The sequence below is a fragment of the Pseudomonas sp. FJ2-5-13 genome, from assembly GCF_029201605.1.
Lineage (GTDB): Bacteria > Pseudomonadota > Gammaproteobacteria > Pseudomonadales > Pseudomonadaceae > Aquipseudomonas > Aquipseudomonas lactis.
This window is the reverse complement of record NZ_CP104045.1, coordinates 5,566,912-5,679,103: the sequence shown is the minus strand read 5'-3', so window position 1 is coordinate 5,679,103 and position 112,192 is coordinate 5,566,912. Positions and strand designations below refer to the sequence as shown.

At 61.0% G+C, this 112,192-nt stretch carries 109 protein-coding genes, 1 pseudogene and 1 riboswitch (1 of these 111 cut by a window edge); of the genes and pseudogenes, 52 read left to right on the top strand and 58 right to left on the bottom strand.

The window, feature by feature from the left end; translation table 11 throughout:
* Positions 1-419, bottom strand: partial view of a monofunctional biosynthetic peptidoglycan transglycosylase gene (gene mtgA / locus N2A98_RS25290; protein WP_047711999.1) — the 5' portion only. Its footprint begins 304 nt before the window's first position; only the first 419 of its 723 coding nucleotides appear in the window; the start codon lies at positions 417-419; its stop codon lies off the left edge, out of view.
* A gap of 74 nt (positions 420-493) precedes the next feature.
* Between mtgA and N2A98_RS25285 the strand changes: the two genes are divergently transcribed.
* The 4 genes from N2A98_RS25285 to trmB all read left to right on the top strand — a co-directional run bounded on the left by N2A98_RS25285 (position 494) and on the right by trmB (position 2,732).
* The gene (locus N2A98_RS25285) at positions 494-868 is read left to right on the top strand and encodes a DUF423 domain-containing protein (RefSeq protein ID WP_275622779.1); all 375 of its coding nucleotides are present in this window, start codon (positions 494-496) and stop codon (positions 866-868) included.
* Positions 869-947: 79 nt separating this feature from the next.
* Positions 948-1,148: a sulfur carrier protein ThiS gene (thiS, locus tag N2A98_RS25280; RefSeq protein WP_032894705.1), complete on the top strand. Its 201-nt coding sequence runs from the start codon at positions 948-950 to the stop codon at positions 1,146-1,148.
* Between the two features lie 54 nt (positions 1,149-1,202).
* Positions 1,203-1,997, top strand: a complete 795-nt coding sequence (locus N2A98_RS25275) for a thiazole synthase (RefSeq protein WP_003195103.1) — start codon at positions 1,203-1,205, stop codon at positions 1,995-1,997.
* 9 nt (positions 1,998-2,006) lie between these two features.
* Complete coding sequence (gene trmB / locus N2A98_RS25270; protein ID WP_003195101.1) at positions 2,007-2,732, top strand: tRNA (guanosine(46)-N7)-methyltransferase TrmB; 726 nt, start codon at positions 2,007-2,009, stop codon at positions 2,730-2,732.
* A 138-nt stretch (positions 2,733-2,870) separates the two neighbouring features.
* On the opposite strand, the gene N2A98_RS25265 is transcribed toward trmB, so the two are convergent.
* The 10 genes and pseudogenes from N2A98_RS25265 to N2A98_RS25225 all read right to left on the bottom strand — a co-directional run bounded on the left by N2A98_RS25265 (position 2,871) and on the right by N2A98_RS25225 (position 9,573).
* The gene (locus tag N2A98_RS25265) at positions 2,871-3,194 is read right to left on the bottom strand and encodes a DUF3392 domain-containing protein (protein ID WP_003195099.1); all 324 of its coding nucleotides are present in this window, start codon (positions 3,192-3,194) and stop codon (positions 2,871-2,873) included.
* Between the two features lie 19 nt (positions 3,195-3,213).
* Complete coding sequence (gene hemW, locus N2A98_RS25260; protein WP_044269558.1) at positions 3,214-4,416, bottom strand: radical SAM family heme chaperone HemW; 1,203 nt, start codon at positions 4,414-4,416, stop codon at positions 3,214-3,216.
* Positions 4,413-5,009 carry an RdgB/HAM1 family non-canonical purine NTP pyrophosphatase gene (gene rdgB / locus N2A98_RS25255; protein ID WP_032894708.1) on the bottom strand — a complete coding sequence of 199 codons (597 nt, stop codon included), beginning with the start codon at positions 5,007-5,009 and terminating at the stop codon, positions 4,413-4,415. The genes hemW and rdgB overlap by 4 nt, the downstream gene beginning before the upstream one ends.
* Positions 5,006-5,440, bottom strand: coding sequence for a DUF4426 domain-containing protein (locus N2A98_RS25250; protein ID WP_032894709.1), 435 nt, complete (start codon positions 5,438-5,440; stop codon positions 5,006-5,008). Before N2A98_RS25250 ends, rdgB begins: the two co-directional genes overlap by 4 nt.
* 21 nt (positions 5,441-5,461) lie before the next feature.
* On the bottom strand, positions 5,462-6,082 hold the full coding sequence (metW, locus tag N2A98_RS25245) for a methionine biosynthesis protein MetW (RefSeq protein WP_003195091.1): 621 nt from the start codon (positions 6,080-6,082) through the stop codon (positions 5,462-5,464).
* A 7-nt stretch (positions 6,083-6,089) separates the two neighbouring features.
* Entirely contained in the window at positions 6,090-7,229 is a 1,140-nt protein-coding gene (locus tag N2A98_RS25240) for a homoserine O-acetyltransferase (protein WP_044269556.1), read from the bottom strand.
* Between the two features lie 90 nt (positions 7,230-7,319).
* A pseudogene (locus tag N2A98_RS27200) lies at positions 7,320-7,406 on the bottom strand (outer membrane lipoprotein carrier protein LolA); the annotation flags it as partial.
* Between the two features lie 15 nt (positions 7,407-7,421).
* Entirely contained in the window at positions 7,422-8,009 is a 588-nt protein-coding gene (locus N2A98_RS25235) for a YggT family protein (protein WP_003195087.1), read from the bottom strand.
* 25 nt (positions 8,010-8,034) lie between these two features.
* Positions 8,035-8,853, bottom strand: coding sequence for a pyrroline-5-carboxylate reductase (proC, locus tag N2A98_RS25230; RefSeq protein WP_275622778.1), 819 nt, complete (start codon positions 8,851-8,853; stop codon positions 8,035-8,037).
* A 33-nt stretch (positions 8,854-8,886) separates the two neighbouring features.
* A complete protein-coding gene (locus tag N2A98_RS25225; protein ID WP_014720328.1) occupies positions 8,887-9,573 on the bottom strand; it encodes a YggS family pyridoxal phosphate-dependent enzyme in 687 nt (228 codons plus the stop codon).
* Between the two features lie 57 nt (positions 9,574-9,630).
* Between N2A98_RS25225 and N2A98_RS25220 the strand changes: the two genes are divergently transcribed.
* Positions 9,631-10,665, top strand: a complete 1,035-nt coding sequence (locus tag N2A98_RS25220; RefSeq protein WP_275622777.1) for a type IV pilus twitching motility protein PilT — start codon at positions 9,631-9,633, stop codon at positions 10,663-10,665.
* 148 nt (positions 10,666-10,813) lie between these two features.
* Here N2A98_RS25220 and N2A98_RS25215 read toward each other — a convergent pair whose 3' ends face one another.
* The gene (locus N2A98_RS25215; protein ID WP_275622776.1) at positions 10,814-11,452 is read right to left on the bottom strand and encodes a C40 family peptidase; all 639 of its coding nucleotides are present in this window, start codon (positions 11,450-11,452) and stop codon (positions 10,814-10,816) included.
* Positions 11,453-11,701: 249 nt separating this feature from the next.
* On the opposite strand from N2A98_RS25215, the gene N2A98_RS25210 reads away from it, so the two are divergent.
* Entirely contained in the window at positions 11,702-12,130 is a 429-nt protein-coding gene (locus N2A98_RS25210) for a TM2 domain-containing protein (protein WP_032894720.1), read from the top strand.
* Between the two features lie 126 nt (positions 12,131-12,256).
* Here N2A98_RS25210 and N2A98_RS25205 read toward each other — a convergent pair whose 3' ends face one another.
* The 7 genes from N2A98_RS25205 to gshB form a co-directional block, all read right to left on the bottom strand.
* Positions 12,257-13,528 carry a dihydroorotase gene (locus N2A98_RS25205; RefSeq protein WP_047711989.1) on the bottom strand — a complete coding sequence of 424 codons (1,272 nt, stop codon included), beginning with the start codon at positions 13,526-13,528 and terminating at the stop codon, positions 12,257-12,259.
* Entirely contained in the window at positions 13,525-14,529 is a 1,005-nt protein-coding gene (locus N2A98_RS25200; RefSeq protein WP_014720325.1) for an aspartate carbamoyltransferase catalytic subunit, read from the bottom strand. The genes N2A98_RS25205 and N2A98_RS25200 overlap by 4 nt, the downstream gene beginning before the upstream one ends.
* Positions 14,530-14,553: 24 nt before the next feature.
* Positions 14,554-15,060 (bottom strand): bifunctional pyr operon transcriptional regulator/uracil phosphoribosyltransferase PyrR, encoded by a 507-nt coding sequence (pyrR, locus tag N2A98_RS25195; RefSeq protein WP_044269546.1) that lies wholly within the window; start codon positions 15,058-15,060, stop codon positions 14,554-14,556.
* A 148-nt stretch (positions 15,061-15,208) separates the two neighbouring features.
* Entirely contained in the window at positions 15,209-15,646 is a 438-nt protein-coding gene (gene ruvX, locus N2A98_RS25190; protein ID WP_003195067.1) for a Holliday junction resolvase RuvX, read from the bottom strand.
* On the bottom strand, positions 15,646-16,215 hold the full coding sequence (locus N2A98_RS25185) for a YqgE/AlgH family protein (protein WP_032894725.1): 570 nt from the start codon (positions 16,213-16,215) through the stop codon (positions 15,646-15,648). The genes ruvX and N2A98_RS25185 overlap by 1 nt, the downstream gene beginning before the upstream one ends.
* A 60-nt stretch (positions 16,216-16,275) precedes the next feature.
* Positions 16,276-17,181 (bottom strand): energy transducer TonB, encoded by a 906-nt coding sequence (locus tag N2A98_RS25180; RefSeq protein ID WP_044269540.1) that lies wholly within the window; start codon positions 17,179-17,181, stop codon positions 16,276-16,278.
* A gap of 77 nt (positions 17,182-17,258) precedes the next feature.
* Positions 17,259-18,212: a glutathione synthase gene (gene gshB, locus N2A98_RS25175; protein WP_003195061.1), complete on the bottom strand. Its 954-nt coding sequence runs from the start codon at positions 18,210-18,212 to the stop codon at positions 17,259-17,261.
* 239 nt (positions 18,213-18,451) lie between these two features.
* Between gshB and pilG the strand changes: the two genes are divergently transcribed.
* The 19 genes from pilG to madM all read left to right on the top strand — a co-directional run bounded on the left by pilG (position 18,452) and on the right by madM (position 38,609).
* Complete coding sequence (gene pilG, locus N2A98_RS25170; RefSeq protein ID WP_014720321.1) at positions 18,452-18,859, top strand: twitching motility response regulator PilG; 408 nt, start codon at positions 18,452-18,454, stop codon at positions 18,857-18,859.
* Between the two features lie 46 nt (positions 18,860-18,905).
* Positions 18,906-19,271, top strand: a complete 366-nt coding sequence (gene pilH / locus N2A98_RS25165) for a twitching motility response regulator PilH (RefSeq protein ID WP_014720320.1) — start codon at positions 18,906-18,908, stop codon at positions 19,269-19,271.
* An 11-nt stretch (positions 19,272-19,282) separates the two neighbouring features.
* Positions 19,283-19,807 (top strand): chemotaxis protein CheW, encoded by a 525-nt coding sequence (locus tag N2A98_RS25160; protein ID WP_047711987.1) that lies wholly within the window; start codon positions 19,283-19,285, stop codon positions 19,805-19,807.
* Positions 19,804-21,855: a methyl-accepting chemotaxis protein gene (locus N2A98_RS25155; RefSeq protein WP_032894736.1), complete on the top strand. Its 2,052-nt coding sequence runs from the start codon at positions 19,804-19,806 to the stop codon at positions 21,853-21,855. The genes N2A98_RS25160 and N2A98_RS25155 overlap by 4 nt, the downstream gene beginning before the upstream one ends.
* Positions 21,856-22,030: 175 nt before the next feature.
* Positions 22,031-27,847, top strand: coding sequence for an Hpt domain-containing protein (locus N2A98_RS25150; protein ID WP_275622775.1), 5,817 nt, complete (start codon positions 22,031-22,033; stop codon positions 27,845-27,847).
* Positions 27,840-28,295, top strand: coding sequence for a chemotaxis protein CheW (locus N2A98_RS25145; protein WP_003195048.1), 456 nt, complete (start codon positions 27,840-27,842; stop codon positions 28,293-28,295). Before N2A98_RS25150 ends, N2A98_RS25145 begins: the two co-directional genes overlap by 8 nt.
* 290 nt (positions 28,296-28,585) lie before the next feature.
* Positions 28,586-28,969: a polymorphic toxin type 44 domain-containing protein gene (locus N2A98_RS25140; protein WP_044269533.1), complete on the top strand. Its 384-nt coding sequence runs from the start codon at positions 28,586-28,588 to the stop codon at positions 28,967-28,969.
* Positions 28,947-29,366, top strand: a complete 420-nt coding sequence (locus tag N2A98_RS25135; protein ID WP_003195044.1) for a hypothetical protein — start codon at positions 28,947-28,949, stop codon at positions 29,364-29,366. Before N2A98_RS25140 ends, N2A98_RS25135 begins: the two co-directional genes overlap by 23 nt.
* Before the next feature lie 331 nt (positions 29,367-29,697).
* A complete protein-coding gene (locus N2A98_RS25130) occupies positions 29,698-29,937 on the top strand; it encodes a DUF6124 family protein (RefSeq protein WP_003195043.1) in 240 nt (79 codons plus the stop codon).
* Positions 29,938-30,675: 738 nt separating this feature from the next.
* A complete protein-coding gene (locus N2A98_RS25125) occupies positions 30,676-31,404 on the top strand; it encodes a hypothetical protein (RefSeq protein ID WP_275622774.1) in 729 nt (242 codons plus the stop codon).
* A gap of 83 nt (positions 31,405-31,487) precedes the next feature.
* A complete protein-coding gene (gene mdcA, locus N2A98_RS25120) occupies positions 31,488-33,158 on the top strand; it encodes a malonate decarboxylase subunit alpha (RefSeq protein ID WP_047711983.1) in 1,671 nt (556 codons plus the stop codon).
* Complete coding sequence (locus N2A98_RS25115) at positions 33,159-33,992, top strand: triphosphoribosyl-dephospho-CoA synthase (RefSeq protein WP_153474447.1); 834 nt, start codon at positions 33,159-33,161, stop codon at positions 33,990-33,992.
* Positions 33,992-34,291, top strand: coding sequence for a malonate decarboxylase subunit delta (locus N2A98_RS25110; protein ID WP_014720312.1), 300 nt, complete (start codon positions 33,992-33,994; stop codon positions 34,289-34,291). The genes N2A98_RS25115 and N2A98_RS25110 overlap by 1 nt, the downstream gene beginning before the upstream one ends.
* Entirely contained in the window at positions 34,284-35,126 is an 843-nt protein-coding gene (locus N2A98_RS25105; RefSeq protein WP_275622773.1) for a biotin-independent malonate decarboxylase subunit beta, read from the top strand. Before N2A98_RS25110 ends, N2A98_RS25105 begins: the two co-directional genes overlap by 8 nt.
* Positions 35,123-35,893 (top strand): biotin-independent malonate decarboxylase subunit gamma, encoded by a 771-nt coding sequence (gene mdcE / locus N2A98_RS25100; RefSeq protein ID WP_138762079.1) that lies wholly within the window; start codon positions 35,123-35,125, stop codon positions 35,891-35,893. The genes N2A98_RS25105 and mdcE overlap by 4 nt, the downstream gene beginning before the upstream one ends.
* Complete coding sequence (locus N2A98_RS25095; protein ID WP_069558955.1) at positions 35,887-36,483, top strand: malonate decarboxylase holo-ACP synthase; 597 nt, start codon at positions 35,887-35,889, stop codon at positions 36,481-36,483. The genes mdcE and N2A98_RS25095 overlap by 7 nt, the downstream gene beginning before the upstream one ends.
* The gene (gene mdcH, locus N2A98_RS25090) at positions 36,480-37,379 is read left to right on the top strand and encodes a malonate decarboxylase subunit epsilon (protein ID WP_275622772.1); all 900 of its coding nucleotides are present in this window, start codon (positions 36,480-36,482) and stop codon (positions 37,377-37,379) included. Before N2A98_RS25095 ends, mdcH begins: the two co-directional genes overlap by 4 nt.
* 67 nt (positions 37,380-37,446) lie before the next feature.
* Positions 37,447-37,839, top strand: a complete 393-nt coding sequence (madL, locus tag N2A98_RS25085) for a malonate transporter subunit MadL (RefSeq protein ID WP_032894763.1) — start codon at positions 37,447-37,449, stop codon at positions 37,837-37,839.
* Between the two features lie 5 nt (positions 37,840-37,844).
* Positions 37,845-38,609 carry a malonate transporter subunit MadM gene (gene madM, locus N2A98_RS25080; RefSeq protein ID WP_032897715.1) on the top strand — a complete coding sequence of 255 codons (765 nt, stop codon included), beginning with the start codon at positions 37,845-37,847 and terminating at the stop codon, positions 38,607-38,609.
* A 532-nt stretch (positions 38,610-39,141) separates the two neighbouring features.
* Here madM and N2A98_RS25075 read toward each other — a convergent pair.
* The gene (locus tag N2A98_RS25075; protein WP_032894764.1) at positions 39,142-40,056 is read right to left on the bottom strand and encodes a LysR substrate-binding domain-containing protein; all 915 of its coding nucleotides are present in this window, start codon (positions 40,054-40,056) and stop codon (positions 39,142-39,144) included.
* Between the two features lie 145 nt (positions 40,057-40,201).
* Between N2A98_RS25075 and N2A98_RS25070 the strand changes: the two genes are divergently transcribed.
* Positions 40,202-40,819 (top strand): hemolysin III family protein, encoded by a 618-nt coding sequence (locus N2A98_RS25070; protein ID WP_003195019.1) that lies wholly within the window; start codon positions 40,202-40,204, stop codon positions 40,817-40,819.
* Positions 40,820-40,850: 31 nt separating this feature from the next.
* On the opposite strand, the gene N2A98_RS25065 is transcribed toward N2A98_RS25070, so the two are convergent.
* Positions 40,851-41,753, bottom strand: a complete 903-nt coding sequence (locus N2A98_RS25065; protein ID WP_044272113.1) for a LysR family transcriptional regulator — start codon at positions 41,751-41,753, stop codon at positions 40,851-40,853.
* 107 nt (positions 41,754-41,860) lie between these two features.
* Here N2A98_RS25065 and N2A98_RS25060 point away from each other — a divergent pair, with 107 nt between their 5' ends.
* Genes N2A98_RS25060 through N2A98_RS25050 form a run of 3 tightly spaced genes read left to right on the top strand, consistent with a single transcriptional unit; the run spans position 41,861 to position 44,391 of the window.
* Positions 41,861-43,102: a D-amino acid dehydrogenase gene (locus N2A98_RS25060; protein WP_069557069.1), complete on the top strand. Its 1,242-nt coding sequence runs from the start codon at positions 41,861-41,863 to the stop codon at positions 43,100-43,102.
* A 10-nt stretch (positions 43,103-43,112) separates the two neighbouring features.
* Positions 43,113-43,463 carry a RidA family protein gene (locus N2A98_RS25055; protein ID WP_044271895.1) on the top strand — a complete coding sequence of 117 codons (351 nt, stop codon included), beginning with the start codon at positions 43,113-43,115 and terminating at the stop codon, positions 43,461-43,463.
* Between the two features lie 25 nt (positions 43,464-43,488).
* A complete protein-coding gene (locus tag N2A98_RS25050) occupies positions 43,489-44,391 on the top strand; it encodes a transporter substrate-binding domain-containing protein (protein WP_044271893.1) in 903 nt (300 codons plus the stop codon).
* Positions 44,392-44,465: 74 nt separating this feature from the next.
* Here the strand turns inward: N2A98_RS25050 and N2A98_RS25045 are convergent, their stop codons facing one another.
* A complete protein-coding gene (locus N2A98_RS25045; RefSeq protein WP_044271891.1) occupies positions 44,466-45,185 on the bottom strand; it encodes a 16S rRNA (uracil(1498)-N(3))-methyltransferase in 720 nt (239 codons plus the stop codon).
* 137 nt (positions 45,186-45,322) lie between these two features.
* Complete coding sequence (locus tag N2A98_RS25040) at positions 45,323-46,729, bottom strand: adenosylmethionine--8-amino-7-oxononanoate transaminase (protein WP_034128920.1); 1,407 nt, start codon at positions 46,727-46,729, stop codon at positions 45,323-45,325.
* A 272-nt stretch (positions 46,730-47,001) separates the two neighbouring features.
* On the opposite strand from N2A98_RS25040, the gene N2A98_RS25035 reads away from it, so the two are divergent.
* Together N2A98_RS25035 and N2A98_RS25030 are read left to right on the top strand one after the other, a co-directional pair.
* On the top strand, positions 47,002-47,553 hold the full coding sequence (locus N2A98_RS25035; RefSeq protein ID WP_032894779.1) for a cytochrome b: 552 nt from the start codon (positions 47,002-47,004) through the stop codon (positions 47,551-47,553).
* Positions 47,554-47,585: 32 nt separating this feature from the next.
* A complete protein-coding gene (locus N2A98_RS25030; RefSeq protein ID WP_032894782.1) occupies positions 47,586-48,164 on the top strand; it encodes a YceI family protein in 579 nt (192 codons plus the stop codon).
* 158 nt (positions 48,165-48,322) lie between these two features.
* Here the strand turns inward: N2A98_RS25030 and N2A98_RS25025 are convergent, their stop codons facing one another.
* The 5 genes from N2A98_RS25025 to ahcY form a co-directional block, all read right to left on the bottom strand.
* Positions 48,323-50,200 (bottom strand): DEAD/DEAH box helicase, encoded by a 1,878-nt coding sequence (locus N2A98_RS25025; protein WP_044271888.1) that lies wholly within the window; start codon positions 50,198-50,200, stop codon positions 48,323-48,325.
* 222 nt (positions 50,201-50,422) lie between these two features.
* The gene (locus N2A98_RS25020) at positions 50,423-51,226 is read right to left on the bottom strand and encodes a transporter substrate-binding domain-containing protein (protein ID WP_044271885.1); all 804 of its coding nucleotides are present in this window, start codon (positions 51,224-51,226) and stop codon (positions 50,423-50,425) included.
* 63 nt (positions 51,227-51,289) lie between these two features.
* Positions 51,290-52,372 (bottom strand): hypothetical protein, encoded by a 1,083-nt coding sequence (locus tag N2A98_RS25015; RefSeq protein WP_044271883.1) that lies wholly within the window; start codon positions 52,370-52,372, stop codon positions 51,290-51,292.
* 79 nt (positions 52,373-52,451) lie between these two features.
* A complete protein-coding gene (gene metF, locus N2A98_RS25010) occupies positions 52,452-53,297 on the bottom strand; it encodes a methylenetetrahydrofolate reductase [NAD(P)H] (RefSeq protein ID WP_003194992.1) in 846 nt (281 codons plus the stop codon).
* 172 nt (positions 53,298-53,469) lie between these two features.
* Positions 53,470-54,879, bottom strand: coding sequence for an adenosylhomocysteinase (gene ahcY, locus N2A98_RS25005; RefSeq protein ID WP_003194990.1), 1,410 nt, complete (start codon positions 54,877-54,879; stop codon positions 53,470-53,472).
* A gap of 21 nt (positions 54,880-54,900) precedes the next feature.
* A riboswitch (S-adenosyl-L-homocysteine riboswitch) is annotated at positions 54,901-55,007 on the bottom strand.
* Between the two features lie 198 nt (positions 55,008-55,205).
* Between ahcY and N2A98_RS25000 the strand changes: the two genes are divergently transcribed.
* The 3 genes from N2A98_RS25000 (at position 55,206) to N2A98_RS24990 (ending at position 58,574) form a co-directional block, all read left to right on the top strand.
* Positions 55,206-55,610: a hotdog domain-containing protein gene (locus N2A98_RS25000; RefSeq protein WP_003194988.1), complete on the top strand. Its 405-nt coding sequence runs from the start codon at positions 55,206-55,208 to the stop codon at positions 55,608-55,610.
* 100 nt (positions 55,611-55,710) lie between these two features.
* The gene (locus N2A98_RS24995; RefSeq protein WP_275622771.1) at positions 55,711-57,612 is read left to right on the top strand and encodes a patatin-like phospholipase family protein; all 1,902 of its coding nucleotides are present in this window, start codon (positions 55,711-55,713) and stop codon (positions 57,610-57,612) included.
* Between the two features lie 71 nt (positions 57,613-57,683).
* A complete protein-coding gene (locus N2A98_RS24990) occupies positions 57,684-58,574 on the top strand; it encodes a formate/nitrite transporter family protein (protein ID WP_057710258.1) in 891 nt (296 codons plus the stop codon).
* A gap of 19 nt (positions 58,575-58,593) precedes the next feature.
* Here the strand turns inward: N2A98_RS24990 and N2A98_RS24985 are convergent, their stop codons facing one another.
* Together N2A98_RS24985 and N2A98_RS24980 are read right to left on the bottom strand one after the other, a co-directional pair.
* Positions 58,594-59,883, bottom strand: coding sequence for a cation:dicarboxylase symporter family transporter (locus N2A98_RS24985; RefSeq protein ID WP_228391118.1), 1,290 nt, complete (start codon positions 59,881-59,883; stop codon positions 58,594-58,596).
* Between the two features lie 34 nt (positions 59,884-59,917).
* Positions 59,918-60,331 (bottom strand): VOC family protein, encoded by a 414-nt coding sequence (locus N2A98_RS24980; protein WP_044271877.1) that lies wholly within the window; start codon positions 60,329-60,331, stop codon positions 59,918-59,920.
* 92 nt (positions 60,332-60,423) lie between these two features.
* Here N2A98_RS24980 and N2A98_RS24975 point away from each other — a divergent pair, with 92 nt between their 5' ends.
* The gene (locus N2A98_RS24975; protein ID WP_275622770.1) at positions 60,424-61,299 is read left to right on the top strand and encodes a LysR family transcriptional regulator; all 876 of its coding nucleotides are present in this window, start codon (positions 60,424-60,426) and stop codon (positions 61,297-61,299) included.
* Here N2A98_RS24975 and N2A98_RS24970 read toward each other — a convergent pair.
* Positions 61,283-62,518, bottom strand: a complete 1,236-nt coding sequence (locus tag N2A98_RS24970; protein ID WP_044271874.1) for a sodium:proton antiporter — start codon at positions 62,516-62,518, stop codon at positions 61,283-61,285. The genes N2A98_RS24975 and N2A98_RS24970 overlap by 17 nt on opposite strands.
* Before the next feature lie 103 nt (positions 62,519-62,621).
* On the opposite strand from N2A98_RS24970, the gene N2A98_RS24965 reads away from it, so the two are divergent.
* Positions 62,622-63,455 (top strand): EamA family transporter, encoded by an 834-nt coding sequence (locus N2A98_RS24965; protein WP_044271870.1) that lies wholly within the window; start codon positions 62,622-62,624, stop codon positions 63,453-63,455.
* 29 nt (positions 63,456-63,484) lie between these two features.
* Positions 63,485-63,871, top strand: coding sequence for an MAPEG family protein (locus tag N2A98_RS24960; RefSeq protein ID WP_003194977.1), 387 nt, complete (start codon positions 63,485-63,487; stop codon positions 63,869-63,871).
* A 124-nt stretch (positions 63,872-63,995) separates the two neighbouring features.
* Here N2A98_RS24960 and N2A98_RS24955 read toward each other — a convergent pair whose 3' ends face one another.
* A complete protein-coding gene (locus N2A98_RS24955; RefSeq protein ID WP_047711971.1) occupies positions 63,996-65,189 on the bottom strand; it encodes an MltA domain-containing protein in 1,194 nt (397 codons plus the stop codon).
* 129 nt (positions 65,190-65,318) lie between these two features.
* Here N2A98_RS24955 and N2A98_RS24950 point away from each other — a divergent pair, with 129 nt between their 5' ends.
* On the top strand, positions 65,319-65,768 hold the full coding sequence (locus N2A98_RS24950; protein ID WP_003194972.1) for a cytochrome c: 450 nt from the start codon (positions 65,319-65,321) through the stop codon (positions 65,766-65,768).
* Positions 65,769-65,774: 6 nt separating this feature from the next.
* On the opposite strand, the gene N2A98_RS24945 is transcribed toward N2A98_RS24950, so the two are convergent.
* From N2A98_RS24945 to N2A98_RS24925, 5 genes are all read right to left on the bottom strand, one after another.
* On the bottom strand, positions 65,775-66,170 hold the full coding sequence (locus N2A98_RS24945) for a DUF1090 domain-containing protein (RefSeq protein ID WP_047711970.1): 396 nt from the start codon (positions 66,168-66,170) through the stop codon (positions 65,775-65,777).
* Between the two features lie 39 nt (positions 66,171-66,209).
* A complete protein-coding gene (gene ligB, locus N2A98_RS24940; protein WP_275622769.1) occupies positions 66,210-67,871 on the bottom strand; it encodes an NAD-dependent DNA ligase LigB in 1,662 nt (553 codons plus the stop codon).
* 99 nt (positions 67,872-67,970) lie between these two features.
* A complete protein-coding gene (locus N2A98_RS24935; protein WP_034133965.1) occupies positions 67,971-68,321 on the bottom strand; it encodes a DUF1090 family protein in 351 nt (116 codons plus the stop codon).
* 212 nt (positions 68,322-68,533) lie between these two features.
* A complete protein-coding gene (gene metK / locus N2A98_RS24930) occupies positions 68,534-69,724 on the bottom strand; it encodes a methionine adenosyltransferase (protein ID WP_069557074.1) in 1,191 nt (396 codons plus the stop codon).
* Positions 69,725-69,743: 19 nt separating this feature from the next.
* Complete coding sequence (locus N2A98_RS24925; RefSeq protein ID WP_003194962.1) at positions 69,744-70,739, bottom strand: metalloregulator ArsR/SmtB family transcription factor; 996 nt, start codon at positions 70,737-70,739, stop codon at positions 69,744-69,746.
* A 260-nt stretch (positions 70,740-70,999) separates the two neighbouring features.
* On the opposite strand from N2A98_RS24925, the gene tkt reads away from it, so the two are divergent.
* From tkt to N2A98_RS24890, 7 genes are all read left to right on the top strand, one after another.
* Positions 71,000-72,997, top strand: coding sequence for a transketolase (tkt, locus tag N2A98_RS24920; RefSeq protein WP_034133964.1), 1,998 nt, complete (start codon positions 71,000-71,002; stop codon positions 72,995-72,997).
* 142 nt (positions 72,998-73,139) lie between these two features.
* Entirely contained in the window at positions 73,140-74,195 is a 1,056-nt protein-coding gene (gene epd, locus N2A98_RS24915; RefSeq protein ID WP_003194958.1) for an erythrose-4-phosphate dehydrogenase, read from the top strand.
* Between the two features lie 17 nt (positions 74,196-74,212).
* A complete protein-coding gene (locus N2A98_RS24910) occupies positions 74,213-75,376 on the top strand; it encodes a phosphoglycerate kinase (RefSeq protein ID WP_003194956.1) in 1,164 nt (387 codons plus the stop codon).
* A 31-nt stretch (positions 75,377-75,407) separates the two neighbouring features.
* Positions 75,408-75,635 (top strand): hypothetical protein, encoded by a 228-nt coding sequence (locus N2A98_RS24905; RefSeq protein WP_003194953.1) that lies wholly within the window; start codon positions 75,408-75,410, stop codon positions 75,633-75,635.
* A 61-nt stretch (positions 75,636-75,696) separates the two neighbouring features.
* Entirely contained in the window at positions 75,697-76,029 is a 333-nt protein-coding gene (locus N2A98_RS24900; RefSeq protein WP_275622768.1) for an MliC family protein, read from the top strand.
* A 232-nt stretch (positions 76,030-76,261) separates the two neighbouring features.
* Positions 76,262-77,326 (top strand): class II fructose-bisphosphate aldolase, encoded by a 1,065-nt coding sequence (gene fba / locus N2A98_RS24895; protein ID WP_003177554.1) that lies wholly within the window; start codon positions 76,262-76,264, stop codon positions 77,324-77,326.
* 176 nt (positions 77,327-77,502) lie between these two features.
* Positions 77,503-77,691, top strand: coding sequence for a hypothetical protein (locus N2A98_RS24890; RefSeq protein ID WP_235369391.1), 189 nt, complete (start codon positions 77,503-77,505; stop codon positions 77,689-77,691).
* Positions 77,692-78,026: 335 nt separating this feature from the next.
* Here the strand turns inward: N2A98_RS24890 and N2A98_RS24885 are convergent, their stop codons facing one another.
* The 3 genes from N2A98_RS24885 to N2A98_RS24870 all read right to left on the bottom strand — a co-directional run bounded on the left by N2A98_RS24885 (position 78,027) and on the right by N2A98_RS24870 (position 79,804).
* Complete coding sequence (locus N2A98_RS24885) at positions 78,027-78,389, bottom strand: hypothetical protein (RefSeq protein ID WP_152641128.1); 363 nt, start codon at positions 78,387-78,389, stop codon at positions 78,027-78,029.
* Positions 78,390-78,654: 265 nt separating this feature from the next.
* Positions 78,655-78,933, bottom strand: a complete 279-nt coding sequence (locus tag N2A98_RS24880) for a fructose-bisphosphate aldolase (protein ID WP_275622767.1) — start codon at positions 78,931-78,933, stop codon at positions 78,655-78,657.
* Between the two features lie 205 nt (positions 78,934-79,138).
* The gene (locus N2A98_RS24870) at positions 79,139-79,804 is read right to left on the bottom strand and encodes a polysaccharide lyase family 7 protein (protein WP_044271857.1); all 666 of its coding nucleotides are present in this window, start codon (positions 79,802-79,804) and stop codon (positions 79,139-79,141) included.
* 312 nt (positions 79,805-80,116) lie between these two features.
* Here N2A98_RS24870 and N2A98_RS24865 point away from each other — a divergent pair, with 312 nt between their 5' ends.
* From N2A98_RS24865 to N2A98_RS24855, 3 genes are read left to right on the top strand one after another with little or no spacing between them, the layout of a single operon-like run.
* A complete protein-coding gene (locus tag N2A98_RS24865) occupies positions 80,117-82,222 on the top strand; it encodes an EAL domain-containing protein (protein ID WP_275622766.1) in 2,106 nt (701 codons plus the stop codon).
* 42 nt (positions 82,223-82,264) lie between these two features.
* A complete protein-coding gene (locus N2A98_RS24860; RefSeq protein WP_003194942.1) occupies positions 82,265-82,765 on the top strand; it encodes a M48 family metallopeptidase in 501 nt (166 codons plus the stop codon).
* Positions 82,766-82,782: 17 nt separating this feature from the next.
* Positions 82,783-83,079: a winged helix-turn-helix domain-containing protein gene (locus tag N2A98_RS24855; protein ID WP_078803975.1), complete on the top strand. Its 297-nt coding sequence runs from the start codon at positions 82,783-82,785 to the stop codon at positions 83,077-83,079.
* An 88-nt stretch (positions 83,080-83,167) separates the two neighbouring features.
* On the opposite strand, the gene N2A98_RS24850 is transcribed toward N2A98_RS24855, so the two are convergent.
* Entirely contained in the window at positions 83,168-83,620 is a 453-nt protein-coding gene (locus N2A98_RS24850) for a GNAT family N-acetyltransferase (protein ID WP_044271851.1), read from the bottom strand.
* Positions 83,621-83,817: 197 nt separating this feature from the next.
* Between N2A98_RS24850 and N2A98_RS24845 the strand changes: the two genes are divergently transcribed.
* On the top strand, positions 83,818-84,555 hold the full coding sequence (locus tag N2A98_RS24845) for a transporter substrate-binding domain-containing protein (protein WP_034133956.1): 738 nt from the start codon (positions 83,818-83,820) through the stop codon (positions 84,553-84,555).
* Positions 84,556-85,240: 685 nt separating this feature from the next.
* On the opposite strand, the gene yccS is transcribed toward N2A98_RS24845, so the two are convergent.
* The 10 genes from yccS to betI all read right to left on the bottom strand — a co-directional run bounded on the left by yccS (position 85,241) and on the right by betI (position 99,968).
* Positions 85,241-87,424 (bottom strand): YccS family putative transporter, encoded by a 2,184-nt coding sequence (gene yccS / locus N2A98_RS24840; protein ID WP_047711962.1) that lies wholly within the window; start codon positions 87,422-87,424, stop codon positions 85,241-85,243.
* 194 nt (positions 87,425-87,618) lie between these two features.
* Positions 87,619-88,797, bottom strand: coding sequence for an NAD(P)/FAD-dependent oxidoreductase (locus N2A98_RS24835; protein WP_044272109.1), 1,179 nt, complete (start codon positions 88,795-88,797; stop codon positions 87,619-87,621).
* A gap of 157 nt (positions 88,798-88,954) precedes the next feature.
* The gene (gene dbpA / locus N2A98_RS24830; RefSeq protein ID WP_232964675.1) at positions 88,955-90,292 is read right to left on the bottom strand and encodes an ATP-dependent RNA helicase DbpA; all 1,338 of its coding nucleotides are present in this window, start codon (positions 90,290-90,292) and stop codon (positions 88,955-88,957) included.
* A 130-nt stretch (positions 90,293-90,422) separates the two neighbouring features.
* Complete coding sequence (gene mdtD / locus N2A98_RS24825; protein WP_057710270.1) at positions 90,423-91,850, bottom strand: multidrug transporter subunit MdtD; 1,428 nt, start codon at positions 91,848-91,850, stop codon at positions 90,423-90,425.
* A gap of 36 nt (positions 91,851-91,886) precedes the next feature.
* Positions 91,887-92,777 carry an alpha/beta hydrolase gene (locus tag N2A98_RS24820; protein ID WP_275622765.1) on the bottom strand — a complete coding sequence of 297 codons (891 nt, stop codon included), beginning with the start codon at positions 92,775-92,777 and terminating at the stop codon, positions 91,887-91,889.
* A gap of 197 nt (positions 92,778-92,974) precedes the next feature.
* Complete coding sequence (locus N2A98_RS24815) at positions 92,975-94,291, bottom strand: TldD/PmbA family protein (RefSeq protein WP_275622764.1); 1,317 nt, start codon at positions 94,289-94,291, stop codon at positions 92,975-92,977.
* Positions 94,291-95,733, bottom strand: coding sequence for a TldD/PmbA family protein (locus N2A98_RS24810; RefSeq protein WP_044271843.1), 1,443 nt, complete (start codon positions 95,731-95,733; stop codon positions 94,291-94,293). Before N2A98_RS24810 ends, N2A98_RS24815 begins: the two co-directional genes overlap by 1 nt.
* Positions 95,734-95,925: 192 nt before the next feature.
* Positions 95,926-97,620, bottom strand: coding sequence for a choline dehydrogenase (gene betA / locus N2A98_RS24805; RefSeq protein WP_275622763.1), 1,695 nt, complete (start codon positions 97,618-97,620; stop codon positions 95,926-95,928).
* Between the two features lie 171 nt (positions 97,621-97,791).
* Complete coding sequence (gene betB, locus N2A98_RS24800) at positions 97,792-99,264, bottom strand: betaine-aldehyde dehydrogenase (protein ID WP_044271841.1); 1,473 nt, start codon at positions 99,262-99,264, stop codon at positions 97,792-97,794.
* 110 nt (positions 99,265-99,374) lie between these two features.
* The gene (gene betI, locus N2A98_RS24795; protein ID WP_044271839.1) at positions 99,375-99,968 is read right to left on the bottom strand and encodes a transcriptional regulator BetI; all 594 of its coding nucleotides are present in this window, start codon (positions 99,966-99,968) and stop codon (positions 99,375-99,377) included.
* Between the two features lie 390 nt (positions 99,969-100,358).
* On the opposite strand from betI, the gene N2A98_RS24790 reads away from it, so the two are divergent.
* Positions 100,359-102,293 carry a BCCT family transporter gene (locus N2A98_RS24790; RefSeq protein ID WP_235369397.1) on the top strand — a complete coding sequence of 645 codons (1,935 nt, stop codon included), beginning with the start codon at positions 100,359-100,361 and terminating at the stop codon, positions 102,291-102,293.
* A 166-nt stretch (positions 102,294-102,459) separates the two neighbouring features.
* On the opposite strand, the gene choV is transcribed toward N2A98_RS24790, so the two are convergent.
* The 3 genes from choV to N2A98_RS24775 form a co-directional block, all read right to left on the bottom strand.
* On the bottom strand, positions 102,460-103,638 hold the full coding sequence (choV, locus tag N2A98_RS24785) for a choline ABC transporter ATP-binding protein (RefSeq protein WP_032894931.1): 1,179 nt from the start codon (positions 103,636-103,638) through the stop codon (positions 102,460-102,462).
* Positions 103,635-104,480, bottom strand: coding sequence for a choline ABC transporter permease subunit (gene choW / locus N2A98_RS24780; RefSeq protein WP_003194913.1), 846 nt, complete (start codon positions 104,478-104,480; stop codon positions 103,635-103,637). The genes choV and choW overlap by 4 nt, the downstream gene beginning before the upstream one ends.
* Positions 104,481-104,549: 69 nt before the next feature.
* Complete coding sequence (locus tag N2A98_RS24775; RefSeq protein ID WP_044271836.1) at positions 104,550-105,497, bottom strand: choline ABC transporter substrate-binding protein; 948 nt, start codon at positions 105,495-105,497, stop codon at positions 104,550-104,552.
* Positions 105,498-105,913: 416 nt separating this feature from the next.
* Between N2A98_RS24775 and N2A98_RS24770 the strand changes: the two genes are divergently transcribed.
* Together N2A98_RS24770 and N2A98_RS24765 are read left to right on the top strand one after the other, a co-directional pair.
* Positions 105,914-107,290: an L-serine ammonia-lyase gene (locus N2A98_RS24770; protein WP_014720257.1), complete on the top strand. Its 1,377-nt coding sequence runs from the start codon at positions 105,914-105,916 to the stop codon at positions 107,288-107,290.
* 512 nt (positions 107,291-107,802) lie between these two features.
* Positions 107,803-108,906, top strand: coding sequence for a GlxA family transcriptional regulator (locus N2A98_RS24765; RefSeq protein ID WP_003194907.1), 1,104 nt, complete (start codon positions 107,803-107,805; stop codon positions 108,904-108,906).
* 127 nt (positions 108,907-109,033) lie between these two features.
* On the opposite strand, the gene N2A98_RS24760 is transcribed toward N2A98_RS24765, so the two are convergent.
* The 4 genes from N2A98_RS24760 to N2A98_RS24745 form a co-directional block, all read right to left on the bottom strand.
* Complete coding sequence (locus tag N2A98_RS24760; protein ID WP_032894934.1) at positions 109,034-109,297, bottom strand: hypothetical protein; 264 nt, start codon at positions 109,295-109,297, stop codon at positions 109,034-109,036.
* A gap of 223 nt (positions 109,298-109,520) precedes the next feature.
* Entirely contained in the window at positions 109,521-110,015 is a 495-nt protein-coding gene (locus N2A98_RS24755; protein WP_275622762.1) for a thioesterase family protein, read from the bottom strand.
* Between the two features lie 120 nt (positions 110,016-110,135).
* Positions 110,136-111,101 carry an L-carnitine dehydrogenase gene (locus N2A98_RS24750; protein WP_275622761.1) on the bottom strand — a complete coding sequence of 322 codons (966 nt, stop codon included), beginning with the start codon at positions 111,099-111,101 and terminating at the stop codon, positions 110,136-110,138.
* Positions 111,102-111,239: 138 nt separating this feature from the next.
* A complete protein-coding gene (locus tag N2A98_RS24745; RefSeq protein WP_044271833.1) occupies positions 111,240-112,127 on the bottom strand; it encodes a 3-keto-5-aminohexanoate cleavage protein in 888 nt (295 codons plus the stop codon).
* Positions 112,128-112,192 lie beyond the last annotated feature (65 nt).

Sequence of the window (112,192 nt, the reverse complement as noted above, 5' to 3'; positions counted from 1 at the left end):
TCGATCAAGCCGGTAAACCACGCCTCCAGGCCTTTGCGCAAATAGCTGCGCCCGGCCCACAGGAACAGGTTTTTCGACACCTGCTGGCTCAGGGTGCTGGCACCGCGAATCGAGCCGCCGCGTTCGTTGTGCAGAATCGCCGCCTGGATCGCGCCGAAATCAAAACCCCAATGTTGCGGGAAGCGCTGGTCTTCACCGGCCATCACCGCCACTTTGAGGTCGTCGCAGATTTCATCCCACGGCACCCAGCTGCGTTGCAGGTCAATGGGTTCGCCATCTATCCAGGACTCGACCTTGCGCTCCACCATCAGCGCAGTGAACGGTGGCGGCACCACACGAAACAGCAGCACCAGCAATACACTGCCGATGGCAAACCATTTCACGACGTTGAGAAAGCGTTTGAAGAGGACACGCAGCATAGAGATGGCTTGGCCGAACCCGTTGAGCGGGCCATTATACAGACCCTGCCCGATGAGTCTGACTGGAGTTCCCCATGCTGCGTAGCTTTCTGATGCTGGCTGCCTTTTTCGGCTTTACCGGTGTCGCCCTGGGCGCGTTCGCCGCCCACGGCCTGAAAAGCCGCCTGAGCGCCGACTACCTGGCGATCTTCCATACCGGCGTGACCTACCAGTTGATGCATGCCCTGGCATTGTTCGGCGTGGCCTTGCTGGCGGCGCATATTCCGGGCCGGTTGGTCACCTGGGCGGGTGTTTCGTTTACCGTTGGTATCCTGTTGTTCTCGGGCAGCCTGTATGTGTTGACGATGACCGGCATCAGTAAACTCGGGATCATCACGCCGTTTGGCGGGCTGGCGTTCCTGCTCGGCTGGTTCTTCCTGGGCCTGGCGGCGTGGCGCTTGCAGCTTTGACCGCTTGACGCTTGGAGCTGACCTTCAGGTTCCAATCGCGCTAGAATGCGGGCCCCTAAAAACGATGGCGGCCCGTGGCATGCGCATTCAGTTGAACGGCGAACCCTATGAACTGCCCGACGGTGAAACCGTTGCGGCCCTGCTGACCCGTCTGGACCTGACCGGGCGTCGCGTCGCAGTGGAGCTCAACCTGGATATCGTCCCGCGTAGCCAGCACGCCGAGACCTCGCTGAAAGAAAACGACCAGGTCGAAGTGGTCCACGCCATCGGCGGCGGCTAGCCCGCCACGGCCGCAACGCATTCTGCAGAACCTCATCCAACCAGAGGATTTCCCATGAGCATCGTTCGTAGCGACAAGCCTTTCGTCCTGGCCGGTCGTACCTACCAGTCCCGTCTGCTGGTCGGCACCGGCAAGTACCGCGACATGGAAGAAACCCGCCTGGCCATCGAAGCCTCGGGTGCCGAGATCGTCACCTTCGCCGTGCGCCGCACCAACCTCGGCCAGATCGAGGGCGAGCCGAACCTGCTCGAAGTGCTGTCGCCGCAGCGCTACACCTTCCTGCCCAACACCGCTGGCTGCTACGACGCCATCGAAGCCGTGCGCACCTGCCGCCTGGCCCGTGAGCTGCTCGACGGCCACAACCTGGTGAAGCTGGAAGTGCTGGCCGACCAGAAAACCCTGTTCCCCAACGTGATCGAAACCCTCAAGGCCGCCGAGACCCTGGTCAAGGAAGGCTTCGATGTGATGGTCTACACCAGCGATGACCCGATCATCGCGCGCCAACTGGCAGAAATCGGCTGCATCGCGGTGATGCCGCTGGCCGGTCTGATCGGTTCCGGCCTGGGTATCTGCAATCCGTACAACCTGCAGATCATCCTCGAAGAAGCCAAGATCCCCGTATTGGTGGATGCGGGCGTGGGCACTGCCTCCGACGCGACCATCGCCATGGAGCTGGGCTGCGACGCGGTGCTGATGAACTCGGCCATTGCCCATGCCCAGCAACCAATCATGATGGCCCAAGCCATGAACCACGCCATCGTCGCGGGCCGCCTGGCCTACCTCGCCGGGCGCATGCCGAAAAAACTCTATGCCAGCGCCTCTTCGCCGCTGGATGGTCTGATCAAGTAAGAGCTATTGATGACTGAATCAAACGAAACGCCGAACACCGTGGAAGAGGGCGACGAGTCCAAGCACCGCCGCATCAAGAGTTTTGTGATGCGTGCCGGCCGCATGACCGAAGGCCAGCAAAAGGGCCTGGAGCAGGGCACGCCGCTGTTCGTGTTGCCCCTGGCCGATGCGCCGGTGGACTACGACCAGGTGTTTGGCCGTTCAGCCCCACGTTCCCTGGAAATTGGTTTCGGCATGGGCCATTCCCTGCTGGAAATGGCTGCGGCCGCCCCGGAGCAGGATTTCATCGGCGTGGAAGTTCACCGTCCAGGCGTCGGCGCACTGCTCAACGGTGTGCTGACCCAAGGTCTGAAAAACCTGCGGGTCTACGACTGTGACGCGATTGAAGTGCTCAACCGCTGCATCGCCGACAACAGCCTCGACCGCCTGATGCTGTTCTTCCCCGACCCATGGCACAAGGCCCGTCACCACAAGCGCCGCATCGTCCAGGCCTCCTTCGCGGAGCTGGTGCGCAGCAAGCTGAAAGTGGGCGGCATCCTGCACATGGCCACCGACTGGGAACCGTACGCGGAATACATGCTGGAAGTGATGAACGTTGCCCCTGGCTACCGCAACCTGGCCGAAGACGGCAAATGCGTGCCACGCCCGGCCGAGCGGCCGATCACCAAGTTCGAGCGCCGTGGCGAGCGATTGGGGCATGGGGTGTGGGATTTGAAGTTCGAGAAGCTGGCTTAAACAGTCATCAACTTGAAACGCAATCAAATGTGGGAGCTGGCTTGCCTGCGATAGCATCACCTCGGTTTCACTGAAACACCGAGGTGTCTGCATCGCAGGCAAGCCAGCTCCCACATGTGTTTTGTAATGCCTGCTGGGTCAGCGGCGGTCTGCAACAACGCCAATCAACACCAGCACCACGATCAACACCGGCGCCAGGCTGTAGTTATTGAACTGGCTCAACCCCCGCACAATCCACGGCGTGGCGTAGATCAACGCCGCTCCGCTGCCGATCAGGCACAGCAGGGCCATCAAGGGCACGCGCAAGGCGCCGGCGATGCTGCCCAGGCGCGCTTCGACCCAGCCCTTGATGTCGGCGCCGAACAGCACCAGCAAACAGCCCACAAGGGCCAACGAGATTTCCGACAGGTTGCTACGGCTCCAGCGGGATACGGTGGCGAGCAGGTCGAGTACCAGATCCATTCGATTTCCTTAAGAGCTATCAGCTCAAAAACTTCTGCAACAGGTCATTGAGAAAGAGTTGCCCACGGTCGGTGGCCGCCAGGCGTGACGGTTCGACCTGCATTAATCCACTTTGTTCTGCCTCGCGGCGGCCTTCGTCGAGGCTCGCCAGATCAAGGCCGGTGCGCTCGGTGTAGAGCTTGGCATCAACCCCTTCGGTGAGGCGCAGCGCGTTCATCAGGAACTCGAACGGCAGTTCATCGTTGGTCAGTTCTTTCGCGCCGGCCTGGAAGCTTTTGGCCGGGTTGAGGTAGTCCTTCGGTGCACGGGTTTTCCAGGTGCGGATGATGCGCCCGTCCGGGTGGCTGAGCTTGCCGTGGGCGCCGGCGCCGATGCCGATAAAGTCGCCAAAGCTCCAGTAATTGAGGTTATGCCGCGCCGGCCGCCCCGGTTGGGCGTAGGCCGAGACTTCATATTGTGCGTAACCGTGTTCGGCCAGCAGCGCCTGGCCGGCTTCCTGGATATCCCACAGCGTGTCGTCTTCCGGCAGCGCGGGTGGCTGGTTCCAGAACACGGTGTTGGGTTCCAGGGTCAGTTGGTACCAGGACAGGTGCGTGGGCTTGAGTGCAAGGGCCTGGCGCAGGTCGCCCAAGGCGTCTTCCAAAGACTGGTTGGGCAAGCCGTGCATCAAGTCCAGGTTGAAGTTGTCGAACCCGGCCTGGCGCGCCATGCCGGCGGCGCGCACGGCTTCATCGCCATTGTGGATGCGGCCCAGGGCTTCAAGCTTCTCTTGCTGGAAGCTCTGGATGCCGATGGACAGGCGATTGATCCCCAGCTTGCGGTACGCCACGAACTTCTCTTGTTCGAACGTCCCGGGGTTGGCTTCCAGGGTGATCTCGATATCGTCGGCAAACGGGATGCGCGCTTCAACGCCCTTGAGCAAGCGGCCCAGCGCAGCAGCGCTGAACAGGCTGGGCGTGCCGCCGCCGAAGAAAATCGAACTCAGTTCACGGCCATAAACGGCGTGCAGGTCTTGGTCCAGGTCGGCCAGCAAGGCGTCCACGTACTCTTCTTCCGGCAGCACTTTGCTCGCGGTGTGGGAGTTGAAGTCGCAATACGGGCATTTGCGCACGCACCACGGAATGTGGATGTACAGCGCCAGGGGCGGCAGATGGGGCAGGGCCGCCCGTGGTGTTTGCGCGCCACCGTGGATCAGCGGCTGCGCAGAGGTGTTCTGGGTCATTTCAAACCCAGGCGCTGGCGCAGCAACGCCATGGCGCGGGCGCGGTGGCTGATTTGGTTTTTGTCGGCCGGGCTCAGTTCGGCGCTGGAGACATTGCGCTCCGGCACCCAGAACAGCGGGTCATAGCCAAACCCATGCTCACCGCTGGCGGCTTGCAGAATGCGCCCGTGCCACAGGCCTTCACACAGGATCGGCAACGGGTCATCGGCGTGCCGCACCAGTGCCAGCACGCAGACGAACTGCGCACCACGCTCGGCCTCCGGCACGTCCTTGAGGGCGTCGAGCAGCTTGGCGTTGTTGGCCGCGTCGCCCTTGCCGTCGGCGTAACGGGCCGAGTAGATGCCAGGGGCGCCGCCGAGGAAATCCACGGCCAGGCCCGAATCATCTGCCAGGGCCGGCAAGCCGGAGATACGCGCGGCATTGCGGGCCTTGAGGATGGCATTCTCGACGAACGACAGGCCGGTCTCTTCCGGTTCGACCTGGCTGAACTCGCCGATCGAACGCAGTTGCACAGACTCACCGAGCATGGCCTGCAGTTCTTTGAGTTTGCCGGCGTTATGGCTGGCGAGTACGAGTTGGGTAAGGTTCATCATTGGGCGGGGAACAGTTCTTGGTTGAATTGGAAGCCGTGGGCCTTGCCGCCGGTTTCAACGTTGATGGTGAAGGTCTTGTATTCCCGTTGCGTCACGGTGTAGGGCGCGAGGTAGCTGATGCCGCCTTTTTCTTCGATCTGCTTGAACGTCAGGATCTCGCTTTTGCCGCCCAGGTCCTTGATAGTGCCGGTGACTTGCGCGGCCACTGGGCTTACGCCCTTGATCACGGTGACGTTGATCAATCCCTTCTCCTTGCTGCGCACCACGCCGACTTTCTGGGCGGTCTCGGGTGGCAGGAAGCTTGAAGTGAAGGTGTTGTAATGAACGGTGATATCGCCAAAGTCTTTTTTGCGATTAGCGTCGATAGTGTCGGCGGCCATGGCGCTGGCGCCCAGGCATGCGGTCAATAGAAAAATAGCCAAACGACTCATGAACGTCCCTCTTGAAGATGATTAGACGGCAACTTTGTGGTCGGTCAGGCCAGGACTGCTGACCCGGTAGATACCAATTTCGCCCAACAGGTTGGGCCATAGCTTACTCGCCCAGCCGTGGCGGTGCTGTTGATCGACGGCAAGGCGGTTGATCACCTTGGCTTCACGCTCGCCACACAGGGCTTCGAAGTCTTCGAAGGTGCAAAAGTGGATGTTCGGCGTGTTGTACCAGGTGTACGGCAGGAAGTCGGAGACCGGCATGCGCCCCTTGGTGGCCAGGTACCAGCGGCAGCGCCAGTGGCCAAAGTTGGGGAAGGTGATGATGCATTGGCGGCCCACGCGCAGCATTTCGTCAAGGATGCGGTCCGGGTAGTGCACCGCTTGCAGGGCTTGGGTCATCACCACGATATCGAAGCTGTTGCTGGCAAAGTTGCCCAGGCCCTTGTCCAGGTCCTGCTCGATCACGTTGATGCCCTTGGCCACGCACTGGGCGATGTTGTCCGGGTCGTTTTCCAGGCCGTAGCCGGTGACTTGCTTGTGATCGCGCAGCCAGCTCAGCAGTTCGCCGTCGCCGCAGCCCAGGTCGAGCACGCGGCTGCCGGCGGGGATCCAGTCTTGGATGATTTCCAGGTCGGCTCTCATGGCGTTCTCACAAAGTAATGCGGTTCATGTAGTTACTGAACGCCTGCAGGTAGCGTGGGATCGGAATCAGGAAGGCGTCGTGGCCTTGCGGTGCATCGATCTCCAGGTAGCAGACGTCTTTCTTGGCGGCCATCAGCGCATCCACCAGCTCACGGGAGCGTGCCGGCGAAAAGCGCCAGTCAGTGGTGAACGACATCACGCAGAACTTGGCCGTGGCGTGCTCGAAGGTTTTTGCCAGGTCGTCATCGTGGTTGGCGGCCGGGTCGAAGTAGTCCAGGGCCTTGGTCATCAGCAGGTAAGTGTTGGCGTCAAAGCGCCCCGAGAATTCCTCGCCCTGATAACGCAGGTAGCTTTCCACCTGGAACTCGACGCTGTGGAAGTCGTAGTTGAGCTTCTCGCTCTTGAGGCCACGGCCGAACTTCTCACCCATGGAATCGTCGGACAGGTAGGTAATGTGGCCGACCATCCGCGCCAGCATCAAGCCACGCTTGGGGATCACGCCCGCTTCCTGGAACGAACCACCGTGGAACTCGGGATCGGTGAGGATCGCCTGGCGCGCCACTTCGTTGAAGGCGATGTTCTGCGCCGACAACTTGGGCGCCGAGGCGATAGCCAGGCAATGACGCACGCGGTCCGGGTAAGTAATGGTCCATTGCAGGGCCTGCATGCCGCCCAGGCTGCCGCCAATCACGGCGGCCCACTGGCTGATGCCCAGCAGGTCGGCCAGGCGCGCCTGGCTGTGCACCCAGTCTTCCACCGTCAGCACCGGGAAGTCGGCGCCGAACGGCTTACCGGTTTCCGGGTTGAGGCTGCTGGGGCCGGTGGAACCGTTGCAGCCGCCGAGGTTGTTCAGGCTGACCACAAAGAACTTATGGGTGTCGATGGGCTTGCCGGGGCCGATACAACTGTCCCACCAGCCGGGCTTGCGGTCGTCAACGCTATGGAAACCGGCGGCGTGATGATGGCCGGACAAGGCATGGCAGATCAGCACGGCGTTGCTCGCCGTGGCGTTCAGTTGGCCATAGGTTTCGTAGATCAGGTCGTAGGCTGGCAACGAACGACCGCAGGCCAGGGCCAGGGGTTCGCTGAAATGCGCCACTTGTGGCACGACCAGTCCAACAGAATCGGGGGGGAAGGCAGCTGGCATCGACCCTGCTCTCGTTTAAATGAGGCGTAAGTCTAAAGAGCGGGGACCCTAGCGGCAAGCAAAGGTCGGGGGGGTAAGCGCATTGCTTTGTGTAGGAGCGAGCTTGCTCGCGAAAAACCTGAGAACGCAGTTGGGTATCAGGTTTCCCGCGTTATCGTTCACGTTCTTCGCGAGCAAGCTCGCTCCTACAGGTCAGATCAGGCCAAACAACTCTTTTGGCATGTAGGCAAAGTAGGCCAGGCGTGGAATCACCCAGCTTTGCAGCAGCTGAATCACGATAAACGCGAAGATCGGCGAGATATCCAGGCCACCCAGGTTCGGGATCAGGCGACGGAAGGGTGCCAGCACGGGTTCGGTGATTTGAGCCACCAACTCGGCACCCGGGCTACGGCTGCCTGGTGCAACCCAGGAGAGAATCACGCTGATGATCATCGACCAGAAAATGATCTTCAGGAACAGCGAGAAAATCCCGATCAGGCCCCATGGCAACAGCAGCACGGTGAAGGCCTGGTAGCCATTGAGCATCAGGATCACCACGAACAGCAAAATCTGCAGCAACAGCGCCAGTACCAGCGACGACATGTCCAGGCCGAACAGGCTCGGGATCACCCGGCGCAGCGGCTTGAGCAGCGGTTGGGTAGCCTTCACCACGAACTGGCACAGTGGGTTGTAGAAATTGGCGCGCACCAGTTGCAGGATAAAGCGCATCAGCACGATCAGCAGGTACAGGCTGCCCAGGGTCTGGATGATGAAAATGGCAGCGTCATTGATTCCGAGCATGTTTGATTACCTTGGTAAGGGACGACTATTTGCCCAGTTGCTCAGCCATCTCGGCTGAACGATGTGCGGCGGCACCCAGTGCTGTTTCCACCAGGGTTTCAAAGCCCCCGGCCTGGAACGACTCGATAGCCGCTTGTGTGGTGCCACCTGGCGAGGTGACGCGACGGCGCAGTTCGGCGGCATCCACCTCGCTGCCGACGGCCATCTTCGCAGCGCCAAGGGCGGTTTGTTCCGCCAGTTGCTCGGCCACGTCGTGGGGCAGGCCCAGCTTGACGCCGGCGGCGGTCATGGCCTCGATCAACAGGAAGAAGTAGGCCGGGCCGCTGCCGGAGACGGCGGTGACCGCATCCAGTTGCTGTTCCTGCTCCAGCCACACGGCGATGCCCACCGCAGACAGCAGTTCCTGGGCCTGGTCACGTTGCTGTTCGGTCACTTCGCCAGTGGCATACAAACCGCTGACGCCCTGGCGCAGCAGCGCCGGGGTGTTGGGCATGCAGCGCACGATGGGCTGGGCGCCGAGCCAGTTGGTCATGCTGGCGCAGGTGATGCCAGCGGCAATCGACACCACCAGTTGGTGAGGTTGCAGGCTCGGGCGCAGGCTCTCGCACACGGCCTTCATGGCCTGGGGCTTGACCGCCAGCACGATCACATCGACGCCGTGGATGGCCTCGGCGTTATCGGCGAAGGTTTTTATGCCGTGTTCGGCGCTGACGCGCTCGCGGGTCTCGGCGCCCGGGTCGCTGGCGCGGATCTGCTCGGCGTCCAGGCCCTTGGCCCGCAGGCCACCGATCAGGCTGGCCGCCATGTTACCGGCGCCGATAAAGGCAATACGCGTGTTGCTCATGACAGGTCCTTATTTCGAGGGATGTCAGCCATTTCACGGCTGGCCGTAGTCGCGGGCGCCAAACAGGGCGGTACCGATCCGCACCCAGGTGGCGCCTTGGGCAATGGCCGACTCAAGGTCGTGGCTCATGCCCATGGAAAGTGTGTCCAGCGCCAGGTTCAAGCTGGCTTGCAAGTCGCGCACCGTGGCGAACGCCGCATCCTGTTCGGCCCGATCTTCAGTCGGCTCGGGAATCGCCATCAAGCCCCGCAGCTTCAAGCGCGGCAGGGCGCTGATCGCCGTGGCCAGGGCCGGCAGGTCGGCGGGCGTGCAGCCGGACTTGCTGGCTTCGCCACTGACATTGACCTGGATGCAGATATTGAGCGGCGGCAGGTCGGCCGGGCGTTGTTCGGACAGGCGTTGTGCGATTTTCAGGCGGTCCACGGAATGCACCCAAGCGAAGTGCTCGGCGATGGCGCGAGTCTTGTTCGATTGAATGGGGCCGATGAAGTGCCAACTCAAGGGCAGGTCGGTTAAATCCGCCTGTTTGCCCAGAGCTTCCTGCAGGTAGTTTTCACCAAAGTCGCGCAGCCCGGCGGCGTAGGCTTCACGCACTGCCTGCGCGGGTTTGGTCTTGCTCACGGCCAGCAGGTGGATGCTGCTTGCGTCACGTTGCACGGCGTCGGCTGCGGCGCGGATGCGCTGGCTAACCAGGCCGATGTTGTCTGCTATCGTCGACATTCAAGATGCGCCCGTGGATATGGAGTCCGCGGCATTCTACTGGAAATGGAAAGCCCTATGGATATCACGCAATTGCTGACGGCCAGTGTAAGCCGAGGCGCCTCAGACCTGCATCTGTCAGCCGGCCTGGCACCGATGCTGCGCATTGATGGCGAGGTTTGGCCCCTGGATGGGCCGGCGCTGAACGCTACCCAAGTGGTCGACTTATTGAGCCCTTTGCTGAATAAACATCAACAAAAGGATTTCGAAACATCTCTTGAAACGGATTTTGCCTTCGAGTTGCCAGGTGTGGCCCGCTTCCGGGCGAACGTGTTTCGCCAGGATCGCGGCGTTGGTGCGGTGTTCCGGGCTATTGCGACTGAGGTCCAGAGCCTGGAGGACCTGGGATTGGGCGAGGTGTTCCAGCGTATCGCCCGCCTCCCGCGCGGCCTGGTGCTGGTGACCGGGCCCACCGGCTCCGGCAAATCCACGACCCTGGCGGCGATGATCGACGACCTCAACCGGCATCGACGCCAGCATATCCTCACGCTGGAAGACCCCATCGAGTTTATTCACAGGCCGAAAATGGCCCTGGTCAACCAGCGCCAGGTGCATCGCGACACCCACAGTTTCTCGGTGGCCCTGCGTTCAGCCCTGCGCGAAGACCCGGACGTGATCCTGGTGGGTGAATTGCGCGACCTGGAAACCATCCGCCTTGCGCTGACGGCGGCAGAGACCGGGCACCTGGTGTTTGGCACCTTGCACACCTCGTCGGCGGTAAAGACGGTAGACAGGCTGGTGGACGTCTTCCCGGCCGGGGAGAAGGCGATGGTCCGCTCGATGCTGTCGGAGTCGCTGCAGGCGGTGGTGTCTCAGGTGCTGGTGAAGAAGGTGGGCGGCGGGCGCGTGGCCGCCCATGAAATCATGCTGGGCACCCCGGCGATTCGTAACTTGATTCGCGAAGACAAGGTGGCGCAGATGGTTTCGGCTATTCAGACCGGTGGGGCGTTGGGGATGAAGACCCTGGATATGAGTTTGAAGGCGTTGGTCGGCGCGGGAGTGATTAGCCGGGAAGAGGCGCGGGAGAAGGCGAGGGTGCCGGCAGATATCTGAAGTGCACAGATACACAATGTGGGAGCTGGCTTGCCTGCGATAGCGGACTGCCAGGCACTCTCTCTGCCAACTGACACACCGTCATCGCAGGCAAGCCAGCTCCCACATTTGATTGCATTTCAAATGGGGAGCTTCAGTGGCGCCTGGCTTAGCGCTGCACGATCCGCAGGTTGCTGTTCTGCTCTTTAGGCAGTACCCGCTTGGCAATCACGTAGTTCTTGTTCCAGAACGGCTTTTTCAGCGTGTCGATGCTCACCGACTTGCCACGGCGCGGTGCGTGGATAAAGCGGTCGTTGCCCAGGTAGATGGCAACGTGGTTGACCTGGCGGCTCTTGAGCTTGAAGAACAACAGGTCGCCCGGTTTGAGGTCCTTGCGGTCAACCTTCAACCCGTGGCCGGCTGCCATGGCGTTGGAAGTGCGGGGCAGGTCCACTGCTTTTACATCGTTAAATGCATATTTCACCAGCCCGCTGCAGTCGAACCCTTTACTTGGGCTGCTGCCGCCCCAACGATAAGGTGTACCGAGCACGTTGACGGCACGGCTCAAGACGTTGCTGCTTTGCTTGGTGTTCACGGCCAGTTGGCTGGAAAGCGCTTTGCCGTTGGCCTTGCTCAGTTGAGTCGGGCGGCTGACGGTTGGCTTTGCCGATTTGGCAGTGCTGGGCGTGCTATGGACTTTAGGGGTGAAACCGTTAACGTTCGGAAGTCGTTGCTCACGATTGGTGGCGTGGGCGGCCAGTGGCATTAATAGGCAAATGGTTAGCCATGTCTTGAAAAATGGTCGCATTAGGCGTGGCTCTTATGGGTTTGCGCGCAACTTTATAACAGCTTTTTGTGCTGTTCTCAGGCCGTTTGTCGACTGAACCTTGGGGTCAAACTCAGGAAAAACGCGACGATTCGCCGCAATTGTCCTACACAAGGCAGGTGGCACAAGGCTTTGAGGGCAGGAAGATACCATTTACCGTACGTCGGGCGCCCGTAAAAAAGTCACAAAGAAAATGAAAAAATTTATCTATCGAAGCAAAAGAGGTCCTTCATGAACACCTATCAACAGGTTGGTCAGCAGCACGATACCCACAGTAAAGCGATTGGTTACCTGCTGTGGATTTTCGGTTTTACCGGGGCTCATCGCTTTTATTACGGCAAGCCCGTGACCGGTACAATCTGGTTTTTCACTTTCGGCTTGTTCGGCATTGGCTGGCTGATCGACTTGTTCCTGATCCCGGCCATGGACCGTGAAGCCGACCTGCGGTTTACCGCTGGGCCGATTGAATACAACGTGGCCTGGATTCTGTTGGCGTTCCTGGGGGTGTTTGGTGTGCACCGCATGTATCAGGGCAAATGGATCACCGGCCTGATCTACCTGCTGACCGGCGGTTTGTTTCTGGTCGGGGTGCTGTATGACTTCTGGACGTTGAACACGCAGATCTCGATCCGCAATGCCGAGCGCAACAGCGGGCGCTGAATTCCTAGGCATACACATAAGCAACTGTGGGCGCGGGCTTGCTCGCGAATGCAGTAGATCAGTCAAATAAATGTCGACTGAGACTCCGCATTCGCGAGCAAGCTCGCTCCTACAGTTTTGGCCGCATCAAGCCTGGTAGCTGATCCGCCCATCCATCAAGGTATACCGCACCGTCGCCGGCAGGCTGTGGCCGATGAACGGGCAGTTTTCGCCCTTGGACAACCAGCGCTCACCAGCCACCGTCGAGCTTGCCAGGTCGAACAGCACCAGGTCCGCCGGTGAACCCACCGCCAACTGGCCCGCCGGCAAGCGCAGGGCGTCGGCCGGGCCGGCGCTCAGGCGCGCCAGCAGTGTCGGCAAGTCCAGCAAGCCGTCTTCGACCAGCGTCATCGCCAGTGGCAACAACAACTCCACGCTGCTGATGCCCGGCTCGGTCGCGCCAAACGGTGCCAGCTTGGCATCTCGCTCGTGAGGTTGGTGATGGCTGGAAATCGCTGACACAACACCCGACTTCACCGCCGCACGCAAACCATCACGGTCAGCCTTGGTGCGCAGCGGGGGCTGTACGTGGTACAGGCTGGAGAAGTCGATCAGCGCCTCATCCGTGAGGATCAGTTGGTACAGGGCGACGTCCGCGGTTACCCGTAAGCCACGGGCCTGGGCCTGGGCGATCAGAGCCACGCCCCGGGCGCTGGTCAACTGGCTGAAATGCGCACGTACGCCGCTTTGTTCTACCAGCAACAAATCACGAGCCAGGGCCACGGTTTCTGCGGTTTCCGGAATGCCCGGCAGGCCGAGGAAGCTGGCCACTGCGCCTTCATGGGCCAGGCCACCTTCGGCCAGGTCGCGGTCCTGGGAATGGAAGATCACCGTCAAGTCGAAGGTGGCCGCGTATTCCAGGGCGCGGCACAAGGTGCGCGTGCTGCGAAAGCTTTCCAGGCCATTGCCGAAGGCCACGCAACCGGCGTCACGCAGGGCGATCAGTTCGGCAAGTTGTTCGCCGTCCAGGCCCTTGCTCAAGGCGCCAATGGGAAACACTTTGCAATTGCCGGCTTCGCGGGCGCGGTCGAGGATCAGCTCGGTCACAGCGGAAGTGTCCAGCACCGGCTTGGTATTGGGTGGGCAGCACAGGCTGGTCACGCCACCGGCGGCGGCGGCTTGGGTTTCGCTGGCGATGCTGCCTTTGCGGCTGTAGCCCGGCTCGCGTAGGGCGACATTCAGGTCCACCAGCCCAGGCGCGGCCACCAGGCCCTTGGCATCGATGCTCTGGCCGGCATTGAAGCCTGCGGGGGCGGCGCCGATGGCGACGATCTTGCCGGCGTCCAGATGAAGATCGGTAACTTGGTCCAGGCCACTGGCCGGGTCGATGACTCGGGCGCCGAGAATGCTGAGCTTCACTGGGCCTGCTCCTGCTCGAATTGACGTTGCGCGGTTTGCCCGCTCATGGCCATGGACAGCACGGCCATGCGCACGGCGATGCCGTAGGTCACTTGGTTGAGAATCACCGACTGTGGGCCGTCGGCCACCGCCGACTCAATTTCTACGCCACGGTTGATCGGCCCCGGGTGCATCACGATGGCATCCGGCTTGGCCTTGGCCAGGCGTGCGGTGGTCAGGCCGAACAGGCGGTAGAACTCACCTTCGCTGGGCAACAAGCCCCCGGCCATGCGCTCGCGTTGCAGGCGCAGCATGATCACCACGTCCACATCCTTGAGGCCCTCGGCCATGTCGGTGTAGACCTTCACGCCATACTGTTCGATACCGATGGGCAACAAGGTCTTGGGCGCGATCACGCGGATATCCGGGCAACCCAGGGCCTTGAGGGCCAGCATGTTAGAACGTGCTACTCGCGAATGCAGGATGTCGCCGACGATGGCCACCGAGAGGTTTTCAAAGCTGCCTTTGTGCCGACGAATGGTGAGCATGTCGAGCATGCCCTGGGTCGGGTGCGCGTGACGGCCGTCGCCGCCATTGATGATTGCCACGTTCGGGCACACATGCTCGGCGATGAAATGTGCAGCGCCGGAGTCGCCGTGGCGTACCACGAACATGTCGGCCGCCATGGCTTCCAGGTTGCGCAGGGTGTCGAGCAGGGTTTCGCCTTTGCTCGCCGACGAGGTGGACACGTTCAGCGTGATCACATCGGCAGACAGGCGCTGGGCCGCCAGTTCAAAGGTGGTACGGGTGCGGGTGGAATTCTCGAAGAACACGTTGCAGATGGTTTTACCGCGCAACAGCGGGACTTTCTTCACTGCCCGGCCACCGACTTCCAGGAACGAGTCGGCGGTGTCGAGGATTTCGGTGAGCAGTTCGCGGGGCAAACCGTCGAGGGACAAGAAGTGTTGCAACTGGCCCTGAGCATTGAGCTGCAGCGGGCGCTTGGCATCTAGAGGCGTCATCGCGGGGACTCTTTACAAGGCGGTTTAAAGGGCAAGGTCTTGCAGTTCGAGTTCGAGCGGCGTGGGACCGGACAATTTTACCCGCTGCTGGGGTGCAAGCGACAGGGTCGCGCCCACCACGTCCGGGCTGATCGGCAGCTCGCCGGCCTCCAGGTCCAGCAGGCACACCAGGGTCACGCTGGCCGGGCGGCCATAGTCGAACAGTTCGTTCAGGGCGGCGCGGATGGTGCGGCCGCTCATCAGCACGTCGTCGATCAATACCAGGTGCTGGCCTTCGATCTCGAAAGGCAGGGCCGAAGGGCGCACTTGTGGATGCAGGCCATTCTGGCTGAAATCGTCGCGGTAGAAGGACACGTCCAGGGTGCCCAGGGGCGAATCATTGCCCAGTTCTTCCAGCAATGCCTGGGCCACCCACACGCCACCGGTGCGTATGCCGATAAAACGCGGTTCGCTGATGGCACGGTGCTCCAGATGCGCCTTGAGGCGTATCGCCATCTGGCTGATCAGTTCGGCAGGGTTCGGCAAGCTCATGGTGGCTCCTTGTTAAGTGTGTAGGAGCGAGCTTGCTCGCGAAAAACGTCCACGATAACGCGTGAAAACCTGGAAGTGCGCGGTGCCTGTGAGTTCTTCGCGAGCAAGCTCGCTCCTACAAAAACGGCATAGCAGCAAGCCGCGTCAGTCAGGATTCAAATAAAGCGGTGTTTTCATCCAGCCAACCCTGCAACAGCAAGGCGGCGGCGATGGCGTCCACCGGGTTGTCGCGATAACTGCCCTTTTGCCCGCCACGGTCACGGCGCTCACCCTTGGCTTCAAAGGTGGTGAGGCGTTCGTCGTGGGTATAGAAGGGCAGGTTGTAGCGGCCATTGAGGCGGCGCGCGAACTTCTCGGCGCGCAGGCACATGTCACTGGGGGTGCCATCCATGTTCAGGGGCAGGCCGACCACCACCGCGTCAGGCTTCCACTCTTTGATGAGCGCTTCGACCTGGTTCCAGTCCGGCACGCCGTTCTGGGCCTTGAGGGTGCACAGCTCGCGGGCCTGGCCGGTGATGACCTGGCCAACCGCTACGCCGATCTGTTTGGTGCCGTAGTCAAAACCGAGGATCAGACGCAAAGCCATCAGGCGTGCCCCGCCTGGCTGGTCAGCAGGCTGAGGTTGACCCGCAGCTTGGCCGCGGCCGCTTCCAGGCGCAGTTCGCTGGCGGTGTTGAACAGGATGTCGGCGTCGAACGGGCAGGTCAGCCAGGCATTGCTGGCCAGTTCGGCCTCCAGCTGCCCGGCTTCCCAACCGGCGTAGCCCAGGGTGATCACACTTTGCTCAGGGCCCACGCCGTCGGCAATGGCGAACAGCACGTCCTGGGACGTGGACAGTGACACGCCTTCAAGGTCTACCGTGGCCTGGTACTTCGGCCCGGTGGGGTGCAAGACAAAACCGCGATCGGTCTGAACCGGCCCGCCGATGTAGATCGGCACGTGCTGGCAGCTTGCCGGCGGGTCGATTTCCGGGCGCAGTTGCTCAAGGATATCGGCCAGGTTCAGCTCCTGCGGGCGGTTGACCACCAACCCCATGGCACCATTGGCCGTGTGCTCGACGATGTAGGTCAAGGTCTGCGCAAAGTTCGGGTCGGCCATATGGGGCATGGCGATCAGGAATTGGTGCTTGAGGTAAGTCGGGCTGACGTTTTTCATGTCCGCTAGTGTGGCGTTGGAGGGGCGAACTGACAAGTGCGGGCGCGATCAGCAGGGGAGTCAGTTACTGGACAACCGATCGCCCTTGGCAAACCGCCAGGTGCGGATGATTTCCAGGCGATCGACGTCGTTCAAGTCGCCGCTGAACGGCGCAAAGGGCGCGGCCAGCCGTACGATACGTTGCGCGGCCTGGTCCAGCAGCGGTTGGCCGGAGGACTCCAGCACCTGCACTTCATACAGCGAGCCGTCACGGTTGATCGACACCAGCAGGCGCAAATTGCCATAAATCTGCTGGCGCCGCGCCTCGTCCGGGTAGTTGAGGTTGCCAATGCGTTCGACCTTCTTGCGCCACTCGTCCTTATACCAGGCGCCTTTATCGCGCATGGTTGAGGCGGCGTTCAGGCGGTAGATGCGCGGGCGCTTGGCATACAGCTGTTGTTCATGGGCCAGTTCGGCTTCCAGGCTGGAAATTTCGTCGGACAGCGTCGAACTGTCGAACGTCGGCGCAGGTTTCACCGGTTCGGGCCTGGGCTCGGTCTTGGCCTTTTCGCGCTGGGTCGGGGCTTTTTGCGGTTTGGGCGCGACGGTGGTCACTGCGGCCTTGGGCGCGGCCTGCTTGACCTCGGGCTTGGGCGCCGGCGGCGGGGTGACCTTCTTGACCTGGTTGTCGTGGAAGGGCGCCACTTCGGTGGTCTTGGGCACGGCTTTCTTGTCGAGGGTGCCGCTGCCCTGCTGGTTGTCCTGGGCGAGAAAGTCAGCCTTTTCGGGCTTTTTTTCGCTCTTGAACGTGGCGAGGGTGATTTCCAGGGTCTTGGTAATCTGCTTGGGTTCGACCAGGGTGAACCCCACGCCCAGCAGCAGGGCGAGGTGAATCAGCGCAGCGAGGAACAGGGTAAAACCGAGACGATCAGCCGGGCGCACGCCGCTATGGGTGAATTCGGGGGGCAGATCGGACGGGAGTGTCATGACAAGAAAACCAACATCGCGCGTTTCACAGGTGGCGCATGATAACGCAATGTTGGTGTGTGTCCGGCTGTTCTATGTCACTTGGCTTTTAGCTTGCGCTCAATGGCGGCCATCAGCATTTCGCCGATGTTCGTGCCAAATGCATTGTCGATCTCGCGAATACAGGTCGGGCTGGTGACGTTGATTTCAGTGAGGTTCTCACCAATTACGTCGAGTCCGACAAACAGCAGGCCTTTTTCCCGCAGGGTCGGGCCGACTTGAGCGGCGATCCAGCGGTCCTTGTCCGACAACGGCCGCGCTTCACCGCGACCACCGGCGGCCAGGTTGCCACGGGTCTCGCCGGCTGCCGGGATACGCGCCAGGCAATAATCCACCGGCTCGCCGTCGATCATCAGGATGCGCTTGTCACCGTCCTTGATCGCCGGCAGGTAGGCCTGGCCCATGATCTGCTGGGTGCCCAGGGCGGTCAGGGTTTCGAGGATCACCGACAGGTTCGGGTCGCCGGCGCGGTGACGGAAGATCGAGGTGCCGCCCATGCCGTCCAGCGGCTTGAGGATCACGTCGCCATGCTTGGCGGCGAATTCACGCAGTACATCGGCGCGGCGGCTGACCACAGTCGGTGGCGTGCACTGCGGGAACAGGGTGGCGAACAGCTTTTCATTGCAATCGCGCAGGCTTTGCGGCTTGTTGACGATCAGCACGCCAGCGCGTTCGGCCTGCTCCAGCAGGTAGGTGGAATACACAAATTCCATGTCGAACGGCGGGTCCTTGCGCATCAGGATCACGTCGAGGTCGCTCAGGGGGCTGTCGATTTCATCCGAAAGCTCGAACCACTTCTCAGGGTTGGCGAACACCTGCAGCGGGCGCATGCGTGCGCGGGCCTCGCCGTCACCCTGGTAAAGGTCGCGCTGCTCCATATAGAACAAGGTCCAGCCGCGGGCCTGGGCGGCCAGGAGCATGGCCAGCGAACTGTCCTTTTTATAGGAAATGCTGGCGATAGGGTCCATGACAATGCCGACGCGAACGCTCATGGGGGATTTCCTCTAGCAAATTAGGGCGCATAAAAGTGGCGTCAGAGTGGCGCTGCGGCTGTTGTGGGTCAAGGAAAAACCACTGGGCGGGCGCCTCGATAGATTGCGCCAGGAGACTGTGCTAAAAAGGCTGGCACGGCGCACCAGCCCTTGTATTCCAAGGCTTGCGGCGTTCATCCTGTGCAACATCAGGCAGTACACACCGAAAACCGATTCGCTGTGGCGATGGTAGAGCAGATATGGAACAGCATTCCAACGCCTTGAAGGTGATGGTGATCGACGATTCGAAAACGATCCGCCGCACCGCCGAGACGCTGTTGAAGAACATGGGGTGCGAGGTCATCACGGCGATCGACGGTTTCGACGCCCTGGCCCGTATTGTCGATCATCACCCGCACATTATCTTTGTCGACATCATGATGCCGCGCCTGGATGGCTACCAGACCTGCGCCCTGGTGAAGAACAACCCGGCGTTCAAATCGATCCCGGTGATCATGCTGTCCTCCAAGGACGGCCTGTTCGACAAGGCCAAGGGGCGCATCGTGGGTGTCGATCAGTTTTTGACCAAGCCTTTCAGCAAGGAAGAACTGCTGGGGGCGATCAAGGCCTATGTGCCTGGGTTCGCCGCAGTAGAACAAGCACACTGACGCCGCCTCACGAGGGCCGGCGCCTATCAATGTAGCGGGGAAAACCATGGCACGTGTTCTGATCGTCGACGATTCGCCGACTGAAATGTACAAACTCACCGGCATGCTGGAAAAGCATGGCCACCAGGTGCTCAAAGCCGAAAACGGCGCGGACGGCGTGGCCCTGGCCCGCCAGGAAAAGCCCGACGCGGTGCTGATGGATATCGTGATGCCCGGCCTCAATGGCTTCCAGGCCACGCGCCAGTTGTCCAAGGAGCCGGAAACCAACGGTATCCCGATCATCATCATCACCACCAAAGACCAGGAAACTGACAAGATCTGGGGCGCACGCCAGGGCGCCAAAGACTACCTGACCAAACCGGTAGATGAAGAAACCCTGATTGCCACCCTGAACAAGGTGCTGGCCGGCTAAGGCTTGCGATCATGACCGAGTCGCAAACCGCCTTCGAGCTGCTGCTGGACATCGACCGCCGCTGCCGCTTGCTGGCCGCGGACCTGCCGTCCCAGGAAACGCGCCTGCAACGCTGGAGCGGCATCGCTTTTCGCGTAGGGCCAAACGCCTACGTGGCGCCCATGGGCGAGGTCGCCGAGGTGTTGCATGAGCCACGTTGCACCTTGATGCCGGGGGTCAAGCCCTGGGTCAAGGGCGTGGCCAACCTGCGCGGGCGCTTGCTGCCGGTGATGGACCTGGGCGGTTTCCTGGGCCTTGAGTTGTCCAGGGCGCGCAAGCAACGGCGGGTGCTGGTGGTGGAGTTCAACGACCTGTTTGTCGGGCTGCTGGTAGACGAGGTGGTAGGCATGCAGCATTTCCCATTGGACGCCTGGGTGGCGAGCACCGCCTCGAGCGCGCCGTTTATTCAGGGCCAATTCGACGGCGACCCGCTGTGGCAAGTCTTCAGCCCCTTCGCCCTGGCCCAGGCCCCTGGCTTCATGGATGTCGCCGCATGAGCACCGCTACCACGCCCAAACCCCAGGCCGCTTCGCGCAGCCGTTCGCAGATCATCGTGCTGTTTATCGCCTTGATCGTGTTCATCATGCTGCTGTTCGCCAACTTCGCGTACCTCAACACCCAGTCCACCTACGACAAACAGTACATCGGCCACGCCGGTGAGCTGCGCGTGCTGTCCCAGCGCATTGCCAAGAACGCCACCGAGGCTGCCGCGGGGAAAGCGGCGGCGTTCAAGCTGCTGGGCGATGCGCGCAACGATTTTGCCCAGCGCTGGGGCTACCTGAAAAAAGGTGACCCGCAAACCGGCTTGCCGGCGGCGCCCAGTGCGGTACGCGCCGAAATGCGGGCAGTGCAGACCGACTGGGAGGCGCTGCTGAAAAACACCGACGCCATCCTGGCCAGCGAGCAGACCGTGTTGTCGTTGCACCAAGTGGCCGCGACCCTGGCCGAAACCGTGCCGCAACTGCAGATCGAGTCGGAAAAGGTCGTCGATAGCCTGCTGCAACGCGGCGCCCCGGCCAGCCAGGTGGCCTTGGCCCAACGCCAGTCGCTGCTGGCCGAACGTATCCTGGGGGCGGTCAACACCGTGCTGGCGGGGGATGAAACCGCGGTGCAGGCCGCCGATGCTTTCGGCCGCGATGCCAACCGTTTTGGCGTGGTGCTCAATGGCATGCTCAACGGCAACCCGGGGCTGCGTATCACCCAGGTCGAAGACCCGGACGCCCGGGCGCGGCTGGCGGACATTGCCGAGCTGTTCGAATTTGTCTCCGGTTCCGTGGATGAAATTCTCGAGACCTCGCCGCAGTTGTTCCAGGTGCGCGCTTCGGCGAGCAATATTTTCAACCTGTCGCAAACCCTGCTCGATGAAGCCTCGCACCTGGCCACCGGTTTTGAAAACCTCGCCAGCGGGCGCAGTTTGGACACCATCGGCGGTTACGTGCTGGGCTTGCTGGCGCTGGCCTCGATCATCCTGATCGGTCTGGTCATGGTGCGCGAGACCAACCGCCAACTGCATGAAACCGCGCAGAAGAACGAGCGCAACCAGAACGCGATCATGCGCCTGCTGGATGAAATCGAAGACCTGGCCGACGGCGACCTTACCGTCACCGCCTCAGTCACCGAAGACTTTACCGGCACCATCGCAGACTCCATCAACTATTCCGTGGACCAACTGCGCGACCTGGTCGCCACCATCAACCTCACCGCCGGGCAGGTCGCCGGCGCGGTGCAGGACACCCAGGCTACCGCGATGCACCTGGCCCAGGCGTCGGAGCATCAGGCCCAGCAGATTGCCGAAGCGTCTACCGCCATCAACCAGATGGCGCAGTCCATCGATCAGGTATCGGCCAACGCGGCCGAATCCTCGGCGGTGGCTGAGCGTTCGGTGGAGATCGCCAACAAAGGCAACGAGGTGGTGCACAACACCATCCACGGCATGGACAACATTCGCGAACAGATCCAGGACACCGCCAAGCGCATCAAGCGCCTGGGCGAGTCGTCCCAGGAAATTGGCGACATCATCAGCCTGATCGACGACATCGCCGACCAGACCAACATCCTCGCCCTCAACGCCGCGATCCAGGCCAGCATGGCCGGTGACGCCGGGCGCGGCTTTGCGGTGGTGGCCGATGAAGTGCAACGGCTGGCCGAACGCTCCTCGGCGGCCACCCGGCAGATCGAAACCCTGGTACGCACCATCCAGGCCGACACCAACGAAGCGGTGATCTCCATGGAACAGACCACCACCGAAGTGGTGCGCGGCGCGCGCCTGGCCCAGGACGCCGGGGTGGCACTGGAAGAGATCGAAGGCGTGTCCAAAACCCTGGCGGCGCTGATCCAGAGCATTTACAACGCGGCGCAGCAACAGACCTCATCGGCGGGGCAGATTTCCCTGACCATGAACGTGATCCAGCAGATCACCACCCAGACTTCGTCGGGTTCCACCGCCACCGCCGAAAGCATTGGTAACCTGGCGAAGATGGCCAGCCAGTTGCGCAGGTCGGTGTCGGGTTTCACCTTGCCGCCGCCCAAGCAGGTGGACGATTGAAATACGACCTGAACAACACCACAGTCCAACTGTGGGAGCTGGCTTGCCTGCGATAGCGGTCTGTCAGATACAGATATAGTGCTGACCCACCGCTATCGCAGGCAAGCCAGCTCCCACATTGGATCTCCATTGTTTGTGCGATACCAGCAACTCATGAATTCTAAGCGGAGCAGTTATGGTTGATCGGCACGACTACGTGGCCCTCGAATGGGTCAAGGGCGATATTGCCGAAACCCTGAAGCAGGCCCGGTCGGCCCTGGACGCGTACGTTGAAACCCATGACGACGACGCCCTCAACGAATGCCTGGCCGGTATCCACCAGGTGCATGGCGCGCTGCAAATGGTCGAGTTCTACGGCGCGGCGCTGTTGGCCGAAGAGATCGAGGAACTGGCCCTGGCGCTCCAGGCCGGGCACGTCGGCCAGCGCGATGAAAGTATCCGCCTGCTGCAACAAGCCCTCGGCCAACTGCCGCTGTACCTCGACCGCGTGCACAGTGCCCGCCGCGACTTGCCGCTGGTGGTGCTGCCGCTGCTCAACGACTTGCGCAGTGCCCGTGGTGAAAGCCTGCTATCGGAAACCAGCCTGTTCAGCCCGCAACTACTATTGATCGAGCCGTTGCCTGAGCAAGCCCTGGCCCAACGGGCAACGCCGGATCTGCATGAGCAGTTGCGCCAATGGCGCCACCTGCTGCAACAAGCCCTTGCCGGGTTGCTGCGTGAAGACCACGGCCCCAGCAACCTGGAAGACATGGCCCGGGTGTTCGCACGCCTCGAAGCGCTGTGCCAGGGCGCGCCGCTGTTGCCGTTGTGGCAGGTCACCTCGGCGCTGGTCGAAGGCATGCTCACCGGCGTGGTCGCCAACAGCCCGGCGTTGCGCAGCCTGCTCAAGGCCAGCGATAAACAACTCAAGCGCTTGCTGGTTCAAGGCGTCAATGGCATCAACCAGCCGGCGCCGGATGAGTTGCTCAAGAGCCTGCTGTTCTACGTCGCCAAAGTCACCCGGCCGACGCCGCGCATGCAAAGCCTGAAGGAGCGCTACGGCTTGGACGAAGCCTTGCCCGACAGCGCCGTGGTCGATGCTGAACGTGCGCGGCTGGCTGGGCCGGATCGCAATGCCATGGGCTCGGTACTCGGGGCGTTGTGTGAGGAGCTGGTGCGGGTTAAGGAACGCCTGGATCTGTTCGTGCGCAGTGATCGCCAGCACACCCAGGACCTCGACCCCTTGCTGGCGCCGTTGCGGCAGATCGCCGATACCCTCGCGGTGCTGGGTTTCGGCCAGCCGCGCAAAGTGATCATCGACCAACTCGCCGTGGTGTTGAGCCTGGTCCAGGGGCAGCGCGAACCTAATGACGCGGTGTTGATGGATGTGGCCGGCGCGTTGCTGTATGTCGAAGCGACGCTGGCCGGGATGATCGGCACCGTCGAACCGCAAAGCCGTGAAGACAGCCGCTTGCCCACCACCGACCTGACCCAGATTCACCAGCTGGTGATTCGCGAGTCGTGCCAGTGCCTGCGCCAAGCCAAGGAGCTGGTGATCGACTGCATCGAGGCCGACTGGGACCGTCAGCGCCTGGAGTCCTTGCCCGAGCTGTTGAGCCAGGTACGCGGTGCCCTGGCGATGATTCCTTTGCCGCGCGCGGCGAGTTTGATGCGCGGTTGCACCGACTACGTCGATGAGCAGTTGATGGTCAATGACGCCGCGCCTTCGGCGGCACAGCTGGGGCATTTCGCCGAGGTGGTCAGCAGCCTGGAGTACTACCTCGAACGCATGCTTCAAGACCCTGACGCGGCGGGCGAAAAAGTGCTGGAACTGGCCACCCAGGGCTTGAATGCATTGGGCTACCTGCCGGCGGAAAAACCCTGGCGCCAGGCGCTGGCCGCGCCCGAGGGGGCACTGTCCGAGGCCGCACCCAGCCAGTCCCAATTCGACGCGCTGGCGAGCCCAACCTCACGTCTCAACCCTCCGGCCTTGCAGCGTCCCGGCAGCTTGTTGCCGCCGCCGGCCGGTGAAGAACCGATTGACGATGAACTGCGCGAAGTCTTCCTGGAAGAAACCGATGAAGTCCTCGACGTGCTGCATCGCTACCTGCCCGACAGCGCGGACAAAACCGCCCAGGGCGAAATGCGCCGCGCCTTCCATACCCTCAAGGGCAGCGGCCGCATGGTGCGCGCCCTGGTGCTGGCCGAGCTGGCCTGGGCCGTGGAGAACCTGCTTAATCGCGTGCTGGAACGCAGCGTAGCCCTCGGCCCTGAGGTGCAGCAGGTATTGGATGAGGCCGTGGCCCTGCTGCCGGAGCTGATCGCCGATTTTGCCAGCGACGACCAACGCCAGCGCGATGAGGTCGATGCCTTGGCCGCCCGAGCCCATGCCCTGGCCAGTGGCGCCGTCACGTCGGCCACCGAGCCCCATGACCCGATGCTGCTGGAGATCTTCCGCAACGAAGCCCAAGGCCATCTGGACAGCCTCGAGTACTTCCTGCAACAGGCCGCCGAGCAGATGCCGCTGCAGGTCAGCGATGAACTGCAACGCGCCTTGCACACCCTCAAGGGCAGCGCCTACATGGCCGGCGTATTGCCCATCGCCGAACTGGCGCGCCCGCTGGATCACCTCACCCGTGAATACAAGGCCCACCGCCTGCCGCTGGGCAAGGACGAAGTGGCGTTGCTACTTGAAGCACAAGGTCTGTTCCAGCGCGGCCTGCGAGACCTGAACACCCATCCCCTGGCGCCGATCAACGGCGCCGCCGACCTGATCAGCCGCACCCAACGCCTGCTGGACCATCAACTCGCCGCCTTGCTCGACGCGCCCACGACCGGCCTGCGCGTCAAGCGTGACCCGCACTTGATCACCAACTTTCTGGCCCAGGGCATGGACATCCTGCTCGACGCCGAAAGCCTGCTGCGTCGCTGGCAGCAACACCCCGGCGACCGTCAGGAACTCACGGCGTTGCTGGACGAGCTGACCACCCTGGGCGAGGGCGCGCACCTTGCCGACCTGCACCCTATCGACGCGTTGTGCGAAGCCTTGCTCGACCTCTATGGCGCGGTGGAAGAAAGCAGCCTGGCGGTCAGCGCACGCTTCTTCCAGGAGGCCGAACAGGCCCATGACGCGCTGATCAACATGCTCGACCAGTTGGCCGCCGGCCAGGAAATCAGCCCCGCGCCCGCACGGCTGCAGGCATTGCGCGAGTTGCTCGATGAAGCACTGGACCCGTCCGCCACAGGGCTGATCAAAAGCGACGGCAGCCGCACCCTGAGTATCGCCGAGTTGGGCGCGGCCACTGCGCAGCTGGATCACGCAACGGCGATGGACGACGAAATTGTCGAGATCTTCCTTGAAGAGGCCGTAGACATCCTCGACAGCGCCGGCCAGTCGCTCAAGCGCTGGCTGCTGGAACCCGAAAACGCCGCGCCCTTGTCCTCGTTGCAGCGGGACCTGCACACCCTCAAGGGCGGTGCACGCATGGCCGAAATCGACCCCGTGGGCGACTTGGCCTACGAGCTCGAATGCGTTTATGAGGGGCTGGTGGACCGCCGCTACAGCTATTCCGTGGAGCTGTCCCAGGCACTGATGGCCAGCCATGAGCGCTTGGCCCAACAGTTGGACGAGCTGCAACAGCAGCAACCCTTGAGTGACGGCGCCGAGTTGGTCGAAAGGCTACGGGAGTTGCGCCAGGCCAGCAGCCCTGCAGCGCCGGCCGCTGTGACGCCAGCCTCGGGTACCGACCCGGAATTGCTGGATATCTTCCTCGAAGAAGCCGCCGATATCCTCGACAGTTCAGGCAGCGCGTTAGTGCGCTGGCAGGCCGAGCCGGGCAATCGCCAGGAAGTGGAAACCCTGCTGCGTGACCTGCACACCCTCAAAGGCGGCGCACGCATGGTCGAGATCGGGCCAATCGGCGATCTGGCCCATGAGCTGGAATTTCTCTACGAAGGGCTGTCCGCCGGTTTGCTCGCGCCGACCCCTGAGTTGTTCGCTCTGCTGCAAGGCTGCCATGACCGCCTGGCGCAAATGATCGACGCCGTGGCCGAGGGGTTGCCGGTGGGCTCGGTGGATAAACTGATCGAGCGCATCAAGAGCCTGGTGCACCCCAGTGATGAGCCGGTTACACCCGTGGCACTGCCAGCGGGCAAGGCCGAAGCGGTCGCCGATCCGGCTGCCGACATGGTGAAAATCTCTGCTGACTTGCTCGATGACCTGGTCAACCTCGCCGGTGAAACCTCGATCTTCCGTGGGCGTATCGAGCAGCAAGTCAAGGATGCGCGCATTGCCTTGAATGAGATGGAAACCACCATCGAGCGCATGCGCGACCAGCTGCGCCGGCTCGACAGCGAAACCCAGGGCCGCCTCCTGAGCCGCCAGCAAGCCGAGGCCGAACGCCTGGGCTACGAAGAATTCGACCCGCTGGAAATGGACCGCCATTCGCAGCTGCAACAGCTGGCCCGTGCGCTGTCCGAATCCGCCTCCGACCTGCTCGACCTCAAGGACACCCTCGAGCGCCGCAACCAGGATGCCCACAACCTGCTGCAGCAACAGGCGCGCATCAACACCGAATTGCAGGAAGGCCTGATGCGCACGCGCATGGTGCCTTTCGAGCGCATGTTGCCACGCCTCAAGCGCATCGTGCGGCAAGTGGCGGGCGAATTAGGCAAAGACGTGGAGTTCATCGTCGGCAATGCCGAAGGCGAGATGGACCGCAATGTGCTGGAGCGCATGGCGGCACCCTTGGAGCATATGCTGCGCAACGCTGTCGACCACGGCCTGGAGTCGCGCGAAGTGCGGCTGGCGGCGGGCAAACCGGAGAAGGGCCGCATCACCCTGGACCTGACCCACGAAGGCGGCGACATCGTCTTCGACATGCGCGACGACGGCGCGGGTGTGCCCCTTGAAGCGGTGCGGCGCAAGGCAATCAAGCGCGGCTTGCTCGCGCCCCATCAAGAGATGAGCGACCGTGACGTGTTGCAGTTCATCCTGCAGCCGGGCTTTTCCACCGCCGAAAAAATCACCCAGATTTCCGGGCGCGGCGTGGGCATGGACGTGGTGCATGAAGAAGTGCGCCAGCTCGGCGGCTCCATGGTGATCGACTCGACGCCGGGCATGGGCGTGCATTTTCGCATTCGCCTGCCGTTTACCGTGTCGGTCAATCGTGCGCTGATGGTGCACTGCGCGGACGACCAATACGCGATCCCTCTCAACACCATCGAAGGCCTGGTGCGCGTGCTGCCCCACGAATTGGCCGGGCACTACCAGCAAGACCCGCCGCACTATGAATACGCCGGCCAGCGCTACGAGTTGTTCTACTTAGGCGACCTGCTGCACACCGCCAGCCGCCCGAAACTGCTGGGCCAATACCAGCCGGTGCCGGTGCTGCTGGTGCACTGCAATGAGCGCCGCGTGGCGGTGCATGTGGATGCCATGGCCGGTACCCGCGAGATTGTGGTCAAGGGCCTGGGGCCGCAGTTCTCCGGGGTGCAGGGCGTGACCGGCGCGACCATCCTGGGCGACGGCCATGTGGTGCTGATCATCGACCTGCTGGCGCACATCCGCGCCCGGCAACCGGCCTTGCCGGCCCAGGCGGTGGATGCTCCGCTGATCCTCAACGACCCGCTGAAAAAACGCCCGCTGCTGGTACTGGTGGTGGACGACTCGGTCACCGTACGCAAAGTCACCAGCCGCCTGCTGGAGCGCAACGGCATGAACGTGCTCACCGCCAAGGACGGGATCGACGCCCTTGCCATCCTGGAAGAACACACCCCGGACTTGATGCTGCTCGACATCGAAATGCCGCGCATGGACGGCTTCGAAGTAGCCATTCAGATACGCAACGACCCACGCCTGATGCGCTTGCCGATCATCATGATCACCTCACGCACCGGCCAGAAACACCGCGACCGCGCCATGGCCATTGGCGTCAACGACTACCTCGGCAAGCCGTACCAAGAGTCGGTGCTGCTGGAAAGCATTGCCTACTGGAGCAAGTCCCATGCTTGAGCACCGCACCAGCCAACTCACCGGCCTGCTGCTGCCCCTGGCCGACCGCCACCTGGTGCTGCCCAACGTTGCCGTGGCCGAGCTGATCGACTTCCAGCGCGGCGAGCCGGCCAGCGATGCACCGCCGTGGTACCTGCGGCAGGTTACGTGGCGCGATCGGCAGATTCCGTTGATCAGCTTTGAAGCGGCCTGCGGAGAAGCCAGCATGACGGGTGAACGCTCACGCATCGTGGTGTTGAACGCACTGGGCGGGCGACCGACGTTGAAATTCATTGCCCTGGTGATCCAGGGCATTCCGCGCTCGTACAAGCTCGATAGCGAATTGAGCTACGTGGACGTGCCCCTGTGCCCGCTGGAACTGGCGGCGGTGCAAGTGGGCGAGCAGGTGGCGAAGGTGCCGGATTTGATGGGGCTTGAAGCGTTGTTGGTGGAGTCCGGCCTGGCCTGATCCTGAGCCCTATGAAGATCTACTGTGGGAGCTGGCTTGCCTGCGATAGCGGCCTGTCAGTCAACATCTCAGTAGCTGACCTACCGCTATCGCAGGCAAGCCAGCTCCCACGCTGAGCAGCGCTCATCTTCATGTCTCAATCAATCCACGCAGAGCTTGCAAATAATCGGCGATATGTCGGAATAGGGTGGAGTTGCTGTAGGCGAGTTCTGAATTGGGAATAGGCGGGTTTTCAGGTCGCAGTGGAGTGGCTAGTTTCTGCACTCCTCACTGCCAGCAAGGACTCGCAAATGGCCGTACCGTTAATGCCGCCCGGTGTTTCAATTCTTGAAAACATGGCGATATCCAACTGCAAGCGCATTCATCTCAAGCCCGGCTCGGCATTCGCCTATTCCTGGTTTTACTCCCAGGTCCGTGCGGCCGGCCCTTGGAACTACAAGAAGCAGGGGCGTCAGTACGAAGCTTTTGGTAACTTCAATTACGGTGCCACAGGCACGGTGCTGGGCATTCCCGAAAATGTGTTGCTGCGAGCCGCCGGTGTGGCTCAAACCGTCGCCAGAACGACTCGTCCGGATTTTGGATCATGGTGGGGCGGTGAGCCTTTTGGTGACGACCCACGGGATCAATATTGGATAAGAAGAGGTATCGAATATGCCATTTCGCAAGGCCACTAAGCGCCTCATACCTGTTCTGCGTAATTGCCTGCTTGTGATCTGCCTGCTCTATATCGGCGGCAGTTGGGTCCTGTCGCCCGGAACACCGGACCTGGATGAAGTGGTGTTGAAGCATTCCCTGGGCAACGGTATGTCGATCTATGGTGCGCGAGATGGCCAAGGTGGCGCGACGGTGGGGTTTTCCTACAGGTACTACGTGCATAAGGATTTGGGAAGTGATCAGGAAATACTCAGCGCATTAGTGTCTGCACCTCCTTTTCTCAAAACAAAAGAGCCCGATGTTCAAGTCAATAATGAGGGCGGCACCCTGCATCTGGTTATTCAGGGAGAAGTGTATGAGTACCACAGTTATGCGCTGGAGGGCCTGGGGAAGGTCAGGGTGATGATGGTGTTGTGAGGAGCTAGCGTTCAGATTTTTCCTGCAAGATGTCGGGCTGTGCATGAACTTGTTGTGATTGATCATCGCGCCTAGTCTTCGCTCCGTCATCGCAAAAAACGGTGACACGGACGTGCAAGTCCGGTTACATGTCGGCGCACCAACGCCCATAGCCATTCGACGGGCGTTTTTTATGCCTGCTGTACTCGTTATGGCGGCTGTGCGTGGGAGATTCTTCGGAGTCTGCCGGGGTCCGATATGCCCGGTCTTGCACACCTGCGTACAGCTGCCACCTTCATTCGCGTGCAAGCGGAGAGAGGGCAGCCTCCATCACATATCGGAGCTGTAAATCATGGTCAAACCTACGCCCAATCCACCGCTCTTCACCGTAAACCCCCACCAAGACACCGAAACCCTGCTGGTCAATGCCAGCGAAACCCTGTCCTCGCTCAATGCGCTCACCTGCAACCTGGCCTTCGACTTGGACACTTCCCAGCGCGCCATCATGCTGGGAATTCAGCAAATGGCCGAGCTGGGTCAGTTGTTGGTCGATAGAGCGCTGGAGCAAATCAGCCCATCGCCAGCAACTTGAAACGGTCCCAAAAAGGGACTGATCATTCCCTCTTTGGGACCGCTATCTAACCAACACCACCGACCCATGTGGGAGCTGGCTTGCCTGCGGCCATAGGTATCTACACAACTTTGTGGGTTGTAACAGCAGACGGTAACCACGATGCGAAGCGAGTCGCTCTTGATCTGCTTTTGATCTTAGGCGCCCCGTTAAACCACGCTGGCCGGAATTCGACAGGGATTTGGGGGGTAAACCGGCAGGGATGCCGGTTTAGCCGCCCCGCGCCATGAATGGCGCGTGGCGGCGGCCCCCCAAATCACTGGCGGATTACGGGTACACCGAGCCTAGGCGAGGTGCCGAGTGGTGGGGCAAGAGCCCTTTTGGTTACTTTTGGGGCTCTTTTCCAAAAGTGACCCGCTGTCAGAGCGGAACCCTAAGTCGCCGTTACCGCAGCAATGGATATGTACACGGTCCAACTGTGTCGCCTGTCAGGCCGCCTTCGCGAGCAAGCCCGCTCCCACAGTTGGATTGCGGTGCGTCAGATAGATCAGCGCCGGCTGTCAGGCTGTCACGGGAGCAAGCTCCCTCGCCACAGGTTCAGCGTCGCACCAAAATTGTGTAGATACCTATGCTGCGATGGCGGTAGGTCAGCTACTGAGATGTTGACTGACAGTCCGCCATCGCAGGCAAGCCAGCTCCCACATCAAGCTTTATGTGCTACGGCCGATAAGGAGGAATCAGTTTTAGGGATGGAGTGATGTGGGCGTGATGGAATTTCTTGGCGCAGTAGGCAACAGTTTTTCATTTCTCTACAACATGGTTACCGGCGCTTTGATCTTATGGGTCCTGACAGTGACCGCAACAGCGTCCGCAGTCAGGTCATTGGCTGAGGGGCGTGGTGCGCTATGGGGGGCCATGATTTCCACTGTAGGTGCAGTGATTATCCTACTGCTTATCCAGTTGATCGGTGTTCCCGAAGACACAATTAACGTTTTAAACAACTTCATCATCATGACCCTTGGAGGGCTGGGGTCCGGTCTGCTGGCTGTTGCACTCGTGACAAAGCCGAACGCGGTCGAGGCGTTGAAGTTCAAACGGGCGTTGTTCAACATTCTTGATTACGCCTTTGTTTGGTTATGGCTGTCCTCTCTGTCCATGATTTTTCTTTTCCTTATTTCGAAGCTCTCTGGCCGCATAGTGGCAACTGATCATGCGCTTGGAATCATGCTTATTACCTTCTTGTTCACCTTTTTGAGCATTGTGCTGCTTGAGTGCCGTAACAAATTCGCTAAATGGGGAGAGTCGGTCGGACTGGGTCTATTTCTCATACTTGTTGTGCTGTTGGTGCTCTATGTAGGGACGCTTGCCTCGGTATGGTCCAAGGCACCGGGTTGGATACTGACGTTAAATAGTCTGGTGGCTTGCTCGATATTGAGCACATCGCTGTATTACCGCAGGCGTGGCGCTGCACCGTTACTCCAGCCGTAACGATCCAGCACCAAGCTTGATTGATGCCTCTCCACATTCGCTCCTAAGGTACAGCCCACGACAGCAAACCCCGTGGAGCGACCATGACAACAACCATCACCCCCGACTCGCGCTGGACGCGGCGGCGCGACGAGAAGCAGCGGCGGCTCGGGCTGGTCAAAAAATACGCAGACGGGGCAGTGTTGCCCAGTGACAAGATCGTCGAGGCCCTTGAAGCCTTGATCCTCCCCGGCGACCGCGTGGTGCTGGAGGGCAACAACCAGAAGCAGGCCGATTTCCTCTCGCGCTCCCTGGCCAAGGCCGACCCGGCCAAGCTCCACGATTTGCACATGATCATGCCCAGCGTGGGCCGTTCCGAGCACCTGGACCTGTTTGAAAAGGGCATCGCCCGCAAGCTGGATTTCTCTTTCGCCGGCACCCAATCCCTGCGCATCAGCCAGTTGCTGGAAGACGGCCTGCTGGAAATCGGCGCGATCCACACCTACATCGAACTCTACGCACGGCTGGTGGTGGACTTGATCCCCAACGTGGTGCTCTCTGCCGGCTTCATGGCTGACCGCGCCGGCAACATCTACACCGGCGCCAGCACCGAAGACACCCCGGCGTTGATCGAGCCTGCTGCCTTCAGCGATGGCATCGTCATTGTGCAGGTCAACCAGTTGGTGGATGACGTCACCGACTTGCCCCGTGTCGACATCCCCGCAAGCTGGGTGGATTTCGTGGTGGTGGCCGACAAGCCGTTCTACATCGAACCGCTGTTCACCCGCGACCCACGCCATATCAAGCCGGTGCATGTGCTGATGGCGATGATGGCGATCCGTGGCATCTACGAAAAACACAATGTGCAGTCGCTCAACCATGGCATCGGCTTCAACACCGCCGCCATCGAATTGATCCTGCCCACCTACGGCGAATCCCTGGGTCTGAAAGGCAAGATCTGCCGCAACTGGACCCTCAACCCGCACCCCACATTGATCCCGGCGATTGAGAGCGGTTGGGTGGAGAGTGTGCATTGCTTCGGCACCGAACTGGGCATGGAAAACTACATCGCCGCTCGCCCGGATGTGTTCTTCACCGGCCGCGATGGTTCGATGCGCTCCAACCGCATGTTCTGTCAACTCGCCGGCCAGTACGCCGTGGACCTGTTTATCGGCGCCACCCTGCAAGTGGATGGCGACGGGCATTCCAGCACCGTGACCCGTGGCCGCCTCGCCGGTTTTGGTGGCGCGCCGAACATGGGCCACGACCCACGCGGCCGCCGTCATGGCACCCCAGCCTGGTTGGATATGCGCCACGACGATGCGCCAGAAGCCCTGCTTGAACGCGGCAAAAAACTGGTGGTGCAGATGGTCGAGACCTTTCAGGAGGGCGGCAAACCGACCTTTGTCGACACCCTGGACGCGGTGGAAGTGGCGCGCAAAAGCGGCATGCCCCTGGCACCGATCATGATCTACGGTGACGACGTCACCCATTTGCTCACCGAAGAAGGCATCGCCTACCTGTACAAGGCGCGCTCCCTGGAAGAACGCCAGGCGATGATCGCCGCCGTCGCCGGGGTGACCGCCATCGGCATGCGCCACAACCCCAAGGACACTGCGCGCATGCGTCGCGAAGGCTTGATTGCCTTGCCCGAAGACTTGGGTATTCGCCGCACCGACGCCACCCGCGAGTTGTTGGCCGCCAAGAGCGTGGCCGATCTGGTGGAGTGGTCTGGTGGCCTGTACAACCCGCCCGCCAAGTTCAGGAGCTGGTAAATGCGCGCGCTCAAACTGCATGAACTCAGCCTCGCCGATCGCCTCGCGGATATGGCCGTCGATGCGCTGATCGATGAAGCCGACCTGTCGCCCAAGCCTGCGCTGGTGGACCGGCGTGGCAATGGTGCCCACAGCGATTTGCACCTGGGGCTGATGCACGCTTCGGCGCTGTCACTGTGGCCGATGTTCAAGGAAATGGCCGAGGCTGCGCTCGACATCGGCGAAGTCGGCCTGCCGTTGCGCGAAGCGCTCGGGCGTATTGGCCGGGAAGGCGAGCAGGCCATGCTCGCCACCACCCAGGGCGTGAACACCCATCGCGGTGCGATCTGGGCGCTGGGGTTGCTCACCGCTGCGGCGGCCTTGGAACCCCGTGCCGTAACCCTGACCGCCGCCAAACTGGCCCTGCTCAACGACCGTTACGCACCGCAGCCCATGAGTCATGGCGCCCAGGTTGCCCAGCGTTATGGTGCACGCGGTGCCCGTGAAGAAGCGCAGCTCGGCTTCCCCTCGGTAATCCAACGCGGCCTGCCGCAGCTGCACAAAAGCCGCCGCGAAAATGCCGGTGAACAGAACGCCCGTCTGGATGCCTTGCTGGCGATCATGACGGACCTGGCAGACACCTGCGTACTCTACCGCGCCGGTACCGAAGGCTTGGCCGCCATGCAACAGGGCGCCCAGGCCGTGCTCGACGCCGGTGGCAGCGCAACCCTCGCGGGGCGCCGCCAATTGCATGAGCTGGACCTGCAACTGCTGGCCTTGAATGCCTCCCCCGGTGGCGCCGCCGACCTGTTGGCCGCCTGCCTGTTTATCGACCGCCTCGACGGAGCGTTGTGATGGAAACCTTGTCCTTTGAATTCCCCGCCGGGCAGCCCCCCAAAGGCCGTGCGCTGGTGGGTTGCGTCGGCTCGGGCGACCTGGAAGTGCTGCTGGAGCCGGGCACGCCCGGCACCCTGACCATTCAGGTGCAAACCTCAGTCAATGGCGCGCAGCAACGCTGGCAGCACCTGTTCGAACGCATCTTCCAGGAGCAGACGCCGCCGGCCCTGAACATTGATATCCACGACTTCGGTGCCACGCCCGGCGTAGTGCGCTTGCGTCTGGAGCAAGGTTTCGAGGAGATCGGCCATGACTGACTTACTCGTCAAACACAGCTTTGTGGAGCTCGGTGCTCGGCAGCGCGCCAAGGCGCTGTTGGATGCGGGCACCTTCCGCGAGTTGATCGACCCGTTCCAGCGGGTCATGTCGCCGTGGCTCAGCCGCCAAGGCGTAGTGCCCCAAGCCGATGACGGTGTGGTCATCGCCAAGGGCAGCATCGGCGCCAAGCCTGTGGTGATTGCCGCGATTGAAGGCAACTTCCAGGGCGGCAGCCTGGGTGAAGTCGGCGGCGCAAAAATCGCGGGCGCCTTGGAACTGGCCGCCGAAGACAACCGCAACGGCATCCCCACCTGCGCGGTGCTACTGCTGGAAACGGGCGGCGTACGTTTGCAGGAAGCCAACCTGGGTCTGGCCGCCATTGCCGATATTCACGCGGCGATTGTCGACCTGCGCCAATACCAGCCGGTGATCGGCGTGGTGGCCGGCAGTGTCGGTTGCTTTGGGGGTATGTCCATCGCGGCTGGCTTGTGCAGTTACCTGGTGGTCACTCGCGAAGCACGCCTGGGCTTGAATGGCCCGCAGGTGATCGAACAGGAGGCGGGCCTGGAGGAGTACGACTCCCGCGACCGGCCTTTTATCTGGAGCCTTACCGGTGGCGAGCAGCGCTTCAACAGTGGCTTGGCCGACCGTTATGTGGCGGACGATGTGGCGCAGATCCAGCAGACCGTCAGCGCACTGTTGCAGCAAGGTGTGCCCGCACAACCTCGCAGCCGACGCGCTGATTTCTACCTGGCGCGCCTGGCCGAACTGGACGCCACGGCGCAGATCGAGCCCGGCGCGGTTCGCGCGCTGTATCAGGGAGAACGCTCATGAGAGGCTTGCAGTGGTTCAACGCATTGAGCACCAACGCAACGCCCGTTGAGGGTTTGCCGGGCTCATTGAAAGTGGCGGACGGAGTATTGGGTGAACAGGCGGTGCGCTATATCGCCGTGGTTCCCGACCCGCACAACCGCTTCCCCCGTGCCCGTAATGGTGAAGTCGGCCTGCTGGAAGGCTGGGGCTTGGCCAAGGCGGTGGACGAAGCCATCGCCCGGGGTGACAAGCGTCCCATCATCGCTATCGTCGACGTACCCAGCCAAGCCTATGGCCGTCGCGAAGAAGCCCTTGGCATTCATCAGGCCCTGGCCGCTGCCGCTGACAGCTACGCTCGCGCTCGGCTTGCCGGCCACCCGGTGATCGCCCTGCTGGTGGGCAAGGCCATGTCGGGCGCGTTCCTGGCCCACGGCTACCAGGCCAATCGCCTGATCGCCCTGCGCGATCCTGGCGTGATGGTGCATGCCATGGGCAAAGCCTCGGCGGCACGGGTGACCTTGCGCAGCGTCGAAGAATTGGAAGCCCTGGCCGCCAGCGTGCCGCCGATGGCCTATGACATCGACAGCTATGCCAGCCTGGGTTTGCTGTGGGAGACGCTGACAGTCACCCAGATTGAACAACCCACGGCGGATGACGTGGCGCGGGTTCGCGATTGCCTGGTGCAGGCGGTCAAGGATATCGGCAGTACCGACTTGAGCTCACGCCTCGGCGCGACCAACCGGGCTGCCTCCAGCCACGTGCGCCAGCTGTTGCGGGAGCAATGGTGAACGCCCACGACTTGCTCTGGGGCATGACCCTGGCGCATCTGCCTGCCGATGCCCCGGCCTGGGCGCGGGATGCGATCCGTGCCGGGCATCCGGTGGTGGTGCGGCGCGCCATCGCCGAGCCGGGCCACGTGGCGGTCGGTGTGCGTGGGCGTTTGCGTGAGCAGCGTTTTGCCGCCCAGTTGCCCATTGCGGCAGTGCAACGGCGGGTGGCGCCGCAAGCTTTGCGAGACGTGCCCTCACCAAGGGATTTACCGGCGCTGCGGGCCCTCGATCAACTGCGCCCGGTGCTGGCGCAGCAAGACTGGGGCGTCAGTGGCAGTGCCGGGTTTGAATTGGCCAGTGGCATTGAAGCGCTGCATGCCAACAGTGACCTGGATTTGATTCTGTGCACGCCCAATCCTTTGGCTCGTAGCGAGGCGCAAGCGTTGTTGGCGGTCCTGGACACCGCGCCCTGCGCCGTCGACCTGCAACTGCAAACCCCTTTCGGCGCCGTCGCCTTGCGCGAATGGGCCGGCCCCTCACGCCGTGTACTGCTCAAGACCGTCAGCGGTGCGCACCTTGTGCTCGACCCTTGGCAGGCCGTGGCATGAGCAGCCTTCTGGTGTTTCCGGGGCAGGGGGCCCAACGCAGCGGCATGCTCCAGGGGTTGCCGGCCGACATTGTGCAAGAGGCCAGTGATGCCCTGGGTGAAGACGTTCGTCTGCTCGACTCGGCGCAGGCGCTGGAATCGACGCGGGCTGTGCAACTGTGCCTGTTGATCGCCGGCGTGGCCCATGCCCGACGATTGGCGTGCACGCCGGATTATGTGGCGGGCCTGTCCATTGGCGCCTACCCAGCCGCGGTGATCGCCGGCTCCTTGGACTTCGCTGATGCGATAAAACTGGTCAGCCTGCGTGGCGAACTGATGCAGCAGGCTTATCCACAGGGCTATGGCATGACCGCGCTGATCGGCCCTGATCTGTCCAGCGTCGAGGCCTTGCTGGCGGATATCCACAGCCCACAAATGCCGGTGTACCTGGCCAATATCAATGCCGACAACCAGACCGTCATCGCCGGCAGCAACGAGGCGATGAAGCGGGTTGCCGAGCGCATCAAAGGCAACGGCGTCGCCAAGCGCCTGGCCGTCAGCGTGCCGTCCCATTGCCCGTTGCTGGAGCAACCCGCCCAGGCACTGTTGCAAGCCTTCGTCCCGCTCAAGGCGCCGCGTATCACCTACCTGAGCAGCACCCGCGCGCGACCTATCCACAACCCCGAACACCTGCGTGACGACCTGGCCTTCAATATGTGCCGCGTCGTCGATTGGCGCGGCACGGTGCAAAGCGCCTACGAGCGCGGTGTGCGCCTGCAAATCGAACTGCCTCCGGGTGCGGTGCTCACCGGTCTGTCACGCCGTGTTTTTGAACAAGGCACGGTGATCGCCTGCGAAGGCGCCCGCCTGGACACCTTGCAGGCTCTGCTGCAAGAGGAGGAACGCCGCCGCCGATAACGCAATACCCAAGGCTTTCGAAGCACAAAAACAACAATTTCGAACGAGCACTTTGAGGACAACAACCATGATTATCTACGGTGTGGCTTTTTTGGCGTTCTGCACGTTGGCAGGGCTGTTTGTAGGTGAACTGCTGGGCAAGCTGCTGGGTATCCCGGCCAACGTCGGCGGGGTGGGTATCGCCATGCTGCTGTTGATCGGCCTGGGCAGCTACCTGAGCAAACGCGGCCTGTTTACTGGCAAGTCAGAGCAAGGCGTGAGTTTCTGGGCGGCGGTGTATATCCCGATTGTGGTGGCGATGGCTGCCCAGCAAAACGTGTATGGCGCCATCAGCGGTGGGCCGATGGCGATTCTGGCCGGGACCCTCGCCGTGGTGCTCGGCTTTGCCCTGGTGCCCGTGCTGGTGCGTATCGGTAACCGCGAGCCGGTTGCTCCTGTTCCCACCAAAGAAGCCGGGTGATCGCCATGTACGAATCGATGATGAAAGTGATCACCGGCTACGGCTTGATCAGCGGTTTTGCCGTGATCGGCCTGACCATGTGGGTGTCCTATTGGATCTCCGATACCTTCACCAAGGGCCGCCTGCATGGTTCGGCCATTGCCATTCTGCTGGGGTTGGCGCTGTCGTATGTGGGCGGTGCGTTTACCGGTGGTTCCAAGGGCGTGGTGGATATTCCGCTGTTGTCGGGCATCGGCCTGCTCGGTGGTGCGATGCTGCGGGACTTTGCCATTGTCGCCACGGCGTTTGGCGTGAGTGTCGATGAGCTCAAACGTGCGGGCTTCGTGGGTGTGTTGGCGCTGTTTGTCGGTGTGGGCTCGTCGTTCGTTGCCGGGGTAGGGGTGGCGATGGCGTTCGGGTACACCGATGCGGTGAGCCTCACCACCATCGGCGCCGGGGCCGTGACCTATATCGTCGGCCCGGTGACCGGCGCGGCGATTGGGGCCAGCTCCGAGGTGATGGCGCTGTCCATTGCCGCAGGGTTGATCAAGGCCATTCTGGTGATGGTGATGACGCCGTTCGTGGCGCCGCTGATCGGGCTGAACAATCCACGTAGCGCGGTGATCTTCGGTGGCTTGATGGGCACCTCCAGCGGCGTGGCGGGCGGCTTGGCGGCGACTGATCCGAAGCTGGTGCCTTATGGGTGTTTGACGGCGGCGTTCTATACGGCGCTGGGGTGCTTGCTGGGGCCGTCGTTGTTGTTTTTGCTGATGCGTGGGTTGGTGGGCTGACAGGTCGGGCCTCATCGCAGCATAGGTATCTACACAACTCTGTAGCGCTCAACGGTAACCACGATGCGAAGCGAGCCGCTCTTGATCTTGATCTGCTCTTGATCTTAGGCGCCCCGTCAAACCACGCTGGCCGGAATTCGACAGGGATTTGGGGGGTAAACCGGCAGGGATGCCGGTTTAGCCGCCCCGCGCCATGGATGGCGCGTGGCGGCGGCGCCCCAAATCACTGACGAATTACGGGCACACCGAGCCCAAGCGAGGTGCCGAGTGGTGGGGCAAGAGCGTTTTGCTTACTTTTGCGCTTTTCAAAAGTGAGCCGCCGTCAGGGCGGAACCCTAAGTAGCCGTTACCGCAGGAATGGATATGTACACAATCCAGCTGTGTTGACTGTTAGGCCGTCTTCGCAGGCAAGCCAGCTCCCACAGTTGGATCGTGGGGTGTCTGGTAGATTGGCATCGGCTGTCTAATCGTCACGGGAGCAAGCTCCCTCGCCACAGGTTTAGCGTCGTGCCGAAGTTGTGCGATGGCGGCCTCAAACCTGGCGATTGGCATACATCCGACACTCCGCCAACAACGCCAGCAAGTTCGGATCGCGCTCTTTGGCTTTCAAAAACACCACACCGATCTGCTGCTGCAACCGATACCTGGGCTGCAGCGGTATCAGCTTCACGCGGTTCTCATACACCGCCGCGATCCGCCCGGGCAGCAGCGCATAACCCACCCCTGAACTGACCATGCTCAGCAAGGTGAAGATATCGTTCACCTGCATCGCCACCTTCGGTTCGAACCCTGCCTGATGGAACACTCGGTTGCCGTCCTGATGCGTGGCGAAGCCCTGGGTGAGGGTGATGAAGGTGGCATCGCGCACGTCGGCCAGGTCGATTTCCTGATTGCGGTCCAGGGGCGAGTCGGCCGGGGTGGCGAGGAAGATGTCATCGCTGAACAGCGCGATCTGCTCACAGTCGGGGTCGTGGGCGTGTTCGTCGAGGGAGATGAGGATCGCGTCCACTTCCATGTTCTTGAGCTTGTAGAGCAGGTCGAAGTTGGAGCCCAGGATCAGGTCGATATTGAGTTCGCTGCGCCGGATTTTCAGGCCCATGATCAATTGCGGCACGGTCTTGACCGTGAGCGAATACAGCGAGCCGAGCTTGAAACGTTCGGCCGAGAACCCAGCGGCTTCGCGGGTCAGGCGCACGCTGTCGACCACATCAGCCACCAGTTTCTGCGCACGCTCTTCGAGCACGTAGGCGCTTTCCAGCGGGGTGAGGTTGCGCCCTTCGTGTTTGAACAGCGGGCAGCGCAGGGCATTTTCCAGGGAGTGAATGGCGCGGTGCACGCTGACATTGCTGGTTTGCAACTCGGCGGCCGCGCGGGCCAGATTGCCGGTGCGCATGAACGCCAGGAAGATCTCCAGTTTCTTGAGGGTGAATTCTTCGTCGATCAGCATGGCCGTGGGCTCTTGTTCGATTGCACTCGATTGTGCCCGTAAACGCCGCCGTCGTCGCCGGAACGTCACGTGCCGCTTGCACTCTGATGCGCAAGGCTGGACGCTTGTCCGCCTGTTCTTGAGGGTGACGGGAGGTCAGTGACAGATGTACCACGGGGAACGATTCAACGCCTGGAGCCATTTGCTCGGTGCAGTCGCGGCCTGTATTGGCGCCGTGTGGATGTTGGTGGTGGCGAGCCTGGACGGCAGCCCCTGGAAGATCGTCAGCGTGGCGATTTATGGCTTTACCCTGATGGTGCTGTACAGCGCGTCAACGGTGTACCACAGCGTGCGGGGCCGGCGAAAAGCGATCATGCAGAAGGTCGATCACTTTTCCATTTACCTGTTGATCGCCGGCAGCTACACACCGTTCTGCCTGGTGACCCTGCGCGGGCCGTGGGGCTGGACGCTGTTCGGGATTGTGTGGGGGCTGGCGGTGATCGGCATCCTGCAGGAGATCAAGCCGCGCTCGGAGGCGCGGATTCTGTCCATCGTGATCTACGCCGTGATGGGCTGGATCGTCCTGGTGGCGGTCAAGCCACTGATGGCGGCGCTGGGCACGGCCGGTTTTATCTGGTTGGCGTCCGGTGGGGTGCTGTACACCGTAGGCATTATCTTTTTTGCCCTGGAGGATCGCTTGCGCCATTCCCATGGCATCTGGCATTTGTTTGTGATTGGCGGCAGCCTGCTGCATTTCGTGGCGATCATGCATTACGTGCTCTGATTGTGGGAGGGGGCAAGCCCGGCTCCCACACTTAAAGGCGTTCCAGTAACACCTGGGCGCGGCTACCAAAAATCTCTAGCAACTTGGCCAGCATATGCGGTGGAGGTTCGTTGGCACGGGTCAGCGCGTAGAGGGTAATCGGCAGCGGCGGGGTGAGCGTTCGGATATGGGTGGTGGCCGTTGAAGCACCCAATGCTGTGAACGGATCGATCACGGTCAGGCCCGCGCCGGATTCGACCATCGCGCGGGCCAGTGAGTAGGTCTGCACCGAGATCGTCACTCGTGGTGGCGGGTCGACGCTTTCCAGATAACTCTCCAGCTTGGCGGCCAGCGGGTCAGCGCTGGAGAGGCCGATCAAGGGCGCACCGGCCAGTTCGGCCAACGGCAGGGGCTGATGCTGTTCGGCGTCCGGCCAATAGCCTTTGGACGCCAATGCCACCAGCACGCCGTTGGCCAGTACTTGAGTGGTAAGCCCCGGATGCCCGGAAAAGTTGAGCGTCAGCGCCAGGTCGATCTCGCGCATCAACAGCTTTTGCACCAGCTCGTGGCTATGGTCACTGGACAGTTCACAGGCAATGTCCGGGTAATCGCGCTTCCATTCCAGGACCGCCGGCGGTAGCAGCGCCAGCGCCAGCGCCGGGATTGCGCCGATGCGAATGCTTTGTCCCGGTTCGCGGCGCAAACTTTTCGCCAGGCGCCGCACGCCTTGCAGGCTTGCGCTGACTTTCTCGACTTCGCGTTCCAGCGCCAGGGCTTCCGGGGTGGGTTGCAATTTACCCCGTACCCGCAGGAATAACGCAAAGCCCAACTGCAGCTCGGCGTGCTGCAGCACTTTGGTCACCGCCGGTTGCGAGACGTGCAGCAACTGCGCGGCGGCACTGATGGAGCCGGTCTGACGGATGGCCTGGAAGATTTCGATATGACGCAAGCGCATGGCGAGTCCCATAACCTTTGTTTATAGGTGAGCCATCTTTATTCATTGTCGGTGACCTGTCACCTGGCTCTACGCTGAGCGCTCTTAATCAACGGTTGGGGGCTGGGATGGCCAGGCAGGTTTGCATCATCGGCGGTGGGGTTATCGGCTTGGCCAGCGCTTATGCGTTGGTGCGGGCTGGCCATGAGGTCACACTGATCGATGCCCGTGGCACCTTGGGCAGCGAAACCAGTTTCGCCAACGGTGGGCAACTGTCTTATCGTTATGTTGCGCCGCTGGCCGACGCGGGCGTGCCCTTGCAGGCAATCGGGTGGTTGCTGCGGGGCGACTCGCCCTTGAAGTTGCGACCCCGCCTCGACCCACAGCAATGGCGCTGGATGGCGGCCTTTATCGGCGCTTGCCGAGGTTCGGTCAACACGCGTAACGGTGCCCATCTTCTGCGCCTGGCTACCCTGAGTCAGAGCACGTTACAGCAGTGGCGCGAGGATGATCGCCTGGGCGGCTTCGACTGGCGGCGCAACGGCAAGCTGGTGATGTTTCGCAGCGCCAGCACCTTTGAACATGCGCGCGCCAAGGTCACAAATTTCCTGCAGCAACAGGTGTTGTCGTCTGTTGAGTGCGCTCGCCTGGAGCCCGCATTGGCGGACGGTGGCTTTGTCGGTGGCATCTATACGCCGAATGAGGAGGTGGGGGATTGCCACGCTTTTTGCCGGCAGTTGGCGGCCCGTCTTGACGCGTCGGGGCGTTGCCGGTTCTTGCTCGGGCGCAAGGTCACCGGGTTGCGCCATGCTGGCGGTGCGGTACAGGCCATCGAACTGGGTGACGAGGTAATGCCGGTCGAGCAGTTGGTGCTCGCGGCCGGTTATCGCAGCGCTGAGTTGGCACTGCCGGGGCTGTCACTGCCCGTATATCCGCTCAAGGGCTACAGCCTGAGCGTGCCGATTGGCCCGCAACACCAGGCGCCGAACGTGAGCATCACCGACTACGACCGCAAGATCGTCTACGCGCGTCTCGGTGAGCAACTTCGGGTCGCGGCCATGGTGGATATTGTGGGATTCGATGCCGGCCTTGAGCCTTCGCGTCTGGCGTTGATGAAGCGCCAGGCAGTAGAGACATTTCCCCATGCAGCTGACTACGCACACGCGCTCGAATGGGCTGGCATGCGCCCGGCCACGCCAACGGGCGTGCCGCTGATTGGTGCCAGCCGCTATCGCAACCTGTGGCTGAACCTGGGCCACGGTGCCCTTGGCTTTACCCTGGCCTGCGGCAGCGGCCGACTGCTGGCCGAGTTGATCGACCAGCGCACCCCTTCCATTGATATGCAGGGCCTGACGCCCCGCGCCGCTTGAGGATGCAGCCATGACCATCACCCGAATTAATAGCAACGAACGACTCAGCGGTGCCGTGACGTTCAAGGACCTGGTGTTTCTTTCGGGCCAGGTCCCCGGCGACGGCCTGGATGTGGCCACCCAGACCCGCGAAGTGCTGGCCAGGATCGACACGCTGCTGGCCGAGGCGGGCAGCGATAAGGACCATTTACTCAACGCGACGATTTACCTGAAGGACATCGGTACCGGTTTTGCACCGATGAATGAAGTCTGGTCCGCATGGCTCTCGCCAGGCATGGCGCCCACGCGCACCACCCTGCAGGCAGAACTGGCACGACCGAATGTGCTGGTGGAAATCAGCGTGATAGCAGTACGTAAATAACCTCAAAGACCAACGGAGAATAACAATGAAAAAGATCCTGTTGACCGGCTGCGCGCTGGGGCTTTTGTTGAGCGCACAGGCCCATGCAACCGAAGCGCCGCTGGAGGGCACGTTGAGCAAGATCGCCAGCGCCAAGTCCATCACCCTGGGCTATCGCGATGCGTCGGTGCCGTTTTCCTACGTGGGGGATAGCAGTGGCAAACCGATGGGTTACTCGGTGGATCTGGCAAACAAGATTGTCGAGCGTATCCAGCAGAAAACCGCAGTGGGCGACCTCAAGGTGAAATACAACCTGGTGACGTCCCAAACCCGGATCCCACTGGTGCAGAACGGCACTGTGGATTTGGAGTGCGGCTCCACCGGCGTGACGGCTGAACGGCAGAAGCAGGTGGCGTTCTCCTACGGGTTTATCTACGTAAAGGGCCAGTTGCTCACGGCCAAGGACAGCGGGGTCAAAGGCTTTGCCGACCTTGCGGGCAAGAATGTGGTGACCACCGCCGGCACCACCAATGAGCGCTTCCTCAAAAGTTATAACGCTGAACACAAAGCCAATATGTTCGTGATCAGTGCCAAGGACCATGGCGAAGCGTTCAAGATGCTCGAGACTGGCCGGGCCGTAGCGTTCTATATGGACGACGCATTGCTCTACGGCGAGCGCGCCAAGGCCAAGGACCCGCATCATTGGGTGGTGGTGGGCGAGGAGCAATCACGGGAAATCTACAGCTGCATGGTGCGCAAGGATGACCCGCAGTTTCTGGCGGTGGTCAACCAAACCCTGGGCGATCTGTACCGCTCGGGAGAGATCAACGGGATTTACCAACGCTGGTTTGAGCAGCCGATTCCGCCCAAGGGCTTGAACCTGGAGTTCCCAATGACCAGCGAGTTGAAGGCGATCATCGCCAAGCCAGTGAGTGACCCAGTGGAGTAAGCCTGGGGTAACCCGATAAAACGGTGGGAGCAGGCAAGCAAGCTCCCACAGTTGATTGGGTTTACAGGGTGAGGTTAGAAGTCGCCCCAGAGTTGTTGGGCGACGGATAATGCGACGACGGGCGCGGTCTCGGTACGCAACACCCGCGGGCCGAGGCGGGCGGCATGGTAGCCGGCGCCCTGGGCGGTCTCGACTTCATTGTCGGTCAGCCCACCTTCGGGGCCGATCAAGAACGCCAGGCTGGAGGGCTTGGCGTGGCTGATCATCGGCTCTGCCACCGGGTGCAGCACCAGCTTCAAGTCCGCCTCGGTTTGCTTGAGCCAGTCTGCCAGCAAGAGCGGTGGGTGAATCACCGGCACCGTTGAACGCCCACATTGCTCGCACGCGCTGATTGCTACCTGGCGCCAGTGCAGCAAACGCTTGTCGGCGCGTTCGTCCTTGAGGCGTACTTCGCAGCGGTCGCTGAAGATCGGTGTGATCGCGTTGACGCCCAATTCAGTGGCTTTCTGGATCGCCCAATCCATGCGCTCGCCCCGGGACAGGCCCTGGCCGAGGTGAATATGCAAGGGAGATTCGGCCTGGCCGGCAAAGCTTTCCGTGAGTTGCACGGTGACGCGTTTTTTACCGACTTCCAGCAAGGTGCCACGAAATTCCTGGCCAGAGCCGTCGAACAATTGCACGGCATCGCCCTCAGTCATGCGCAACACACGGCTGATGTAATGCGCCTGGGCTTCGGGCAATTCGTGATCACCGAGGCTCAGCGGGGTGTCGGTGAAAAAGCGGGACAATCTCATATCTGTTCTCTGAAGAGGTTGTTTATGTAGGCGCGAGGGGGACGCCTAGTTCTTGCTCGCGAAAAATGTACATCCGACGCAGCGGTGCGCCTGGAATGCCTTCGCGAGCAAGCTCGCTCCTACAAGGATTTGGGCAATCAACCCGGATCACGGAAGCCTGGGTGAAAATCTTTGGGCACCGCCACACTGACTTTGCTGTTAGTGGCGATATCGATGCCTTCGCTGGCCACTTCGGCCAGAAAGTCGATCTGTTCGGGTGTAATCACATACGGCGGCAGGAAATACACCACGCTGCCCAACGGCCGCAACAACGCACCACGTTCCAACGCGTGCTCGAAAACCTTCAAACCACGGCGCTCCTGCCACGGGTAGGCGGCCTTGGTGGCTTTGTCCTGCACCATCTCGATGGCCAGCACCATGCCGGTCTGGCGCACTTCGGATACGTGAGGGTGGTCCACCAAGTGCGCGGTGGCGGTGGCCATGCGCTGGGCCAGGGCCTTGTTGTTCTCGATGACGTTGTCTTCTTCAAAGATATCCAGCGTCGCCAACGCCGCCGCGCAGGCCAGCGGGTTGCCGGTGTAGCTGTGGGAGTGCAGGAAGGCGCGCAAGGTGGGGTAATCGTCGTAGAACGCGCTGTAGACCTCTTCGGTTGTGACCACGGCGGCCAGCGGCAGGTAACCGCCGGTAAGGGCCTTGGACAGGCACAGGAAGTCCGGGCGGATGCCGGCTTGTTCACAGGCGAACATGCTGCCGGTGCGGCCAAAGCCCACGGCGATTTCGTCGTGGATCAAATGCACGCCATAGCGGTCGCAGGCTTCGCGCAGCAGCTTGAGGTACACCGGGTGGTACATGCGCATGCCACCGGCGCCCTGGATCAGCGGCTCGACAATCACGGCGGCAACGGTGTCGTGGTGCTCGGCCAGGGTCTGTTCCATGGCCAGAAACATGTTGCGCGAGTGTTCTTCCCAGCTCATGCCTTCGGGGCGCAGGTAGCAGTCCGGGCTTGGCACCTTGATCGTGTCGAGCAGCAGCGCCTTGTAGGTCTCGGTAAACAGCGGAACGTCACCCACCGACATCGCGGCGATGGTTTCGCCGTGGTAACTGTTGGTGAGGGTGACGAAGCGCTTTTTATTCGGCTGACCGCGGTTGAGCCAGTAGTGAAAGCTCATCTTCAGCGCCACTTCGATGCAGGACGAACCGTTATCGGCGTAGAAGCAGCGGGTCAGCCCTTCGGGCGTCATCGCGACCAGGCGCTCGGACAGCTCGATCACCGGCTGATGGCTGAAGCCGGCGAGGATCACGTGTTCCAGCTGGTCGACCTGGTCCTTGATGCGCTGGTTGATACGCGGGTTGGCGTGGCCGAATACGTTGACCCACCAGGAACTGACGGCGTCGAGGTAGCGCTTGCCTTCGAAGTCTTCCAGCCATACGCCTTCACCGCGTTTGATGGGCACCAGCGGCAGTTGCTGGTGGTCTTTCATCTGGGTGCAGGGATGCCACAGCACCGCGAGGTCGCGTTGCATCCACTGGTTGTTCAAGCCCATCGGTGATCTCCTCGAAGCGGTCCCGCTGCCTGCGCGGGCGAAACAATCGCGCAAGCCTATGCAATGGTGGCTTGGCTCACAAGCCATTGTGGGGAAATTCGCGGTAAATGCAGGACGGTCTGTCACGTTTCTTGGGAATAGTCTTAATCCCTTGTTAATTTATTATGCATAGCCTCTTTATCGTATTTCTCGATATTTCAAAGCAAAATTTTCCGCTTTAATTCGATAGGTAAAGCGCTAGTCTTGGGCACAGTTCTTACGGGATTAAGTACATGCAGCTACGCAATTCGCCGGCCCGCTATGGTTGGGTCAGCATGGTTCTGCACTGGGGCGTCGCCCTGGTGGTGTTCGGTTTATTTGCCTTGGGCTTGTGGATGGTCGGTCTCGATTACTACAGCGCCTGGCGCAAAGATGCGCCCGACTTGCACAAGAGCATTGGCATCACGCTGTTCGCCATCATGCTGGTGCGGATCGTCTGGCGCCTGGTCAGCCCGCCGCCACCACCGCTGACCAGCTATAGCCGCATGACGCGGATCGGTGCCGCATTTGGGCACGCATTCCTTTATGTTGGGCTGTTTGCCGTGATGATTGCCGGTTACCTGATTTCCACCGCAGACGGTGTCGGTATCCCGGTGTTTGGTCTGTTTGAAATTCCTGCCGTGGTTTCCGGTCTACCGGACCAGGCAGATACCGCCGGTTGGGTGCACCTGTACCTGGCCTGGGTGTTGGTGGTCTTCGCCGGCTTGCACGGCGTGGCGGCACTGAAACACCACTTTATCGATCGTGATGCGACCCTTACGCGAATGCTGGGACGCAAAGCCTGATGTTCAACCTCGACTCACAAGGAATAGAAAGCATGTTGAAAAAAACACTCGCTGCGCTGGCAATCGGTTCTGCCCTGCTGTCCGCAGGTTCGGCGATGGCCGCTGACTACAAGATCGATAAAGAAGGCCAACACGCCTTTATCGATTGGAAAATCAGCCACCTGGGCTACAGCTACATCCACGGTACCTTCAAGGACTGGGATGGCACCTTCAGCTGGGACGCAGCCAAGCCTGAAGCCAGCAAAATCGCGGTCGACGTGAAAACCGCCAGCCTGTGGTCCAACCACGCAGAACGTGACAAGCACATCGCCAGCAAAGACTTCATCGATGTGGCCAAATTTGCCGATGCCAAGTTCGTGTCTACCGCCGTCAAGTCCACTGGCGAAAAGACAGCTGATGTGACTGGCGACCTGACGTTCCACGGTGTGACTAAGCCTGTGACCTTCAAGGCCACCTTCAACGGTGAAGGCAAGGATCCATGGGGCGGCGAACGTGCCGGCTTCAACGCCAAGACCACGATTGACTTGAACGACTTCGGCGTGAAAGGCCCAGGCCCGACTTCGCAGACTGTCGACTTGGACATCTCGCTGGAAGGCGTGAAGCAGAAGTAATTTTTGCCTGTACACAAAAAAACCGGATTCTGAGATCCGGTTTTTTTGTGTCTGAAATGCAGTCAATGTGGGAGCTGGCTTGCCTGCGATGCAGGCACCTCGGTACATCAGGTGCACCGGGTTGATGCCATCGCAGGCAAGCCAGCTCCCACAGAAAATCAGCGGTTGCGAGTCAACAGCGCTGGTTTCTCGCCACGAGGACGGCCTGGCAGTTGGTCCAACTGCTCAGGTGTCGGGAAGCGATCCGCTTTCGACTCCTTGTGGATGATCTTCGGCGCCGGGCCACCGCGCGGGTTTTGTACCGCAGGCTCGGACGAGCGAGGCTGATCGTCACGGGCCGGGCGGCGGTTGTTGCTGCGCGAGTCTTCGCGACGGGCCTGGCCGTCACGCGGTGCGCCATTACGCGGGCCGCTGCGCTTGGCAGGCGGGGTACCGGTGGTGCCGCCGCTGCTGTTGCGCGGGGCGTTCTGGCGACCGCCCTGTGGCTGGCCGCTACGTGGAGCGCCTGCGCCCTGGGCCGGAGCCCCTGGACGACGGCCACGGCCCTGGGCCGGTTTGGCTTGGGGCACGTAGTCGACGCGGTTACCGAAGTTATCGATATCGTCGTCAAGGAACTCGTCCGGGGCGCGGTCGGCCGCGGCGCGTGGTGGCTGGCTCGGCTGGCGCTGTTCGCGGGCCGGGGTACCTTCACGGGGCTTCTGCTCACGGGCCGGGCGTTCGCCACGGCTGCTGGTCGCGGATTTTTCCTTGCCCTTGTCCTTGCCTTTGTCGCGACGACCACCGCCACCACCGCCGCCGTTCGGGCCATCGCCTTTGGGGCCGCGTGGGTTGCGTGGGTTACGCACGTCTGGGCGTTCGCGCGCTTCTGGCTTCTCGGCCTCCACGGCGCTGGCATCGAAGCCCATCAGGTCGCCGTCGGCGATTTTCTGCTTGGTCATGCGTTCGATGCTTTTCAGCAGTTTTTCTTCGTCCGGCGCGACCAACGAAATGGCCTCGCCCGAACGACCGGCACGGCCCGTACGGCCGATACGGTGCACATAGTCTTCATCGACGTTTGGCAGCTCGAAGTTGACCACGTGTGGCAACTGGTCGATATCCAGGCCGCGTGCGGCGATATCGGTAGCGACCAGGATACGCACAGTACCGGCCTTGAAGTCGGCCAGGGCTTTGGTGCGTGCGTTCTGGCTCTTGTTGCCGTGGATGGCAACGGCGGTGAGGCCGTGCTTGTCCAGGTACTCGGCCAGGCGGTTGGCGCCGTGCTTGGTGCGGGTGAACACCAGCACCTGTTCCCAGGCACCGTGGGTGATCAGGTGCGCCAGCAGCGAGCGCTTGTGGCTGGCTGCCAGGCGGAACACGCGTTGCTCGATACGCTCGACCGTGGTGTTCGGTGGCGTGACTTCGATGCGCTCGGGGTTGTGCAGCAGCTTGCCAGCCAGGGCGGTGATGTCCTGGGAGAACGTTGCCGAAAACAGCAGGTTCTGACGTTTGGCCGGCAGGCGGGCGAGGACCTTTTTCACGTCATGGACAAAGCCCATGTCGAGCATGCGGTCGGCTTCGTCCAGCACGAGGATTTCCACGTGGGACAAATCGACGCTGCCTTGGCCGCACAGGTCGAGCAAGCGACCCGGGCAGGCCACCAGCACGTCGACGCCACGGGACATGGCCTGAACCTGTGGGTTCATGCCGACGCCGCCGAAGATGCAGGCGCTGACGAACTTCAAGTCGCGGGCATACAGCTTGAAGCTGTCGTGCACTTGGGCTGCGAGTTCGCGGGTTGGGGTCAGGACCAGTACACGCGGTTGGCGCGGGCCGTGACGTTGGGATTTGTCCGGGTGACCGTTGGGAAACAACCGCTCCAGGATAGGGAGGGCGAAACCGCCGGTTTTACCAGTACCTGTCTGAGCCGCGACCATCAGGTCGCGACCTTGCAACACGGCGGGAATGGCCCGCTGTTGCACCGGAGTAGGCTCGGTATAGCCCGCTGCCTCGATGGCGCGGACTAAAGCCTCGGAGAGACCGAGGGAAGCAAAGGACATGAGTAATCCTGTTTTAGTTAGGGCTTGGCCCAAAGGGATAATCTTGCCGGGCGTGAATGGCGCTTAGGGGAGCGCAACCCCGTCCGGTCCTGCTGCGTCTGGCGGGCACTCCACCGGCTCGCGCGGGCCGCAAAGCTGCGCAGTAGCTGGGTTGGGTGCCGTTTTCAAGACCCGAGCGGCCGGGCGTAAGCCTGGCGGAAAGGCCGCAGTATAACAGAGCAATCACTGCGCGCTGCTTTCCTGCTGCTCAACGGCGTGTTCGGGGGCCGGTATGGGGGCCGTTTGCTCGTGCATCCGGCCATATTTAGCACTCAAGGTGGCATAGGCCGGCTCTTGCTTGAAGCGCTTGAGCTCGGCGGCAAAGCGTTGCACCAGCAGGTCCATACCTGCGCCACGACGTACCGCAAGAAATTGCTGCTGGCGACTGACCACCACCGACGCCTGGCTGACCTTACCTTCCAGGCCCAGCGCCTTGATCACGTAGTGCCCCACGCGCCGGTCAGTCACCACCATATCGACGCGCCCCAGCATGAGTTTGCCAAAATTGGCCTCATGGCTGGGCGCAGGTTCACGCTCGAAGGTGTTGGACCCACTGAACGCGTCGCCATAGAGGTAGCCGGGGGAAACGCCAACTGTCAGGCCGCGCAGGTCGTCGAGGGTGGCGGCGGGGTGGGGGCGGTCGTTGGCATAGAACAAGACAAATTCGACTTCCGACAACGGCTCGCTGGGATAGAGCAGCAAGGCGTCGCGCTCCTGGCTGTGGAAAATATCCAGCGCGCCGTCGGCGTGGCCCTGCTCGAGCATCGCCAGGCAGCGCTTCCAGGGCAGGAACTGCCATTGCACCTGCACCCCCAGGCGCTGGAACACGATCAGGGTGGTTTCATAATCCAGGCCGGCCATGGTGCCGTTGTCTTCGTAGACATAGGGCGCCCAGGGTTCGGTGACAATGCGCAGCTTCTCGCCATGAGCGGCCAGGCTCAGGCAAGAAAACAGCACAGCGGTCAACAGCTTGAAGAGGACGGGCATACCCTGAGGTTACGACGCTGCCCAAAGAAAGAGAAGCTCTGGCACGCGCATTGGAGGGCGGTCTTACTTCGCGGGAGCGTTTAGCAGGTGTTCCTGGATCGCGGCGCGGCGCTCACCCAGAATCAAACGCACCACGGGGTTGGCGAACCAGTGTTCCAGCTGGTGGGCATCAAGCGGGCGCTTCTGGCGTTCTTCCTGGTTTTGTCGGGCCTTGTCCCACCAGACCGGGCCGCACGCCTGGTCGAACTCGTTTTCGTGTTCGTAGCAGCCGTAAAGAATCTCGCGGATGAACTGTTGCTGATGCTTGGGCAGCAGCAGGGTGATCAGTTTGTACATCAAACGCTGCAAACGCGGCGGGCGCGGCAGGTGCGAGGAGACCTGGCGCGTATCGGCCAGGGCTTGCGCACTGGTGGGCGCGCTGGCGTGCTTGGCGATCCACGCCTTGACCTTGGCCCGGAACAGCTGTTTGCGGCTCCAGTAATGGTGGATCAGGTCCGGGCACTCGCGCACCTTCACGGTGCGGTAAGCGGCGATGGACAGGCAGAACTCTTCCAGGGTGTAGGCGCCCTGGGCATGGGGAAACAGTTCATCCATCAACTCGATGGAGCGGTCGAGGATGTGCGCATCCTGTTGGGTCAGGCCCATGACACCGGAGTTGAGGGTCATCATGTCATCGTCAGCCACGCCCATGTCCAGCAGGCGCTGGCGCAGGGCGGTGTACAGGATGCTTTCGTGGTTGTCGCCGTACTTGGTGTAGAAGGCGTTGCACAACAAGGTGCCGGGCTGTACGCGTTCGAACAGGGCCATGGGCGAATGATGGAAGAAAGTGTCGGTGTCGATCAGCAGCGCCACCGGGGATTCTTGCAGTACTTGGCGCAGCACCACGTGTTTGGTGCGAAAGTGATAGCCGTGAGGCTCGCTCCAGCGCTTGCGGGTGGCCTCGTCCAATGGGCGCACGCGCACCGGCAACAGGCGATAGGGCTCGGGGTTGTCGCTAAATACCTGGATGTCGATGTTCGCGTCCGGGGTGTCCTGCAGGAACGCCAGTGCGCTGGCGATGCTGAATACGGCTTCCTGATGGTAGGTGTCGGCGCCGAAGACCAGGTAGACCAGTTGCGGGCGGGACGTCGGGGGCACTGTATTCATGGACTGCGGGGTTCCGTGGGTAACGTAAAACGACAAAGGCCCTCGTCAGAACGAGGGCCTTGGTACAACTGGTCAAGCGTTAACGTGGCAGCTTGAGGTTGTTCCAGATGGCAAGGCTGGGTTCAGCCTGGTTCAGGGTATAGAAATGCAACCCTGGTGCACCACCTTGCAACAATTGCTCACACATCTCGGTGATGACCTGCTCGCCGAACGCCTGGATGCTTTTGACGTCATCGCCATAGGCTTCCAGTTGCTTGCGCACCCAGCGTGGGATCTCGGCGCCGCAGGCGTCGGAGAAGCGCGCCAGCTTGCTGTAGTTGGTGATGGGCATGATGCCCGGCACGATGGGGATGTTCACGCCCATCGCCCGTACACGCTCGACGAAGTAGAAGTAGCTGTCGGCGTTGAAGAAGTACTGGGTGATTGCGCTGTCGGCGCCGGCATTGGCCTTGCGCACGAAATTCTGCAAATCGTCTTCGAAATTGCGCGCCTGGGGGTGCATCTCCGGATAAGCGGCCACTTCGATATGGAAGTGATCACCACTTTCTTCGCGGATGAAACTCACCAGGTCGTTGGCGTAGCGCAGCTCTCCGCTGGCCATGCCCATACCCGATGGCAGGTCGCCACGCAGCGCAACGATGCGCTTGATGCCGGCGGCTTTGTATTGGGTCAGCAGGCTACGCAGGTCGGCCTTGCTGTCGCCCACGCACGACAAGTGCGGAGCGGCTGGAACTTTGACTTCACTTTCCAGCTGCAACACGGTGTTGATCGTGCGGTCACGGGTCGAACCGCCAGCGCCGTAGGTGCAGGAGAAGAAATCAGGGCTGAAGCTGGCCAACTGCTTGGCAGTGGTCATCAGTTTTTCATGCCCAGCATCGGTCTTGGTCGGGAAGAACTCGAAGCTGTAGCGACGGTCTTGGGACATGGTAATAACCCTATGAAACTTGGATACCGGAAGTCATGCACCGATTTAATGTGGGAGCGGGCTTGCTCGCGAAAGGGGCGTGTCAGTCACCCTATACATCAACTGACACACCGCATTCGCGAGCAAGCCCGCTTCCACACAAGCCCTCTGCGGCAAGGAGAGGGCCGGTTACTTAGTAGCGGTAAGCGTGCGGCTTGAACGGACCTTCAACCGTCACGCCGATGTAGTCGGCCTGGGTCTTGGTCAGTTGAGTCACCACGCCGCCGAAGCCGCGGACCATTTCCAGGGCCACTTCTTCGTCGAGTTTCTTGGGCAGTACTTCCACGGTCAGGCGCTCGGCTTTCTGGGCGGGCGACAGGTCGGCGTACTTCTGTTCGAACAGGAAGATCTGCGCCAGTACCTGGTTGGCGAACGAGCCATCCATGATGCGGCTTGGGTGGCCAGTGGCGTTGCCCAGGTTCACCAGGCGGCCTTCGGCCAGCAGGATCAGGTAGTCATCGTTCTGTGGGTCGAAATCACCAGCGCCGGTACGGTGAACCTTGTGTACCTGAGGCTTTACTTCTTCCCATGCCCAGTTCTTGCGCATGAAAGCGGTGTCGATCTCGTTGTCGAAGTGACCGATGTTGCAGACAACGGCGCGCTTCTTCAGGGCCTTGAGCATGTTTGCATCGCACACATTCACGTTACCGGTGGTGGTGACGATCAGGTCGATCTTGCCCAGCAGGGCTGCGTCGATGCAGGCGGAGGTGCCGTCGTTCTGGCCGTTGATGAACGGCGAAACCACTTCGAAACCGTCCATGCAGGCTTGCATGGCGCAGATCGGGTCAACTTCGGAGACCTTGACGATCATGCCTTCCTGACGCAACGACTGGGACGAACCCTTGCCCACGTCACCGTAGCCGATTACCAGGGCTTGCTTGCCCGACAGCAGGTGGTCGGTGCCACGCTTGATCGCATCGTTCAGGCTGTGACGGCAGCCGTACTTGTTGTCGTTCTTGCTCTTGGTCACCGAGTCGTTGACGTTGATGGCCGGGATTTTCAGCTCGCCCTTGGCCAGCATGTCCAGCAGGCGGTGTACGCCGGTGGTGGTCTCTTCGGTGACGCCGTGGACGCGGTCGAGGATCTGCGGGTACTTCTTGTGCAGCAGCTCGGTGAGGTCGCCGCCGTCGTCAAGGATCATGTTGGCATCCCAAGGCGCGCCATCTTTGAGGATGGTTTGCTCCAGGCACCACTCGTACTCTTCTTCGGTCTCGCCTTTCCAGGCAAATACCGGGATACCGGCAGCAGCGATAGCGGCGGCGGCCTGGTCTTGAGTCGAGAAGATGTTGCAGGACGACCAACGCACTTCGGCACCCAATGCAACCAGGGTTTCGATCAGCACGGCAGTCTGGATGGTCATGTGGATGCAGCCGAGGATCTTCGCACCCTTGAGCGGCTGCTCAGCGGCGTACTTGCGACGCAGGCCCATCAGGGCTGGCATTTCGGATTCGGCGATAAAGGTTTCGCGACGGCCCCAGGCAGCGAGGGACATATCGGCGACTTTGTAGTCATTGAAATCAGCAGGCGTCATTACAGCGCTCATAGAGAGCCTCCATTCGTAGGGTGCGAATGGGCGCCGTTGTGCGTTTAGTATCAGGCCAGGGCAACCAGGCCGGACAACGCCCCATCCGAGCCTGACAGGTTGAACCTGCTGCAGCGCCCCTCGGACAGGTGGCGGGAGAACGGTATCAATCGAAGATGACCGTTTTGAAACGGAGGCGATTATAGCCGTGTAAGCGGCACTTCCCAAGCCTTTCTGTCGGCGGCATGAAGATCGCTCATGGGCCTGATAGCTAATGGCTCATAGAGCTTGGGCCCTGGCTCTGCCATGATGTTGCCCATCATTTGGCAAGACGCTTTGGAGTGATCATGAACTTCCACACCCGCAAATGGGTAAAACCCGAAGACCTCAACCCCAACGGCACCCTGTTCGGCGGCAGCTTGCTGCGCTGGATCGACGAAGAAGCGGCGATCTACGCGATTGTCCAACTCGGCAACCAGCGCGTGGTCACCAAGTACATCTCGGAAATCAACTTTGTCAGCGCCTCGCGCCAGGGCGACATCATCGAACTGGGCATCACCGCCACCGAGTTCGGCCGCACCTCCATCACCCTGACCTGTGAAGTGCGCAACAAGATCACGCGCAAAAGCATCCTGACCGTGGAAAAAATGGTCTTCGTCAACCTGGGCGAAGACGGATTGCCAGCGCCCCACGGTCGCACCGAGATCAAGTACGTAAAGGACCAGTTCAAGGACGACAGTCTTCCCGAGTAACACCTACGTGGCGTGATTTGCTTTACCAAATCATTCCAGATGGATCTATCCGAGGCTCTCTCATCACTCAGGCCTACACCCTGTAGAGAGAGCCTCGTGTATGAAAGTCTCCAATTCTGTTGTACAGAATCAGCCCCCTCAGCCTCAGACCACCGGCCAGGACGTCAAGACGCCTTTGGTCAAAGGTGTGGGCGAGCGCAACCTGAGTATTTATCGTCACAGTGACGGGCGGGTGGAGGTGGTGCTGTCACCGCCGCCGCCCGCTCACTTGGTACTCAGTGGCGGTGGCGCCAAGGGCATCGCCTTTCCAGGGATGGTGCAGGCGCTTGAAGAGGCCGACAAACTCAAAGGCGTCAAAGGGGTTTCCGGCTCTTCTGCCGGCGCGATTTCGGCAGCGCTACTCGCCAGCGGCATGGATGCCAAGGCCTTCACGCAACTGTCGAATAACCTTGACCTGCCCAGCCTGCTCAATAGCAAAGACCCGGTCACGGCGTGGTTGCAGGAGGCCAGTTCCCAGATCGGCAAATTCGTCGGGAAAGTGCCAGGGCCGGCGGGTAATATCTCTCAACTGCTGCTGACGTTGCTGCCGCGCCTGCAAACCGAGGGGCAGCCGCTGGAAGACTTGATTCGTAATGAATCACGTAAGTCTGTTCTGGCCCATATCGCGGGTATGCCCGCAGCCAACCGCCCCCCGGAAGTCACCGCAATTGCCGAACGGCTCAACGCTGGCGGTGGCCCCACTTTTCGCGAATTGGAGATCTTGAGCCGGCATATTCCGGCGATCAAGCAACTGAACATCACCGGCACGGGCATGTTCGACGGTCGCCCGCAGTTGGTGGTGTTCAATGCCAGCCTCACACCGGATATGGATATCGCCCGCGCCGCGCTTATTTCGGGGGCGCTGCCTGGGTTGTTCAAGAGCCCTTCCGAACAGGGCCACGGGTTTCAGGCTGCTTCAGAGGTCACGGCGTTTCAGGACGGCGGGTTGCTCCTCAATACCCCGGCGCCAGGCATTATTGAACGTTCTTTCCCGGAAAGCCCCTTGAACAAGGACGAAGCCCTGATCGTCAAGTTCGAGTCTGACAAACCTTCGGCGCCCCCCCAAAGCGGTGGTTTTTTCAGCTATCTGACTGACACGTTCACCGGCACGCCACACACCGCCGCTGAAAGCTATCAGGATGACCGGCTCAAAGCGTATTCGGAGCAAACCGTAACGCTGCCGTTGAACTCCGATAAAGGCGACTATCGCGGCCTGCTCGGTGGCACCGTCAACTTCACCATGACCTGCGAGCAGAAACAGCATTTGCAGGCCCAGGCCCGCCAGGCGGTGTCAGGGCATCTGCAAAAACGTGAGCTGGAGCGTGAGCGCCATGAATTCCCCTCGCTGAACGATGCCGTGATGGCGATGGATGATCACCTGCTCGCCAGCGTGCAGGACGAACTGCAGAAGGACCCGGCCGGCGCCGAGGCGTTGCGTTTTCGCAAAGACGCACAACAGGCGTTAAAGGCGTTGGACCGTGCGATTGCCGAAGCGAATCAATCCGATACGTCGCTGGTGATTACGCCAAAGATAGCCTCGGCGCTGCGCAATCTGGACGCCCTCGCCCGTAGACCCGAGGATATCGACTGGCTGGGCAAGCGCCTGAATGCGCCAGGCCAGCGTAATTTTCAGCAACTGCTGCAGGTGGGCAATGGCTCTGGCCTGTCCAAGGTGTTGAGCCGCGCCGTCACTGAAATGCAAAAACGCGATATCGGGGTGAAGGCAGCGAATTTTATCCGCGAAGTCATTTATCCCTCGCTATACCGCCCTGGTCAGCCCTCTGCCAACGTTGAGTTACTGCAACGCGCGGTGCGTGATTTGGGCGAGGCGACGACGCCGCAAGAGTTCAATCGTGTGCTTGATGGCATCGTCAAACACTACCGGGCGCGCAATAAACCGTGGGGTAAACCCTTGAGCTCTACCACCGTGGAGCAGGCCAAGGCTTGGCGTATTCCGGTTTAGTTGCGGTGCCACTGAACAGCCATCGTCGCGGCGTGTCGTAGCTACAGGCACCCCTTGGACTCTGGTACATCATGGCCACTCAAGCAGACGGCAAGACCCCCAACCTGTCGCAGGAAGAGCAGCAGGACGTTGATGACAACCAGCCGCCGCGCGCGGCTGTATTACACGAAATTATCCGCACCCAAGGCGACCAGGAGCTGGAACGCAGTGTGGCCGCGCTGTGGTGGTCGGCGCTGGCCGCCGGCTTGACCATGGGCCTGTCGCTGATGGGCATGGGCCTGCTCAATTCGCGCCTGCCGGATGGTGAGGAATTCAAGGTGATCGCCAGCTTTGGCTATTGCGCAGGCTTTCTCGCGGTGATTCTTGCCCGTCAGCAGTTGTTTACCGAGAACACCCTGACCGCCGTGCTGCCGGTGATGAGCAAGCCGACCCTGGCCAATGCCGCGCGCTTGTTGCGGCTGTGGACGGTGGTGCTGGTGGGCAACCTGTGTGGCACCTTGCTGGTGGCCTACGTAATGCTGCACCTGCCGATCTTCGATACCAAGACCGACCTGGCCTTCCTTGAGATCGGGCGCAAGGTCATGGAGAACGACCCCGCGCAGATGTTCGCCAAGGGCATTGTCTCCGGTTGGATGATCGCCACCATGGTCTGGATGATTCCGTCGATGGAGAGCGCCAAGCTGTGGATCATCATTCTGATCACCTACTTCATGGCACTGGGCGACTTCACCCATATCGTCGTCGGTTCAGCGGAAGTGTCCTACCTGGTGTTTGCCGGCGAGTTGCCGTGGAAGGATTTCTGGCTGGTCTTCGCCGGGCCGACCCTGGCGGGCAATATCATCGGCGGTAGTTTCATCTTTGCGTTGATCAGCCATGCGCAGGTTCGCAGCGAGGCGTCCGTGCCCGCTGTTGCTCAACCTCATACGCGGGCCAAGCTCCGTCAGGATAAGGACAAAGCCTGACATCACCCTGGCTGCCGCGTCAGGCCTTGAAAGGCACGCTGGGAGGTTCGGAGGCCGGCGTGCTGTCGGGTGCCCTGAGCTGGCCTTCCCAGCGTGCGATCACCAAGGGTGCCAATGCGTTGCCCAGTACGTTCAGTGCGGTGACGGGCATATCCATCAGCCGATAGATGCCTGCGATGATCGCCACGCCTTCCACCGGCAGCCCTGCGGCGGTCAAGGTCGCGGTCAGGATGATGAACATGAAACCTGGCACGCCTGCCGCGCCCTTTGATGTCAGCACCATGATCAAGACCAGCATGCCTTGATCCGCCAGGCTCAAGTCGATGCCATACGCCTGGGCGATGAACAGCGTGCCCAGTGCGGCAAACAGCGATGCGCCATCCAGATTGAACGAGTACCCCAGCGGGATCACCATGCTGGTAATGGGCCGTGGCGCGCCATAACGCTCCATCTTCTCGATCAGTTGAGGCATGACCGTCGCCGAGGCGGCGCTGCTGAAGGCCAGTAACAGTTCACTGCGTATTTCCCGCAGCAGGTGAAAAAAGCCGACGCCGGCCAAGCGTGCCACTGCCCCCAATACACACAGGGCAAACAAGAGCACCGCGACATAGGTGGTGCCGATCAGTTTTGCCAGCGGCAGCAACGCGCTGATGCCAAAGCTGGCGACGGTGACCGCGATCAAGCCGAAAATACCTATCGGCGAGTAGTGCATAACCAGGTGGGTGACTTTGAACATGGTGTCGGAGACGCCCTGCATCACGCTGATCAACGGCGCTTTGCGTTCCTCGGGCAACAACGACAAGGCACAACCGAACAGAATCGCGAAAAACAGCACCGAGAGCAGCTTGCCCTGCGACATGGCCAGGACGATGTTGTCCGGCACGATTGCCAGCAGTACCTGGCCCAGGTTCTGCGGGCTGCCGCTGGAGGCCAGCCCCGTGGCCGGTGCCTGCAGCGTGCTGCCGAATTCGGCGCCCGAGCCCGGCTGCACCACATTGCCAACCAGCAGGCCGAAGACGATGGCAATACTGGTGATGGTGAAGAAGTACACGAAGGTCTTCAGGCCGACGCGACCCAGGGCGGCCGGGTTGCCCATGCCGGCGATGCCGACGGTCATGCAGGCGAAGACGAGCGGCACGACGATCATCTTCATCAGCTTGATGAACAGGTCGCCCGCTGGTTGCAGCAGGTTGTCGATGAACCAGGCTTTTTGCTCGGGAAATTGGTTGAGCAGGATGCCGACGATTATCCCGGCAACCAGGCCGATCATAATGCGGGTGATGAGGCTGGTGGGTTTTCTGACGGTCATGGGGGTGGCCCTTATTGTTGTGGTTGTCAGGGATTTACTGGGCGAACAATCCTTCGAAGTGCTTGAACCCTTTCACCTCGATGGGATTACCGCTGGGGTCGAGGAAAAACATCGTGCGCTGCTCGCCTGGTTCGCCGGCAAAGCGGGTCACGGGTGGGATCTCGAAGCGTGTGCCCAGGCGGGTGAGGCGTTCGGCAAGCGTTAACCACTCATCAAGTGGCAGCACCACGCCCAGGTGCGGCATCAGTACCTGGTGCTCACCGACCAGGCCGGTACGTGTAGTTGGGAAGGGCGTACCCAGGTGCAGTGAAAGTTGATTGCCGAAAAAGTCGAAGTCGATCCAGGTCGCGCTGCACCGGCCCTCGGTGCAACCCAAAACATCTCGATAAAAAATGCGCGCCTCGTCTAAGTCATAAACATGGTATGCAGCGTGGAAGGGTCTGTTCATGGCTGGCTCTCCAGATGGGGAGCTGTCAGGTTAAACAGGCGGTGCCGCCAGGGTAAAACGGGTTTGCCTTGGTCTGAGCGAAAGGAAAACTTATGGATGTTCGATTCCTGAGGAGCCTGGTCGCTGTCATTGAAACCGGGTCTATAGCCGCTGCTGCACGGCGTGAAAACCGCAGTGCGGCGGCGATCAGCCAGCGGGTCAAGGCGCTTGAGCGCACGCTGGGTTGTACGTTGCTCATGCGCACCGCACATGCCGCGTGGCCTTCGGACCAATGCTTGCTGCTTTTGCCCAGAATCCAGGCCGTCATTGAACAGGCGCGCCAGTTGCAGGAGCACCTGAGCCAGGACGAGTTATCGGGGGAGATTAACATTGGGGCCATTTCCACGGCGCTGACCGGCGTCTTGCCCGGACTGATCGAGCGGCTGACAGTGTCGGCACCCAAGCTGAGGCTGAAGATCACACCCGGCGATTCCAGAAGTCTCTATGAGAAGTTGCTCAACCAGGAATTGGATGCAGCGATACTGGTGCGACCGCCGTTTCAACCGCCCAAAGCCTTGTCGATGGCTTTGCTGCGTGCCGAACCCTTGATTCTGATTGCGCCCGCCGAGTGGGGGGCGCAGTCACTGGCAGCCTTGTTAGGCGAACGACCGTTTATCCGCTATGACGCTCGCTCCTGGGGTGGGCAGATCGCCCAGCGTTTTCTCGATGAACAGTCCTTCGAGCCCGAGGTGTTATGTGAGCTGGATGCGCTGGAAACTATCCTGATGCTGGTCGCCCAGGGGATGGGGGTATCGTTGGTGCCGCAGTGGGCGGGCATGCCCTGCAACGGCATCCGTGTGTTACCGGCCGGCGACCGGCTGTGCTATGCACGCGAGATGGTGGTCATGTACAGCTCGACACCGCGCCGCTCGTTGGCGATGCGGCATCTGCTTGAAGTATTGCGCGGCGCGGTTACTGCGGCGCAGTGACACGGCTGACAACGCGACCAATCGTCAACCCCTGCAACAGGATCGAAGACAGCACCACGATGTAGGTGATGCTCAGCAACAAGTCGCGCTCCGGGCCCAAGGGCAGGGCCAAGGCCAGTGCCACCGAGACGCCGCCGCGCAGGCCACCCCAGGTGAGGATGCGGATTGTGCCGCGTGGCACCGTGCGCCAACGGCGCAGCAACAGGATCGCCGGGGCCACGGTGAGCAGGCGCGAGAGCAGGATCGCCACCGCCAGCAGGCTGGCCGCGAACACGTGCAGCCAGTTGAATGGCAATAGCAGCAGCTCCATGCCGATCAGCGCAAACAGCAGCGCGTTGAGCATGTCATCGAGCAGTTCCCAGAAACCATCCAGATAGCGACGCGTCATGTCGTTCATCGCCAGCTTGCGCCCCAGGTTGCCGATGATCAGCCCCGCGACCACCATCGCAATCGGTGCGGACACATGCAGTTCCGAAGCCATGGCCGAGCCGCCGATCACCAGGGCGAGGGTCAGCATGACTTCGATCTGGTGCTGTTCGATGCTCTTGATCATCAGGTACACGAGGTAGCCGATCAGCCCGCCAAACAGCACGCCGCCAATGGCTTCGTGGGCAAACAGCATGGCCGTGGCGCCGACGGTGGGCGTCTCACCCAACTGCGCGATGCCCAGCAGCACGGTAAACACCACCACGGCGGTGCCGTCATTGAATAGCGACTCGCCGACGATAGTGGTTTTCAGCGGTTTGGAGGCATTGGCGGTCCGCAGCACGCCGAGCACCGCAATGGGGTCGGTGGGGGAAATCAGCGCGCCGAACAGCAGGCAATAAAGGAAACTCACGTGCCAGCCAAACAGGGCGAAGATGTAGTACGCCAGGCTGCCGATCACCACGGTGGCGATCAACACGCCAAAGGTTGCCAGCAGGCCGATGGGCCAGCGGTAGCTGCGCAAGTCGTTCAGGTTGACGTGCAAGGCGCCGGCGAACAGCAGGAACGACAGCATCCAGTTCATCAGCAAATCGCCGAAGTCGATCTGGCCGATCAACTGCTGGATGCGTTCTTCCAAGCCCGGGTAGCCGAGCACGCTCAGGCCTTGCAGGATCAGCGAGAACAACAGTGCGGTGACCATCACGCCGATGGTGGGCGGCAGGCCGATAAAGCGAAAGTTCACATAAGTGAGCAGGGTGGTGAGGCAGATGAAGGCGGCGACAAGTTCAAGCATCCGGGGTCCTTGGAGCGGGGGAATATAGGCGCACGAGGTGCGTCGAATCGGGGTTTAGTATAAACAGGTGCTGTTACATGACGTATCAATTAAGGAGGTTCTAGTGATAGCGACAGCCCTGGTGCTGGTAGCGGCGCTGTTGCATGCGACGTGGAATACCTTGATCAAGTTCAGTGGCGAGCGCCTTTTGGTCATCGCCTGCATGGACAGTGTGGCGCTGCTGTTCGTGGCAGTGGCGGTGGGGTTCGTGTCCTTGCCGCCGTTGGACATCTGGCCGTGGATCGCGGCCTCGGCGCTGTTTGAATTGCTCTATCGCTATTTGTTGATCCAGGCCTATCGGGTGGGGGACCTGGGCCTGGTATATCCGTTGATGCGCGGTTTGTCGCCGTTGGTGGTGCTGGTGCTGACGCTGGTGTTTGCTGGCGAAGTGCTGAGCACCCAGCAGATTCTGGGGATCCTGCTGATCCCGTTCGGCATGGTATGCCTGTTGTGGCAGGGCGGCGGCGGTGACCGGTTGCCCTGGTCGATGCTGCCGGTGGTGTTGCTGATTGGCCTGTGCATCGGCTGCTACACCTTTCTGGACGGGCAGGCGCTGCGGCGCTGGTCGCACCCGTTGGATTACCTGGTGTGGCTGACGCTGATCAGCGCCTGGCCGTTTCCGTTGCTGGCCCTGGTGCGCAAGCGTGCAGCCTTCAGCCTGTTCTGGCGCACCCAGTGGCGGTTGGGCTTGAGCGTGGGGCTGTGCGTGTTGTTGAGCTACGCTTTGGTACTTTGGGCCATGCAGTTGGGCTCGATTGCCGAAGCCGCCGCGCTGCGCGAAGTCAGTGTGATTCTGGTAGTGCTGTTCGGCATGCGTTACTTGAAAGAACCTTTTGGCCGTCCACGGCTCATAGCCTGTGGGTTGGTGTTGATTGGCATGTTGGTGATGAAACTCTAACCGTCGGATAAAACTAAAAGGAATCGGTGATGACAGTCGCTTTATGGTGTGTGTTGATCGCAATTTTTCTGCCGTACATTTGCACCGGTGTGGCCAAGTTCAGTACAGGCAAGTTCGGGCCACGGGATAACCACGACCCGCGTGCCTTCCTCGATAGCCTGGAAGGCGTTGCCAAGCGTGCGCATAGCGCGCAACTCAACAGTTTCGAAGTGACCCCTGCGTTTGCCGCCGCAGTGATCGTTGCGCACCTGGCCGGCAACGCCGACCTGGTGACGATCAACGTGCTGGCAGTACTGTTTATCACCAGCCGCCTGCTGTACATCATCTGCTACCTGGCGGACTGGGCGATCTTGCGTTCGCTGGTGTGGGCCGTGGGTATGGCGTTGATTGCGAGTTTCTTCTTCGTTTCGATGTAAGGGGTGCTGTAGGAGCGAGCTTGCTCGCGAAGAACGCCAACGATAACGCGTGCTTACTGAGTAAGCGCGGCGCCTGTGAGTTTTTCGCGAGCAAGCTCGCTCCTACAAAAAGCCCCAGCGGTTGTCAGGTGCCGGCAGGCGCATCCGGCACCTGTGGCAACGCCGCGCCTTTGGGCCACAGCATCCAGATCTGCCCTTGCTGTTTCATATTCCCCGCCAACTCGCCTGCTGCATTGCCTGTGCCCCAGAACAAATCTGCGCGCACTTCGCCGGTGATTGCGCCGCCGGTGTCCTGGGCTGCGACCGGGCGTGCCAGTGGCGTGCCGTCTGGTTTGGTGGTCGACAACCACAACAGGCTGCCCAGCGGAATCACCTTGCGATCCACCGCCACACTGTAGCCGGCGGTCAATGGCACGTTCAGCGAACCACGCGGGCCTTCGTTGCTGTCGGGGCGGGCGCTGAAGAATACGTAGCTGGGGTTGCTCGCCAGCAGTTCTGGAATGCGCTGCGGGTGGGCCTTGGCCCAGGCGCTGATGGCGCCCATGGTCACGTCTTCTTTTTTCAGCTCGCCTTGTTCCACCAGCCAGCGGCCGATAGGGCGGTACGGGTAGCCGTTCTGGTCGCCGTAACCCACACGCAGTTGGCGCCCGCCGGCCAGTTGGATACGCCCCGAGCCCTGGATCTGCAGGAATTGCAGGTCCATCGGGTCGGTCAGCCAGGCGATCGGCTTGGCGGTGGAGCCTTGGCTGTTGAGGGTGCTGGCATCGTCATAAGGCTTGAGCACGCGACCTTCCAGGCGCCCGCGCAGGCGCTTGCCCTTGAGTTCCGGGTAGATGCTCTCGAGGTTGACGATGATCAGGTCGTCCGGCACGCCGTATACCGGCACATGGGCGGTGGCGGTCTTGGTCAGGCTGCCGGGGTAGACCGGCTCGTAATAGCCCGTGATCAAGCCGTTTGGCGTGTTGTCTGCCGAGCGCAGGCCGAAGACATCCAGATGTTCCTTGAGAAAACTACGAACCGCCACGGCATCGCCCGGTACGCTGGCCGCGGCCGCGCAGGTCGCGCCCCAGATCGGGTCGGCCTTGAGGCGCTGGCAGGCGCTGCGCCAGGATTCAAACCCGGCGAGCAAGTCGCTGTCGGAAACGCTCGGCAGGGCTTCCCACGGTGCGCTCACATAGGTGGCAACGGCGTGAGGTTTGGTTGGCTCCTGGGCAACTTGTTTGCCGGTGTCTTTACCGCCATCGCAGCCGGCCAGTAGCGCGAACATCGGCAGAGCCCACGCCAGGCGCCGGCTCCAGGGTTTGAAGGTGACATTCATGTAGGTAGTTCCTGAAACGATTGCCCGTGCTTCACTGCATCCGGGCAACCCTTATTATTAATAGGGCTATTGGTCTTTGTGGGCGGTGCGAGGATACTGGCCGCCGTTTCCCGTGACCTTGAAGCCATGATGATGTTAAAAAAATTGACTGTTGTATTGCTGGCCTGCCTGGCGGTGTCTGCCTGTGGCGGTGTTGATCCCAATTCCCCGCTGGGCCAGCGCAAGGCGATCTTCAAGCAGATGCTCAAGACCGGTGAAGACCTGGGTGGCATGCTGCGCGGGCGTATCCCATTCGATGGCGCCAAGTTCGCCGAGGGTGCGGTCAAGCTGGATGCGTTGTCCCATGAGCCGTGGAAACATTTCCCGAGCGTGCGCGAAGAAGACCACACCAGTGCCAAGGATGATGTGTGGCAAAAACAGGCGCAGTTCCAGCAACTGGCCCGTGACCTTGAGGCGGCCACCGGTGAATTGGTGATCGCCAGCCAGGTGCAGCCTTATAAAGCCAGCAACCTTCAACCTGCGGTGCAAAAAGTTGAAGATGCCTGCAGCGCCTGCCATAAGCAATTCCGCGATCATTGATCGGTTTTACTGGTCGAGTTCTTCCACCGCGTCTTGCAGCTCTTTACGCGATTCGGCCAGCTTCTCCTTACGCTTGTTGATCTTGTCCGGGTCACCTTTCTTCATGGCCTTGTCGAGGTCGGCCTGACGGCGGCTGACTTCATGCTTGGCGTCGAGCACCTTGTTTTCACGCTCTTTTTTCAAGCTGGCATCGGTGCAGTGAGCGGTGACTTCGGCCAGGGCTTTTTCCAGGCCGGCCTGTTGGGCGCTGTTGCCGTGGGCCTTGGCCTGTTCGATCTGGCTGTTGATGGCCTGGCGCTTGGCGGCGCAGCCGGTGAGCGGTTGCGCGTCTTCGGCGGCCAACAGTGGCGTGCTCATGAGGCCTGCGAGGGTCAGCAAGGCAAAGGGGGCAAGAAATTTCATATAAAGCTCCAAGTTCGCAATCAGGTGGCCGGGTGGTGTTCAAAACCCATCTACCCCGGCTGCGCGTAATGTTTCAGCCATGGCTTGTACCTGCGGGTCGCGAAAAAAAGCGCTGAGTTGCGCTGCGCGTCCCGGGCCTATGCCATCTGAGGCCAGCCAGGCTTGGGTGTCTTTGGCGACCAGCGTCTGCCAGTTGCCTTCCAGGTTGTTGCGCGCCGCTGGCGGTATGCCCAAGGCGCAGAGCCATTGTAAAAAAGGGCGTTGCCGGGCGCTTTGAATACTGTCGAGCACCCGCGCACGGGTACGCTCGCCTAAGCCCTCAATGGTAGCAAGCTCGGCCGCATCCAGGGTTAACCAATCGAGAAAGCCTGCGATTAGACCCGCCTGGATCAATACGTTCCAGGTTTCACGGCCCATATGGGGCAAGGCCAGGCCGTGTTTGCCGCTCAACCAGGTGAGGCGGGCGAGCAGTTGATCTTCGCAACCGGGGTCCAGTTGCCAGCAGCTCAAGGCGTGGAAGTCTTGAGGGTTGGGGACCTGCACGTCCACGCGTGTCTTGTTGCGCAGGATCACCTCGTCCAGCCGCGGTATCACCTGGCCCGCCAGGCTGATCGACACATGATCGCCGGGGCGGATATCCAGGGCTTGCCAGCGTTTGAGCGAGCTGACGCTAACCCGGCTGATCTGCCGATCATCCAGCCGTACGGGCTCCAGTTCGAGGATTGGGGTAATGCGCCCGGTGCGCCCCACCCTGAACTGCACCTTGCGCACCAGCGCCAGTGCCTTGATGGCCGGGTACTTCCAGGCAACCGACCAGTAAGGCGCAGTGGCTTGCCAGCGCTCGGCGGGCGCTCGCGCAGCCTGGTGCAGCACCACGCCATCGCTGGCGAAGGGCAATGGCGCGTTGTACCAATGGGTACGCCAATGCGCGGCTTCGCTGATGGTGCCGACGGGCTGGCTGTACTGTTGACTGTCGGTGAACCCCCAGCGCGCCAGGGTGGCCAGGCGTTCGGTGAAGTCCGCCGGGCCGTCGGGCCACGCCCACACGAACAGGCCGATCCCTGCCGCCTCGGCATCGTTCAACTGGCGACGGTTCATCAGGCCGGCCACTTTGCTGCGGGCATTGAGCCCGCCCTTGAGCGATTGCACATGGTGGTCGAGGCGCCAATAGAGTTCGCCTTGCAGCACCACATCAACGGCGTCGGGCAGTTGCTGGACAATGCCGGGGATCTTGGCGGCGGAGGTTGACCAGTCGTGACCCAGCAGGCCGTCGCCCCGACTGATGAGCTGGTGCAAGCGGCCCTGGCGATACACCAGGGTCACCGCAACGCCATCCACCTTGGGTTGCACCCAGACATCCTGTCGAGTGGTGAGCCAGTCACTGACGGCCGGCTCGCTCGGCAGCTTTTGCAAACCCGTGTGCGCGACCGGATGACGTAAGGTGCCGCGCGCCCTGGCCAGTGGGTTATCAGCCTTGGGTGTCTGCTGGCGGGCGCATTCCTGCCAATGCGCCAGGCGTGTGCGGGCCTGGTCGTAGAGCTCGTCGCTGATCAGGGATTGGCCCTGTCGATGGTAGCTGTCGTCCCACTGCTGGATTTGCCTGGACAAGGTTTCCAACTGTGAGTGAACGTCATCGGGGCAGGTTTCGGCCCAGGCCCAGGCTGGCAGGGCGCTTATGAGAACAGCCAGTAAGACTTGCATCAGGAGCATCCTTGCTCGAAAAAGGATGCCCAGCCTAAGTGATCCACGCGCCCACAAAAAAGCCCCGACCGAGCGGGGCTTTTTACCGGGTATTTCTGTTTACTTGAACAGGCCGCCCAAGGCCTTCACAGCGTCGTTGTTTTCAGCCTTGGCCTGCTGCTTTTGCTGCTTGGCGTCGACTTTTGCCTGGCTGTCGGCGAGTTTGTTGCAAGCTTTGTTGACCTGCTCCAGCGCAGCCTCATACGCCCGCACTTTCAACAGATCGTTCTTGGCATTGGCCGCGTCGATCTTGGCTTGCAGGTCTTTGGGTTGCTGCTGGCAGTCGCCGGCATTGCCGCCACCGAGCTGGGCACTCAGGGCGCCGCTCAGCGCGTTCAGGTCAGCGGCCTGGGCTGGCAGGGTGAACAGGCTGAGCAGAAGGGCGGCAGGGGCGAGTGTGCAAATGCGCATGAAAACCTCAATGTTAGATTGCCTGCGCGCTTATCCATCCCGGGCGGGCGCAGTGCAATATCCAAGTAAGGTGAAGGGCCCGAGAGGGCGCGGATTCTAGTGGGCCATCATTTGGCCTGCAAGCCTTGGATCCAAAAAAGCCCGAAGTGGCCCTGCAGACAACAAAAAGCCCCGCCAGGCAGGCCTGGCGGGGCTTTATTTACCGCGAACGATTAGAGGCCGGCGGCGGTACGCAGGTCGTTGGCGCGGTCGGTTTTTTCCCAGGTGAAGGTGCTGAAGGTGTCATCGCCCACAGTCTTCTGCGCAGGGGTGCGGCCGAAGTGGCCGTAGGCTGCGGTTTCCTGATACATCGGGTGCAGCAGGTCGAGCATGGTGGTGATCGCGTAAGGGCGCAGGTCGAAGATCTCGCGCACCAGCTTGACGATTTTCTCGTCGCTGATCTTGCCGGTGCCGAAGGTATTCAGCGAGATCGACGTAGGCTGGGCCACGCCAATGGCGTAGGAAACCTGGATTTCGCAGCGCTCGGCCAGGCCGGCAGCGACGATGTTCTTGGCCACATAACGGCCGGCGTAAGCGGCAGAGCGGTCAACCTTGGAAGGATCCTTGCCGGAGAACGCACCGCCGCCGTGACGAGCCATGCCGCCGTAGCTGTCGACGATGATTTTGCGGCCGGTCAGGCCACAGTCGCCCACCGGGCCACCGATGATGAACTGGCCAGTCGGGTTGATGTGGAACTGGGTGTCCTTGGTCAGCAACTCGGCAGGCAGCACGTGCTTGACGATCAGCTCCATCACGCCTTCGCGCAGGTCGGCGTAGGACACGTCCGGATTGTGCTGGGTCGACAGTACGACAGCGTCGATACCCACGACTTTGCCGCCTTCGTAACGGCAGGTCACCTGGGACTTGGCATCCGGGCGCAGCCATGGCAGTACGCCGGATTTGCGCGCCTCGGCCTGGCGTTGTACCAGCTGGTGCGAGAAGGTGATCGGCGCGGGCATCAGCACGTCGGTTTCGTTGCTGGCGTAGCCGAACATCAGGCCCTGGTCGCCGGCGCCCTGATCTTCAGGCTTGGCACGGTCAACGCCCTGGTTGATGTCAGGCGATTGCTTGCCGATGATGTTCATCACGCCGCAGGTCGCGCCGTCAAAGCCCACGTCGGAGCTGTTGTAGCCAATGTCGGTGATCACGTCACGTACGATCTGCTCCAGGTCAACCCAGGCAGTGGTGGTGACTTCGCCGGCGATGATCGCCACGCCCGTTTTCACCAGCGTCTCGCACGCCACACGGGCGAACTTGTCTTCAGCGATGATAGCGTCCAGCACCGCGTCAGAAATCTGGTCGGCGATTTTGTCCGGATGCCCTTCAGACACGGACTCGGAGGTGAAAAGGGAGTATTCGCTCATCTCGATGTTTTCCTGATATTTACCGATGGTGAGTGTCGCCAGCCGGTCGCTGAAAATGGCGGACCTGAATCTGGAAACCATTACGTAAACCTACATAGAGGCTTTCCCCGGGAACGAGTCCCGCAGCGGTGGCCCAACGGGCCAGATCGTCCTGTTCAAAACCCAGCCAGAGATCACCGCAGGCCTCCTTGGCCCAATTCTGGTTGTGGCTGCATAAATCCGTAACCAGCAGGCTACCGCCGGGGTGCAGCAACCCGGCCATTTGCTTGAGGGCTTCTGCCGGTGCGGCGAAATGGTGCAAGACCATGTTCAGCACCACGCAATCGGCCCGCAGGCCGGTGTCACTCAGGGCGTCGGCCAACTGCAGGCGCACATTGCCCAGGGCTTCGCGCTCACAGAGTTGGCGTGCCAGTTCAAGCATTGCCGGGCTGTTATCCAGCGCCGTGACCTGCTCGAAGCGGCGCGCCAGTTCGGGCAGGAAACCGCCGTCGCCAGGGCCGACTTCCAAGGCCGTGGCTTCTTCACTGAAGCTCAGCTTGTCCAACAGCGCCAGTACGCTTTCGCGGTACTGGGCCAAGCCGGCGATCAGGTCCTGTTGGGCGCGAAACTTGTCGGCCACCCGTGAGAAAAAATCCTGGCTGGCGGCGGCGCGTTGCCCGTGCACCTGGCCGATGCGCGACTGCACATCACCGGGCAGGCACAAGTTGTCCACTTCGTCGAGCAGGGCAGCGTGCAATTTGCCGCCAAGCAGTTCGGTATGGGGCAGGGCACGTCGGTAGAAAATCGCATTGCCTTCGCGACGGGTGGCCACCAGGTCGGCCTGGGCCAGCACCTTCAAATGGTGGCTCATGCCGGACTGGCCGATGGCGAAGATCTGCGCCAGCTCCAGTACCCCGAAAGAATCGTTGGCCAGTGCGCGCAATACGTTCAAGCGCAACGGATCGCCAGCGGCCTTGCACAAGGCAGCCAGTTCATCGCCGTCGTCAGGACGCAGGGAGGGCACGGGTAGGTTCATAAGGCCAGCAGTCTAGTGACGGGTGTGCATCCCCGCAAGATCAATATCAAAAAGTTTTGATATTGATCGATAAGTGGCGGTTATAAGCCATCGCTATAACCTTTAGACGAACCGGTTAAAGGTTTCTGCAAGGGATTGGTGCCCAAAGCACAGGAAAAACGCCCACAAGTGACTATCTGTCATTGCCCGCAGGCGGTGGCTGAGGGAAAATGCCGGTCCTTTTTTCCGTTTCTTTATAAGCAAACTCCAGGAGATCAGCGATGCCCAGCCGTCGTGAGCGTGCCAACGCCATTCGTGCCCTCAGCATGGATGCCGTGCAAAAAGCCAACAGCGGCCATCCCGGTGCCCCGATGGGCATGGCGGATATCGCCGAGGTACTTTGGCGTGACTACCTGAAACACAACCCGAGCAACCCCTCGTTCGCCGACCGTGACCGCTTCGTGCTGTCCAACGGTCATGGCTCGATGCTGATTTATTCGCTGCTGCACCTGACTGGCTACGACGTCACCATCGACGACCTCAAGAGCTTCCGTCAACTGCACAGCCGCACCCCGGGCCACCCGGAATTCGGCTACACCCCAGGCGTTGAGACCACCACCGGCCCCCTGGGCCAAGGCCTGGCCAATGCCGTTGGTTTCGCCCTGGCGGAAAAAGTATTGGGCGCGCAGTTCAACCGCCCTGGCCACGATATCGTTGACCACCACACCTACGTATTCCTGGGTGATGGCTGCATGATGGAAGGCATTTCCCACGAAGTCGCTTCCCTGGCCGGCACCCTGGGCCTGGGCAAGCTGATTGCCTTCTACGATGACAACGGCATCTCCATCGACGGCGAAGTCGAAGGCTGGTTCACCGACGACACGCCTAAGCGTTTCGAAGCCTACAACTGGCAGGTGATCCGCAACGTTGACGGCCACGATCCGGAAGAGATCAAGACCGCCATCGACACCGCTCGCAAGAGCGCGCAGCCAACCCTGATCTGCTGCAAGACCACCATCGGTTTTGGCTCGCCGAACAAGCAAGGTAAAGAAGACTGCCACGGCGCCCCACTGGGTGACGCGGAAATCGCCCTGACCCGCGAAGCGCTGAAGTGGAACCACGGCCCGTTTGAAATCCCGGCCGACATCTATGCCGAATGGGATGCCAAGGAAAAAGGCCTGGCCGCCGAAGCCGAGTGGGACCAGCGTTTCTCGGCCTACTCCGCCGAATTCCCGGAATTGGCCAACGAACTGGTACGCCGCCTGGCCGGTGACCTGCCTGCCGACTTCTCGGAAAAAGCCTCGGCCTACATCGCTGAAGTCGCGGCCAAGGGCGAGACCATCGCCAGCCGTAAAGCCAGCCAGAACACCCTGAACGCCTTTGGCCCGTTGCTGCCTGAGTTCCTCGGCGGTTCGGCTGACCTGGCCGGTTCCAACCTGACCCTGTGGAAAGGTTGCAAAGGTGTCTCGGCCGAAGACGCCAGCGGCAACTACATGTACTACGGTGTGCGCGAGTTCGGCATGAGCGCCATCATGAACGGCGTTTCCTTGCACGGCGGCCTGGTGCCTTACGGCGCGACCTTCCTGATGTTCATGGAATACGCTCGTAACGCCGTACGTATGGCCGCGCTGATGAAGAAGCGCGTGATCCACGTCTACACCCACGACTCCATCGGCCTGGGCGAAGACGGCCCGACGCACCAGCCGGTCGAGCAACTGACCAGCCTGCGCACCACGCCGAACCTCGATTGCTGGCGCCCAGCCGACGCGGTGGAATCCGCCGTGGCCTGGAAGCACGCCATCGAGCGCAAGGACGGCCCTTCGGCGCTGATCTTCTCGCGTCAGAACCTGCAACACCAGGTGCGTACCGACGCGCAGATCGCCGACATCAGCCGTGGCGGTTACGTGCTCAAGGACTGCATCGGCGAGCCGGAGCTGATCCTGATCTCCACCGGTTCCGAAGTGGGCCTGACCGTTCAGGCGTACGACAAGCTGACCGCCCAAGGCCGCAATGTGCGCGTTGTGTCCATGCCCTGCACCAGCGTGTTCGAAGCCCAGGACGCCGGCTACAAGCAATCGGTATTGCCGTTGCAGGTCAGTGCGCGTATCGCCATCGAAGCGGCTCACGCTGACTACTGGTACAAGTACGTGGGCCTGGAAGGCCGCGTGATCGGCATGACCACCTACGGTGAGTCGGCGCCGGCGCCAGCCTTGTTCGAAGAGTTCGGTTTCACCTTGGAAAACATCCTGGGTCAGGCTGAAGAGCTGCTGGAAGACTAAGGTTGTAAATTGAGGTGGCTGTGCTGGCCTCTTCGCGAGCAAGCCCGCTCCCACATTTGGAATGCATTTCAAGTGTGGGAGCGGGCTTGCTCGCGAAGAGGCCAGTACCGCCACCCTATTACCCAAGGTAATCGAGAACCCCATGCCTCAACCGCGTCCCTACAAAGTTGCACTCAACGGCTACGGCCGCATTGGTCGTTGCGTCTTGCGTGCTCTGTTCGAGCGAGGGGCGGCGGCCGGGTTTGAAATTGTCGCGATCAATGATTTGGCCGACATGGCCAGCATCGAATACCTGACACGCTTTGACTCCACCCACGGCCGCTTCCCGGGCGAAGTGCGGGTTGAAGGCGATTGTCTGCATATCAATGGCAACTGCGTACAAGTGTTGCGCAGTGCCACCCCCGAAGGCATCGACTGGAAAGCACTGGGCGTCGACCTAGTGCTGGAATGCTCCGGTGTCTATCACACCCGTGCCGATGGCCAGCGTTTTCTCGACGCCGGCGCACCGCGTGTGCTGTTTTCCCAGCCGATGGCCAGCGAGGCGGATGTCGACGCCACCATCGTCTACGGCATCAACCAGGATTGCCTGACCGGCGATGAGTTGCTGGTATCCAACGCGTCGTGTACCACCAACTGCAGCGTGCCGTTGTTGCGCCTGCTGGACCAGGCGATCGGCCTGGACTACGTGTCGATCACCACGATTCACTCGGCGATGAACGACCAGCCGGTGATCGACGCCTACCACCACGAAGACCTGCGCCGCACGCGTTCGGCATTCCAGTCAGTGATTCCGGTGTCCACCGGCCTGGCGCGGGGCATCGAGCGACTGCTGCCGGAACTTGCCGGGCGAATCCAGGCCAAAGCCGTACGGGTGCCGACGGTGAACGTGTCTTGCCTGGATATCACCATGCAAACCGTGAGCGACACTGACGCGGCCGAGGTCAACCGGATCCTGCGCGACGCCGCTACCAGCGGCCCGCTCAAAGGCCTGTTGGCCTACACCGAGTTGCCCCACGCCAGTTGCGATTTCAACCATGACCCGCATTCGGCGATTGTCGATGCCAGCCAGACCCGCGTTTCCGGCCCCAGGCTTGTGAACATCCTGGCCTGGTTCGACAACGAATGGGGCTTTGCCAACCGCATGCTGGATGTTGCCGAACACTATCTGCACATCGCTTCTAAACAACCTCAACAGTAATTCAGGAACTGCGACCCATGACCGTGTTGAAGATGACCGACCTCGATCTGCAAGGTAAGCGCGTACTGATCCGCGAAGACCTCAACGTCCCCGTCAAGGACGGTGTTGTCACCAGCGACGCGCGAATCCTGGCCTCGCTGCCGACCATCAAGCTGGCCCTGGAAAAAGGCGCGGCCGTGATGGTCTGCTCCCACCTGGGTCGCCCGACCGAAGGTGAGTTCTCTGCTGAAAACAGCCTTAAGCCTGTCGCCGAGTACCTGAGCAAGGCCCTGGGCCGTGACGTGCCATTGGTCGCAGACTACCTGGGCGGCGTGGACGTGAAAGCCGGCGATATCGTGCTGTTCGAGAACGTGCGCTTCAACAAGGGCGAGAAAAAGAACAGCGACGAACTGGCCCAGCAATACGCCGCCCTGTGCGACGTGTTTGTGATGGACGCGTTCGGCACCGCCCACCGCGCCGAAGGTTCGACCCACGGCGTGGCCAAGTTCGCCAAGGTCGCCGCCGCTGGCCCGTTGTTGGCTGCCGAGCTGGATGCACTGGGCAAGGCCCTGGGTGCTCCGGCCCAACCAATGGCCGCTATCGTTGCCGGCTCCAAGGTCTCCACCAAGCTGGACGTGCTCAACAGCCTGAGCCAGATCTGCAACCAACTGATCGTCGGCGGCGGCATTGCCAACACCTTCCTGGCCGCTGCTGGCCACCCGGTGGGCAAGTCCCTGTACGAGCCAGACCTGCTCGACACCGCCCGCGCCATCGCCGCCAAGGTCAGCGTGCCGCTGCCGGTAGACGTGGTAGTTGCCAAGGAATTCGCTGAAAGCGCCGCCGCTACCGTCAAGCTCATCGCTGACGTGGCCGACGACGACATGATCCTGGACATCGGCCCGCAAACCGCGGCCAACTTCGCCGAGCTGCTCAAGGCATCCCAGACTATCCTGTGGAATGGCCCGGTGGGCGTGTTTGAGTTCGACCAATTCGGCAACGGTACCAAAGTGCTGGCCAAAGCGATCGCTGAAAGCTCGGCGTTCTCCATTGCTGGTGGCGGCGATACCTTGGCGGCTATCGATAAATATGGTGTGGCTGATCAGATCTCCTACATTTCTACCGGTGGTGGCGCTTTCCTCGAGTTCGTCGAGGGCAAGGTGTTGCCAGCCGTGGAAGTGCTGGAAACCCGAGCCAAAGGTTAAGGCTCGCGTGATCAGGAAAAGGAGCGTTCCCATGATCAAGTCGTTGGCACTGGTGATCGCAGCGGGCCTGTTGGCTGGCTGCGGCAGCACACCCAGCGCGGCGCCCGAGGCGGATAATGCCAAGGCACCGTTGAGAAAAAGCTGTTACCAGGCTGACTGGCAAGCCGAGACCATGCCGGTGATCAACAAGCGCATCGGCAACGAACGGCTGGAGAAATACGACTCCGCGCCCAACGGTCAGGAACAGGGTTGCCCATGACGGGTCTGATCCACTAACCGACAGCAACGGCGGCCCATAGGCCTCCCTGCGAGGATTGGCAATGAAAGGCGTTTTCGCCCTGGCAGCCCTGGCCCTGTTGGCCGGCTGCAGCAGCATGAACCTGTTCGACAAGGCAGAGCCAGCCGACAAATGGACCACCTGGACCTGCGACAGCAAGGCCGAGGTCAACTGGCGCTTTGCCAACCAGGCCCGCTCCGAAGTGGATGTACGCCTCGGCGGTTCGGACCAGGTTTACCGGCTCAAGCAAGAAGTAGCCGCCTCGGGCGTGCTGTACAGCGACGGCCAGTTGGCGTTTCACACCAAAGGTGAGGAAGGCCTGGTTTACTGGGTGGCGACGGATGATTTGATTGGGCGCGGCTGTAAGGCCCAATAGGATTTTGGATTTGATGAGAAGCAAATGTGGGAGCGGGCTTGCTCGCGAATGCGGTGGGTAAGCTGACGAATCCGGTGACTGATACACCGCTTTCGCGAGCAAGCCCGCTCCCACATTGATCCGGCTCCAATCTCACAGAGGTTGTGCGCCGAGCACTGCAATAACTTGAATAGCAGCCGCCGCTACGGCAGGCTTGCACGATTAACGACCCTCGACCGGGAGAGACAACACAATGGCACTTATCAGCATGCGTCAAATGCTGGACCACGCAGCCGAGTTCGGCTACGGCGTCCCAGCCTTTAACGTCAACAACCTTGAGCAGATGCGCGCCATCATGGAAGCCGCTGACAAGACCGACTCCCCAGTGATCGTCCAGGCTTCGGCCGGTGCGCGCAAATACGCCGGCGCCCCGTTCCTGCGTCACCTGATCCTCGCCGCGATCGAAGAATTCCCACACATCCCGGTGTGCATGCACCAGGACCACGGCACCAGCCCTGACGTGTGCCAGCGCTCGATCCAACTGGGCTTCAGCTCGGTAATGATGGACGGCTCCCTCGGCGAAGACGGCAAGACCCCAACCGACTACGAGTACAACGTACGCGTGACCCAACAAACCGTGGCCATGGCCCACGCCTGCGGCGTATCGGTTGAAGGCGAGCTGGGCTGCCTGGGTTCGCTGGAAACCGGCATGGCCGGCGAAGAAGACGGCATCGGCGCCGAAGGCGTGCTGGATCACAGCCAGATGCTGACCGACCCGGAAGAAGCCGCCGACTTCGTCAAGAAAACCCAGGTCGACGCCCTGGCCATCGCCATCGGCACCAGCCACGGCGCCTACAAGTTCACCAAGCCGCCTACCGGCGACGTGCTGGCCATCGACCGCATCAAGGAAATCCACAAGCGCATCCCCAACACCCACCTGGTGATGCACGGTTCTTCCTCGGTACCGCAAGAGTGGCTGGCGATCATCAACCAGTACGGCGGCGACATCAAAGAAACCTACGGCGTACCGGTTGAAGAAATCGTCGAGGGCATCAAGTACGGCGTGCGCAAGGTCAACATCGACACCGACCTGCGCCTGGCGTCCACCGGTGCGATGCGTCGCCTGATGGCCACCAACCCGAGCGAGTTCGACCCGCGTAAATTCTTCGGCGCCACCGTTACCGCGATGCGTGATGTGTGTATCGCACGTTATGAAGCGTTTGGTACTGCGGGCAATGCTTCGAAGATCAAGCCGATCTCGTTGGAAGCGATGTACCAGCGGTATTTGAAAGGTGAGTTGAACGCTAAGGTGAATTGAGTCTTAGGCGTTTAAAAAGAAGCCCGCAGTGATGCGGGTTTTTTTATGGATGCTATTTCACTATAAGGGACATACTCAGATTAATTTAGTTAAAAGTTCGATAGAGGTGACATTTTGCTCATCACTACCCCTCCAGCTTTTGGCGAGCGACTCAGGCAACTACGCCGAGCTAAGCAGTGCAGTCAGCAGCAACTCGGGCAGAAGCACGGTGCAGCCGCAAGACCATCATCGACCTGGAAGCTGGAGAAAATGTCGCGATGTATACCGCCTTCAGAGTGATTACTGCACTAGGTATGGCGCTGGAAGTGGTTGGTCGGCGTATTGATCTCAAATCGATCGCCGAACGGGTAGAGCACGATGAGTAAGATCAAAAGGCTCAACGTCGATACTTTCCAGGGCATTTGCGGCGAACTATCTAAAAAGTAGCAGCATAGATCGATAGCAAGAACGTTGTGCTGGGGGCTGTGAAAAATTTTGGCGCAGGTACTTTTTACTTAGGGTTTTAGCAGGTAATGGTCGACGTATTGAAATAAAGGGCCTGGGTTTTATCGGGTTATATATATTTTGTATTTAAAGTTAAAATAGAGACTTGTTAAAAAGGAAATGCCCATGTTCCAATTTGGGTATTTCCTTATGTTTGCCCAGCTATGTCTTGATCGCGTGTCATCTGAACTGCTTGCATTGATAAGGTGTGGAGTTACTATGGCTGTTTTGTAAGCGCTACGTTTATTGGTTCGCCTCCGTCCTCTGTCAGTGTGCCGTACATATTATTGTATGAGTGATCGTCGGCCGTAAGGCTTAGTGTTCCAGTACGTGTTGTCAAATTCCCTCTTGTACCACTTTCAGGATCCCACAAACTGTAGTTCACCCTGAAGGTCAGCGAGGACTTCGTGGAGGGCGCACTTTCTCTGTGATAGCCTGCTGTTATAAAAGGATAATTTTGCATGGTTCCTTCTAATTTTCCTGTGTCGTAATCAGCAAAGGTAATTCTTATCGCATATTGATTTACGCTTGCAGGAGAGAACCTATAGGTGTGTTCAAGTGCGGGTTCGTGTTTGGCCATGATAGTTATCCAAGGTGGGAGTCAGGTGCGGCTTCCGTAAAGTACCTATTTCGTCGCCGTGGAAAAAATGTTATCAAGTGATCTGACTCTAGGGACCTGTTAAATCTGACAGTTTTATATTCTTTTTCAGAATAATGGGGGTGCGGTAATTTATAAGTGTGGCTTACATATCGTTTCTTCGAGCTCGAATTACATCCAGAACGCGCGAAAGTGCGGTTATTTGTCGATGGGATTTGATCACGCAGTGGCGCTTATCGAACCCACGCTACTCAATCGCCCAGAACACATCACTCACATCCTGCACCAGAATGCGTCCGGTATTAGCCACGTTGTTCAGGTCGCGCTCGGCAAAATCCGGCAGGCTGGAGCACGCCATCAGGTTTAGGTGTTCCAGAGCGGCGTTGAGACGTTCGCGCAGGCAGGCGTGGAGGTCGAGCAGTGGGGCTTCGCTGTCGATCAACAGTACGGGGTAGTCGGTGGCGGTTTCTGTGCAGGGGCTAAAGAGGCGATGTGGCTTGTCGCAATGGTGCTGTAGGACCCGCACAGGATCCTCAGGCCACACAGAACCTTTGTGGGAGCGGGCTTGCTCGCGAATGCGGTGTATCAGTCAATATAGATTTTGGCTGATCCTGCGCATTCGCGAGCAAGCCCGCTCCCACAGGGGGGGCAGTGGCTTTAAGTGATTGGATTACTCGCGAAGGATCCTTGTACTCATCGGGCATTGCCTACTTGAAATGAGGCCAATCTCCTTACTCATGATCAATATCCAACTTCGCAAACGTCACCCGCGCACCCTCATTGGTGTCGCCCGAATTGTCCTGCACGTACACCCCCGCCTTGAAGTACAACGGCTTGTCGCCCCAGGCCGCGCCGATCCGTTCATTCCACTCGCTGTCGGCGGCATACACGCTGAGCAACCCGGCTTTGTTGAGGTTGATCACATAGGTGAAGCTTTTCTCCAGCGGCACGTTGGAGGCGACGATGATCACCCGGCTTTCGGCCTCGTCCGGGCGCATGCGCACTTTGGCGACGATGTTGCCGGTCTGGGTTTTTTCCTTGAACTGGTACTCCAGCTTGATCAGCGGCTTCTGGCTGTCGTAGGCGTGGATCTGGCCGATCACGATTTTGCCGGAGGAGGGCACCTGGTTGACCGTGAGGGTGGCGCGCAGGAAGTTGTCGGCTTCGGGGTAGGTCCAATTGCGCAGGCGGCCGTCGGCGTAGGTTTCGCGCAGTTCGCTGCGTGGGTAGATGGCGTTTTCGGTGCGCGAGCCCGTCACGGGTGTCCAGAACTGCACGTTGCTGCCTTCGGCCTGGAAGTATTGATCGTTGAAGCCGCTCAGCAGCCTTGGCGTTTCAATGGTTGTGGGTGGGGAGCCGACCGGAATGCTCAGGTTCCAGGTGGAAAGGTCGATCATGGTGTTGGCCTTTTTACAGAGGGTGTAGGCATTGGCCCAAAGGGCCTTCCAGGTTCTTTATAGGCGGTGCTGGTGAGATTGTTAAACAATTGCTGGCAATTTATTGGCGTCAGAGGAATGCCAAAAAGCCATGTTGCCCGTGAACCGCGGGCTACAGGGCCTTACCGTTAGTCGGCTTCCTGGCCTTTGGCACAATGATGGCCCCTACGTCACTTCTGCTTTTTTAGAACCACGGCTAGAGTGAGCCCTCAGTGTTTATCCGGCCTTTGTAACAAAAGTGACCGGTGTAGCTCCCTAAGGAAGAGACGTAGCATGGATGGCGCTCCACAACACGACGATGCAATTTCGGTTCTGTTGGTGGTCGATGACTACCCGGAAAACCTCGTCAGCATGCGTGCGCTGTTGCAGCGTGACGATTGGCGTGTGATCACCGCCGCGTCTGGCCTGGAGGCCCTGGAGTTACTGCTGGCCCACGACGTCGACCTGGTGTTGCTGGACGTGCGCATGCCGGGCATGGACGGCTTCGAGGTGGCACGCCTGATGCGGGGCAGCCAGCGCACGCGTATGACGCCGATTATCTTTCTGACCGCCACCGCCCATTCGCCCGACGCGGTGCTTGAAGGCTATGCCAGCGGGGCGATCGACTACCTGTTCAAGCCCTTCGACCCGCATATCCTCAAGCCCAAGGTGCAGGCGTTGCTGGAGCACCAGCGCAATCGCCGTGCCTTGCAGCGCCTGAGCCATGACCTGGAGTTGGCCCGCGCTTTTAATGCCTCGGTGCTGGATAACGCCGCCGAGGGCATTTTGGTGGTGAGCGAAGCCAGTGTGATCGAGTACGCCAACCCGGCCATTTCGCGGCTGTTGAATGCGACGCTGGCTGAGTTGCAGGGCGAGAGTTTCCTCAGTTTCCTGCAAAAGCCCCATGTTCCAGCCTGGTTGGGTTTCCCCATGTACGAGGCGTATCGCCGGGGCGAGACGTGGCGCCAGCACGATGCCATTTTGCGCACCGGTCGGGGCCAGCAGGTGCCCGTGGCGTTGTCCTGTGCGCCCTTGCCTGCCGAGCAGAAGGCGATGGTGGTGACGGTGCTGGACATGTCTGAAGTAAGGCACCTGCACCAGCAACTGGAATTCCAGGCCGTGACCGACCCGCTGACCGGGCTGTTGAACCGGCGTGGTTTCCATCAGGCGATGGAGAACACCTTGCTGCGCAGCGAACGTAGCGAGCAGGCGCTGGTATTGCTGTACCTGGACCTGGATGGCTTCAAGCGGGTCAACGATACGCTGGGCCATGACGCCGGGGATCGCGTGTTGCGTTGGGTCTCGGAGCAAATGCAGGCGTGCCTGCGTTCCTACGACATTCTGGGGCGCATGGGCGGGGATGAATTCACCGCGTTGCTGGAGCTGGAGTTTCCCGAGCAGGCCGCGAAGATCGCGGAAAAGCTCATCGAACGGGTATCTGTGTGCCAGCAGGTCGATGGGTTGGAGGTGATGCTTGGGGTCAGTATCGGCATCGCGACCTTCCCGGATTGCGGCTCGGACTTGAGTGGCCTGCTGCGGGCGGCGGATATTGCCATGTACGAAGCCAAGCGCGCCGGCCGTCAGCAGTATCGTTACTACGACCAGGAAATGAACGGCCGCGCCCGCTCGCGGCTGATGCTGGAAGACAGTGTGCGTACCGCCATTGCTAACAAGGATTTCACTTTGGTGTACCAGCCTCAGGTCTGCCTGGAAGACGGGCGTTTGCGCGGCGTCGAGGCGCTGTTGCGCTGGCAGCATCCCAGCGTCGGTGATGTGCCGCCGGGCCTGTTCTTGCCGCTGCTGGAAGAGGCGCGGTTGATCAACCAGTTGAGTGCCTGGATCTACCAGCAAGTCGCCGCCCAGCGCCAGGCCTGGCAAGCTACCTTCGACCCCGACCTGGTGTTGAGCGTGAGCCTGAGCAGCAGCCAGTTCAACATGCCCAACCTGGCTAACCAACTGCAGCAGGTGCTGGAGCGGCATGGGTTAGAGGGGCGGCAACTGGAGGTGGAAATCGGCGAGGACTGCTTGATGAGTAATCTTGCCGAGTCTACCAAGCAACTCCAGTTACTGCGCCGGATCGGGGTGCGGATTGCCCTGGACGACTTTGGCTGCGGCCAGTGCTCCCTGGCCCATTTGCGCGACCTCAAGTTCGATACCCTCAAGCTTGACCCTCAATTGGTGGCGCGCCTGCCTGGCTCGGCGCGGGATGCGGCGATGGCGCGCAGCATCATCCAACTGTGTGAGCATTTTGGTGTGCTGGTGATCGCCGAAGGCGTGGAGACCCTTGAGCAAACACAATGGCTAAAGGCCAATGGCTGCGCGTATATCCAGGGGCCGTGGGCGGCGCTGCCGTTGATGGCCGAAGACGTTGCCGGCTGGTCGTACCCTCGCGCGCTTTGAATTCGCTACACTGGCGCCCGTCCCAATTGCGTTGCCGAGCCCATGACCGCGTTGAAATACCTCCAGGCCTACCCCGCCGCGCTCCAGGAGCAAGTGCGCCAACTGATCGCCAAGGACCAGTTGGGTGCCTATCTGGAACAGCGTTACCCCGAGCGCCATGCGGTGCAGAGCGACAAGGCCCTGTATGCGTATGCCCTGGCCTTGAAGCAGGAGCACCTGCGTAACGCGCCGTCTATCGACAAAGTGCTGTTCGACAACCGGCTGGACCTGACCCATCGTGCCTTGGGTTTGCACACTACGATTTCCCGGGTGCAGGGCGGTAATCTCAAGTCCAAGAAAGAGATCCGCATCGCTTCGCTGTTCAAGGAGGCGGCCCCGGAGTTTCTGCGCATGATCGTGGTACATGAACTGGCTCACTTCAAGGAGTCGGACCACAACAAGGCGTTCTATAAACTCTGCCAATACATGATGCCGGGCTACCATCAGGTGGAATTCGACCTGCGCGTGTACCTCACCTGGCGCGATTTGCAGGGCAAGCCCTAACCCCAAGGCGACTGACCATGGATGTGAGCAAGACCAAAAGCAGCTTCTACCGCCGCCTGTACGTGGCGTACTTGATCGACAGCCAACTGGCCAGCAGCGTCCCGGCGCTGACCGAGACCACCGGCATGCCTAGGCGTACCGCCCAGGATACGATTGCGGCGTTGGCCGACCTGGATATTGTGTGTGAGTTCGAGCAGGAGGACGGTGCGCGTAACCATGCCGGGCACTATCGGATTCGGAATTGGGGGGCGATTGACCGCAGGTGGATCGAGGCTAATCTGGTGTCGATCAAGCAGGTGTTGGGCTATCCCTGAAGATCGGCTTTGGCAGGACTGACGCTATCGCGGGCAAGCCCGGCTCCCACAGTCCAATGTGGGAGCTGGCTTGCCTGCGATGGCGCCCTCAGATGCGCCGCATACCGATGTGGGGAATATCATCCTCCAGGTATTCCTCACCCGCCACCACAAACCCATACCGCCCGTAATACTTCTGCAAGTGCGCCTGGGCCGAGAGAAAAATCGGCGTTTGCGGCCAGATATCCTCAATACGCTCAAGCGCCTCTTCCAGCATTTGATGCCCCAGCCCGGTGCCCCGTGCCGCCTGCGAAACGATAACGCGGCCAATCACCACATCGCCGCCCTGGGACTCCGGGTCCAGCAGGCGCAGGTAAGCCACCAGTTCATTGTCGTTCCAGGCCATCAGGTGATGGGTGTCCCCCGCCAGGTCCTGCCCATCGATGTCCTGATACGCGCATTTCTGCTCGACGACGAATACCTCGCTGCGCAAACGCAGGACGGCATATAGCTGGTCCTTGCCCAGGTCGTCGTGATGTTTGCAAACCCAATCAACCGTCATGATGTGTGCTCTTATAAAGACGTGCCTGGATAGTAAGCGTGACGGGCGCCGCTGTCTAAAATTGGCAAATGTGTGAATGGCGTCAATTTGCCATCATTCAGTGCGTGCGCCGCTGGCTGCTTTGTGTAATCTGCAATGCAAGCTTATTGATGAGCTACTGTTATCAGGCCACCGCCTGCCCGCCAAGGACTTTGAGCATGCCGCGATTGACTCGTGCCGTTGCTTTGATTGCAGTGCTGTTGCTGGCCCAGCCGGTGCTGGCCCAGCGTCTGCGTCTGGTGGCGGATGGCTGGCCGCCGTTCACCGATGCCACCTTGATCAATGGCGGCCTGGCCACCGATATCGTCAGCACGGCCCTGGCCCGTGCGGGGTACGCCAGTGATTTTGAACAGGTGCCTTGGGCCCGTGCGCTCAAGGGCGTGGGGGATGGGCGCTACGATGTGCTGATCAACGCCTGGTACGACGAGGCCCGCACGCAGTTTGGCCAGTTTTCTGCTGAGTACCTGCTTAACCGTGTGCGCTTTCTCAAGCGCAGCGACGATGACATTGGTTATCAGAGCCTGGCCGAACTGCGCGACGAGACCATCGCCGTGGTGCGCGGTTACGCTTACTCGGCAGCGTTCGATCAAGACACCCAGCTACAGAAAGTACCCGTGCACAACTTTGCCATGGCGGTGCGCATGCTCGCGGCGCGGCGGGTGCGGTTGACGCTGGAAGATGAATACGTGGCGCGTTATTACCTGGCTCGGGAGTCGCCGCGGGTGCGCAATACCGTGGCGTTTGTGGGCAAGCCTTTGAGCGAGAACAGCCTGCATATTCTGGTCAGTTTGAAGAACCCCGAGCATGCGCAGATTGTCGCGGGTTTTGATCGGGAGATTGCCAGGATGAAGGCTGATGGCAGTTATGCGCGGTTGATGAAGGCGCATGGGATGTAGCGTGCGGGCCTCATCGCGGCATAGTTATCTACACAACGTTGGTGCGACGCTGACCCTGTGGCGAGGGAGCTTGCTCCCGTGACGGCCGGATAGCCGACGCGGCTCTAACTGACGCACCGCGATCTAATTGTGGGAGCTGGCTTGCCTGCGAAGACGGCCTGACAGCCGACGCCTATTTACCTGACGCCCCACGACCCAACTGTGGGAGCGGGCTTGCTCGCGAAGGCGGCCTGACAGTCAAAACAGTTATACCGAGTACATATCGATTCCTGCGGTAACGGCCACTTAGGGTTCCGCCCTGACGGCGGCTCACTTTTGAAAAGCGCAAAAGTAAGCAAAACGCTCTTGCCCCACCACTCGGCACCTCGCTTAGGCTCGGTGTGCCCGTAATCCGCCAGTGATTTGGGGGGCCGCCGCCACGCGCCATCCATGGCGCGGGGCGGCTAAACCGGCATCCCTGCCGGTTTACCCCCCAAATCCCTGTCGAATTCCGGCCAGCGTGGTTTAACGGGGCGCCTAAGATCAAAAGCAGATCAAGATCAAGAGCGACTCGCTTCGCATCGTGGTTTCAGGAGGCTGCTGCGAACTACACAGTTGTGTAGATACCTATGCTCATCGCGGGCAAGCCCGGCTCCTACATGGGAATGCGTTCCAATGTAGGAGCCGGCTTGCCTGCGATAGCGGCCTAAGCCGCACCGGTATCCTTGATCAAATGCGCCGCCAACGTACGCAACGGCCCCAACTGCCGGCAGATCAACGCCAACTGCGTCTGTACCAACCGCTGCCCTTCGTCGATCTCATCCGGCATTTGTTCAAGCTCGGCGGCCAGCGCTTCCTCGGCATCGCTCTGGATCGCAACCGACTGTTTGTTGGCCAGGCCGGTGGCGATCTCATCAATGCTCGCCGCCAGGCTGTTGCCCGCGCCTTCGATCAAGTGCTCACGCACATCGCTCGGTAGCGAAGTATCGCGATGTGCCCCCAACCCTGACAAATAGCTGAGCAAGGTGTGAGACAGCACCAGGAAGCGGAAGCCCACGTCGGCTTCCTTACGGAAGTGCCCCGGCTCCATCAGCATATTGGCCAGGGTGGTGGACAACGCGGCGTCGGCGTTGTGCGCGTTGCGGCGGGCCAGGCGGTAAGCCAGGTCGTCGCTCTTGCCGGCGGCGTATTGCTGCATGATCTGGCGCAGGTAGATGCTGTTGCAGGTCAGGGTGTTGGCCAGCACTTTGTTCAAGCGCCGGCCTTGCCAGTCTGGCAGGAACAGGAACACCGCCAGGCCCGCGATCAGGCTGCCGAGCAACGTATCGAACAGGCGCGGCAGGAATAGCCCGTAGCCATCGCCCACCTGATTGAAGCAGAACAGCACCATCAAGGTGATGGCCGCCGTCGCCAGGGTGTAGCGGGTGGTGCGGTTGATAAAGAACACCAGGCCTGCAGCGATAGCGAACATCGACTGCACCACCGGGTTGGGGAACAGATCGAACAGCGCCCAGGCCACGGTGAGGCCGATGGCGGTGCCGATGATCCGCTGGCCGAGTTTGCGCCGGGTGGCGCCGTAGCTCGGCTGGCACACGAACAGGGTGGTGAGGATAATCCAGTAACCCTGAGACGCGTGAATGGCGTGCAGGGTGGCGTAGCCGACGGTCAACGCCAGGGACAGGCGCAGGGCGTGGCGAAACAGCAGCGAGGTGGGCGTCAGTTGGGTGCGCAGGCGCGTCCACATTTCCTTGAGGTTGCGCGGGGCGCGGTCCAGCAGGTTGCTGTCGGTGGCGTCGGCCAGGGCATCGGGGTTGCTGGCGTCGCCCAGCAGGCGGTCGAGCGTGGACAGATTGGCCGCCAGGGCGCGCAAGGAGCGCAGCAGGCCACGCCAGGCCGGGTTGCTCTGGATGCGCAGGTGCTCCAGGGAGGCGTTCAGGTCGCCCAGGGCTTGGGCAAAACTGTCGTCATAGATGAACGGTTGGCGCAATTGGATCGACTCGGCCAGCGTCTGGCAGGCCTTGCCCTGCTGGCGCAGCAGGCGCTGGCAACGAAACAGTACATCGCTGTGGAAGAAGGCTTCAGTGAGGGCGTTGTAGGGGTAGTGAGAGGAACTGGCGCGCTCGTGAATGTCCTGGGCCAGGAAGTAGAGCTTCAGGTAGCGACTGACCTTCGAGCCCGGACGCCCATTGCCGACGCGGTGCAGGATGATTTCCTTCGCGGCATTCAGCGCAGCGACGACTCGGCCATTTTGCTGAGCCAGTTCCAGGCGTCGCGCTTCTACGTCCAACTGACGGATGGGTTCAAACAAGGACGACTTGAGCTTGAGGTAACGCCCCAGCTCGCGGAACAACCGCGCCAGGCTCTGCTGCACCGGCTGGTTGGAAAACAGCGCCTGCCACAGCACCGACAACGCGCCGTACCAAGCGGCACCGGCGACCAGCAACAGCGGCTCATGCCAGAAATCCGTGACGGCGCCGCCGCGCTGGTCCACGCCGATCATGGTGTAGACCGACAGAATCAAGGTGGCCGAAGCAATCGCGCCATAGCGTTCGCCCAGCGCGCCGAGCATGGTCAGGCCGAAACTGGCCAGGGCCAGGGCGATGGCAAATATCCAGGGGTAAGGGAACAGCAGCTCTACCGACAGCGCGGCGATGCTGAAACACACCAGTGTCACCGCCAGCGCATTGAGGCGGCCTTGCCAGCTGTCATCGGTCTCGGCCAGGGCGCTGGCGATAATCCCCAGGAACAGCGGGATCAGCAGCGTCATTTCATCCTGGTACCAACACAACGCCATGCTGCCGGTGAGGGCGATGAACACCCGTACGCTGTAGCTGAATTTATCCAGCGCCCACAGGCGCCGCATGGACTGCTTGAACGAGGTCGATGACATGAAGTCTGGAGTCTTCCGGGACGTTGTCGCTAAATTGAGCTATCAAGGACGCCACGGCAAGCGTGGCGATCACATCGGACAGCAAAATTCTCAGGATCACTGCAAAACCAATGTGGGAGCGGGCTTGCTCGCGAATGCGGTGTGTCAGTTAATAGATATGTAACTGATCCACCGCATTCGCGAGCAAGCCCACATCAGGCGTATTGCGCGGCCGCGTAGCCCGAGGCCCAGGCCCACTGGAAATTGAACCCGCCCAGGTGGCCGGTCACATCCAGCACTTCGCCGATAAAGTACAGGCCGGGGCTTTTCAGCGACTCCATGGTCTTGGACGACACTTCCCGCGTATCCACCCCGCCCAATGTCACCTCGGCGGTGCGATAACCCTCGGTGCCGGCCGGTACCAGTTGCCAGCTCCCCAGTTTTTGCGCGATATCGGCAATTTCAGCGTGGGTGTACTGCTTCATCGGTTTGGATTCGAACCAGCTTTGGGCCAGCAGGTTGGCCATCTTCTTGGTGAAGATCTCGCCCAGCAGGGTTTTCAACTCGCTGTTGGGGTGTTCGGCCTGTTGCTGTTGCAGCCAGGCATGGGCGTCGTGGTCGGGCAGCAGGTTGATTTCTACCGTGTCGCCGGAGTGCCAATACGAGGAAATCTGCAAAATTGCCGGCCCGCTCAGGCCGCGGTGGGTGAACAGGATGTTCTCGCGAAAACTCTGGCCGTTGCAGCTCACCAGGCAGTCGACCGAGGTGCCGGACAACTCGCCGCACAACTCCTTGAGCTGGTCGGTGATGGTGAACGGCACCAGCCCGGCGCGGGTCGGCAGCAGTTCGTGGCCGAATTGCTTGGCCACTTGGTAACCGAAACCCGTGGCGCCCAGTGTCGGGATCGACAAACCGCCCGTGGCGATCACCAGCGATTCACAGCGCAGTTCGCCCAGGGTGGTTTGCAGTTGATAGCCGCCTTCGAGCTTGGCGATGGCCTCGATGGAGGTGTCCAGGTGCAGGCTCACGCCGGTCTGGATGCACTCATCAAGCAGCATGCCGAGGATGTCGCTGGACTTGTTGTCGCAGAACAGCTGGCCGAGTTTCTTCTCGTGGTACGGCACATCGTGCTTGGCTACCAACCCGATGAAATCCCACTGGGTGTAGCGGGCCAGGGCGGATTTGCAGAAGTGCGCGTTATGGGAAAGGAAGTTGGCCGGCTCGGTGTACATGTTGGTGAAGTTGCAGCGGCCGCCACCGGACATCAGGATTTTCTTGCCGGCCTTGTTGGCGTGGTCGATCAACATCACCTTGCGCCCACGCCCGGCGGCGGTCAGCGCGCACATCAAGCCTGCGGCGCCGGCGCCAATGATCACAACTTCGGTCGAGCGCACAGCCATGTCCTCACAAAAATTCCGAATTGAAATACAGTCAAATGTGGGAGCGGGCTTGCTCGCGAATGCGGTGGTTCAGTGACAAACATGTCGACTGATACTCCGCATTCGCGAGCAAGCCCGCTCCCACAATGGATCTTCACCCATCGATAGATCTTTACAAAATACGCACGCGCAGCGAACGGCCCTTGATCTTGCCGTCATTCAAACGCTGCAGCGCCTGCTTGGCGATGCCGCGCTCCACGGCCACGAAGGCCTGGAAATCAAAGATCGCGATCTTGCCGACCTGGGCACCCGGAATGCCGGCTTCACCGGTCAATGCACCGAGAATGTCGCCTGGGCGAACCTTGTCTTTACGCCCTGCGGCGATGCACAGGGTGCTCATCTGCGGCAGCAGCGGGCCACCGCTTTGCGGCTTGAGGTTGTCCAGTTGGTCCCAGTTCAGCGGCGACTTTTGCAGTTGCTCGATGGCCTGGGCGCGGTGGGCTTCGGACGGCGCCACCAGGCTGATGGCGATGCCGGTTTCGCCGGCACGGCCGGTACGGCCTACACGGTGGATGTGAATTTCCGAGTCGCGGGCCAGTTCGACGTTGATCACCATGTCCAGGGCGTCGATGTCCAAGCCACGGGCGGCAACGTCGGTGGCCACCAGCACCGAGGTGCTGCGGTTGGCAAACATCGCCAGCACCTGGTCACGGTCGCGCTGTTCCAGGTCGCCATGCAGGCCGACGGCGGAGATGCCCTTGGCGGTCAGGTGGTCGACGGTTTCCTGCACTTGCTGCTTGGTAAAGCAGAACGCCACGCAGGAGGCCGGGCGGAAGTGCGCCAGCACCTTGGTCACGGCGTCCATGCGTTCTTCCGGGGAGATCTCGTAGAAGCGCTGTTCGATCTGGTCGTCGGAGTGGAACGCTTCGGCTTTCACTTGCTGAGGCGCACGCATGAACTTGGAAGCGAGCTGCTTGATGCTCACGGGGTACGTGGCCGAGAACAGCAGGGTTTGGCGGCGCGGCGGGGTCTTGCTGATGATGTCTTCGATGGCGTCGTAGAAGCCCATGTCGAGCATGCGGTCGGCTTCGTCGAGGATCAGGGTGTTCAAGCCGTCCAGCACCAGCGAGCCTTTACGCAGGTGCTGCTGGATACGGCCCGGCGTGCCGACGATAACGTGGGCGCCGTGCTCCAGGGAGGCGATCTGCGGGCCGAGGGACACGCCGCCGCACAGGGTCAGTACCTTGATGTTGTCTTCGGCACGGGCCAGGCGACGGATTTCCTTGGCCACCTGGTCGGCCAGCTCACGGGTCGGGCACATCACCAGCGCCTGGCAACCGAAGTAGCGCGGGTTGATCGGGTTCAACAGGCCGATGCCGAATGCAGCGGTCTTGCCGCTGCCGGTCTTGGCCTGGGCAATCAGGTCCAGCCCTTTGAGGATCACCGGCAAGCTTTGCGCCTGGATCTGCGTCATCTCGACGTAACCCAGCGAGTCGAGGTTAGCCAGCATGGCGGCGGACAGGGGCAAAGTATTAAAAGCGGTGGCGATGGTAGTCACGGGACTGGCTCTGCAAAACAAAATGTCGCGCAGTGTACCAGTCTCGTGGGATTTTCCTCGCAAGTTCTCGACGAGACGCCCGTTAGTGCTCGATATCGTGCTCGCGGCTGACCACGCGTTTGCCGTCCTTGGGCGACAGTTGCAGGAAGATCGCCGCCGCCAGCATCGCCATGATGCCCACGGTGAGGAAGGTCAGTTGAAAGGCGCCCAGCACCGTATTGACCCCGTCATTGCCGGCTTCGGCGGTAAAGCCGCCGAGCAATGCACCGGCACAAGCCACGCCCAGGCTCAGGGACAACTGCGCCACCACCGACAGCAAGCTGTTGCCGCTGCTGGCCTGGGCGTCGTCGAGGTCGATCAGGGTGACGGTGTTCATCGCGGTAAATTGCAGGGAGTTGATGGCCCCCAGTACTGCCAGCATGCCTAACAGTAACGGGTAGGGCGTTTGTTCGCTGACCAAGCCCATGCTCGCCAGCATCAGGCCCAGGGCCAGGGTGTTGCCGGTCAGGACGACGCGGTAGCCGAGGCGCTCGATAAGCGGGCGCGCGATGGATTTGGCGAACATTGCCGCCGCCGCCAGCGGCAGCATGCTCATGCCCGCTTCTGACGGCGAATAGCCCAGCGCCACTTGTAACAGCAGCGGCACCAGGAACGGCAGTGCGCCGCTGCCCAGGCGCGCAAACAGGTTGCCGAGGATCCCCACGGCAAAGGTGCGCGTCTTGAACAGCACCGGCGAGAACAGCGGGTTGTCGATGTGCCCGGCGCGCAGCCAGTACGCCGCCAGGCAGGCAAGCCCGCCGAACAACAGCAACATCACCCGCAGGTGCGGCAGGTGCAGTTCGCCCAGGCCCTCCATGGCTATGGTGATCAGCACCATCGCCGCGCCGAACAGCAGAAAGCCCAGGCCGTCGAAGCGCGTGCGCTCGCTGCCGCGCAGGTCGGGGATGAATTTCCACACGGCATAGCAGCCGATCATGCCCACCGGCAGGTTGATCAGGAAGATCCAGTGCCAGGTCAGGTATTGCACCATCCAGCCGCCCATCGTCGGGCCAAGCAAGGGGCCGAGCAGGCCGGGAATGGTGATGAAGCCCATGATCCGCACCAGCTCGGAGCGCGGATAAGCCCGCAGCACCACCAGCCGCCCGACCGGCAGCATCAGCGCGCCGCCCAGGCCCTGGACCACCCGTGCGCCCACCAGCATGCTCAAGCTACTGGACAGCGCACACAGCAACGACCCGATGCTGAACAGCATGATCGCGCCAAAGAAAATCTTCTTGGTGCCAAAGCGGTCGGCGATCCAGCCCGAGGCGGGAATCAGCAAGGCCACGGTGAGCATGTAGGCGATCACCACCCCTTGCATGCGCAGCGGGTTTTCCGCGAGGTCCTGGGCCATCGCCGGCAGCGCGGTGTTGAGAATCGTCCCGTCCAGCGACTGCATGAAGAAGGCAATCGCTACCACCCAGGGGAGCCAGCGGGCGGTCTTGGCATCGAGAGGGGCACGATTCGGCATGGGATCCCTTTTTATTAGCAGGCTATGTGTTGGCGATTATGCGCCATCCGTCGCCCCTTTTCCCACTGGCGGTTCGTCTATAGCTGACAAGCTCGCATGCTCGCCCACCAGGAAGTCCAGCAAGGCCCGATGCACTGCCAGCGCGGCTTCGCGGGACTCCAGGTCCAGCAGATGGCCGGTGTGTTCGGCCACGGCAAAGCTGCTGCGGCCTACATAGTGTTTGAATAGCTGGGCCTCGTCGGCCGGGGTGTATTCGTCCAGCGCGCCGTTGAGAAAGTGCACCGGTGTTTCAATCTGCTTGAGCGCCGGCAAGTAGTTGCCATCGCCCAAGCCCAGCACCTGATGAATATGAAAGCGCGCCTGGCGGTACTCGGTGGTGGCCATGGTCGACAGGTGCCGATGGTTATTGCGTTTGAGGCGCGGCGACAGGTATTTGCCCACCGTTTCGTTGAGCAGATGGCCGACCGCCGACTTGTCATCAGCCTCGATCAGCACACGCACGCGCTCGACATATTCCAGCATCGCCTGGTTGAGGTTGGGCGCCAGGGCCATCACCACCGAGCTTTCGATGGAGGGCGGGTTGTGCGCCAGGGTCAACAGCGTGGAGATGCCGCCCCATGATGCCGAGACCAGATGATTGACTTTGAAACGCGCCACCAAGGCTCGCAGGATTTGCACTTCGTCGTCCTTGGTGACCAGGTCGAGTTCGGTGTTGTGCTTGCGCGACAAACCAGAGAAGGGCAAGTCGAACAGCAGCACATTGAAGTGCTCGGCCAGGCATTTGCTGGTACGGGCAAAGGAGCGCGTGGTGGATAGCGCGCCGTTAACCATCAGTACGGTTTTTCTTTGCGGGTCGTTACCCAGTTGCTCTACGTGAACGTTGTAGTGCTTGTACAACTTCTCAATGACAAAACTTCCATGGTTCATCTCAAGACTCCAGCTTGCCTTTCCCAGGCAAGGTTATGCTCTCGTGGGCAGGGGTGGCGGGATAGACGTTTCTTTGCAGTGCAGGTTATTGCTCTGTAGGAGCGAGCTTGCTCGCGAAAAATGTCAACGATAACGCAGTGCTGATAGCCAGCCGGCGGTGTCTGTAAGTTCTTCGCGAGCAAGCTCGCTCCTACGGTTTATAAGGTCAGCGTCAGGCGTTTTACCAAAGCGCCTGGCAACAGGTTGGAAGCGGTGTTGCGCTGGTCATAGGTACTGGCCGACAACAGCAGCTCCCGATCAGCAGTCAGCGCTTCCAATTGCGAACCGAGCAACTGATAGACACTGTCATCAAAGCGCATGGTGCTGACCGGCGCCTGGATCTCGCCGTTTTCCACCCAGAAGGTCGCAAAGCGCGTCATGCCGGTCAGGCGCGCTGCCGGCAGGTCGGAGTAGTTCAGGTACCAGAGGTTGCTGATATACAGACCGGTGCCCAACTGCTTGAGAATATCGGCCTGGGCCAGGTTGCCGGGCGCCATTTGCAAGGCGCTGGGCGACTCGTCGCTGCTGGCGCCGTTGGTGTTCAAGCCGTATTCGGCGGCGCTGCGCGAGTTGATCAACTGGCCCTCGGCCTGGCCTGCGTTGATCAGGGTGACATCCTCGCGCGGGTAGCCTTCAGTGGAAAACGCTTGGCTCAGGGAGCCGCTGATCTGCTCATCCACCGTCACCAGCGGGCTCAGTGACTGATCACCCGCGTACAGGCGTTGCAACGAACTGCCTTTGCTGGCGATGGCCTGGGCCGAAAAACCACCCCAGGTGATGATGCTGATGATTTCTTCCAGCGCTGCCGGCGCCAGGTAGGCGCGGTATTGGCCGGGCGCCAGGTTGTGCAGCGGGCGATCGAGAAACGCCAGTTGCTCCCGGGCCTGTCGGAAACGGGCGGCGAATTCGGCGCTGTTCCAGGTATGCCCGGCGTAGCTGGCTTTGACCGCTTCGCCATTGGCGTGGAACAGGCTGAAGTCGAAATTGAAGCTGTTAGCCCGGTGCCAGCCGAACGCGCCCGTTGAGCTGGCGAAACCACGGCTGATGGGGCCTGCGGCGTAGAAACCGACCAGGTCCACGCCGTCGGCGGCCTGGCTGATATCGTCCAGCACCTGGGCCAGTTCCGGCAGCGGGCGCAGCTGTTCGTTATGGTTGTGCCAGGCGTCGGGGTTCAACAGCAGGTACGGGTCAGGCGGTAACAGCGGCAAGGTTTCGCGCAGTTGTTGCAGGCCATTTGCCAGGCGTTGGCGATCCAGCTCCGCTTCGCCCGACAGGGTGATACCCAGGTCGGCGTGGCGCCCATCGTTGATCAATTTGAGGTTCAGGCTGGCCTGCTGTACCTGGCCGGCCTGGCGCACCTGTGCGTGGTTGAAGCGCACGAACTCGGACGCTTCATCCGCGTAGCCGAGTTGAAAGTGTTCCTTGTCGGTGATGGCTTGCTGGAGCCAGTCCACCAGTGCCTTGAAGTGGTTCATCAGGCATCTCCCCCAAATACATCGACATTGCTGAATACACAGGCCGGCGACGCATGGCCGACGCGGATCACCTGGTTGGGTTCGCCCTTGCCGCAGTTCGGCGTGCCCAACACCTTGAAGGTGCTGGCATCGCCCACCGCGCTGAGCTTGCGCCAGAACTGCGCGGAAATCGCCCGGTAGTTGGGGTTCTTCACCACGCCCTTGAGTTCGCCGTTTTCGATCAACTGGCCCCACTCGCAGCCGAACTGGAACTTGTTGCGCGCATCGTCGATGGACCACGAACGGTTGGTCGACATCAGGATGCCGTTCTCGATGCCGCCCACCAATTGCGCGAGGCTTTTATCGCCGGGCTCGATATTCAGGTTGGCCATGCGGTCGATGGGCGCACGGTTCCAGCCGCAGGCGCGGCTGTTGGCAACGCCTGGCAGGTTGGCGCGAAACTGCGACAAGGCCCCGCCCAAGGGCTTGAGCAGCAGGCCCTCGCGAATCAGAAATTGCTTGCTGGCAGGCGTGCCGTCGTCGTCATGGCCGTAGCTGGCAAGCTGTTCGGGGATGTCCGGGTCGAAGGTGACGTTGAGCAACGGTGAGCCATATTGCAGGTGGCCGAAGTCGCTGGCCTTCACAAAACTGGTGCCGGCGTAATTGCGCTCGTCACCGAGGATGCGGTCCAGCTCCAGCGGGTGGCCGATGGATTCGTGGATCTGCAGGATCATCTGGTCGGGCATCAGCAGCAGGTCACGCGGGCCGTGGGGCGTATTCGGTGCGAGCAGCAACTGCAGGGCTTCGTCGGCCACTTTGCGGGCGGCGCCCACCAGGCCCAAGCGCTGGATCACGCCGGCACTGCCTTGCTGGCCGAAGTTGGTGCCGCCCAAGGTGCGGGTCTGACTGTCGTTGCCGTCGAAGGCGGTGACGCTCAAGCCGGGGAACACGAAACGCTGGGCCTGACGCAATTGCGCGCCGGCGCTGTTGAGGTAGATCTGTTCGACCCGCGTGGTGCCCAGGCTGACTTCCCAACTCACCAGGCGCTCATCCTTGGGCACGGCGGCGGACTCATCGCCGAGCAATTGGTAGCAGTCGCTCAGGGACGGGAAGGGCTGGTCGAGGTCGGGCGACAGGTAGTCGGCGACGTCGCTGGACACTGGTTGCTGGTGCAGGTCGAGCAGGGCGTGGGGCTTGATCAACCGGGCTTGCTGTTCAGCACGCTCAAGGGCGGCTTGCAGGCCGGCAAGGGAAATATCGTTGGTCGCGGCGTAGGCTTCCACGCCGTTGAGGCGCACGGTAAGCATGGCGCCTTCGTCATGGCCCAGGTGAGGCGGTTCGGCGACGTTCTTGCGCACCGACAGGTACTGGCCGGATTCGCGAACGTAGCGCAGGGAGAAAAATTCGGCGGTGGTGCGCAGGGCACCGAAGTGTTTCTTGAGCGTGGCGTGGTGTTCGAACATGGGGCCTTCCTTGTGGGCGGCTCGGCGCGGGCAGGCCAACAGAGTAGGCCTGGGCGGGGAGCTGATCAAGGGAGGTTTTGTTGTGTCTGGTCGGGCCTCATCGCGGGCAAGCCCGCTCCCACATTTTGAGTTGTGAACCCATTCAACTGTGGGAGCTGGCTTGCCTGCGACGCAGGCACCGCGTTGTATCAGTTACTGCGCAATCTCACGCAGCGGCTTGCCACGCACCGGCGCATCGCCTGCCACGTAGTAGTCGGCGGTGCTGCGCGGCAGCGGCTTGCGGCCACGGATCTTGTCGGCGATTTTCTCGGCGATCATGATTGTTGGCGCGTTGAGGTTGCCGGTGGTGATGATCGGCATGATCGAGGCATCGACCACACGCAGGCCCTGCATGCCATGCACGCGGCCTTCGCTATCGACTACGGCCATCTCGTCGGTGCCCATCTTGCACGAGCAGGACGGGTGGAACGCGGTCTCGGCGTGCTCGCGGATGAACTTGTCCAACTGCTCATCGGTTTGCACGTCGATGCCCGGGCTGATTTCGCGGCCGCGGTATGGGTCCAGTGCCGGCTGCTGCATGATTTCACGGGTCAGGCGGATGCCATCGCGGAACTCCTGCCAGTCCTGCTCGGTGGCCATGTAGTTGAAGAGGATGCTCGGGTAGTCCCGTGGGTTCTTCGACTTCAGCTGGATACGGCCACGGCTTGGCGAACGCATGGAGCCCATGTGCGCCTGGAAACCGTGCTCTTTCACACCATTGCTGCCGTTGTAGTTAATGGCTACCGGCAGGAAGTGGTACTGGATGTTCGGCCACTCGAATTCTTCACGGGTACGGATAAACCCGCCCGCTTCGAACTGGTTGCTGGCGCCGATGCCGGTGCCGTTGAACAGCCATTCGGCTCCAATCGCCGGCTGGTTGTACCAGAGCAGCGAAGGGTACAGCGACACGGGCTGGGTGCAGGCATATTGCAGGTACAGCTCAAGGTGGTCCTGCAGGTTTTCACCCACGCCCGGCAGGTCGTGGACCACCGGGATGTCGAGGCTTTCCAGCAATTTGGCCGGGCCGACGCCGGAGCGTTGCAGCAGTTGCGGCGAAGCGATTGCGCCGCTGCACACCAATACTTCTTTACGCGCACGGGCTTCAACGCGCTCTTCGGCGGCGCCGATCAGGTAACGCACGCCCACTGCACGCTTGCCTTCGAACAGTACTTTGTCGGTGAGGGCATGGGTGACGATGGTCAGGGTCGAACGCTTTTTAGCCGTGTCCAGGTAACCGCGTGCGGTGCTGGCGCGACGGCCGTTCGGCGTGACGGTACGGTCCATCGGGCCGAAGCCTTCTTGCTGGTAGCCGTTCAAGTCTTCGGTACGTGGGTAACCGGCCTGTACGCCCGCTTCAACCATGGCGTGGAACAGCGGGTTGTTGCCCGCTTTCGGCGTGGTCACGCTGACCGGGCCGTCGCCACCGTGCCAATCGTTGGGGCCGATGTCGCGGGTTTCGGCTTTGCGGAAATACGGCAGGCAGTCCAGGTAGGTCCAGTCTTCCAGGCCCGGCAGCTTCGACCAATTGTCGTAGTCCATGGCGTTGCCACGGATGTAGCACATGCCGTTGATCAGGGAAGAGCCACCCAGGCCCTTGCCGCGACCGCATTCCATCCGGCGGCCGTCCATGTGGGGCTCTGGATCGGTTTCGTAGGCCCAGTTGTAGCGGCGGCCCTGCAGCGGGAAGGCCAGGGCGGCTGGCATCTGGGTACGGAAGTCGAGGCGGTAGTCCGGGCCACCGGCTTCCAGCAACAGGACGGTGACGCCTTCGTCTTCGGTCAGACGGGTCGCCAGGGTATTACCGGCGGAGCCGGCACCCACAATGATGTAATCGTATTCTTGGGACATGAATGTACCCTCTTTGAAGTATGGTCAGGTCTGGCGAGTGCTTCGCACTCGATCGCAGGCAAGCCAGCTCCCACATTTGATCGGGTTCACACAGAGCAAATGTGGGTGCCGGGCTTGTCGAGTCGTCGCACCGCCGCGATGGCCTCACGGGCAATACAAGACTCGCTGGTGTTAGAACACCGAGGCGTAATCGCCCAACTCAACCTGTACCGATTTGATGCGGGTGAAGTTGTTCAGCGAGCTGATGCCGTTCTCACGGCCAACACCCGACTGCTTGTAGCCGCCAACCGGCATCTTCGCGTCGGACTCGCCCCAGGCGTTGATCCAGCAGATACCGGCTTCCAACTGGTGAATCACGCGGTGGGCGCGGTTCAGGTCGCGGGTGACCAGGCCAGCGGCCAGGCCGAAGTCGGTGTCGTTGGCGCGACGGATCACTTCTTCTTCGGTTTCATAGGTGAGGATGCTCATCACCGGGCCAAAGATTTCTTCACGCACGATCACCATGTCGTCGGTGCAGTCGGTGAACACGGTCGGGGCCACGAAGGCGCCTTTGGCGAAGTCGCCGTCAGTCAGACGATCGCCGCCGCACAACAGGCGGGCGCCTTGTTCTTTACCTTTGGCGATGTAGCCCAGCACGCTTTCCATGTGGGCGAAGCTGACCAGCGGGCCGAAGTTGGTGTTTTCGTCTTCCGGGTTGCCGATGCGAATACGCGCAACACGCTCAACGATCTTGGCTTCGAACGCGGCTTGCAGGTGCTTGGGCACGAACACACGGGTGCCGTTGGTGCAGACCTGACCGGAGCTGTAGAAGTTGGCCATCATGGCGGTATCGGCGGCGCGGTCGAGGTCGGCGTCGTCGAAAATGATCAGCGGGGACTTGCCGCCCAGTTCCATGGTCACGTCTTTGAGCGAGGAGCTCGACGCGCTGGCCATGACTTTCTTGCCGGTGTCGGTGCCGCCGGTGAAGGAGACTTTTTCGATGCGCGGGTGCTCGGTCAGCCAGGTGCCGACTTCACGGCCGCTGCCGGTCAGTACGTTGAACACGCCTGCTGGAACGCCAGCCTCGGTGTAGATCTCGGCCAGTTTCAGGGTGGTCAGCGAGGTGACTTCGCTTGGCTTGAAGATCATCGCGTTACCGGCAGCCAGGGCTGGTGCGGATTTCCACAGGGCGATCTGGATTGGGTAGTTCCACGCGCCGATACCGGCAACCACGCCCAGCGGCTCGCGGCGGGTGTAGACAAACGAGGTGTCGCGCAGGGGGATCTGCTCGCCTTCGATGGCGGGCACCAGGCCAGCGTAGTATTCCAGCACGTCAGCACCGGTGACGATGTCGACGTACTTGGTTTCCGAGAAGGCTTTACCGGTGTCCAGGGTTTCCAGGGCGGCCAGCTCATCGTTGCGCTCGCGCAGGATGTCCACGGCACGACGCAGGATGCGCGAACGCTCCATGGCGGTCATGGCGGCCCAGATTTTCTGGCCTTTTTCAGCGCTGACCACGGCACGTTCAACGTCATCGAAGGTGGCGCGTTGCACTTGGGCGAGAACTTCACCGTTAGCCGGGTTGATGGCTTCGAAGGTGGCATCGCTGCCAGCGTCGCTGTAGCCGCCGTCAATGTAGAGTTTTTGCAGGTCGAAACGGGCCATAAAGTCCTCGCAAGTGCATAAGTGGTTGGCGTTACCCGCCGAACAGTGGGCCATGGGGTTGTGGCAACACTGAGCGGCGGACGTTCAGGGGTTGAGCGGTTATGTGTGCTCTAACTCACCTGCTTGGCCAATTGGAAATCCATGTATTCGTAAGCGATCCGTTGCGCCTGCGCCGTGTCGAAAGCGTCTCCCGACAGGGCGCCGCGCAACCACAAACCGTCGATCAGAGCCGCCAGACCTCGGGCTGCTTTGCGTGCGTGCGGCAGCGGCAGCACTCGGCGGAACTGGCAGCACAGGTTGGAATACAGACGTTGATCGTTGATCCGCTGCAACCTGTGCAATGACGGGTGGTGCATGCTGGTGGCCCAGAAGGCCAGCCAGGTTTTCATTGCCGGGCCGTTGACCTGGCTGGCGTCGAAGTTGCCTTCGATGATCACCTGAAGGTGCGCCCGTGGGCTGTCATCCTTCAAGGCACGCCTGCGTTCTTGCACGTTCTCGATCAGCGCATTCATCAGGTAGCGCATCGTCGCTGCGATCAGGCCGTTCTTGTCCTGAAAGTAGTGGCTGATGATGCCGTTCGAGACGCCGGCCAGACGGGCGATCAACGCAATGCTGGCATCTCCCATCCCGACCCGATCGATGGCCGTCAATGTGGCTTCGATCAACTGCTGGCGGCGTATGGGTTGCATACCGACCTTGGGCATGTAGCACCTCTCCTTAGGCCTGCCGATGGGCGATCCACGTCCGTCGGCTTGAGGGCCAGTCTATTTTGTTTTGATTGAACGTTCAATCAACAAAGAATAAGATCTGCGACAAATGGTCGCTGCCTACAGATGTTTCCTACCTGCGAGCTGCAACCTTCGACACCTGCAAAAACCCTTGAAACAGGCCACTTCAGAGCCTGATCACCGCCTTGGCGGGCTCAAGAATTTTCGGGGTGTCTTTATAACACCCGTCCGTCGACTGCCGAAAAATCGATGTCCCGGGATAACCGTTGCCTTGTGTTTCTCTTTCGCACTGCCCGGAGCATCTGCGCCATGAGTTCTGCCTCTCTTATAAAGACCCCACCGGAAAAGGTCCGGGTCAACGGTTGGGTGTTCTACACCTCCACCGCGCTGATTTTATTGTTGACCGCCATTCTGATCGTCGCCCCGCAGGAGGCCGGGCGCCTGCTCGGCGTAGCACAGGCCTGGCTGTCGAAAAGCTTTGGCTGGTACTACATGGTGGTCATCGCCGCCTACCTGGTGTTTGTGGTCGGCCTGGCGTTTTCGTCCTATGGGAAACTTAAGCTGGGTGCGAAGGACGATACCCCAGACTTCAGCTACGGCGCCTGGGCCGGCATGTTGTTCTCGTCGGGTATCGGCATCTCGCTGTTGTATTTCGGTGCGTCCGAGCCGTTGGACCACTACTTCAACCCGCCCGAAGGCGCTGCCGCCAGCAATGGCGCGGCACGCCAGGCGCTGCAACTGACCTTCCTGCACTGGGGCCTGCACGGCTGGGCGATCTATGCGCTGGTGGGCCTGGCCGTGGCGTACTTTGCTTATCGTCACAACCAGCCGCTGGCCTTGCGTTCGGCGCTGTACCCGCTGGTGGGCGAGCGTTGGGTGAAGGGCGCCGCCGGCCATGCGGTAGACGGTTTCGGCATGTTCGTGACCCTGCTGGGCCTGGTGACCAACCTGGGGATCGGCTCGATGCAAGTGTCGTCGGGGCTGGAAAACCTGTTCGGCATGGAGCACAGCAATACCAATTTGCTGATCGTGATCATCGTGATGAGCACCGTGGCGACCATCGCTGCCGTGTCGGGTGTGGAAAACGGCATTCGCCGCCTCTCCAACCTCAACATCGTGCTGTTCAGCGGCTTGCTGATCTTCGTGCTGTTGTTCGGCCCCACGTTGCACCTGCTCAATGGCCTGGTGCAGAACACTGGTGATTACCTCAACGGTATCGTGCTCAAAACCTTCGACCTGTATGTGTACGAAGGCGACGGTGCCAAAACCGAACGCTGGATGGGCCTGTGGACCCTGTTTTACTGGGCCTGGTGGATTTCCTGGGCGCCATTTGTGGGCATGTTCATCGCGCGTATTTCCCGTGGGCGTACCGTGCGTGAACTGGTGGCTGGCGTATTGCTGATCCCGCTGGGCTTTACCCTGGCGTGGCTGTCGATCTTCGGCAACTCGGCCCTGGATTTGGTGTTGAACCATGGAGCGGTGGAGTTGGGCAAGACGGCGCTGGAGCAACCGTCCATGGCCATCTACCAACTGCTTGAGCATTACCCGGCGTCGAAAGTGGTGATCGGCGTGTCGATCTTCGTGGGCTTCGTGCTGTTCCTGACGCCTGCGGATTCCGGCGCGGTGATGATGGCCAACCTTTCCTGCAAAGGCGGCAACGTGGATGAAGACGCGCCGCACTGGTTGCGTATCTTCTGGTCGGCGGTGATCACCCTGGTGACCATCGGCCTGCTGTTTGCCGGTAACTTCGAAGCCATGCAAACCATGGTGGTGTTGGCGGGGCTGCCGTTCTCGGTGGTGCTGGTGTTCTTTATGTTCGGTTTGCACAAGGCCATGCGCCAAGACGTGGCCATCGAACAGGAGCAGGCGCAATTGGCTGAACGCGGGCGTCGTGGTTTCAGCGAGCGTTTGACTGCCCTGGACCTGCAACCGAGCCAGGCCACCGTGCAGCGCTTTATGGACAAGCACGTAACGCCGGCGTTGGAAGAAGCCGCGAGTGCGTTGCGTGATCAGGGCCTGGAAGTGCAGACCTTGCTGGGCAAATCCAAACGCTGCATCGGCGTGCGGATCGAGATGGACGAAGGCAACCCGTTTGTCTACGAAGTGAGTCTGGATGGCTACTCGGCAGCACCCGCTGACCTGCCTGAAGAAGAGCGCACCCGTTACTACCGTGCCGAGGTGTACCTGCACAACGGGCCTCAGGAGTATGACCTGATGGGCTTCACCCAGGAGCAGATCACCCGGGATGTGCTCGATCAGTTTGAAAGCCATCGGCAGCTCCTTGGCCGGGTCTATAGCTGATAGTTGAGCTGGCGGCGCCTTAACTGGCGCCGCTTAGCTAATGTGAAAGCAGATCAAAATGTGGGAGCGGGCTTGCTCGCGAATGCGGTGGATCAGTAATAGATGTACTCACTGACACACCGCATTCGCGAGCAAGCCCGCTCCCACATTTGCTTTGCGGTGCGTTTTAGCCCAGGTTCTTGCCCAGCAGGGCATGGTAGAGCTCACTGTCTCCCAAAATCCCCACCACCTTGTTGTTGTCGTGCAGCACCAGCTTGTTGCCTGTCTGGTAGCGAATCTGCAACGCATCGCGCATGCCGATGTTCGAGTCCACCAGCGTCGGTACGCGGCCCAAGCCTTCCACGGCCTGCCCTGGCGCCCAGTTTTGCAGGTTCATCGTCACGCCATTCTGGCGTGCGCCCTGGATGGTGTTGCCTTCGGCCAGGTCCAGCCAGGAGTCGCCACCCGGATCAAGGCACACCGAACCATTCACACGCGTGCAGTTATCCAGGGTGCGCATCAGGCTGCGCCCGCACAGCACGTTCAGCGGGTTGGTATGGGCGACGAAGGTGCGCACATAGTCATCCGCCGGGTTCAGCACAATCTCTTCCGGCACGCTGTACTGGATGATCTTGCCGTCTTTCATGATCGCGATACGGCTACCGAGTTTGAGTGCTTCGTCCAGGTCGTGGCTGACGAACACGATGGTCTTGCTCAACTTGCGTTGCAGCTCCAGCAGTTCATCTTGCAAGCCTTGACGGATCAACGGGTCGAGGGCCGAGAAGGGTTCGTCCATCAGCAGGATATCGGCGTCCATCGCCAGGGCGCGGGCCAGGCCGACGCGCTGCTGCATGCCGCCGGACAACTCGTCGGGCTTCTTGTTGCGCCATTGGCTCAGGCCTACCAGTTCGAGCTTTTCGTCCACCAGCGTGCGCCGTTCTTTCTCTGGGCGGCCCTGCATCTCCAGGCCGAAGCTGATGTTCTCGCGCACCGTCAGCCAGGGCATCAGGGCGAACTTCTGGAACACCATGGCGATGCGTTTGGTGCGCATCATTTTCAGCTCGGCGGGGGTGCAGGAGGCGATGTCGATCTGGCGACCTTCATGCTCCACAAACAGCTGGCCACGGCTGACGGTATTGAGGCCGTTGATGCAGCGCAGCAAGCTGGACTTGCCTGAGCCCGAGAGGCCCATCAGCACACAGATCTCGCCTTTCTCGATGTCCAGGCTGGCCTTTTCAACGCCGACAATCTGCCCGGTCTTCTTCAGGATTTCGTTACGGCTCATGCCCTGGTCCAGCAGCTTGAGCGCTTCGCGTGGGTCTTTGGAAAAGATCACGTCGACATTGTCGAATCGGATAATGCTCATGCATCACCCCCTACTTTAGCGTCGGGTTGTTTGCAGATACGGTCGAGCATGATGGCGAGCAATACAATGGCCAGGCCCGCTTCAAAGCCCAAGGCAATGTCTGCGGTGTTGAGTGCGTTGACCACCGGCTTGCCGAGGCCATCAGCGCCCACCAGGGCCGCGATCACCACCATCGACAGCGACAGCATGATGCACTGGGTAATGCCGGCGGCAATGCTCGGCATGGCGTGGGGCAGTTCAATGCGCGAGAGCAACTGGCGGCGCGAGCAGCCAAAGGCTTTGCCGGCGTCCATCAGCTCTTGCGGCACATCACGGATACCCAGGTAGGTCAGGCGGATCGGCGCGGCAATCGCGAACACCACCGTGGAAATCAGCCCAGGCACCACACCCAGCCCGAAGAGGGTCAGGGTAGGGATGAGGTAGACGAAGGTCGGCACGGTCTGCATCAGATCGAGTACCGGCCGCATCATGGTGTAGAACATCGGCTTATGCGCGGCAACAATGCCCAGCGGCACACCGATGACCACGCAGACCAGGGTGGCGAACAGCACCTGCGCGAGGGTTTCCATGGTTTCCTGCCAGTACCCCAGGTTGAGGATCAGCAGGAAGGAGGCGATGACAAAAACAGTCAGTCCCCATTTACGTTGAATAAAGTGAGCCAGCAGCGCAATCAGACCGATCAATGCCAGTGGATTGAACCAGGTCAGCGCAAACGTCACGCCGTGGATCATCGTTTCCAGGGTCGATGCGATTGCGTCGAAGTAGTTGGCCCCGTGTTGGGTCAACCAGTCGACGAAGGCAGCGATGTACTGGCCTAGTGGGATTTTCTGTTCAGTCAGCATGGTAGTGAATGTCCACATGCGAAGGGGAAAACATCCCAGGCCAGCGCACCGGCCTGGGGTCAGCGGGTGCTATTTGGCGAGGTAAGCTTTAACGGCATCGAGCCCTGGTTTGCCATCAACGGTGGTGACACCGGCGAGCCAGGTGTCGAGCACTTGCGGGTTCTTCTGCAGCCAGGCCTTGGCGGCAGCATCGGCCTTCATCTTGTCGTCCAGGACGTTCCCCATCAGGGTGCTTTCCATGTCGAGGGTGAACACCAGGTTCTTCAGCAACTGACCAACGTTGCTGCACTCCTGGGTGTAGCCTTTGCGGGTGTTGGTGTAGATGGTGGCCTGGCCGTAGTTGGGGCCGAACGAGTCGTCACCACCGGTCAGGTACTTCATCTTGAAGCGGGTGTTCATCGGGTGCGGTTCCCAGCCGAGGAACACGATGGCCTGGTTGCGCTTGGAGGCGCGTTCAACCTGGGAGAGCATGCCGGCTTCGCTGGATTCGACCACTTTGAAGCCGGCGGTTTTCAGGCCAAAGGCATCTTTGTCGATCAGTGTCTGGATAGTGCGGTTGCCATCGTTGCCCGGCTCGATGCCGTAGATCTTGCCGCCCAGCTCATCCTTGAATTTGGCGATGTCGGCGAAGTCCTTCAGGCCCTTGTCGTACAGCGCCTGTGGGACTGCCAAGGTGTACTTGGCGTTCTCCAGGTTGGCGCGCACGGTTTCCACGGTGCCGGCATCACGGTACTGCTTGATGTCGTTTTCCATGGTCGGCATCCAGTTGCCGAGGAAGATGTCCATGTTCTTGCCGTCGGCCAGGGACTTGTAAGTCACCGGTACCGAAATCATCGTGGTGCGCGGCTTGTAGCCCAGGCCCTTGAGGATCTCGCTGGTGGTCGCGGTGGTGACGGTGATGTCGGTCCAGCCGACATCGGAGAAGTTGACGGTCTTGCACTGTTCCGGTTCTGCGGCGTGTGCCACGACTGGCAGACTCAGCATGGCGGCCAACAACAACGAGGGTGAACCTTTCATGTGGGTAGACTCCTGTGTCTTTTCTGGCGGCATTCGCCGCGCTTTATAAGTGTTGCGGTTGGAGCGTGAGACAACAGCTCTGGCGCGGTGCCTTGCAAACGAGTCGAGACTGATCATGTACCAGTGAAAATCTGACGCCTACAGGGGGCGTCGTATCCAGTACAGGGAGGGTCGCATCCAGTACCGATGACGTCGCTTACAGGTTTTTCCGAAGGTAAAACTGCTGTTTTTACCCTTCTGCACCGCAAAAAACGGCCAAAACTGGCGTTCGCACGCGAGCGCCGCTGGTGAGCATGAGTGCGTCGGTGTGAGACGCCGTGATGACGAATAAAAGCTTGATGATGCCGCCATCTGGGCGATCTGAGCGTAGCACCTCGTTCAAGCCCGGCCCGTGCTTATCGAGGAGTTTCACGTTAATGGCTATCAGCGTTTTCGACCTGTTCAAGATCGGCATCGGGCCTTCGAGTTCGCACACCGTGGGGCCCATGCGCGCCGCGGCGTTATTCGTTCAAGGGTTGCGTGAGCGTGGGTGGCTGGAACAGGTGCAGCGTGTCGAAGTGCAACTGTACGGCTCGTTGTCGGCCACCGGCATCGGTCATGGCAGCGACACCGCCACCATCATGGGCCTGATGGGCGAATGGCCGGACGCAATCGACCCCACGCAAATCGGCGCCCGCATTCACACCTTGCGCGAAACCGACACGTTGCTGCTCGACGGGCGGTTGCCGGTGCCGTTTGTGTGGGCCCGCGACATGCGCCTGCTCGATGAGAACCTGCCGTTTCATCCCAACGCCATGACCCTGGTGGTGTTTGGCGAAAACGGCGAGTTGCACCGCGACACCTATTACTCGGTGGGCGGCGGTTTCGTCGTGGATGAAGCCCAGGCCCAAAGCGGTGTGGCGGACATGGACCGTACCGAGCTGCCCTATGACTTTTCCAGTGCCGTGGAGCTGTTGCAGCTGTGCAAGACCCACAACCTGCGTGTTGCCGAACTGATGCTGGCGAATGAAAAAACCTGGCGCAGCGAAGAAGAAATCCGCAGCGGCCTGATGAAGCTCTGGCGCGCCATGCAAGATTGCGTGGAGCAGGGCCTCAAGCACGAAGGCATCCTGCCTGGCGGCTTGAACGTGCGCCGTCGCGCCGCCAAGTTGCACCGCAGCTTGCAGGAGCTGAACAAGCCCAATGTGATTGGCTCGACCTTGAGCGCCATGGAATGGGTCAACCTGTTCGCCCTGGCGGTCAACGAAGAAAACGCCGCCGGTGGGCGCATGGTCACGGCGCCTACCAATGGCGCGGCGGGGATCATCCCGGCGGTGTTGCACTACTTTATGAAGTTCAGTGAAGAAGTCACCGAAGCCAACGTGGTGGACTACCTGCTCGGCGCGGCGGCGGTGGGCATCCTGTGTAAAAAGAACGCCTCGATCTCGGGGGCCGAAGTCGGTTGCCAGGGTGAGGTCGGTTCTGCGTGCGCCATGGCTGCGGCCGGATTGGCGGAGATCCTCGGCGCCACGCCGGAGCAACTGTGCAACGCCGCCGAAATCGGTTTGGAACATAACCTTGGCCTGACCTGCGACCCGGTGGGCGGTTTGGTGCAAGTGCCGTGTATCGAGCGCAATGCGATCGCGGCGGTGAAGGCGATCAACGCGGCGCAAATGGCGTTGCGTGGCGATGGCCAGCACTTCATCTCGTTGGACCGGGTGATCCGCACCATGCGTGATACCGGGGCCGATATGCATGACAAGTACAAAGAGACATCGCGGGGTGGGTTGGCGGTGAGTGCGGTCGAGTGCTGAGACCGAGTTGCCTGCATTCGCGAGCAAGCCCGCTCCCACACTCGACCGCATTTCGTCAGGATGTACTCGGTCAAATGTGGGAGCGGGCTTGCTCGCGAATGCGGTAGCTCAGCCAGCGCTGCTCACAAAGTGAACACCCTAAGCCAAAATCGCCACCTTTTAGCGCGTCGCAAATAGATAAGTAGCTTCCGAACGATTCCTACACGATCACACGCCTGATGTGCTTTGGGTGACAGACTTCTCCTACGCCCGCAAAGCGCCTTCCCACAAGTGCTACCGATCTGCTCACACCCCTTGAACCCCGCCCGTTAGGCGTCATATCCCGCACTTCACGCGCGGGCTTGTATAGACGCATCAACAGGTCGTTTTCAGGAGTTCTTGAATAGCCATTCAATTTTAGGCATGGCATTTGCTCTATCAATTGCAAAGCCTCTCCTTTTCAGGACGAGCGCAATAACAAGAGCCTCGCCTGAGGCCACCACCTGCTTTGTGTGATGTGAGGAGATACTGCGATGACGTCGACCAACTCCGGGGCCCAACCCCAGAACCGTGCGCCTCAATCCATCGGCTTTTTGCTGCTGGACAATTTCACGCTGATTTCCCTGGCGTCAGCCGTGGAGCCACTGCGCATGGCCAACCAGCTGTCCGGCCGCGAGCTGTATCGCTGGACAACGCTGAGTGTCGACGGCAACCAGGTGTGGGCCAGCGATGGCCTGCAAATCACCCCCGATGCCTCCATGCACAAAGCCCCCGTCCTGGACACGGTCATCGTGTGCGGCGGCGTGGGTATCCAGCGCACCGTCACCCGTGAGCATGTGTCGTGGCTGCAAAGCCAGGCACGCCAGTCTCGTCGCCTCGGCGCGGTGTGCACCGGCAGCTGGGCCCTGGCCTGCGCCGGCTTGCTCGACGGCTTTGATTGCAGCGTGCACTGGGAATGCCTGGCGTCGATGCAGGAAGCCTTCCCGCGGGTGGCCATGAGCACGCGCCTGTTCACCCTCGACCGCAACCGCTTCACCAGCTCCGGCGGCACCGCGCCCCTGGACATGATGCTGCACCTGATCAGCCGCGACCACGGCCGTGAATTGTCCGCCGCCATCTCCGAGATGTTCGTGTACGAACGCATCCGCAACGAACAGGATCACCAGCGTGTGCCGCTCAAGCATATGCTCGGCACCAACCAGCCGAAACTGCAGGAAATCGTCGCGCTGATGGAAGCCAACCTCGAAGAGCCGATCGACCTGGACGAACTGGCGGTGTATGTCGCCGTGTCGCGCCGGCAGTTGGAGCGGCTGTTTCAGAAATACCTGCACTGCTCGCCGTCGCGCTACTACCTCAAGCTGCGCCTGATTCGTGCACGGCAACTGCTCAAGCAGACGCCAATGTCGATCATCGAAGTCGCCTCGGTGTGCGGGTTTGTGTCTACGCCGCACTTTTCCAAGTGCTACCGCGAGTACTTCGGCATTCCGCCTCGGGATGAGCGCGTAGGCTCCAACACCACCCAGCAAGTGGCGATGATGCCGATTCCGCCGGCACTGGTGTTGTCACCGTTGTCGGGGCCGATGTCGGCGTTGAGCCAGGCGCGCAACGAGTCGACGTTTGCCAGCGTAAGGCTCTGACACCAGGCTGCCTTATTGTAGGAGCGAGCTCGCTCGCGAAAAACCCAAGATCGCCGTGGGGTATCTGACGCCCCGCGTTATCATTGGCGATTTTCGCGAGCAAGCTCGCTCCTACAGAGGATGTATTTCAGGCGCCAGAGCTTTGTTTGAACTGCATCAGCGCAGGCAACAATTGCTTGTCGATCGCCTGCCTCACCGCCGGCAAAATCGTCGCACTGCCGCTGTACATCTTTTCAACCATGCCCTTGAGCGCCTTGGCCCGCGCTTCGCTCAACCCGCGCACCGCACATTCGCAAGCCTGCTCGGCGGTAGCGCCGCTGGACACTTCAAAACCCAGTGAGCGCAGTTGGCCCAGCAGGTCATCCTGGTCAATCAAATCCGCGTGCATCATGACGGTCATCCTGGTGTAGGGAGCGGGAATTGACTTGGATTCTGGTAGGCCCCAGGACTGGCGGCAAGGGCAGAATCCAGCGATGGCTCGTATGGCTATGAACAGGTCGTTTTCGGGTCACTTGATCTGACCCGTAACAGGCACACTGACCCCAGGCACGCAGCTTGACGGTTTGGTCACCCTCGAATGCACGGCTCACACAAAGCACTCTGCCCCGATCCCGTCACGGCTGGATCGGGGCTTTTTTTTGCGCGGGCAGCCCGATCACCCGGCCGAGCAGGGCAGGCCGGGGTAGGTCGGCGTGTTCCTGGCTCAGGGCAGTGAGTTTTTCCAGGGTGGCGCCGGCAAACGGCGCCGACTGCGGCCCGGCCAGGTCGACATGCAGCAGCATCTGCTCGTTACCGGCCAACTCGCGCCCTTCGCCCACAAGGTGCAGGCTGTGATAGAGATGCAGGCGCTTGGCGTCGTGGGCGATCAGTTGGGTATGCACCTCAACCTCGGCGCCGAGCTTTACCTCGTGCAGGTAGTTCAGGTGCAACTCCAGGGTGAACAGCGAGTGGCCGCTGGCTTCGCGGTTTTCGCTGTCCAGCCCCAGGGTGTCCATCAGCGCATCGGTGGCGTAGCTGAAGATCAGCAGGTAGAACGCATCACGCAGATGGCCGTTGTAGTCGACCCAGTCCGGCAGGATTTTGGTGGTGTAGGTGGTCAGTGCGGGCATGGTATGAATTCCAATGTGTAGGAGCGAGCTTGCTCGCGAAAAACTCAAGATCGCCGTGGGGGTACCTGATGCCCCGCGTTATCGTTGGCGATCTTCGCGAGCAAGCTCGCTCCTACAGGGTTATTCGGCGAAGTTCATGCCGTGCTTGGCCTTGGTTGTTTTTACGGCTTCCAGCACCGCCAGCAGGCAGTCATCACGATAGCGCTCCAGCGCCGAAATGCTGTGGTTACCTAACTGATCGGCGGTGCCGTCGACCACATCATCAATCAATTTTTCAGTCAGTTCAGGCGCTGGTAGATAAGTCCACGGCAACTGCAACGCCGGGCCGAACTGCGCCATGAAGTGGCGCATGCCCGCATCGCCGCCCGCCAGGGTGTAAGTGAGGAAGGTACCCATGAACGACCAGCGTAGCCCGGCACCAAAGCGAATGGCATCGTCGATTTCGCCGGTGGTCGCCACGCCGTCATTGACCAGGTGCAGCGCCTCTCTCCACAGCGCTTCCAGCAGGCGGTCGGCAATAAACCCCGGCACTTCCTTGCGTACATGCAGCGGGCGCATGCCGAGGGATTCATACACCTTGATCGCTGCCTGGATCGCCTCTGGGGCGGTGTTTTTGCCGCCCACCACTTCTACCAGTGGCAACAGGTAGACCGGGTTGAAGGGGTGGCCGACCACGCAGCGTTCCGGGTGGGTGGAGCTTTCATAGAATTCGCTGGGCAACAGCCCGGAGGTGCTGGAACCTATCAAGGCATTGGGCTTGGCCGAGGCGCTGATCTGGCTGTGCAATTGCAGCTTCAGCTCCAGGCGTTCCGGGGCGCTTTCCTGGATGAAGTCGGCGTCTTTCACGCAGTCTTCGATGGTGGTGACAAAGCGCAGGCGGTCTTGGGAGGCACCGGGCGCCAGGCCCTGTTGTTCAAGGGCAGTCCAGGCGTTGGCGACGCGTTTGCGCAGGGCTGCCTCGGCACCGGGCGCGGGGTCCCAGGCGACTACATCCAGGCCACGGGCAAGGGCACGGGACACCCAGCCGCTGCCGATGACGCCGCTGCCCAACGCGGCGAAGGTTTTGATGTCGGTGATAAAGCGCATGGCATATTCCTAAAAAGTTCGGTAATCCCCTGTGGGAGCGGGCTTGCTCGCGAATGCGGTGGGTCAGTACCGAATGCACCAACTGGCACACCGCATTCGCGAGCAAGCCCGCTCCCACAGGGTTGTGTGGTGTCTGTGTTAGCCGCGTTGGGTCAGGCCCATCTTGATGCGGCCTTCGGCCGGGGTCAGGACCCGTGCGCCTAACCGGCTGAGAATTTCACTGGCGCGTTCCACCAACTGGCCATTGGTGGCGAGCACGCCCTTGTCCAGCCACAGGTTGTCCTCAAGGCCCACCCGTACGTTGCCGCCCAGCAGCACCGCCTGCGCGGCCATCGGCATTTGCATGCGACCAATGCCGAAGCCCGCCCACACCGCGTCGGCGGGGAGGTTGTCGACCATGGCTTTCATGGTGGTGGTGTCGGCCGGTGCGCCCCAGGGAATGCCCAGGCACAGTTGGAATAGCGGGTTATCGAGCAGCCCTTCCTTGATCATCTGCTTGGCAAACCACAGGTGGCCGGTGTCGAAAATCTCCAGCTCGGCCTTTACGCCCAGTTCCTGGATACGTTTGGCGCCAGCACGCAGTTGCGCCGGGGTGGACACGTAAATGGTGTCGCCATCGCCGAAGTTCAGCGTGCCGCAGTCCAAGGTGCAGATTTCCGGCAGCAGTTCTTCGACGTGGGCCAGGCGGGTCAGCGGGCCGACCAGGTCGGTATTAGGCCCGAACTCCATGGGATTCTCGCCGCCACCGATCTCCAGGTCGCCGCCCATGCCGGCGGTGAGGTTGACGATGATGTCGATGTCGGCCTCGCGGATGCGCTCCATCACTTCACGGTACAGGGCTACATCGCGGCTGAATTTGCCGGTTTGCGGGTCGCGTACATGGCAATGCACCACGGTGGCGCCGGCTTTGGCGGCCTCTACCGCGGCGGCGGCGATTTGTTTGGGCGTGACCGGCACGTGTGGGCTTCGGGCGGTCGTGTCGCCAGCACCGGTGAGTGCGCAGGTGATGATGACGTCGTGGTTCATGAGGCGGTTCCTTACAGGCGTGGTGGTGCCGTTCGCGGTCGCAAGTGGCCGCGAAACGGTGGTTC

Bases quoted from the DNA above. Each gene is read 5' to 3' on its own strand.
- N2A98_RS25285 (WP_275622779.1), top strand. From the start codon at position 494: ATGCTGCGTAGCTTTCTGATGCTGGCTGCCTTTTTCGGCTTTACCGGT.
- thiS (WP_032894705.1), top strand. From the start codon at position 948: ATGCGCATTCAGTTGAACGGCGAACCCTATGAACTGCCCGACGGTGAA.
- N2A98_RS25275 (WP_003195103.1), top strand. From the start codon at position 1,203: ATGAGCATCGTTCGTAGCGACAAGCCTTTCGTCCTGGCCGGTCGTACC.
- trmB (WP_003195101.1), top strand. From the start codon at position 2,007: ATGACTGAATCAAACGAAACGCCGAACACCGTGGAAGAGGGCGACGAG.
- N2A98_RS25265 (WP_003195099.1), bottom strand. From the start codon at position 3,194: ATGGATCTGGTACTCGACCTGCTCGCCACCGTATCCCGCTGGAGCCGT.
- hemW (WP_044269558.1), bottom strand. From the start codon at position 4,416: ATGACCCAGAACACCTCTGCGCAGCCGCTGATCCACGGTGGCGCGCAA.
- rdgB (WP_032894708.1), bottom strand. From the start codon at position 5,009: ATGATGAACCTTACCCAACTCGTACTCGCCAGCCATAACGCCGGCAAA.
- N2A98_RS25250 (WP_032894709.1), bottom strand. From the start codon at position 5,440: ATGAGTCGTTTGGCTATTTTTCTATTGACCGCATGCCTGGGCGCCAGC.
- metW (WP_003195091.1), bottom strand. From the start codon at position 6,082: ATGAGAGCCGACCTGGAAATCATCCAAGACTGGATCCCCGCCGGCAGC.
- N2A98_RS25240 (WP_044269556.1), bottom strand. From the start codon at position 7,229: ATGCCAGCTGCCTTCCCCCCCGATTCTGTTGGACTGGTCGTGCCACAA.
- N2A98_RS25235 (WP_003195087.1), bottom strand. From the start codon at position 8,009: ATGCTCGGAATCAATGACGCTGCCATTTTCATCATCCAGACCCTGGGC.
- proC (WP_275622778.1), bottom strand. From the start codon at position 8,853: ATGAGCAACACGCGTATTGCCTTTATCGGCGCCGGTAACATGGCGGCC.
- N2A98_RS25225 (WP_014720328.1), bottom strand. From the start codon at position 9,573: ATGTCGACGATAGCAGACAACATCGGCCTGGTTAGCCAGCGCATCCGC.
- N2A98_RS25220 (WP_275622777.1), top strand. From the start codon at position 9,631: ATGGATATCACGCAATTGCTGACGGCCAGTGTAAGCCGAGGCGCCTCA.
- N2A98_RS25215 (WP_275622776.1), bottom strand. From the start codon at position 11,452: ATGCGACCATTTTTCAAGACATGGCTAACCATTTGCCTATTAATGCCA.
- N2A98_RS25210 (WP_032894720.1), top strand. From the start codon at position 11,702: ATGAACACCTATCAACAGGTTGGTCAGCAGCACGATACCCACAGTAAA.
- N2A98_RS25200 (WP_014720325.1), bottom strand. From the start codon at position 14,529: ATGACGCCTCTAGATGCCAAGCGCCCGCTGCAGCTCAATGCTCAGGGC.
- pyrR (WP_044269546.1), bottom strand. From the start codon at position 15,060: ATGAGCTTGCCGAACCCTGCCGAACTGATCAGCCAGATGGCGATACGC.
- ruvX (WP_003195067.1), bottom strand. From the start codon at position 15,646: ATGGCTTTGCGTCTGATCCTCGGTTTTGACTACGGCACCAAACAGATC.
- N2A98_RS25185 (WP_032894725.1), bottom strand. From the start codon at position 16,215: ATGAAAAACGTCAGCCCGACTTACCTCAAGCACCAATTCCTGATCGCC.
- N2A98_RS25180 (WP_044269540.1), bottom strand. From the start codon at position 17,181: ATGACACTCCCGTCCGATCTGCCCCCCGAATTCACCCATAGCGGCGTG.
- gshB (WP_003195061.1), bottom strand. From the start codon at position 18,212: ATGAGCGTTCGCGTCGGCATTGTCATGGACCCTATCGCCAGCATTTCC.
- pilG (WP_014720321.1), top strand. From the start codon at position 18,452: ATGGAACAGCATTCCAACGCCTTGAAGGTGATGGTGATCGACGATTCG.
- pilH (WP_014720320.1), top strand. From the start codon at position 18,906: ATGGCACGTGTTCTGATCGTCGACGATTCGCCGACTGAAATGTACAAA.
- N2A98_RS25160 (WP_047711987.1), top strand. From the start codon at position 19,283: ATGACCGAGTCGCAAACCGCCTTCGAGCTGCTGCTGGACATCGACCGC.
- N2A98_RS25155 (WP_032894736.1), top strand. From the start codon at position 19,804: ATGAGCACCGCTACCACGCCCAAACCCCAGGCCGCTTCGCGCAGCCGT.
- N2A98_RS25150 (WP_275622775.1), top strand. From the start codon at position 22,031: ATGGTTGATCGGCACGACTACGTGGCCCTCGAATGGGTCAAGGGCGAT.
- N2A98_RS25145 (WP_003195048.1), top strand. From the start codon at position 27,840: ATGCTTGAGCACCGCACCAGCCAACTCACCGGCCTGCTGCTGCCCCTG.
- N2A98_RS25140 (WP_044269533.1), top strand. From the start codon at position 28,586: ATGGCCGTACCGTTAATGCCGCCCGGTGTTTCAATTCTTGAAAACATG.
- N2A98_RS25135 (WP_003195044.1), top strand. From the start codon at position 28,947: ATGCCATTTCGCAAGGCCACTAAGCGCCTCATACCTGTTCTGCGTAAT.
- N2A98_RS25130 (WP_003195043.1), top strand. From the start codon at position 29,698: ATGGTCAAACCTACGCCCAATCCACCGCTCTTCACCGTAAACCCCCAC.
- mdcA (WP_047711983.1), top strand. From the start codon at position 31,488: ATGACAACAACCATCACCCCCGACTCGCGCTGGACGCGGCGGCGCGAC.
- N2A98_RS25115 (WP_153474447.1), top strand. From the start codon at position 33,159: ATGCGCGCGCTCAAACTGCATGAACTCAGCCTCGCCGATCGCCTCGCG.
- N2A98_RS25110 (WP_014720312.1), top strand. From the start codon at position 33,992: ATGGAAACCTTGTCCTTTGAATTCCCCGCCGGGCAGCCCCCCAAAGGC.
- N2A98_RS25105 (WP_275622773.1), top strand. From the start codon at position 34,284: ATGACTGACTTACTCGTCAAACACAGCTTTGTGGAGCTCGGTGCTCGG.
- mdcE (WP_138762079.1), top strand. From the start codon at position 35,123: ATGAGAGGCTTGCAGTGGTTCAACGCATTGAGCACCAACGCAACGCCC.
- N2A98_RS25095 (WP_069558955.1), top strand. From the start codon at position 35,887: ATGGTGAACGCCCACGACTTGCTCTGGGGCATGACCCTGGCGCATCTG.
- mdcH (WP_275622772.1), top strand. From the start codon at position 36,480: ATGAGCAGCCTTCTGGTGTTTCCGGGGCAGGGGGCCCAACGCAGCGGC.
- madL (WP_032894763.1), top strand. From the start codon at position 37,447: ATGATTATCTACGGTGTGGCTTTTTTGGCGTTCTGCACGTTGGCAGGG.
- madM (WP_032897715.1), top strand. From the start codon at position 37,845: ATGTACGAATCGATGATGAAAGTGATCACCGGCTACGGCTTGATCAGC.
- N2A98_RS25075 (WP_032894764.1), bottom strand. From the start codon at position 40,056: ATGCTGATCGACGAAGAATTCACCCTCAAGAAACTGGAGATCTTCCTG.
- N2A98_RS25070 (WP_003195019.1), top strand. From the start codon at position 40,202: ATGTACCACGGGGAACGATTCAACGCCTGGAGCCATTTGCTCGGTGCA.
- N2A98_RS25065 (WP_044272113.1), bottom strand. From the start codon at position 41,753: ATGCGCTTGCGTCATATCGAAATCTTCCAGGCCATCCGTCAGACCGGC.
- N2A98_RS25060 (WP_069557069.1), top strand. From the start codon at position 41,861: ATGGCCAGGCAGGTTTGCATCATCGGCGGTGGGGTTATCGGCTTGGCC.
- N2A98_RS25055 (WP_044271895.1), top strand. From the start codon at position 43,113: ATGACCATCACCCGAATTAATAGCAACGAACGACTCAGCGGTGCCGTG.
- N2A98_RS25050 (WP_044271893.1), top strand. From the start codon at position 43,489: ATGAAAAAGATCCTGTTGACCGGCTGCGCGCTGGGGCTTTTGTTGAGC.
- N2A98_RS25045 (WP_044271891.1), bottom strand. From the start codon at position 45,185: ATGAGATTGTCCCGCTTTTTCACCGACACCCCGCTGAGCCTCGGTGAT.
- N2A98_RS25040 (WP_034128920.1), bottom strand. From the start codon at position 46,729: ATGGGCTTGAACAACCAGTGGATGCAACGCGACCTCGCGGTGCTGTGG.
- N2A98_RS25035 (WP_032894779.1), top strand. From the start codon at position 47,002: ATGCAGCTACGCAATTCGCCGGCCCGCTATGGTTGGGTCAGCATGGTT.
- N2A98_RS25030 (WP_032894782.1), top strand. From the start codon at position 47,586: ATGTTGAAAAAAACACTCGCTGCGCTGGCAATCGGTTCTGCCCTGCTG.
- N2A98_RS25025 (WP_044271888.1), bottom strand. From the start codon at position 50,200: ATGTCCTTTGCTTCCCTCGGTCTCTCCGAGGCTTTAGTCCGCGCCATC.
- N2A98_RS25020 (WP_044271885.1), bottom strand. From the start codon at position 51,226: ATGCCCGTCCTCTTCAAGCTGTTGACCGCTGTGCTGTTTTCTTGCCTG.
- N2A98_RS25015 (WP_044271883.1), bottom strand. From the start codon at position 52,372: ATGAATACAGTGCCCCCGACGTCCCGCCCGCAACTGGTCTACCTGGTC.
- metF (WP_003194992.1), bottom strand. From the start codon at position 53,297: ATGTCCCAAGACCGTCGCTACAGCTTCGAGTTCTTCCCGACCAAGACC.
- ahcY (WP_003194990.1), bottom strand. From the start codon at position 54,879: ATGAGCGCTGTAATGACGCCTGCTGATTTCAATGACTACAAAGTCGCC.
- N2A98_RS25000 (WP_003194988.1), top strand. From the start codon at position 55,206: ATGAACTTCCACACCCGCAAATGGGTAAAACCCGAAGACCTCAACCCC.
- N2A98_RS24995 (WP_275622771.1), top strand. From the start codon at position 55,711: ATGAAAGTCTCCAATTCTGTTGTACAGAATCAGCCCCCTCAGCCTCAG.
- N2A98_RS24990 (WP_057710258.1), top strand. From the start codon at position 57,684: ATGGCCACTCAAGCAGACGGCAAGACCCCCAACCTGTCGCAGGAAGAG.
- N2A98_RS24985 (WP_228391118.1), bottom strand. From the start codon at position 59,883: ATGACCGTCAGAAAACCCACCAGCCTCATCACCCGCATTATGATCGGC.
- N2A98_RS24980 (WP_044271877.1), bottom strand. From the start codon at position 60,331: ATGAACAGACCCTTCCACGCTGCATACCATGTTTATGACTTAGACGAG.
- N2A98_RS24975 (WP_275622770.1), top strand. From the start codon at position 60,424: ATGGATGTTCGATTCCTGAGGAGCCTGGTCGCTGTCATTGAAACCGGG.
- N2A98_RS24970 (WP_044271874.1), bottom strand. From the start codon at position 62,518: ATGCTTGAACTTGTCGCCGCCTTCATCTGCCTCACCACCCTGCTCACT.
- N2A98_RS24960 (WP_003194977.1), top strand. From the start codon at position 63,485: ATGACAGTCGCTTTATGGTGTGTGTTGATCGCAATTTTTCTGCCGTAC.
- N2A98_RS24955 (WP_047711971.1), bottom strand. From the start codon at position 65,189: ATGAATGTCACCTTCAAACCCTGGAGCCGGCGCCTGGCGTGGGCTCTG.
- N2A98_RS24950 (WP_003194972.1), top strand. From the start codon at position 65,319: ATGATGTTAAAAAAATTGACTGTTGTATTGCTGGCCTGCCTGGCGGTG.
- N2A98_RS24945 (WP_047711970.1), bottom strand. From the start codon at position 66,170: ATGAAATTTCTTGCCCCCTTTGCCTTGCTGACCCTCGCAGGCCTCATG.
- ligB (WP_275622769.1), bottom strand. From the start codon at position 67,871: ATGCAAGTCTTACTGGCTGTTCTCATAAGCGCCCTGCCAGCCTGGGCC.
- N2A98_RS24935 (WP_034133965.1), bottom strand. From the start codon at position 68,321: ATGCGCATTTGCACACTCGCCCCTGCCGCCCTTCTGCTCAGCCTGTTC.
- metK (WP_069557074.1), bottom strand. From the start codon at position 69,724: ATGAGCGAATACTCCCTTTTCACCTCCGAGTCCGTGTCTGAAGGGCAT.
- N2A98_RS24925 (WP_003194962.1), bottom strand. From the start codon at position 70,739: ATGAACCTACCCGTGCCCTCCCTGCGTCCTGACGACGGCGATGAACTG.
- tkt (WP_034133964.1), top strand. From the start codon at position 71,000: ATGCCCAGCCGTCGTGAGCGTGCCAACGCCATTCGTGCCCTCAGCATG.
- epd (WP_003194958.1), top strand. From the start codon at position 73,140: ATGCCTCAACCGCGTCCCTACAAAGTTGCACTCAACGGCTACGGCCGC.
- N2A98_RS24910 (WP_003194956.1), top strand. From the start codon at position 74,213: ATGACCGTGTTGAAGATGACCGACCTCGATCTGCAAGGTAAGCGCGTA.
- N2A98_RS24905 (WP_003194953.1), top strand. From the start codon at position 75,408: ATGATCAAGTCGTTGGCACTGGTGATCGCAGCGGGCCTGTTGGCTGGC.
- N2A98_RS24900 (WP_275622768.1), top strand. From the start codon at position 75,697: ATGAAAGGCGTTTTCGCCCTGGCAGCCCTGGCCCTGTTGGCCGGCTGC.
- fba (WP_003177554.1), top strand. From the start codon at position 76,262: ATGGCACTTATCAGCATGCGTCAAATGCTGGACCACGCAGCCGAGTTC.
- N2A98_RS24885 (WP_152641128.1), bottom strand. From the start codon at position 78,389: ATGGCCAAACACGAACCCGCACTTGAACACACCTATAGGTTCTCTCCT.
- N2A98_RS24870 (WP_044271857.1), bottom strand. From the start codon at position 79,804: ATGATCGACCTTTCCACCTGGAACCTGAGCATTCCGGTCGGCTCCCCA.
- N2A98_RS24865 (WP_275622766.1), top strand. From the start codon at position 80,117: ATGGATGGCGCTCCACAACACGACGATGCAATTTCGGTTCTGTTGGTG.
- N2A98_RS24860 (WP_003194942.1), top strand. From the start codon at position 82,265: ATGACCGCGTTGAAATACCTCCAGGCCTACCCCGCCGCGCTCCAGGAG.
- N2A98_RS24855 (WP_078803975.1), top strand. From the start codon at position 82,783: ATGGATGTGAGCAAGACCAAAAGCAGCTTCTACCGCCGCCTGTACGTG.
- N2A98_RS24850 (WP_044271851.1), bottom strand. From the start codon at position 83,620: ATGACGGTTGATTGGGTTTGCAAACATCACGACGACCTGGGCAAGGAC.
- N2A98_RS24845 (WP_034133956.1), top strand. From the start codon at position 83,818: ATGCCGCGATTGACTCGTGCCGTTGCTTTGATTGCAGTGCTGTTGCTG.
- yccS (WP_047711962.1), bottom strand. From the start codon at position 87,424: ATGTCATCGACCTCGTTCAAGCAGTCCATGCGGCGCCTGTGGGCGCTG.
- dbpA (WP_232964675.1), bottom strand. From the start codon at position 90,292: ATGCTGGCTAACCTCGACTCGCTGGGTTACGTCGAGATGACGCAGATC.
- mdtD (WP_057710270.1), bottom strand. From the start codon at position 91,850: ATGCCGAATCGTGCCCCTCTCGATGCCAAGACCGCCCGCTGGCTCCCC.
- N2A98_RS24820 (WP_275622765.1), bottom strand. From the start codon at position 92,777: ATGAACCATGGAAGTTTTGTCATTGAGAAGTTGTACAAGCACTACAAC.
- N2A98_RS24815 (WP_275622764.1), bottom strand. From the start codon at position 94,291: ATGAACCACTTCAAGGCACTGGTGGACTGGCTCCAGCAAGCCATCACC.
- N2A98_RS24810 (WP_044271843.1), bottom strand. From the start codon at position 95,733: ATGTTCGAACACCACGCCACGCTCAAGAAACACTTCGGTGCCCTGCGC.
- betA (WP_275622763.1), bottom strand. From the start codon at position 97,620: ATGTCCCAAGAATACGATTACATCATTGTGGGTGCCGGCTCCGCCGGT.
- betB (WP_044271841.1), bottom strand. From the start codon at position 99,264: ATGGCCCGTTTCGACCTGCAAAAACTCTACATTGACGGCGGCTACAGC.
- betI (WP_044271839.1), bottom strand. From the start codon at position 99,968: ATGCCCAAGGTCGGTATGCAACCCATACGCCGCCAGCAGTTGATCGAA.
- choV (WP_032894931.1), bottom strand. From the start codon at position 103,638: ATGAGCATTATCCGATTCGACAATGTCGACGTGATCTTTTCCAAAGAC.
- choW (WP_003194913.1), bottom strand. From the start codon at position 104,480: ATGCTGACTGAACAGAAAATCCCACTAGGCCAGTACATCGCTGCCTTC.
- N2A98_RS24775 (WP_044271836.1), bottom strand. From the start codon at position 105,497: ATGAAAGGTTCACCCTCGTTGTTGTTGGCCGCCATGCTGAGTCTGCCA.
- N2A98_RS24770 (WP_014720257.1), top strand. From the start codon at position 105,914: ATGGCTATCAGCGTTTTCGACCTGTTCAAGATCGGCATCGGGCCTTCG.
- N2A98_RS24765 (WP_003194907.1), top strand. From the start codon at position 107,803: ATGACGTCGACCAACTCCGGGGCCCAACCCCAGAACCGTGCGCCTCAA.
- N2A98_RS24760 (WP_032894934.1), bottom strand. From the start codon at position 109,297: ATGATGCACGCGGATTTGATTGACCAGGATGACCTGCTGGGCCAACTG.
- N2A98_RS24755 (WP_275622762.1), bottom strand. From the start codon at position 110,015: ATGCCCGCACTGACCACCTACACCACCAAAATCCTGCCGGACTGGGTC.
- N2A98_RS24750 (WP_275622761.1), bottom strand. From the start codon at position 111,101: ATGCGCTTTATCACCGACATCAAAACCTTCGCCGCGTTGGGCAGCGGC.
- N2A98_RS24745 (WP_044271833.1), bottom strand. From the start codon at position 112,127: ATGAACCACGACGTCATCATCACCTGCGCACTCACCGGTGCTGGCGAC.